The sequence below is a fragment of the Streptomyces sp. 1331.2 genome, from assembly GCF_900199205.1.
GTDB lineage: Bacteria > Actinomycetota > Actinomycetes > Streptomycetales > Streptomycetaceae > Kitasatospora.
In genome coordinates this window covers 2,465,686-2,581,028 of sequence record NZ_OBMJ01000001.1, presented here as the reverse complement: position 1 = coordinate 2,581,028, position 115,343 = coordinate 2,465,686, and the positions used below count along the sequence as shown (strand labels likewise).

The 115,343-nt window shown below is 72.3% G+C and carries 87 protein-coding genes, 5 tRNA genes, 2 pseudogenes and 1 riboswitch (2 of these 95 only partly in view); of the genes and pseudogenes, 58 read left to right on the top strand and 36 right to left on the bottom strand.

The window, feature by feature from the left end; genetic code table 11:
* The 4 genes from glgB to CRP52_RS10770 form a co-directional block, all read right to left on the bottom strand.
* A protein-coding gene (glgB, locus tag CRP52_RS10785) for a 1,4-alpha-glucan branching protein GlgB (RefSeq protein ID WP_257032409.1) crosses the window boundary here: on the bottom strand, positions 1-2,030 show its 5' portion. It extends 316 nt beyond the left edge of the window; only the first 2,030 of its 2,346 coding nucleotides appear in the window; the start codon lies at positions 2,028-2,030; its stop codon lies beyond the left edge, outside the window.
* A gap of 83 nt (positions 2,031-2,113) precedes the next feature.
* On the bottom strand, positions 2,114-3,604 hold the full coding sequence (locus tag CRP52_RS10780; protein WP_107474892.1) for a maltokinase N-terminal cap-like domain-containing protein: 1,491 nt from the start codon (positions 3,602-3,604) through the stop codon (positions 2,114-2,116).
* A 252-nt stretch (positions 3,605-3,856) separates the two neighbouring features.
* Positions 3,857-5,581, bottom strand: a complete 1,725-nt coding sequence (treS, locus tag CRP52_RS10775) for a maltose alpha-D-glucosyltransferase (protein WP_097236192.1) — start codon at positions 5,579-5,581, stop codon at positions 3,857-3,859.
* Entirely contained in the window at positions 5,578-7,533 is a 1,956-nt protein-coding gene (locus CRP52_RS10770) for an alpha-1,4-glucan--maltose-1-phosphate maltosyltransferase (RefSeq protein ID WP_097239996.1), read from the bottom strand. Before CRP52_RS10770 ends, treS begins: the two co-directional genes overlap by 4 nt.
* Positions 7,534-8,645: 1,112 nt before the next feature.
* Between CRP52_RS10770 and glgP the strand changes: the two genes are divergently transcribed.
* Entirely contained in the window at positions 8,646-11,345 is a 2,700-nt protein-coding gene (gene glgP / locus CRP52_RS10765; protein ID WP_097236191.1) for an alpha-glucan family phosphorylase, read from the top strand.
* Between the two features lie 147 nt (positions 11,346-11,492).
* Positions 11,493-12,392: a hypothetical protein gene (locus tag CRP52_RS10760; protein WP_143685703.1), complete on the top strand. Its 900-nt coding sequence runs from the start codon at positions 11,493-11,495 to the stop codon at positions 12,390-12,392.
* A gap of 91 nt (positions 12,393-12,483) precedes the next feature.
* Here the strand turns inward: CRP52_RS10760 and CRP52_RS10755 are convergent, their stop codons facing one another.
* The 3 genes from CRP52_RS10755 to glgX form a co-directional block, all read right to left on the bottom strand.
* Positions 12,484-14,373 carry an ABC transporter ATP-binding protein gene (locus tag CRP52_RS10755; protein WP_097236189.1) on the bottom strand — a complete coding sequence of 630 codons (1,890 nt, stop codon included), beginning with the start codon at positions 14,371-14,373 and terminating at the stop codon, positions 12,484-12,486.
* A complete protein-coding gene (locus tag CRP52_RS10750) occupies positions 14,370-16,172 on the bottom strand; it encodes an ABC transporter ATP-binding protein (protein ID WP_097236188.1) in 1,803 nt (600 codons plus the stop codon). Before CRP52_RS10750 ends, CRP52_RS10755 begins: the two co-directional genes overlap by 4 nt.
* 160 nt (positions 16,173-16,332) lie before the next feature.
* Complete coding sequence (gene glgX, locus CRP52_RS10745; protein ID WP_097236187.1) at positions 16,333-18,546, bottom strand: glycogen debranching protein GlgX; 2,214 nt, start codon at positions 18,544-18,546, stop codon at positions 16,333-16,335.
* 258 nt (positions 18,547-18,804) lie between these two features.
* Here glgX and CRP52_RS10740 point away from each other — a divergent pair, with 258 nt between their 5' ends.
* From CRP52_RS10740 to CRP52_RS10725, 4 genes are all read left to right on the top strand, one after another.
* Positions 18,805-20,022 carry a L,D-transpeptidase gene (locus CRP52_RS10740; protein WP_097236186.1) on the top strand — a complete coding sequence of 406 codons (1,218 nt, stop codon included), beginning with the start codon at positions 18,805-18,807 and terminating at the stop codon, positions 20,020-20,022.
* Between the two features lie 190 nt (positions 20,023-20,212).
* Positions 20,213-21,472, top strand: a complete 1,260-nt coding sequence (locus CRP52_RS10735) for a L,D-transpeptidase (RefSeq protein ID WP_257032408.1) — start codon at positions 20,213-20,215, stop codon at positions 21,470-21,472.
* Between the two features lie 182 nt (positions 21,473-21,654).
* Positions 21,655-22,899, top strand: a complete 1,245-nt coding sequence (locus tag CRP52_RS10730) for a L,D-transpeptidase (RefSeq protein WP_257032407.1) — start codon at positions 21,655-21,657, stop codon at positions 22,897-22,899.
* A 139-nt stretch (positions 22,900-23,038) separates the two neighbouring features.
* Positions 23,039-23,584, top strand: a complete 546-nt coding sequence (locus CRP52_RS10725) for an ATP-binding protein (protein WP_257032406.1) — start codon at positions 23,039-23,041, stop codon at positions 23,582-23,584.
* Positions 23,585-23,853: 269 nt separating this feature from the next.
* Here CRP52_RS10725 and CRP52_RS10720 read toward each other — a convergent pair whose 3' ends face one another.
* The 3 genes from CRP52_RS10720 to CRP52_RS10710 form a co-directional block, all read right to left on the bottom strand.
* Positions 23,854-24,702 (bottom strand): hypothetical protein, encoded by an 849-nt coding sequence (locus CRP52_RS10720; protein WP_097236184.1) that lies wholly within the window; start codon positions 24,700-24,702, stop codon positions 23,854-23,856.
* Positions 24,703-24,914: 212 nt separating this feature from the next.
* Positions 24,915-25,094: a DUF397 domain-containing protein gene (locus CRP52_RS10715; protein ID WP_097239993.1), complete on the bottom strand. Its 180-nt coding sequence runs from the start codon at positions 25,092-25,094 to the stop codon at positions 24,915-24,917.
* Between the two features lie 17 nt (positions 25,095-25,111).
* The gene (locus tag CRP52_RS10710) at positions 25,112-26,257 is read right to left on the bottom strand and encodes a helix-turn-helix domain-containing protein (protein WP_257032405.1); all 1,146 of its coding nucleotides are present in this window, start codon (positions 26,255-26,257) and stop codon (positions 25,112-25,114) included.
* Between the two features lie 567 nt (positions 26,258-26,824).
* Here CRP52_RS10710 and CRP52_RS10700 point away from each other — a divergent pair.
* Positions 26,825-27,742 (top strand): DMT family transporter, encoded by a 918-nt coding sequence (locus CRP52_RS10700; RefSeq protein ID WP_097236182.1) that lies wholly within the window; start codon positions 26,825-26,827, stop codon positions 27,740-27,742.
* A 52-nt stretch (positions 27,743-27,794) separates the two neighbouring features.
* Here the strand turns inward: CRP52_RS10700 and CRP52_RS38145 are convergent, their stop codons facing one another.
* Positions 27,795-27,941 carry a hypothetical protein gene (locus tag CRP52_RS38145; RefSeq protein WP_179852755.1) on the bottom strand — a complete coding sequence of 49 codons (147 nt, stop codon included), beginning with the start codon at positions 27,939-27,941 and terminating at the stop codon, positions 27,795-27,797.
* A 56-nt stretch (positions 27,942-27,997) separates the two neighbouring features.
* On the opposite strand from CRP52_RS38145, the gene CRP52_RS40800 reads away from it, so the two are divergent.
* Both CRP52_RS40800 and CRP52_RS10695 read left to right on the top strand, forming a co-directional pair.
* A complete protein-coding gene (locus CRP52_RS40800; RefSeq protein ID WP_373560478.1) occupies positions 27,998-28,384 on the top strand; it encodes a helix-turn-helix domain-containing protein in 387 nt (128 codons plus the stop codon).
* Positions 28,381-28,728, top strand: a complete 348-nt coding sequence (locus tag CRP52_RS10695) for a hypothetical protein (RefSeq protein WP_097236181.1) — start codon at positions 28,381-28,383, stop codon at positions 28,726-28,728. The genes CRP52_RS40800 and CRP52_RS10695 overlap by 4 nt, the downstream gene beginning before the upstream one ends.
* A gap of 63 nt (positions 28,729-28,791) precedes the next feature.
* Here the strand turns inward: CRP52_RS10695 and CRP52_RS38140 are convergent, their stop codons facing one another.
* The 7 genes from CRP52_RS38140 to gcvT all read right to left on the bottom strand — a co-directional run bounded on the left by CRP52_RS38140 (position 28,792) and on the right by gcvT (position 36,698).
* Positions 28,792-29,679 (bottom strand): hypothetical protein, encoded by an 888-nt coding sequence (locus CRP52_RS38140; RefSeq protein WP_179852754.1) that lies wholly within the window; start codon positions 29,677-29,679, stop codon positions 28,792-28,794.
* Positions 29,680-29,721: 42 nt separating this feature from the next.
* Positions 29,722-30,267, bottom strand: a complete 546-nt coding sequence (locus CRP52_RS10680) for a hypothetical protein (RefSeq protein ID WP_097236178.1) — start codon at positions 30,265-30,267, stop codon at positions 29,722-29,724.
* Between the two features lie 42 nt (positions 30,268-30,309).
* On the bottom strand, positions 30,310-32,010 hold the full coding sequence (locus CRP52_RS10675; RefSeq protein WP_143685701.1) for a hypothetical protein: 1,701 nt from the start codon (positions 32,008-32,010) through the stop codon (positions 30,310-30,312).
* 232 nt (positions 32,011-32,242) lie between these two features.
* A complete protein-coding gene (locus CRP52_RS10670; RefSeq protein WP_097236176.1) occupies positions 32,243-33,610 on the bottom strand; it encodes an L-serine ammonia-lyase in 1,368 nt (455 codons plus the stop codon).
* 136 nt (positions 33,611-33,746) lie between these two features.
* Positions 33,747-35,015, bottom strand: coding sequence for a serine hydroxymethyltransferase (gene glyA / locus CRP52_RS10665; RefSeq protein WP_097236175.1), 1,269 nt, complete (start codon positions 35,013-35,015; stop codon positions 33,747-33,749).
* 86 nt (positions 35,016-35,101) lie between these two features.
* The gene (gene gcvH / locus CRP52_RS10660; RefSeq protein WP_097236174.1) at positions 35,102-35,476 is read right to left on the bottom strand and encodes a glycine cleavage system protein GcvH; all 375 of its coding nucleotides are present in this window, start codon (positions 35,474-35,476) and stop codon (positions 35,102-35,104) included.
* 100 nt (positions 35,477-35,576) lie between these two features.
* Positions 35,577-36,698, bottom strand: coding sequence for a glycine cleavage system aminomethyltransferase GcvT (gcvT, locus tag CRP52_RS10655; protein ID WP_097236173.1), 1,122 nt, complete (start codon positions 36,696-36,698; stop codon positions 35,577-35,579).
* Positions 36,699-36,928: 230 nt separating this feature from the next.
* Positions 36,929-37,033: riboswitch (glycine riboswitch) on the bottom strand.
* A gap of 389 nt (positions 37,034-37,422) precedes the next feature.
* Between gcvT and CRP52_RS10650 the strand changes: the two genes are divergently transcribed.
* The 7 genes from CRP52_RS10650 to CRP52_RS10620 all read left to right on the top strand — a co-directional run bounded on the left by CRP52_RS10650 (position 37,423) and on the right by CRP52_RS10620 (position 45,922).
* Positions 37,423-38,226, top strand: a complete 804-nt coding sequence (locus tag CRP52_RS10650; protein WP_097236172.1) for an enhanced serine sensitivity protein SseB C-terminal domain-containing protein — start codon at positions 37,423-37,425, stop codon at positions 38,224-38,226.
* Between the two features lie 118 nt (positions 38,227-38,344).
* Complete coding sequence (locus CRP52_RS10645; RefSeq protein WP_097236171.1) at positions 38,345-39,283, top strand: enhanced serine sensitivity protein SseB C-terminal domain-containing protein; 939 nt, start codon at positions 38,345-38,347, stop codon at positions 39,281-39,283.
* 486 nt (positions 39,284-39,769) lie between these two features.
* Positions 39,770-40,759, top strand: coding sequence for an ABC transporter permease (locus tag CRP52_RS10640; RefSeq protein ID WP_097236170.1), 990 nt, complete (start codon positions 39,770-39,772; stop codon positions 40,757-40,759).
* Positions 40,760-40,814: 55 nt separating this feature from the next.
* Positions 40,815-42,581, top strand: coding sequence for an ABC transporter substrate-binding protein (locus CRP52_RS10635; RefSeq protein ID WP_097236169.1), 1,767 nt, complete (start codon positions 40,815-40,817; stop codon positions 42,579-42,581).
* A gap of 98 nt (positions 42,582-42,679) precedes the next feature.
* Positions 42,680-43,690: an ABC transporter permease gene (locus CRP52_RS10630; RefSeq protein ID WP_097236168.1), complete on the top strand. Its 1,011-nt coding sequence runs from the start codon at positions 42,680-42,682 to the stop codon at positions 43,688-43,690.
* On the top strand, positions 43,687-44,841 hold the full coding sequence (locus CRP52_RS10625; RefSeq protein ID WP_179852753.1) for an ABC transporter ATP-binding protein: 1,155 nt from the start codon (positions 43,687-43,689) through the stop codon (positions 44,839-44,841). Before CRP52_RS10630 ends, CRP52_RS10625 begins: the two co-directional genes overlap by 4 nt.
* Before the next feature lie 34 nt (positions 44,842-44,875).
* A complete protein-coding gene (locus CRP52_RS10620) occupies positions 44,876-45,922 on the top strand; it encodes an ABC transporter ATP-binding protein (protein ID WP_097236167.1) in 1,047 nt (348 codons plus the stop codon).
* A 182-nt stretch (positions 45,923-46,104) separates the two neighbouring features.
* Here CRP52_RS10620 and CRP52_RS10615 read toward each other — a convergent pair whose 3' ends face one another.
* A complete protein-coding gene (locus CRP52_RS10615; RefSeq protein WP_179852752.1) occupies positions 46,105-47,400 on the bottom strand; it encodes an acyltransferase family protein in 1,296 nt (431 codons plus the stop codon).
* Between the two features lie 140 nt (positions 47,401-47,540).
* On the opposite strand from CRP52_RS10615, the gene CRP52_RS10610 reads away from it, so the two are divergent.
* Positions 47,541-48,200, top strand: coding sequence for a trimeric intracellular cation channel family protein (locus CRP52_RS10610; protein WP_097236165.1), 660 nt, complete (start codon positions 47,541-47,543; stop codon positions 48,198-48,200).
* On the opposite strand, the gene CRP52_RS10605 is transcribed toward CRP52_RS10610, so the two are convergent.
* Positions 48,106-48,873: an IclR family transcriptional regulator gene (locus CRP52_RS10605; RefSeq protein ID WP_097236164.1), complete on the bottom strand. Its 768-nt coding sequence runs from the start codon at positions 48,871-48,873 to the stop codon at positions 48,106-48,108. The genes CRP52_RS10610 and CRP52_RS10605 overlap by 95 nt on opposite strands.
* A 203-nt stretch (positions 48,874-49,076) precedes the next feature.
* On the opposite strand from CRP52_RS10605, the gene CRP52_RS10600 reads away from it, so the two are divergent.
* Positions 49,077-50,258, top strand: coding sequence for a cysteine desulfurase family protein (locus tag CRP52_RS10600; RefSeq protein ID WP_097236163.1), 1,182 nt, complete (start codon positions 49,077-49,079; stop codon positions 50,256-50,258).
* A gap of 62 nt (positions 50,259-50,320) precedes the next feature.
* Positions 50,321-51,457, top strand: a complete 1,137-nt coding sequence (gene mnmA, locus CRP52_RS10595) for a tRNA 2-thiouridine(34) synthase MnmA (protein ID WP_097236162.1) — start codon at positions 50,321-50,323, stop codon at positions 51,455-51,457.
* 88 nt (positions 51,458-51,545) lie between these two features.
* On the opposite strand, the gene CRP52_RS10590 is transcribed toward mnmA, so the two are convergent.
* The gene (locus tag CRP52_RS10590) at positions 51,546-52,139 is read right to left on the bottom strand and encodes an MBL fold metallo-hydrolase (RefSeq protein WP_097236161.1); all 594 of its coding nucleotides are present in this window, start codon (positions 52,137-52,139) and stop codon (positions 51,546-51,548) included.
* A gap of 80 nt (positions 52,140-52,219) precedes the next feature.
* Between CRP52_RS10590 and CRP52_RS10585 the strand changes: the two genes are divergently transcribed.
* Entirely contained in the window at positions 52,220-53,221 is a 1,002-nt protein-coding gene (locus CRP52_RS10585; protein WP_257032403.1) for a GlxA family transcriptional regulator, read from the top strand.
* 19 nt (positions 53,222-53,240) lie between these two features.
* Here CRP52_RS10585 and CRP52_RS10580 read toward each other — a convergent pair whose 3' ends face one another.
* Positions 53,241-53,753 carry a hypothetical protein gene (locus tag CRP52_RS10580; protein WP_097236160.1) on the bottom strand — a complete coding sequence of 171 codons (513 nt, stop codon included), beginning with the start codon at positions 53,751-53,753 and terminating at the stop codon, positions 53,241-53,243.
* Positions 53,750-54,709 (bottom strand): class I SAM-dependent methyltransferase, encoded by a 960-nt coding sequence (locus tag CRP52_RS10575; protein ID WP_097236159.1) that lies wholly within the window; start codon positions 54,707-54,709, stop codon positions 53,750-53,752. Before CRP52_RS10575 ends, CRP52_RS10580 begins: the two co-directional genes overlap by 4 nt.
* 95 nt (positions 54,710-54,804) lie before the next feature.
* Between CRP52_RS10575 and CRP52_RS10570 the strand changes: the two genes are divergently transcribed.
* The 19 genes and pseudogenes from CRP52_RS10570 (at position 54,805) to CRP52_RS40425 (ending at position 84,832) form a co-directional block, all read left to right on the top strand.
* On the top strand, positions 54,805-55,329 hold the full coding sequence (locus tag CRP52_RS10570) for a TIGR00730 family Rossman fold protein (RefSeq protein ID WP_097236158.1): 525 nt from the start codon (positions 54,805-54,807) through the stop codon (positions 55,327-55,329).
* Between the two features lie 13 nt (positions 55,330-55,342).
* Positions 55,343-56,032 (top strand): SDR family oxidoreductase, encoded by a 690-nt coding sequence (locus CRP52_RS10565; RefSeq protein ID WP_179852751.1) that lies wholly within the window; start codon positions 55,343-55,345, stop codon positions 56,030-56,032.
* A gap of 195 nt (positions 56,033-56,227) precedes the next feature.
* Positions 56,228-58,561 carry a right-handed parallel beta-helix repeat-containing protein gene (locus tag CRP52_RS10560; protein WP_179852750.1) on the top strand — a complete coding sequence of 778 codons (2,334 nt, stop codon included), beginning with the start codon at positions 56,228-56,230 and terminating at the stop codon, positions 58,559-58,561.
* Positions 58,562-58,669: 108 nt separating this feature from the next.
* On the top strand, positions 58,670-59,680 hold the full coding sequence (locus CRP52_RS10555; protein WP_257032402.1) for a methionine synthase: 1,011 nt from the start codon (positions 58,670-58,672) through the stop codon (positions 59,678-59,680).
* A 22-nt stretch (positions 59,681-59,702) separates the two neighbouring features.
* Positions 59,703-61,988, top strand: a complete 2,286-nt coding sequence (gene ligA / locus CRP52_RS10550; RefSeq protein ID WP_097239989.1) for an NAD-dependent DNA ligase LigA — start codon at positions 59,703-59,705, stop codon at positions 61,986-61,988.
* A gap of 385 nt (positions 61,989-62,373) precedes the next feature.
* Positions 62,374-64,146 (top strand): annotated as a pseudogene (locus CRP52_RS10545) (putative bifunctional diguanylate cyclase/phosphodiesterase); the annotation flags it as partial.
* A 200-nt stretch (positions 64,147-64,346) separates the two neighbouring features.
* Positions 64,347-64,643, top strand: coding sequence for an Asp-tRNA(Asn)/Glu-tRNA(Gln) amidotransferase subunit GatC (gene gatC, locus CRP52_RS10540; protein ID WP_030057414.1), 297 nt, complete (start codon positions 64,347-64,349; stop codon positions 64,641-64,643).
* Positions 64,644-64,648: 5 nt separating this feature from the next.
* The gene (gatA, locus tag CRP52_RS10535) at positions 64,649-66,142 is read left to right on the top strand and encodes an Asp-tRNA(Asn)/Glu-tRNA(Gln) amidotransferase subunit GatA (RefSeq protein ID WP_097236154.1); all 1,494 of its coding nucleotides are present in this window, start codon (positions 64,649-64,651) and stop codon (positions 66,140-66,142) included.
* Positions 66,139-66,396, top strand: coding sequence for a hypothetical protein (locus CRP52_RS10530; RefSeq protein WP_179852749.1), 258 nt, complete (start codon positions 66,139-66,141; stop codon positions 66,394-66,396). The genes gatA and CRP52_RS10530 overlap by 4 nt, the downstream gene beginning before the upstream one ends.
* Before the next feature lie 87 nt (positions 66,397-66,483).
* Complete coding sequence (gene gatB / locus CRP52_RS10525; RefSeq protein WP_097236153.1) at positions 66,484-67,995, top strand: Asp-tRNA(Asn)/Glu-tRNA(Gln) amidotransferase subunit GatB; 1,512 nt, start codon at positions 66,484-66,486, stop codon at positions 67,993-67,995.
* 296 nt (positions 67,996-68,291) lie between these two features.
* Positions 68,292-68,450, top strand: coding sequence for a hypothetical protein (locus CRP52_RS38135; RefSeq protein ID WP_179852748.1), 159 nt, complete (start codon positions 68,292-68,294; stop codon positions 68,448-68,450).
* Positions 68,451-68,584: 134 nt separating this feature from the next.
* Positions 68,585-71,632 carry a helix-turn-helix transcriptional regulator gene (locus tag CRP52_RS10520; RefSeq protein WP_257032399.1) on the top strand — a complete coding sequence of 1,016 codons (3,048 nt, stop codon included), beginning with the start codon at positions 68,585-68,587 and terminating at the stop codon, positions 71,630-71,632.
* Positions 71,633-72,080: 448 nt separating this feature from the next.
* Entirely contained in the window at positions 72,081-75,041 is a 2,961-nt protein-coding gene (locus tag CRP52_RS10515) for a putative bifunctional diguanylate cyclase/phosphodiesterase (RefSeq protein ID WP_097239987.1), read from the top strand.
* Positions 75,042-75,371: 330 nt separating this feature from the next.
* Complete coding sequence (locus CRP52_RS10510) at positions 75,372-77,219, top strand: acetolactate synthase large subunit (RefSeq protein WP_097236151.1); 1,848 nt, start codon at positions 75,372-75,374, stop codon at positions 77,217-77,219.
* A gap of 41 nt (positions 77,220-77,260) precedes the next feature.
* Positions 77,261-77,785, top strand: a complete 525-nt coding sequence (ilvN, locus tag CRP52_RS10505) for an acetolactate synthase small subunit (protein WP_097236150.1) — start codon at positions 77,261-77,263, stop codon at positions 77,783-77,785.
* 123 nt (positions 77,786-77,908) lie between these two features.
* Entirely contained in the window at positions 77,909-78,907 is a 999-nt protein-coding gene (gene ilvC, locus CRP52_RS10500; protein ID WP_097236149.1) for a ketol-acid reductoisomerase, read from the top strand.
* A 234-nt stretch (positions 78,908-79,141) separates the two neighbouring features.
* Positions 79,142-80,728, top strand: coding sequence for a phosphoglycerate dehydrogenase (gene serA / locus CRP52_RS10495; RefSeq protein WP_097236148.1), 1,587 nt, complete (start codon positions 79,142-79,144; stop codon positions 80,726-80,728).
* Positions 80,729-81,067: 339 nt separating this feature from the next.
* Positions 81,068-81,229, top strand: coding sequence for a hypothetical protein (locus CRP52_RS38130; RefSeq protein ID WP_097236147.1), 162 nt, complete (start codon positions 81,068-81,070; stop codon positions 81,227-81,229).
* A 219-nt stretch (positions 81,230-81,448) separates the two neighbouring features.
* Positions 81,449-84,832, top strand: coding sequence for a S8 family serine peptidase (locus tag CRP52_RS40425; RefSeq protein ID WP_097236146.1), 3,384 nt, complete (start codon positions 81,449-81,451; stop codon positions 84,830-84,832).
* Positions 84,833-84,899: 67 nt separating this feature from the next.
* On the opposite strand, the gene CRP52_RS10480 is transcribed toward CRP52_RS40425, so the two are convergent.
* Complete coding sequence (locus CRP52_RS10480; RefSeq protein ID WP_097236145.1) at positions 84,900-85,106, bottom strand: hypothetical protein; 207 nt, start codon at positions 85,104-85,106, stop codon at positions 84,900-84,902.
* 234 nt (positions 85,107-85,340) lie between these two features.
* Here CRP52_RS10480 and CRP52_RS39405 point away from each other — a divergent pair, with 234 nt between their 5' ends.
* Positions 85,341-85,886: a hypothetical protein gene (locus tag CRP52_RS39405; RefSeq protein ID WP_257032398.1), complete on the top strand. Its 546-nt coding sequence runs from the start codon at positions 85,341-85,343 to the stop codon at positions 85,884-85,886.
* On the opposite strand, the pseudogene CRP52_RS40795 reads toward CRP52_RS39405, so the two are convergent.
* Positions 85,817-87,331: pseudogene (locus CRP52_RS40795) on the bottom strand (YfhO family protein); the annotation flags it as partial. The gene CRP52_RS39405 and the pseudogene CRP52_RS40795 sit on opposite strands and share 70 nt — an antisense overlap.
* Positions 87,332-87,545: 214 nt before the next feature.
* Between CRP52_RS40795 and CRP52_RS10470 the strand changes: the two are divergent.
* From CRP52_RS10470 to cimA, 4 genes are all read left to right on the top strand, one after another.
* On the top strand, positions 87,546-88,112 hold the full coding sequence (locus tag CRP52_RS10470; protein ID WP_179852747.1) for a Uma2 family endonuclease: 567 nt from the start codon (positions 87,546-87,548) through the stop codon (positions 88,110-88,112).
* 67 nt (positions 88,113-88,179) lie between these two features.
* Complete coding sequence (locus CRP52_RS10465) at positions 88,180-89,244, top strand: 3-isopropylmalate dehydrogenase (RefSeq protein WP_097236143.1); 1,065 nt, start codon at positions 88,180-88,182, stop codon at positions 89,242-89,244.
* 245 nt (positions 89,245-89,489) lie between these two features.
* Entirely contained in the window at positions 89,490-90,602 is a 1,113-nt protein-coding gene (locus tag CRP52_RS10460) for a branched-chain amino acid aminotransferase (RefSeq protein WP_097236142.1), read from the top strand.
* A 376-nt stretch (positions 90,603-90,978) separates the two neighbouring features.
* Positions 90,979-92,583 carry a citramalate synthase gene (gene cimA, locus CRP52_RS10455; protein ID WP_097236141.1) on the top strand — a complete coding sequence of 535 codons (1,605 nt, stop codon included), beginning with the start codon at positions 90,979-90,981 and terminating at the stop codon, positions 92,581-92,583.
* Between the two features lie 93 nt (positions 92,584-92,676).
* Here the strand turns inward: cimA and CRP52_RS10450 are convergent, their stop codons facing one another.
* The 8 genes from CRP52_RS10450 to CRP52_RS40415 all read right to left on the bottom strand — a co-directional run bounded on the left by CRP52_RS10450 (position 92,677) and on the right by CRP52_RS40415 (position 103,971).
* The gene (locus tag CRP52_RS10450) at positions 92,677-93,261 is read right to left on the bottom strand and encodes a GTP-binding protein (protein WP_097236140.1); all 585 of its coding nucleotides are present in this window, start codon (positions 93,259-93,261) and stop codon (positions 92,677-92,679) included.
* Positions 93,242-93,973, bottom strand: a complete 732-nt coding sequence (locus tag CRP52_RS10445) for a DUF742 domain-containing protein (RefSeq protein ID WP_097236139.1) — start codon at positions 93,971-93,973, stop codon at positions 93,242-93,244. The genes CRP52_RS10450 and CRP52_RS10445 overlap by 20 nt, the downstream gene beginning before the upstream one ends.
* A gap of 161 nt (positions 93,974-94,134) precedes the next feature.
* The gene (locus tag CRP52_RS10440; RefSeq protein WP_097236138.1) at positions 94,135-94,548 is read right to left on the bottom strand and encodes a roadblock/LC7 domain-containing protein; all 414 of its coding nucleotides are present in this window, start codon (positions 94,546-94,548) and stop codon (positions 94,135-94,137) included.
* A gap of 10 nt (positions 94,549-94,558) precedes the next feature.
* Complete coding sequence (locus CRP52_RS40420) at positions 94,559-97,924, bottom strand: sensor histidine kinase (RefSeq protein ID WP_306458852.1); 3,366 nt, start codon at positions 97,922-97,924, stop codon at positions 94,559-94,561.
* A gap of 676 nt (positions 97,925-98,600) precedes the next feature.
* Positions 98,601-99,179 (bottom strand): GTP-binding protein, encoded by a 579-nt coding sequence (locus CRP52_RS10430; RefSeq protein WP_097236136.1) that lies wholly within the window; start codon positions 99,177-99,179, stop codon positions 98,601-98,603.
* Positions 99,160-99,585, bottom strand: a complete 426-nt coding sequence (locus CRP52_RS10425) for a DUF742 domain-containing protein (protein ID WP_097236135.1) — start codon at positions 99,583-99,585, stop codon at positions 99,160-99,162. The genes CRP52_RS10430 and CRP52_RS10425 overlap by 20 nt, the downstream gene beginning before the upstream one ends.
* A gap of 164 nt (positions 99,586-99,749) precedes the next feature.
* A complete protein-coding gene (locus tag CRP52_RS10420; protein WP_097236138.1) occupies positions 99,750-100,163 on the bottom strand; it encodes a roadblock/LC7 domain-containing protein in 414 nt (137 codons plus the stop codon).
* A gap of 10 nt (positions 100,164-100,173) precedes the next feature.
* A complete protein-coding gene (locus tag CRP52_RS40415; RefSeq protein ID WP_306458851.1) occupies positions 100,174-103,971 on the bottom strand; it encodes a nitrate- and nitrite sensing domain-containing protein in 3,798 nt (1,265 codons plus the stop codon).
* A gap of 579 nt (positions 103,972-104,550) precedes the next feature.
* Here CRP52_RS40415 and CRP52_RS10410 point away from each other — a divergent pair.
* The 8 genes from CRP52_RS10410 (at position 104,551) to CRP52_RS10375 (ending at position 108,173) form a co-directional block, all read left to right on the top strand.
* Positions 104,551-104,769, top strand: a complete 219-nt coding sequence (locus tag CRP52_RS10410) for a hypothetical protein (RefSeq protein WP_097236134.1) — start codon at positions 104,551-104,553, stop codon at positions 104,767-104,769.
* 336 nt (positions 104,770-105,105) lie between these two features.
* The gene (locus CRP52_RS10405; RefSeq protein WP_097236133.1) at positions 105,106-105,906 is read left to right on the top strand and encodes a fumarylacetoacetate hydrolase family protein; all 801 of its coding nucleotides are present in this window, start codon (positions 105,106-105,108) and stop codon (positions 105,904-105,906) included.
* Entirely contained in the window at positions 105,899-107,398 is a 1,500-nt protein-coding gene (gltX, locus tag CRP52_RS10400) for a glutamate--tRNA ligase (RefSeq protein WP_097236132.1), read from the top strand. Before CRP52_RS10405 ends, gltX begins: the two co-directional genes overlap by 8 nt.
* Before the next feature lie 237 nt (positions 107,399-107,635).
* Positions 107,636-107,707: transfer RNA gene (locus CRP52_RS10395), tRNA-Gln, on the top strand.
* 53 nt (positions 107,708-107,760) lie between these two features.
* Positions 107,761-107,833 (top strand) — tRNA-Glu (locus CRP52_RS10390).
* A gap of 27 nt (positions 107,834-107,860) precedes the next feature.
* Positions 107,861-107,933, top strand: a tRNA-Glu gene (locus tag CRP52_RS10385).
* Positions 107,934-107,959: 26 nt separating this feature from the next.
* Positions 107,960-108,032, top strand: a tRNA-Glu gene (locus CRP52_RS10380).
* A 66-nt stretch (positions 108,033-108,098) separates the two neighbouring features.
* A tRNA-Gln gene (locus CRP52_RS10375) sits at positions 108,099-108,173 on the top strand.
* A 156-nt stretch (positions 108,174-108,329) separates the two neighbouring features.
* Here CRP52_RS10375 and CRP52_RS10370 read toward each other — a convergent pair.
* On the bottom strand, positions 108,330-109,043 hold the full coding sequence (locus tag CRP52_RS10370) for an IclR family transcriptional regulator (RefSeq protein ID WP_030246527.1): 714 nt from the start codon (positions 109,041-109,043) through the stop codon (positions 108,330-108,332).
* 234 nt (positions 109,044-109,277) lie between these two features.
* Here CRP52_RS10370 and leuC point away from each other — a divergent pair, with 234 nt between their 5' ends.
* From leuC to CRP52_RS10350, 4 genes are all read left to right on the top strand, one after another.
* Entirely contained in the window at positions 109,278-110,717 is a 1,440-nt protein-coding gene (gene leuC, locus CRP52_RS10365) for a 3-isopropylmalate dehydratase large subunit (protein ID WP_097236131.1), read from the top strand.
* Positions 110,718-110,720: 3 nt separating this feature from the next.
* On the top strand, positions 110,721-111,317 hold the full coding sequence (gene leuD, locus CRP52_RS10360; protein ID WP_097236130.1) for a 3-isopropylmalate dehydratase small subunit: 597 nt from the start codon (positions 110,721-110,723) through the stop codon (positions 111,315-111,317).
* 182 nt (positions 111,318-111,499) lie between these two features.
* On the top strand, positions 111,500-111,847 hold the full coding sequence (locus CRP52_RS40790; protein ID WP_373560477.1) for a hypothetical protein: 348 nt from the start codon (positions 111,500-111,502) through the stop codon (positions 111,845-111,847).
* Positions 111,848-111,980: 133 nt separating this feature from the next.
* Positions 111,981-112,700 carry an HU family DNA-binding protein gene (locus CRP52_RS10350; protein ID WP_097236129.1) on the top strand — a complete coding sequence of 240 codons (720 nt, stop codon included), beginning with the start codon at positions 111,981-111,983 and terminating at the stop codon, positions 112,698-112,700.
* Between the two features lie 206 nt (positions 112,701-112,906).
* Here CRP52_RS10350 and CRP52_RS10345 read toward each other — a convergent pair whose 3' ends face one another.
* Both CRP52_RS10345 and cofC read right to left on the bottom strand, forming a co-directional pair.
* On the bottom strand, positions 112,907-113,128 hold the full coding sequence (locus CRP52_RS10345) for a hypothetical protein (protein ID WP_030257846.1): 222 nt from the start codon (positions 113,126-113,128) through the stop codon (positions 112,907-112,909).
* A 131-nt stretch (positions 113,129-113,259) separates the two neighbouring features.
* Positions 113,260-113,943, bottom strand: coding sequence for a 2-phospho-L-lactate guanylyltransferase (gene cofC / locus CRP52_RS10340; protein WP_179852746.1), 684 nt, complete (start codon positions 113,941-113,943; stop codon positions 113,260-113,262).
* Between the two features lie 230 nt (positions 113,944-114,173).
* Between cofC and CRP52_RS10335 the strand changes: the two genes are divergently transcribed.
* Together CRP52_RS10335 and CRP52_RS10330 are read left to right on the top strand one after the other, a co-directional pair.
* A complete protein-coding gene (locus CRP52_RS10335; protein WP_097236127.1) occupies positions 114,174-115,004 on the top strand; it encodes a lysophospholipid acyltransferase family protein in 831 nt (276 codons plus the stop codon).
* Positions 115,001-115,343: the 5' portion of an NAD(P)H-dependent glycerol-3-phosphate dehydrogenase gene (locus tag CRP52_RS10330; RefSeq protein WP_257032396.1), read on the top strand. The gene runs 662 nt beyond the window's last position; only the first 343 of its 1,005 coding nucleotides appear in the window; it begins with the start codon at positions 115,001-115,003; the stop codon falls past the right edge of the window. Before CRP52_RS10335 ends, CRP52_RS10330 begins: the two co-directional genes overlap by 4 nt.

Sequence of the window (115,343 nt, the reverse complement as noted above, 5' to 3'; positions counted from 1 at the left end):
CGGAAGCCGTCCGGGGTGGTGTCCAGCTCCCACAGAGCGGGGGTGTCCAGGTAGCTGCGGTTGAGGTCGCGGACCAGGCGGCGCATCCCGAGGTGGTCCCGGTGGGCCGGCCACTGCTCGTCGAGCACCCACCACTGCGGGCCCTGCTCGTGGTCCCACTCCGCGCCCTGGGCGAACTCCTGCCCCATGTAGAGCAGTTGCTTGCCCGGGTGGGACCACATGAAGCCCAGGTAGGCGCGGTGGTTGGCGCGCTGCTGCCACCAGTCGCCGGGCATCTTGGAGACCAGGGACTGCTTGCCGTGCACGACCTCGTCGTGCGAGATCGGCAGGATGTAGTTCTCGGAGTAGGCGTACACCATCGAGAAGGTGATCTCGTTGTGGTGGTACTTGCGGTGCACCGGCTCCTTGGACATGTAGACCAGCGAGTCGTGCATCCAGCCCATGTTCCACTTCAGCCCGAAGCCGAGGCCGCCGGCGTCGGTGGGCCGGGTGACGCCGTCCCAGGCGGTGGACTCCTCGGCGATGGTGATCACGCCGGGGCAGCGCCGGTAGACGGTGGCGTTCATCTCCTGCAGGAAGGAGGCCGCGTCCAGGTTCTCCCGGCCACCGTGCCGGTTGGGCGTCCAGGCGCCGCCCTCGCGGGAGTAGTCGAGGTAGAGCATGGAGGCGACGGCGTCCACCCGCAGGCCGTCGATGTGGAACTCCTCGCACCAGTAGACCGCGTTGGCGACCAGGAAGTTGCGCACCTCCTTGCGGCCGTAGTCGAACTCCAGGGTTCCCCAGTCGGGGTGTTCGGCGCGCAGCGGGTCGGCGGGCTCGTACAGCGGCTCGCCGTCGAAGCGGGCGAGGGCGAAGTCGTCCTTGGGGAAGTGCGCGGGCACCCAGTCGACGATCACGCCGATGCCGTGCCGGTGCAGGGTGTCCACCAGGTGACGGAAGTCGTCGGGGCTGCCGAGCCGGGCGGTGGGGGCGTAGTAGCCGGACACCTGGTAGCCCCAGGAGCCGCCGAAGGGGTGCTCCATCACCGGCATGAACTCCACGTGGGTGAAGTTCAACTCCTTGAGGTAGCGCGGGAGTTCGTCGGCGATGGCGCGGTAGGTGGTGAGGTCGGGGCGCCAGGACGGCAGGTGCAGCTCGTACACCGACATCGGTGCCCGGTGGTGGGTGGCGCGGGCGCGGCGGGCCATCCACTCGTCGTCCTGCCAGGCGTACGAGGAGGAGGTGACCACCGAGGCGGTGCCGGGCGGGCACTGGGCGGCCCGGGCCAGCGGGTCGGCCTTGTCGAGCACCCAGCCCTGCCGGGTGTGCACCTCGTACTTGTAGGTGGCGCCCTCGGCCAGGCCCGGGACGAACAGCTCCCAGATCCCGGACGAGCCGAGCGAGCGCATCGGGTGCCCGGTGCCGTTCCAGTGGTTGAAGTCGCCGATCAGCCGCACCCCGACGGCGTTCGGCGCCCAGACCGCGAAGGCGGTGCCGGGCACGCCGTCGACGGTGCGCACGTGCGAGCCGAGTGCCCGCCACAGCTGCTCGTGCCGGCCCTCGGAGATCAGGTGCAGGTCGAGTTCGCCGAGGGTGGGGCGGGTGCGGTAGCCGTCGTCCTGGCGCATCGGCTCGCCGCCGGGGTAGGTCACCAGCAGGGAGTAGTCCGGCAGTTCGTCGCCGGCCACCAGTCCGGTGAACAACCCGCCCTGCTGGTGGGTGAGTTCGGCCGGGCCCTGCGGCGTCTCGACGACGACCCGCTCGGCGAAGGGGCGCAGCACCCGGATCGCCGTGCCGCCGTGCACCGGGTGGGCGCCGAGCAGCGCGTGCGGGTCGTGGTGCTGCCCGTTCACCAGCCGGTCCACCTCGGCCGGCGGCAGCGGCGCCTCCGGCAGGCGCAGAGCTCCGACCGGGGCGTCCGAGGAAGGGACCGTCGGAGGATCCGCCGGAAGGGCGGCCGCAGGTTCCTCGGCCCGGGCGGAGGCGGCGGCCCCGGCCAGGAAGATGGCCGGAACGGGGTGGTTGGGGCCGGTCGGGTCGAGCGGCGTCACGGCGTGGTCCTCCTGCGGCAGGGGTGTGCGAACTCGTGGCGGGCGGGCGGACTGAGAGCGCGGGAACAGCGGGGTCGGCGGGATCAGACGGACAGGGCGAGCCGGTTGATCGCGGCCAGCGGGATCGGCAGCCAGCTCGGCCGGTGCCGGGCCTCGTACACCACCTCGTACACCGCCTTGTCGATCTCCAGCGCCCGCATCAGCTCCGGCGAGGCCGCCGGGTCGGCGCCGCCCCCGGCGGTGTAGCCGGCGCAGAAGGCGGTGCGGTTGCGCTGGGCCCAGGCGGCGGCGAGATGGGCCAGTTCCGGGTCGACCGGGCCGCCGGCCAGCAGGTGGGCGGCGGCGTAGTCGAAGGAGCGGAGCATCGCGGCGACGTCGCGCAGGGCGGGTTGCGGTTCGCGGCGCTCGTTGACCGACTTGGCCGGCTCGCCCTCGAAGTCCAGCAGCACCCAGCCGTGCGGGGTGCGCATCGCCTGTCCGAGGTGCAGGTCGCCGTGGATGCGCTGGACGGGCAGGCCGTCGGGGTGGGCGTCGGCGAGTTGCTGGAAGGCGGTGCGCAGCGCGGCGCGGAAGCGCAGCAGTCCGGGGACGGCGGCGACGGCGCTGTCGAGCCGGTCGGCCATCGCGGTGGCCAATCGTCCGGTCTGGGTGCGGTCGAGCCGGGCGACGGGCATGGAGCGGGCGAGCACCCGATGCACTTCGGCGGTGGCCCGGCCGAGCCGGTGCGCCTCGATGGCGAAGTTGCCGGGGGAGCGGTCGCCCTTGAGCCGGCCGACCTGGTCGAGGGCGAGTTCCCAGCCGTCCTCGGCGTCCGGCAGGTAGCGCTGGAGGAGTCCGAGGGTGGCGGGTTCGGCGCGTTCCATCCGGCTCTCGAACCAGGCGGCGACCCGGGGGATCCGGGTGGAGCCGGCCCGGGAGAGGGCGAGCGAGAGTTCGAGGTCGGGGTTGGTGCCGGGGTGGATGCGGCGGAACAGCTTGAGGATGTACGAGGTGCCGTAGATGACGGAGCTGTTGGACTGTTCGGCGGTGGAGGCGCGGCCGGGGAGGTTGGCGGGCAGTCCGGAGCCGGGGGTGCGGCGGAAGGACAGCGAGCCGAACCGGTCGCCGGTGGCGAGGTGTTCCAGCAGCCGTCCGGTGAGTTCGGGGTCGTGCACCGCGTCGTAGAGGGTCGCGCCGTCGTACGGGCCCTGGCTGAGCCGGCCGAGGACGGCGCCGGGGCCGATGTCGCCGAGTCCGTTGGAGCGGATCCCGAGCAGCAGTTGGTAGATGTCCCCGTGCGGGGCGCCGGCCGTGGTGGCGTGCTCGACCCGGAGCAGCAGGTGCAGCAGTGCCGGGTCACCGACCTGCAGCGGGGTGCCGACCACGGGGGTGAGGCCGGTGATGGGCCGCCCCTTGCCGGCGTACCAGCGCTGGGTGGGCAGCCACGCGGAGATCAGCGGCAGCGCCGCCTGGACGAGTTCGCTGACTCCCAGGGCGGTTCTCCGGGCCCCGGTGCCCCGCGCGCCCGCCGGCGCGGGGGAGCCGGCCGGGGCGTCGTGCTGCACATGGGCTTGAGAACGGGAGGTTTCGGACATGACTCCCTTTCCCCGGAAGCACGCGGACTGCCCGACGGGTCGTGGCCGGGTCCGTCAGTCTTCCGGATTTCGGCGGCGCGGCGGTTGCGGCACGCGAGCGTGGCTCGGGTGTCACGCCTTCGTGTGGGTGGCCGTTGGGCTGTTCTCCGTACGCGGTGGTGCAGAGAACTCCGGGGGCGCTCGGGTCCAACTGGCGCCCCCGGAGGGTCTGGTGGTGCTGTCGGGGCGGGTTCGCCGGGGTGCGGCGGATCGTTACTTCGACCGCCTGGTCCCGCTCAGGCGCGGGGGCTGCCGGAGCTGGAACCAGTAGAAGCCGTGCCCGGCCAGGGTGAGCAGGTAGGGCCACTCGCCGATCGACGGGAAGCGCACCCCGCCGATCAGCTCGACCGGGTACCGCCCGCCGTACTGCCGCAGGTCCAGCTCGGTCGGCTGCGCGAACCGCGAGAAGTTGTTCACGCACATGACCAGGTCCCCCTCGTACTCGCGCACGAAGGCCAGCACGGCGGGGTTGCTGGACGGCAGTTCGGCGTAGCTGCCGAGCCCGAACGCCGGATTGAGCTTGCGGATCTCGATCATGCGACGCGTCCAGTGCAGCAGCGAACTCGAACTGCTCTGCTGCGCTTCGACGTTGGTCACCTGATAGCCGTACACCGGGTCCATGATGGGCGGCAGACTGAGCCTGCCCGGGTCGGCGGAGGAGAAACCCGCGTTGCGGTCCGGGGTCCACTGCATCGGCGTGCGCACGCCGTCCCGGTCGCCGAGCCAGATGTTGTCGCCCATGCCGATCTCGTCCCCGTAGTAGAGGACCGGGGAGCCGGGCAGGGAGAGCAGCAGGGCGGTGAAGAGCTCGATCTGGTTGCGGTCGTTCTCCAGCAGCGGGGCGAGCCGGCGGCGGATGCCCACGTTGGCGCGCATCCGCGGGTCCTTGGCGTACTCCGCGTACATGTAGTCGCGCTCCTCGTCGGTGACCATCTCCAGGGTCAGCTCGTCGTGGTTGCGCAGGAAGATGCCCCACTGGCAGCCGTTGGGGATCTGCGGGGTCTTGGCGAGGATCTCCGAGACCGGGTAGCGGGATTCGCGGCGCACCGCCATGAAGATCCGCGGCATCACCGGGAAGTGGAACGCCATGTGGCACTCGTCGCCGCCGGAGGTGAAGTCGCCGAAGTAGTCGACGACGTCCTCCGGCCACTGGTTGGCCTCGGCGAGCAGCACGGTGTCGGGGTAGTCGGCGTCGATCTCCTTGCGGACCCGCTGGAGGAACTCGTGGGTCTCGGGCAGGTTCTCGCAGTTGGTGCCCTCGCGGGCGAACAGGTAGGGCACCGCGTCGAGCCGGAAGCCGTCGATGCCGAGGTCGAGCCAGAACCGCAGGCCCGCGATCATCTCGGCCTGGACCCGGGGGTTGTCGTAGTTGAGGTCCGGCTGGTGCGAGAAGAAGCGGTGCCAGTAGTACTGCTTGCGGACCGGGTCGTAGGTCCAGTTGGAGGTCTCGGTGTCGACGAAGATGATCCGGGCGTCCGGGTACTGCTTGTCGTCGTCGGCCCACATGTAGAAGTCGCCGTACGGCCCGTCCGGGTCCGTCCGGGAGGCCTGGAACCACGGGTGCTGGTCGCTGGTGTGGTTCATGACGAAGTCGATGATCACGCGCATGCCGCGGGCGTGCGCGGCGTCGACGAACTCCATGAAGTCGGCGAGGTCGCCGAACTCCGGCAGCACCGAGGTGTAGTCGGACACGTCGTACCCGCCGTCGCGCAGCGGCGAGGCGAAGAACGGGGGGAGCCAGAGGCAGTCGATCCCGAGCCACTGGAGGTAGTCGAGCTTGGCCGTGAGCCCCTTGAGGTCCCCGACCCCGTCGCCGTTGCTGTCCTGGAAGGACCGCACCAGCACCTCGTAGAACACCGCACGCTTGAACCACTCGGGGTCCAGGTTCTTCTTCGAGGTCTCCGGGAAGGTGTCGGGGACGGGCTCGTTCACTGTCACGCTGGGTTCCTCCGAACCGTGAGGAGGTGGGCCGGCTCGGCTGAGGGATCGAGCCGGACGTAGTTGTGCCGGCCCCAGGTGTAGACGGCGCCGGTGAGCTCGTCGTGCACCGCGTACGGGCCGTCGCCGTCGAGCGTGACGGTGGCCTCCTGGACGTGGTGCGGGTCGAGGTTGACCACGGTGATGACCTGGTCGGTGAGGCCCTCGGGGGTGGTCGCGGTCTTGGAGTAGGCGATCACCCGGTCGTTGTCGGTGGGGTGGAAGCGCAGGTCGCGCAGCTGCTGCAGGGCGGGGTGGCGCCGGCGCAGCCGGTTGAGCACGGTGAGCAGCGGGGCGAGGGTGTCGGTGCGGTTCCAGTCGCGCGGGCGCAGCTCGTACTTCTCCGAGTGCAGGTACTCCTCGGAGCCCGGGTGGGCCGGCTCGTTCTCGTACAGCTCGTAGCCGGCGTAGATGCCGTAGCTGGGGGAGAGGGTGGCGGCGAGCACGGCGCGGATCGCGAAGGCGGCGCGGCCGCCGTGCTGGAGGTACTCGTGCAGGATGTCGGGGGTGTTGGCGAAGAAGTTGGGGCGCATGTAGGCCGCTGCGTCACCGGTGAGTTCGGTGAGGTACTCGGTGAGTTCCGGCTTGGTGGTGCGCCAGGTGAAGTACGTGTACGACTGGTGGAATCCGATCTTCGCCAGGGTGTGCATCATCGCGGGGCGGGTGAATGCCTCCGCCAGGAACACGACATCGGGGTCGGTGCGGGCGATGTCGGCGAGCACCGTCTCCCAGAACACCACCGGCTTGGTGTGCGGGTTGTCGACCCGGAAGATCCGAACACCGTGGGACATCCAGAAGCGCAGGAGTCGGACGGTTTCCTTGACGATTCCGTCCATGTCCTGATCGAAGTTGACCGGATAGATGTCCTGGTACTTCTTCGGCGGGTTCTCGGCGTACGCGATGGTGCCGTCCGCGCGGTGGTGGAACCATTCCGGATGCTTGTTCACCCAGGGGTGGTCCGGGGAGCACTGGAGGGCGAAGTCCAGCGCCACCTCCAGGTTCAGCGCCCGGGCCTCGGTGACGAAGTGGTCGAAGTCCTCGATGGTGCCGAGGTCGGGGTGGACCGCGTCGTGGCCGCCCTCGGGGGAGCCGATCGCCCAGGGCGAGCCGACGTCGTGCGGACCGGCCGTCAGGGTGTTGTCCGGGCCCTTGCGGAAGGCTCGGCCGATCGGGTGCACCGGCGGCAGGTAGACCACGTCGAAGCCCATCGCGGCGATGGCCGGCAGCCGCTCGGCGGCGGTGCGCAGGGTGCCCGAGCGCGGCGGTTCGACGCCGCTCGGGTCCACCACGGCCCCCTCCGAGCGGGGGAAGAATTCGTACCAGGAGCCGAACAGCGCACGCTCGCGGTCCACCTGCAGCGGCAGCGGGCGGGAGGCGCTGAGCAGTTCGCGCAGCGGGTAGCGGGTCAGCAGGTCCAGCACCTCGGGGGCCAGTGCGGCGGCCAGCCGGGACAGCGGCGGCAGCCCCGGGTCGCGCAGCGCGTCGGCGGCGGCCAGCACGTGTGCGCGGCCCTCCTTCTTCGGCACCCCGGCGGCGGCCTGGTCCAGCAGCCGGGCGCCCTCCTCCAGGACCAGCGCGGTGTCGATCCCGGCGGGCAGCTTGATCGCGGCGGCCTTGCGCCAGGTGGCGATCGGGTCGCTCCACGCCTCCACCAGGTACGACCAGCGGCCGGGCGCGGTCGGGGTGACGTACGCGCCCCAGCGGTCGGTGCCCTCGGCCAGCTCGCGCATCGGTGTCCGCGGGCCGCTGCGGCCGCGCGGGTCGCGCAGCACCACGTTGGCGTTGACGGCGTCGTGGCCCTCGCGGAAGACGGTCGCGGTGACCAGGAAGGTCTCGCCGACGACGGCCTTGGCAGGGCGGCGGCCGGAGTCGACGAGGGGGCTGACGTCCAGGACGGGGATGCGGCCGATCACGGTGTCGCTCTCTGTCTTGCGGGCGGCGGTCTTCGTGGGGCGTTTGGCGGCGCTCTTGGCCGCCGGCTTGCGCGCGGGCGTGCCCGGCGCGCTCGCGGCCCCTGCGGTGGGGGCCTTCGCGGCGGTCGTACGGCGCGGCGCGGTACCGGTCCCGGCGCCGGCCTTCGGGGTGGCGGCCGACGCGGTGGCGGTGGTGCGGCGCGTGGTGGTGCGCCTGCGGGGTGCCGCGGCCCGGTCCTCCTCGGCCCCGGGTTGTGGGGCCGCCGCGGAGGGAGGTGCCGCGGGGGGCTGTGCTGCCGCGGGATGGGATTCGGAGGATCCGGTAGGGACCGCCCCGGACACCCTGGGCGACGGCATCGCCGGATCTGTCCGAGTGTCAGAATCCATCCGTCCGGCGGATTCCGCGACCGCTGCGTCGAGGGTTTCGGCCACAGGTGTGGACTGGTCCCGCGTGTCGCCGTGCATGCCAAGCTCCTGCCCGAGATCGGCGGCAGCTCCCGCGGGCCGGGGGGCGGGCCAGGGGAGTACCGGGAGGACTGCTGGGTGGGGAGGACGTGCGCGACCGGAGCCTGCCCGCGCCGCTGTCCCCGGCAACCTGCCCGGCGCCCGCCGAGCCGGTGGCGGGACGCCCCCGAGCCCGTGCGCGTCCCGGCGCACGCCTCCTGGGTCACGCCCCTGGGCGACCCGGTCCACCCGTGAACGAGCAGGCCGGTACCGAGGACACGCGTCAGTGTGCGGTGAGCGCCGAATGGGTTACGGAGAACGGGGACAGCGAACGCGAAAAGGATTCGGACGTGCTGCTTCAAGGGGGACGCCACCCGTCGCCGGACTCCCCGGAGCATCAACGACCTTCGGTCATCCTCGCATCGGTGACCGGGTTTTTGCACCGGTACGACAGTAGTTTCGGGTCTTCTCCCGAGCGGATGCGCCCTCGGAAATGAAGCCGTACCGCAGAGTTCACGTATTGGTAGCGCGGGCCCCCGAAATGTGCGCCTCGCGCGCCCCCCGTGCAGACCAATGCGCCGAATGCGATCTCATCAATAGCCCGAACGGATGCCCAATAGCCCACTTGACGCACTGCCGGGCCGACCGCCGCGGCTACGCTTCACGCCGTGAAGGCAATCCGCAGATTCACCGTCCGCACCGTCCTGCCCGAACAACTCCAGCCGCTGCACGAGCTGGCCCTCAACCTGCGCTGGTCCTGGCACCCCGAGACCAGGGACCTGTTCCGGTCCGTGGACCCGGAGGTCTGGGCCGCGACCGGCGAGGACCCGGTGCGGCTGCTCGGGGAGGTCCCGGCCGCCAGGCTCGCCGCGCTCGCCGCCGACCGGCGGTTCCTGCGCAGACTCGGCGACCTCGCCGACGACCTGCGCGACTACCTGACCGGCCCGCGCTGGTACCAGACCCGGCAGCAGGAGACCGGTGCCGCCCCGCTGCCCGCCGCCATCGCCTACTTCTCGCCCGAGTACGGCATCGCCGCCGCACTGCCCCAGTACTCCGGCGGACTCGGCATCCTCGCCGGCGACCACCTCAAGGCCGCCAGCGACCTCGGCGTCCCCGTCATCGGCGTCGGCCTGTTCTACCGGCACGGCTACTTCCGGCAGTCCCTGAGCCGGGACGGCTGGCAGCAGGAGCGCTACCCGCTGCTCGACCCGGACGAGCTCGCGGTCAGCCCGCTGCGGGAGGCCGACGGCACCCCCAGCCGGGTCGACCTCGCCCTGCCCGGCGGCCGCACCCTCGCCGCCCGGATCTGGAAGGCCCAGGTGGGCCGGGTGCCGCTGCTGCTGCTCGACTCCGACATCGAGGCCAACTCGCCCGCCGAACGCGACGTCACCGACCGGCTGTACGGCGGCGGCAGTGAACACCGGCTGCTGCAGGAGATGCTGCTCGGCATCGGCGGCGTACGGGCGGTGCGCGCCTACTGCCGGCTCACCGGGCACCCCGCCCCCGAGGTCTTCCACACCAATGAGGGCCACGCCGGCTTCCTCGGCGTCGAACGGATCCGCGAACTCGTCGCCGAGGAGGCGGCCGGCGCCGACCCGGCCGGGCCCGACACCGCCGGCCCCGACTTCGCCGCCGCCCTGGAGTCCGTCCGGGCCGGCACCCTGTTCACCACCCACACGCCCGTGCCGGCCGGCATCGACCGCTTCGACCGCGAGCTGGTCGCCCGCCACTTCGGCGGGGACGCCGCCCTGCCCGGCGTCCCGGTCGACCAGGTGCTCGCACTCGGCGCCGAGACCTGGCGCGGCGGCGACCCGAAGCTGTTCAACATGGCCGCCATGGGCCTGCGGCTCGCCCAGCGCGCCAACGGGGTCTCCACCCTGCACGGCGAGGTCAGCCGCTCGATGTTCAACGGCCTCTGGCCCGGTTTCGACGCCGACGAGGTGCCGATCACCTCGGTCACCAACGGCGTGCACGCCGCCACCTGGATCGACCCGGCCGTCGTCCGGCTCGGCGCCGCCGAGATCGGCGCCGAACGCGCCGAGGAGGCCATGACCACCGGCGAGGCCACCCGCTGGACCGGCCTGGAAGCGATCGGCAACTCCGAGATCTGGGAACTGCGCCGCACCCTGCGCGCCCAGCTGGTGGACGAGGCCCGCCGCCGGCTGCACGCCTCCTGGCGCCAGCGCGGAGCCGGCGAGGCCGAGCTCGGCTGGGTCTCCTCGGTGCTCGACCCCGACGTACTCACCATCGGCTTCGCCCGCCGGGTGCCCTCGTACAAGCGGCTCACCCTGATGCTGCGCGACACGGAGCGGCTGCGCGCCCTGCTGCTGCACCCGACCCGGCCGGTGCAGATCGTGGTGGCCGGCAAGGCCCACCCGGCCGACGACGGCGGCAAGCGGCTCATCCAGCAGATGGTCGCCTTCGCCGACGACCCGGCCGTCCGGCACCGGATCGTCTTCCTGCCGGACTACGACATGGCGATGGCCCGGCACCTCTACCCGGGCTGCGACGTCTGGCTGAACAACCCGCTGCGCCCACTGGAGGCCTGCGGCACCTCCGGGATGAAGGCCGCGCTCAACGGCTGCCTCAACCTGTCCGTCCTGGACGGTTGGTGGGACGAGTGGTACGACGGCCGCAACGGCTGGGCGATCCCCACCGCCGACGAGAGCGGCGGGGCGCTCGACCCGGACAGCGGCGAGGCCGAGCGGCGCGACGACATCGAGGCGGCCGCCCTCTACGACCTGATCGAGCACCAGGTCGCCGCCCGCTTCTACGACCGGGACGCGGACGGGCTGCCGCACCACTGGATCGCCATGGTCCGGCACACCCTGGTCACCCTCGGGCCCAAGGTGCTGGCCGGGCGGATGGTCCGGGAGTACGTCGAACGGCTGTACACGCCGGCCGCGCTGGCCCAGCGGGAGCTGGCGGCCGACCGCAACCGCTGCGCCCGGGAGCTGGCGGTGTGGAAGGCGAAGGTCCGGGAGGCCTGGCCGGCCGTCCGGGTCGAGCACGTCGAGGCGGACTGCCCGGCCGAGGCCCAGGAGCTGGGCAGCTCGCTGGAGCTGCGGGTGCAGGTCGCGCTCGGGACGCTCGGGCCGGGCGACGTCGAGGTCCAGGTGGTCTCCGGCCGGGTGGACGAGTCGGACGGCATCTCGGACGCCTGCCTGCTCGCCCTCAAACCGGTCGGCGGGCCCGACCTGGACGGCCGCACCCGCTACGAGGGCTCGCTGGAGCTCTGCCGCACCGGCCCGTTCGGCTACACCGTTCGGGTGCTGCCCGCCCACCCGCGGCTGGCCTCGCCGGCCGAGCTGGGGCTGGTCGCGCTGCCCGCCGAGTCGGCCGGAATGGACGCGGGGCTGCTGCGCTGATCCGCCGCGCCGTCGTCCCCGCGGGGTGTGCCGCCGCGGGGACGGCAACGCGGCTGCTGACGCCGCGGAGGATGACTGTCGTTCGGATCGCCACGGACGGCAGTCATCCGGTTGCCCCGCGTGTCGGGCGGGGGCAGCGTGAAGGTCATGATGCGAACCGTGCGCGCGGCCGCCCTCGCCGCGCTCTCCGTAGTGCTCCTCGCGTGGCCGGCCCAGGCCGGCACCACCCCGCTCGCCGCGCCACCCGCGACCGCGCAGCTGTCCGTCGAACTCTGTCCGCCGCAGGGCCCGGTGGTGCCGGGGGAGACCGGGATCCTGGAGGTCCGGGTCACCAACCGGGGCCCGGAGACCACCAGCGACGCGACCCTGGTCGTCGTGCACTTCCCGTCGCCGGGTGTGGTGCAGTCGGCCGAACCGCCCGTCACCCTCACCTACTTCGGCACCGGCAGCTCCTACCGGATCCCGGCCGGGCTGGCGCCGGGGGCGAGCTCGGTGGAGAAGCTGGCGCTGTACGTCGCGCCGGTCACCTCGCCGTTCACCACCATCAGCGGCGACGTCCAGGCCTTCTACCCGGGTGACCCGGACCAGTCCGGCCACACCACCCCGTACAGCCTCACCACCGCCGACACCCGGGCGCACTTCATGGTCGGCGCCTCCTCCGCCTGGGAGGGTGGCCACCCGGTGCCGCAGCCGGGCGACCTCACCGGAAAGCCCGGCGCGACCATCAGCCTGCCGCTCTGGGTGTACAACGCGGGCCCCTCGTACTCGACCCACCCGGTCGACATCCGGATCACCACGCCGGAGCACACCACGCTGACCGGCGCCCCGCCGTACGACTGCACGGCGACCGGGGAGCGGACGCTCTCCTGCCACCTGCCGACCGGGCCGCGCTACCACGACGCGGTCTACCTCGACCCGGCGGTGGTGATCGACCCGGCGACCGTCGCGGGGCAGGTACTGCCCGGCGGGACGCTGGACGTGGTGGCCGCGTCCGAGGACTGCCCCTCGCCCGACTGGCACACCGACTTCGTGGTGACCGTGAACTGAGCGGGCCGAGCGGCAGATACGGACAGGCCCGGCCCGGGTGCGTGACGGCGCACCCGGACCGGGCACATTCATGGGTGGGAACGGGCCGGCCTCAGACCAGGCTGTCCCGCCAGGCCCGGTGCAGGGTGGCGAAGCGGCCGGAGCCGTCGATCAGCTCCTGCGGGGAGCCGTCCTCCACGATCCGGCCCCGGTCCATCACCAGGACGCGGTCGGCGATCTCCACGGTGGAGAGCCGGTGCGCGATGATCACCGCCGTCCGGCCCGCCAGCACCGTGCGCATCGCCCGCTGGACGGCCTGCTCGCCGGGGACGTCCAGGGAACTGGTCGCCTCGTCCAGGATCAGCACCGCCGGGTCGGCCAGCAGGGCGCGGGCGAAGGCCACCAGCTGGCGCTGACCGGCCGAGATCCGGCCGCCGCGCTTGCGCACGTCGGTGTCGAAGCCGTCCGGCAGCGCGGCGATGAACCCGTACGCGCCGATGTCGCGGGCAGCCTGCTCGACCTCCTCGCGGGTCGCGCCGGGGCGGCCGATCGCGATGTTCTCGGCGACGGTGCCGGAGAACAGGAAGGACTCCTGGGTCACCATCACCACCCCGCGCCGCAGTTCCGGGGTGGCCAGCTCGCGCAGGTCCACGCCGTCCAGCCGGATCCGGCCGTCGGTCGGGTCGTAGAAGCGGGCCAGCAGCTTGGCGACCGTCGACTTGCCCGCGCCGGTCGCGCCGACCACCGCCACCGTCTGCCCGGCGGGGATCTGCAGGTCGAAGGGCGGCAGCACCTCCTTGCCGGTGCGGTAGGCGAAGCGGGTCTGTTCGAACCGCACCTCACGGCCCTTGCCGGCGGCCTGCGGCAGGTCGCGCGGCTCGGCGGGCTCGGCGACCGTCGGCTCGTGGGCGAGCAGGCCGGCGATCTTCTCCAGGGCGGCGGCGGCCGACTGGTAGCTGTTCAGGAACATCGCCAGCTGGTCGATCGGGTCGAAGAGCCGGCGCAGGTAGAGCGCGAAGGCGGTGAGCACGCCCAGCTCCAGCGAGTCGTCGACGACCAGGTAGGAGCCGAACAGCACCACGCCGGTGATCCACAGGTTGGCGGTGGCGCGGGAGAGGCCGACGTAGCGGGCCAGCTCCAGGAAGCCGTCCGCGGTGGCGGTGGCCGCCTGCCGGTTGAGCACGGCGAAGGCGGCGTCGTTGGCCCGCTCGCGGCGGAAGGCCTGCACCGGGCGGATGCCGTTCATGGTCTCGGTGAAGCGGACGATCAGCGAGGCGGCCGAGGTCCGCGAGCGCCGGTACACCCGGCGCGAGCGGCGGCGGAAGGAACGGGCGATCAGCGCCAGCGGCACGCCGGAGGCCAGCGAGACCAGGCCGAGCCGCCAGTCCAGCACCAGCAGCAGCACCGAGATGTAGCAGACCGACAGGAAGACGGTCAGCAGCTCCTGGAGCCCTTCGGAGAGCAGTTCGCGCAGCGCGTCGATGTCGCTGGTGGCCCGGGAGATGATCCGGCCCGAGGTGTAGCGCTCGTGGAAGTCCAGGCTGAGCCGCTGGGCGTGCCGGAAGATCCGGCCGCGCAGCTCCAGCAGGATGTCCTGGTTCACCCGGGCGCTGATCTTGATGAACAGCCACTGCAGGACCGGGCTGAGCAGCGCGCAGAACAGGTAGGCGGCGACCACCGCGATCAGTGGGCCGGAGTCGTGCGCGCGCAGCGCCGGGACGGCGCGGTCCATCGCCACCGCGACCAGCAGCGGACCGGACTGCAGGGCGGCCTGCTGGACCAGGATCACCACCAGCGCGACGGCGATCCGGGCCCGGTGCGGGCCGAGCAGCGAGCGCAGCAGCGCCCGGGGCGCGCCGGGCGGGACGGGAATGTCCTCCTCGTCGGCGGGCGGCGGGGGCGGGGCCTCCGCGACGGGCGGCGTCTCCGCGACGGGCGGGGCGGATGCCTTGGCGGGGTCGGCGTCGGTGGGGCCGGTGGTGGGGTCGGCGGTGGTGGTCACGGGGCTGCACTTCCTTCGGGCACGAGGGCGGCCTCGCCGGACATCAGTTCGCGGTAGTGCGCGCAGTCGCGCAGCAGCTCCTGGTGGGTGCCGACGGCCGTGATCCGGCCGTCCGCCAGCACCGCGACCCGGTCGGCGAGCAGCACCGTGCTGGGCCGGTGGGCGACCACCAGGGCGGTGGTGGTGCCGAGGACCTCGCGCAGCGCGCGCTCGACCAGCGCCTCGGTGTGCACGTCCAGGGCGGAGAGCGGGTCGTCCAGCACCAGGAAAGCCGGGTCGCCGACCACCGCGCGGGCCAGCGCGAGGCGCTGGCGCTGGCCGCCGGACAGGCTCAGGCCCTGCTCGCCGACCTCGGTGTCCACGCCCTCGGGGAGCGTGTCGACGAAGCCGGCCTGGGCGGTGGCCAGGGCGGAGCGCAGCTGCTCCGTGCTCGCGCCCGGGGCGCCCATCAGGACGTTCTCCCGGACGGTCGCCGAAAAGAGGGTGGGCTCCTCGAAGGCGACCGCGACGAGTTCGCGCAGCCGCTCCCGGGGCAGGTCGCGGATGTCCCGGCCGTCCAGGGTGATGGTGCCGGCGGTGGCCTCGTAGAGCCGGGGGAGCAGGGCGGTGAGCGTGGTCTTGCCGCTGCCGGTGGCGCCGACCAGGGCCATTGTCTCGCCGCTGCGGATGTGCAGGTCGATGCCGGTCAGCAGGTCGGGGCTGTCCGCGGGGGCGTCGGGGTAGCGGAAGCGGACGCCGGTGAAGCGGATGCCGTCCGGGGCGGCCAGGGTCGTTTCGGTGCCCGGGTCCGGGGTGTCGGGCTCGTCCAGGACCTCGAAGAATCGGTCGGTGGCGGTGGCGGCCTCGTTGGCGTAGGCGAGCAGCCAGCCGAGCGATTCGATCGGCCAGCGCAGGGCGAGCGCGGTGGAGAGGAAGGCGACCAGGGTGCCGGCGCTCAGCTCGTCGTGGGCGACCAGGTAGGCGCCGACGGCCAGGGCGCAGCCGAGGGCGAGCTCCGGCAGGCCGACGATGACGGCCCAGACGTTGGCGAGCAGGTGCGCCTTCCCCAGCTCGGTGCGGCGCAGCTCCTGCGACTGGGCACGGAAGCGCTCGGCCATCGAGCGGTGGCGGCCGAAGGCCTTGAGGATCCGGATGCCGAGGACGGACTCCTCGACCACGGTGGCGAGGTCGCCGTTCTGGTCCTGGGCGCGGCGGGAGGCGCCCGAGTAGCCGGCCTCGAAGCGCCGGGTGAGCAGGAACAGCGGGACGACGGGGAGCAGGGCGATCAGTGCCAGCCGCCAGTCCTGGGTGAACATCACCACCGTCCCGGCCAGGAACATCACCGTGTTGACGATCAGGAAGACCAGCGGGAAGGCCAGGAACAGCCGCATGGTGTACATGTCGGCGGTGGCCCGGGAGAGCAACTGGCCGGATCCCCAGCGGTCGTGGAAGGAGACCGGCAGCCGTTGGAGCTTGGCGAAGAGGTCGCTGCGCATCGCCGTCTCCAGCCCGGCCAGCGGGCGGGCCAGGACCACCCGGCGGGTGTAGAACAGCCCGGCCTCCAAGAGGCCCACGAGCAGCAGCAGGCCGACCGGCGGCCAGAGGGCCGTCACGTCGTGCTCGGCGAGCGGGCCGTCCACGATCCGGCCGAGGATCACCGGGACGGTGAGCGTGCTGAGCATGCCGAGGGTGGCGGCCGCCACCGAGACAGCGATCCGGCCGCGGACGGCGCGGGCGTACGGCCGCAGGCGTAGCAGGGAGCGGACCGTGGAGCGGGGGCGCACGGTCGCGGGGTCGTCGTTTTGAATGTTCTCGGCCATCGCGGTGAGGGTAGGCAGAGAGGCCGTCACTTCTCATCCGGTTTTTCGCGCCTGTCAGGGGGGTGGGGCGAGAACCGGCCATTGCTCCGGTCGTTATGGGGTGTTCGGGGTGGAGATGTCGGCTGGGGTGGAGATGTCGGCGGGGGTGGGGGTGCGGCAGCTACCGCGTGGGGATGCGGAGGAGGTGCAGGGAGCGGGGGGCGAGGAGGACGGCGCCGCGCGGGTACGGTTCGCGGTCGCCGGTCCCTTCGGCGGCTGTGTCGATCAGCGTCTCGTACGCGGCTTCGGGCTCCGCCCAGGGCTCCCCGGGCAGGGTGAACACCGTCTCCCGGTGGTCCGCGTTGAGCAGCAGCAGGAAGCTGTCGTCCTGCAGCGGCTCGCCGCTGTCGTCCCGCTCGGACATCGCGGTGCCGCACAGCAGCATGCCGAGGCAGGCCGTCGGGGCGAACCAGTCGGCCTCGGTCATCTCCTTGCCCAGCGGGGTGAACCAGGCCAGGTCGGGCCGGCCGCCCGGGGTGGCGGCCCGGCCGGAGAAGAACGCCCGGCGGCGCAGCACCGGGTGGGCCCGGCGCAGCCGGACCAGCCGGGCGGTCAGCTCGCACAGCTCCTGCCAGCCGGGCTCCGCCAGCAGCGACCAGTCCAGCCAACTGGCCTCGTTGTCCTGGCAGTAGGCGTTGTTGTTGCCGCCCTGGGTGCGGCCCAGCTCGTCCCCGGCGGTGAGCATCGGGACACCCGCGGAGAGCAGCAGGGTGGCGATCAGGTTGCGCAGTTGGCGCAGCCGCAGGGCCCGGACGGCCGGGTCGGTGGTCTCGCCCTCGGCGCCGTGGTTCCAGGAGCGGTTGTCGTCGGTGCCGTCCCGGTTGGCCTCGCCGTTGGCCTCGTTGTGCTTGCGGTCGTACGAGACCAGGTCGCGCAGGGTGAAACCGTCGTGCGCGGTCACGAAGTTGACGGAGGCGTACGGGCGGCGGCCGGAGCGCTGGTAGAGGTCGGAGGAGCCGGAGAGGCGGTAGCCGAGCTCGCGGACGTCCGCGCGGGCGCCGCGCCAGAAGTCCCGTACGGCGTCCCGGTACTTGTCGTTCCACTCCGCCCACGGCGGGGGGAAGCCGCCCACCTGGTAGCCGCCCGGGCCGACGTCCCAGGGCTCGGCGATCAGCTTCACCCGGCTGAGCAGCGGGTCCTGGGCGACGGCGGCCAGGAAGGGGTGGTCCATGTCCACGCCGTCACCGCCGTTGCCGCCGCCCGGACCGCCGCGGGCCAGGGCGGCGGCGAGGTCGAAGCGGAAGCCGTCCACGCCCATCTCGGCGACCCAGTAGCGCAACGAGTCGGTCACCAGCCGGACCACCTGCGGGCGGCGGGTGTCCAGGGTGTTGCCGCAGCCGGTGTAGTCGGCATAGCCGCGCGGGCGGTTCGGGGGGAGGCGGTAGTAGGCGGCGTTGTCGATGCCGCGGAGGGAGAGCATCGGGCCGAGCTCGCCGCCCTCGGCGGTGTGGTTGAACACCACGTCCAGGATCACCTCGATCCCGGCGGCGTGCAGGGCGCGGACCATCCGCTTGAACTCGCCGACCTGGCCGCCGCGCGAACCGGAGGAGGAGTAGCCGGCGTGCGGGGCGAAGTAGCCGATCGTGTTGTAGCCCCAGTAGTTGACCAGGCCGCGGGCCTGCAGGTGGTCCTCGCTGGCGAACTGGTGGACGGGGAGGAGCTCGACGGCGGTCACGCCGAGACGGGTGAGGTGGGAGATGGCGGCGGGGTGCGCGAGGCCGGCGTAGGTGCCGCGCAGGTGCGGGGGGATGTCGGGGTGGCGCATGGTGAAGCCGCGGACGTGGAGCTCGTAGAGCACCGTCTCGGGCCAGGGGGTCTTCGGGCGGTGGTCGTCGTACCAGTCGTCCTCGTCGTGGACGACCACGGATCTCGGGACGTAGGGGGCGGAGTCGCGGTTGTCCCGGACGGTGTCGGCGACGTCGGCCTCCGGCCAGTTGCGGACGGCGGCGCAGGCTGCGTCGTGGGAGGTGTAACAGCCGTCGATGGCGCGGGCGTACGGGTCGAGCAGCAGCTTGGCGGGATTCCATCTGGCGCCGGTCCAGGGATCCCAGCGGCCGTGGACGCGGAAGCCGTAGCGGGTGCCGGGGTGGACACCGGGGACGAAGCCGTGCCAGATCTGGACGTCCTGTTCGGTGAGGCGGTGGCGGGTCTCCTGGCCGTCCTCGTCGAAGAGGCAGAGGTCGACGGCTTCGGCGCCGGGGGCCCAGAGGGCGAAGTTGGTGCCGGTTCGACCGGGTCGACCGGGTTGATCGGGGCGAGCGGTGTGGAAGCGGGCGCCCAGGGGCTGCCAGCTGCCCGGCCGTACCGCGGCTTCCAGCTCCTGCCCTGACGCCATGGCCGTACCCTCCCTGGGCGGGGTGTCCCGGACCCCGTGGAGGGTCTCTTTCCCGGAATGGGGAGGGTGGAAGCGGCTTAACGGGGGCTTACCGGCGGATGGCGGGGTGGGGGGTTGGTGTTCGGGGGGTGGCTTTCGGGAGGGTGGGGGCCGGGGGCGGCTCCGGAGGTGGGGTGGTGCGGGTTGGTGGGGGCGTGTCTCCTGGCTGGGGGTTTTCGTTGTTCCGGGCGTCGGTCGTGAACAGTGGGAGGCCCCGGGATGCGGCGCCGTGGATGGGTGTGGGCGCGGGGTGTGGTGGGGGTGGTGTGCTGTCTGGCGGTTCTTGCGGGGTGTGGGGGTGGGGCGGCGGAGTCGGGCGGGGATGCGGTGGCGCCGGCTGTGCCGGTGGTGGGGTCTCGGGCGGTGGTGAGTGTGGTGCCGGCTGATGGTGCGGTGGATGTGCAGCCGGAGGGTGCGGTTCGGGTGACGGCTTCGCAGGGGCGGTTGGTCTCGGTCCGGCTGGCTGATGCCAAGGGGGTCGAGGTGGCGGGGACGATCGGGGCGGACGGGGCCGGGTGGGTGCCGGACGGGGCATTGCCGTGGGGGACCGCGTTCACGCTGGATGCCGTGGCGGAGGACGAGCAGGGGCAGCGGGCGGTGCAGCATGCGGCGTTCTCCACGGCGGCCAGGGCGCACACCTTCGCCGCGTTCTTCACTCCGGAGGACGGGTCCACGGTGGGAGTGGGCATGCCGGTGTCCCTACGGTTCAGCCGGCCGATCGCGGATCGGGCGGCGGTGGAGCGGGCCGTGCAGGTGTCGGCGGATCCGCCGGTGGCGGTGGCGGCGCACTGGTTCGGCAACCGGCGGTTGGACTTCCGGCCGCAGCAGTACTGGGCGGCGGGGACGAAGGTCACGGTGGCGCTGCGGTTGAAGGACGTCCAGGGGGCTCCGGGGGAGTTCGGTACGCAGAGCCGGGACCTGCGGTTCACCGTGGGCCGGGCGCAGGTGTCGACGGTGGACCTGGATGCGCACACCTTGACGGTCCGGGCCGGTCAGGGCGGCAGGGTGGTGCGGGTGCTGAAGGTCTCCGGCGGCAGCCCGGAGCACTCCACGTACCGGGGGGTGATGGTGGTGTCGGAGCGGTACAAGGTGACCCGGATGAACTCGCAGACCGTGGGCATGGGGGACGAGTACGACATCAAGGACGTGCCGCACGCGATGCGGCTGACCGACTCCGGCACCTTCCTGCACGGGAACTACTGGGCGGATCCGGAGGTGTTCGGCCGGGCCAACACCAGTCACGGCTGCATCGGGCTGGCCGACGCCAAGGGCGGGGCGAGCAAGGACTCCCCGGCGGGCTGGCTGTTCGAGCACACCGTGCCGGGGGACGTGGTGGAGGTGAAGGCCACGGCGGGGGACTTCGTGCCGCCGCAGAACGGGCTCAACGGGTGGAATCTGCCCTGGGAGCAGTGGGTGGCGGGGAGCGCCCTGCGCTGACCGCGCGGCCTGCGTCCGGTTCACCCCGGCTTCGAACGGTTTCCGTCCGGGCACCCCTGAAGATCCGCTCAGGGGGCCCGGTTATCCTGCTCCGGCGCGTCCGGCAGCCGGGCGCGAAAGATCGGCGTCCGGTGCAACTCATGGGGGCACTCAACGCGTCAAGAGAGTGAATACCGGGAGGGGAGAAACCGTGAAGACGGGTAAGACGGCCGGCGCCGCGATACGCACCAGCAACCGCTACGGGCGCAGGGCCGCGGTGGCGGCGGTGATGGGCGGGGTGCTGCTGCTCACGGCGGCGTGCAACGACGACAAGGGCAGTGGTTCCGACGGGTCGGGCTCGGCCGGTGCGGCGGCTTCGGCGGGTGCGTCGGCTCCGGCGGACGCGGGGGGCTCGGGGACGCCGAAGACCTCGGCCGCGGTGATCTCCGTGGAGCCGAAGGACGGGGCCCAGAACGTCCAGCCGACCGGGCTGCAGGTGTCCGTCTCCAACGGGAAGCTCAGCACGGTCGAGGTGACCGACAAGGACGGCAAGCCGGTCCAGGGGGCGATCACCCCGGACGGCGCCGCCTGGAAGCCCGCGGCGGCGCTCACCGTCGGCATGGCGTACAAGGTGAACGCGCAGGCCAAGGACGCCGAGGGCCTGGTGGCCGCGTCCACCACGACGTTCACCACCCTGACGCCGGACAAGAAGATCTCCACCAACGACAACATCAGCGACGGTGCCACCTACGGCGTCGGCATGATCGTCTCGGTGGAGTTCAACAAGGCGGTCAAGAACAAGGACGAGGTCCTGAAGGGGATCACGTTCGAGAGCAGCAACGGCACCGTGGTCAAGGGCCACTGGTTCGGCGACACCCGGGTGGACTTCCGCCCGGAGCAGTACTGGGCGCCGGACACCAAGGTGACCATCCACTACCGGCTGAAGAACGTCGAGGTTGCTCCCGGCATCTACGGCGACGTGGACAAGGACGAGCCGTTCACCATCGGCCGCTCGCAGATCTCCACCGCGGACGCGAAGACGCACCAGATGACCATCGAGCGGGGCGGCCAGAGCACCACGGTGCCGGTCACCCTGGGCGCGGACGCCACGCCGTCCTGGGGCGGGACCATGGTGGTCATGTCCAAGGAGAAGGTCACCCGGATGAACTCGCAGACCGTCGGTCTCGGCGGCGAGTACGACATCCAGGACGTGCCGCACGCGATGCGGCTGACCACCTCCGGCACCTTCGTGCACGGCAACTACTGGGCCAGCCCCTTCGGCAAGACCAACGCCAGCCACGGCTGCGTCTCGATGCAGGACGTGAAGGGCGGCAGCGACACCTCGGTCGCGGGCAAGTTCTTCAACGACTCGATGGTCGGTGACGTCATCAAGGTCGTGAACAGCAAGGAGAAGACCGTCTCGCCCTCCAACGGGCTGGGCGGCTGGAACGTGGCCTGGGCCAACTGGTAGGCCCTACCCGGAGGTTGGCCCCGGTACTCCGGGCACTCCGGTGAGTTCTCACGGAGCGGTCCGATCTCACCCGTTGGGGTCGGGCCGCTCCGGTTCCGGGGCGCGCAGCCCCGTGCATGTCGCAACCTTTCCGGTGGTCGGTCCACGGGGAGTTCGGGCAGTTCAGAGGAAGGGAATCGACGTTGAGGTCGATACGCAGGGTGGTGGCCGCCGGTCTGGTCGGCGGGGCGATGACGCTGACGGCCGCCTGTGGCGGCGGGGGCGGCGGGGGCGGTAGCGCGGCCAAGGCCGATCTGGGGGCCGGTGCGGCCGCCTCACAGCCCGCGGCGGCGCCGAGCAGCGCGGCGGCCTCCGCGAGTGCGGTGCCGAAGGTCTCGAAGGCCGCGGTGAGCATCGAGCCCAAGGCCGGCTCGGTGGACGTGGCGCCGAACGCGATCAAGGTCGGCGCGACCGGCGGCAAGCTCACCACCGTGAAGGTGAGCGACAAGGCCGGCAAGGAGGTGCCCGGCACGATCTCCGCCGACGGCTCCTCCTGGACGCCCTCGGCCGCCCTGGCGGTGGGCACCGCCTACCAGGTCAGCGCGATGGCCGCGGACGCCGACGGCGCGGTCGCCACGGCGGACAGCAACTTCACCACGCTGACGCCGACGGCGCTCGCCAAGGCCTCCGACAACGTGGACAACGACGCCACGTACGGCGTTGGCATGATCGTCTCGGTGGACTTCAGCAAGGACGTCAAGAACAAGGACGACGTCCTGAAGGGGATCACCTTCGAGACCAGCAACGGCACCGTGGTCAAGGGCCACTGGTTCGGCTCCCGCCGGCTGGACTTCCGTCCGGAGCAGTACTGGGCGCCCGGCACCAAGGTGGTCGTGCACTACCGCCTCAAGAGCGTGGAGATCGCCCCCGGGGTGTACGGCGGAGACCGGGACGAGCCCTTCACGATCGGGCGATCCCAGATTTCGACGGTTGACGCCGCCGCGCACACGATGAACGTCGCGCGCGGGGACGGCCAGAACTCCGAGATCGACATCACCTCCGGCTCGGAGGAGCACCCGACCTGGAACGGCACCATGGTCGTCATGTCCAAGGAAGGCACGGTGCGGATGCAGTCCAGCACCCTGCCCGGCATGACCGGCGCGCCCTACGACCTGCAGGTGCCGCACTCGATGCGGCTCACCACCAGCGGGACGTACGTGCACGGCAACTGGTGGGCCAGGAACAGCACCTTCGGCGGCGACAACGTCAGCCACGGCTGCGTCGGCCTCAAGGACGTCGAGGGCGGCGGCGACTCCACCTCGATGGGCAAGTTCTACGACAGCTCGATGGTCGGGGACGTGGTGATCGTCAAGAACTCCGTCAAGAAGGAGACGCTCGACCCCTCGAACGGGCTGAGTGGCTGGAACGTGCCCTGGGGCTCCTGGTAGGAGGGGGTGGGGGTCAACTCGGGCTTGACGTACGTCGGCCCGGGTGGCCCCCTTCATGCACGCGGCATATGCCGACTCGGGCGAGATCGTTTGTTCATTGTCCGTACGCGGCTGCTTGCGTTCCGCAATGATGGTCCGCATGGCGGGTTGGGGCGAAACAGATCAGTCATCAGTTCCCGGGGCCGGCACGGTCGCCGCGGCGACCTGGGTCGACGCCCAGGTCGACCTCTCGGCTCTGGAGCGGCTCAGCTCCGAGGAGCTGGAGGAGATGTATTCCGGCAGGCTGTGCGATCAGTCCGAGCCGAACGAGGTGCGGCTGCCCTCCCGGCCGGAGTCGGGCCCGGTGGCGCGGCGGCTGGTGCTGTCGGTGTTGGAGTCCTGGGACCTCCATCAGTACCTGGAGGCCGGGGAGTTGCTGACCAGTGAGCTGGTGGCCAACGCGGTGCGGCACGCCGCCGGGCGCACCATCGGGCTGCAGGTGAGCCGCAAGCCCGGGTGGCTGCGGGTCGAAGTGCGGGACTCGTCGCGGTCGTTGCCCTGCATGATCCTCGCGGAGGCGAAGCCGGTGAACGAGCAGGGGCGGGGGCTGAAGGTCGTCGACGACCTCGCCGACCGCTGGGGTGCGGACCTGCTGCCGCGGGGCAAGGGCGTCTGGTTCGAGCTCAAGGTGCGCGAGCGGCACTGAGGCCTGGCCAGGGGCTCGGGAAAACACGCAGGGCCCCCGGTGTCGCCGTGGTCCGGCGGGTGGGGGCCCCTGCAAGTCATCGCGCCGGCCAAGGGGGTGCGTGCCGCGCGATGGGCGTCGGCAGTGCCAGGTCGGGCCCGCCGAAGTTCGATGTCTTGACTATCGCATGAATCTCAGCATGCGGGCAAACCGGGCGGCTGGGAATCAAAGGTTTGTAACTTAGTTCACCTTTAGATTTTGCATAGGTTCACGTCGTTACCTGTGAATATTCATGATCGCCGGGCTGGTGCTGCCGCTGCCATGGCCTGGCGGACGCGCGCGGCATGGCGGTGGACGGCGGCCGGGGAGAGGCGGGACGAGGGTGGTGCGGCCCGGTTGATGCCGCCCGGGGAGTGGCAGGCGCGGCAGAGGCCGCCGTGGAGCGCCTGGGGCCGGCAGGGGGTGCGGCAGTCGGTGCACTCGGCGATGCGGGCGGGCTGTGGGTGGGGACGTTCCGGCGGCAGCTTGTCGATCAGGCGGCGGCGGGTGAAGGCCGCCGGGCTGTGGACCGTTGGCGGTAGGCCCGCGGTGAGGGCCGCCGTGAAGAGGGCGGGAGTGGTGCCCCGGGCCAGCCACTCGGCGGCGAGCGGTTCGAGGGCGGCGCAGTCGGCCGCGGAGAGGGCGAGTCGGCTGTCCGCGGCGCCGAGGCCGGCGAGGGCGGCGTAGGCGGGGGACACCGGGGCGGTGGCGCGTCGCTCCTCCGGGGGATCGGGTGCGCTCTCCGTTGACTCGCCCGGGCTCTCGCCGGTGGCGATGAAGTGGTTCCACCAGGCGTCGCTGCGAGGCGTCCGGGAGAAGTAGGTGCGGAACACCCACTGGGGGCGCTCGGCGTTGACGCGCTCGCGGACGCGGCGCAGGTGACCGGCGGTGGAGAGCCTGTTCAGGGCCGTACGGACGGCCATCTGCCCGAAGAGCGGGTTGTAGGCGGCGAGGGTCTTGACGTCCATCGCGGCGCCGTCGGGGAGGTTGTTGATCAGGCTGGCCAGGTACGCCTCACGGACCGGGAGGTGCGTGAAGTCGTCGGCAGCCGGGGGGAGTTCCCCAGGGGCGGTCCGCTTGCCGTAGCCGGGCGAGGCCATGGGGACGGTAGAGTCGTGGGTAGCCACAGGATCGACTTCCGTTCGATCGTGATGGTCAGACCCCCGCTCGGTGTTGCCGCACCGGCCGGGGGTTGATTCGTTAGTGGCACGCTACACGGCGCGACGGGCCGTGGTGAACTCGTGACGATTAGTCATATCTGCTGCGTGCAGGGGTGGTTGGAAGGTGGTTACCCACCCGTTCCCCTAAGGGATCACTCGGACTCGGCGGCTTGAGCTTCGGTGGCGAAGGCGACGAAGGAGGCCCAGGCGGAGGGGGAGAAAGTGAGGGTCGGGCCGGCCTTGTCCTTGGAGTCCCGGACGTGAATGGCGGAGGGGGAGGAGGAGACCTCGACGCATGCGCCGCCCTGGTAGTCGCTGTAGCTGGACCGGATTCATGGCCTTGGGGTTGTCACAGCAGCTCCAGTGTCTTCCTGATGAGCTGTGCCGACTCCGGAACAGTCAGAGCTAGCGCGCGGATCATCGCGTGGCATCGGCTGAGCTCGCCTACGAGGCGCGGTTCTGAGTGCAGCGCATTCGTTTTGTGTGTCTCGACGTACGCATACTGCTCGTTGTCGATCGTTTCGAGGATCATCAGCGAGCCCCCGAGGCCGGAGGGGGAGATGCGCCCCGTGGGTACGACCTGGATTTGGATATTGCGTGAGTGCTCGACCTCAAGCAGCCGGTGGAGCTGCTCCTTCATGACCTCCCTACCGCCGATGGAGGTGTGGAAGGCCGCTTCGTAGATGGTGAAGCTGAACAGCACCTCAGGCTGCGCCAGCCGCTCCTGCCGCTTGAGGCGGATCGCCAGGCGTTCTTCGATGACGGCGTTCTTCACGGGCGGCATGGGGTTGCTGAGAATTGCCCGGGCGTAGGCCTCGGTCTGCAGCAATCCTGGGATGTAGAGGGGTTCATAGAAGTAGTAGGCAACTGCCTCCTTCTCGACGTCGAATAAAGCATCGGTGCGTGTAGGCATGGGCTCTGGAGCGAGGTATGGGTGAGCCGCAACCAGCATCCCCTTGGCGTCGCACAACTCATCGGCCGCCTGTAGCAACTTGAGCGACGGCCTCCGCCTCCCCGCCTCCATCGACCGCACGCTCTCGACGTCGTAGCAGGCCGCCTGGGCCAGCTGCTCCCGGGTCACGCCTGCCTTCGCGCGCCACCGCTTGATCTGATCGCCGCAGTACTTCCACGCCATCGGGTTCTGCTTCGGCGTGCCCATCGGCCCTGGCCCCTCCCTGCCCTGGTCGCAGGGCGGTTCAAGCTCGCGCTGTACCAGCGGTGTAACTGCTGAGGCTATGCCGGTACGCCGACTCTTGAAGGGTGAATTGGCCGAACTCAGCCCTTGTGAGTGACGCCGTCCGTACACCTCCCAAGGACTCTGATGCTCACTCAGCCCGTCGATGTCGTCGAGTGGATGTTCCCCCGCCTCCCCCGCAGCGCCGGCCGTGCCCGGATCCGCTTCATCCGGCAGGCCTTCCAGTGGGAGCTGCCCATCGACTCTGCCGAGACCGGCCTGATCCTCCTCAGCGAACTCGTCACCAACGCCTGCCGGCACGCCCGCTCCCCGCGTGACCGGATGATCGGTGTCCGCGTGCTCCTCCCCACCCCCTCCCTGCTCCGGATCGAGGTCTCGGATGCGAACTCCGAGCTCCCGACCCTGCGCCAGGCCGCCCCGAGGACGAGTCCGGCCGGGGCCTCGAACTCGTCGCCGCCCTCGCCACCTCCTGGGGCGCCCACCCGCGCGGCGAGAGCTTCATCGGCAAGACCACCTGGTGCGAACTCGCCCTCCCCTCGCCGGCGGGGGCGGTCTCAGACAATCTGGTGCCATGAGGCTGATGACTGCAGCAGAGCTGAGGGGCTGCGTGGGAAGTCGGCCGGACCGACTTCCCACGCAGCGAACGTCCCCGCCCGGGTAGCATCGGGGGCGTGAACCTGTACTGGCACGCCGTGCTGCCGCCGCTCAGCGCCTGATCGGGCGCGCGCGACGGTGGTTTGATCCGCTTCTTCGTCCCGGCTCGGCCGTTGTGAGGCCGCCGTGGGCTGATGGCGTGCGCCCGTTCTCGAAACCTCCTCTGATGGTCTTCGACGACGGAAGTACACGACTGTGCCGAATCGTTTGTCCATGCCTGCCCGTTCCGTTTCCACGGCTCCCGGCCGCGCCCGCTCGCGCGGTGGCGTCCTGCCGATCCTGACCGCCGCCGTCCTCTGGGGCACCACCGGGACGGCCAGTTCGCTGGCGCCCGCGGGTGCCCCGGCGGCCGGGATCGGGGCTGCCGCGCTGGTGCTCGGCGGCTTGTTGTTGTTCCTCACCGACCGCACTGCCTGGACGCTGCCCCGGCGGTGCCGGGTGCGGGAGCGGTGGCTGCTGGCGGCCGGTGCGGTGGCGGTGACCGGGTACCCGCTCACCTTCTACCCGGCGGTCACCAGGACCGGGGTTGCGGTGGCGACGGTGATCGCGCTGGGCAGCGCACCCGTGTTCACCGGGCTGCTCGGGTGGCTCGCCCGGCAGGGGCGGCCGAGCGGGCGCTGGGCCGGGGCCACGGCGCTGGCCGTGCTGGGCTGCGGGGTGCTGGTGCTGGGGCCCGAACTCGCCGGTGGCGGCGCGGCGGTGGACCCGCTCGGGGTGCTGCTGGCGGCGCTCTCGGGGCTCTCGTACGCCGTGTACTCGCTGATCGGCGGGCGGCTGATCGCGACGGGGCGTCCGTCGGCCGGGGTGATGGGGGCGATGTTCGGCGGCGGGGCGCTGATCGTCCTGCCGGTGCTGCTCGCGGGTGACCTGGAGTGGCTGGCCTCGGTGCGGGGCACGGCCGTTGTGCTGCACCTCGCGGTGATCACCACCTTCCTCGCCTACCGGCTGTTCGGCCACGGCCTGCGGCACGCCACTGCTCAGACGGCCACGACGCTGACGCTCGCCGAGCCGGCCGTCGCTGCCGTGCTGGGCGTCGCGGCGCTGGGGGAGCGGCTGCCGGTGGTCTCGTGGGGCGGCCTTGCGGTGCTGGCCGGCGGGCTGGCATTCCTGGCGCTTCCCGCTCGGCGGTAGGAGCATGGCTGCGCAGGAAGTCGGGTGGGCCGACTTCCTGCGCAGGGGCGGCCTACCTGCGCAAGGCGAGCAGACCCGCGAGGGAGCAGGTCAGTGAGCAGAGCACGACGATGGCGCGAATCGGGCTGCGCTGGGCAGTCAGCCGCAGACCGCCGATCCGGATGTCGATGAACGGGCGGCCGGTGCGTGATCGGGGCAAGTGGGTCTCCCGGTGCGGGGCTGTTTCGGTAGGGTCCGATCACAGCAAGCACGCAGGTGGTTGCGCCAGGTCGCAGCGGAAGCTTGCGCGGGAGGGCCGCATGTTGCGCGCGGCGGCAAGAACGAATCTTGAAGGCGACATTGGAGAACACGGAGCCTGGAAGGCAGCGCCGTCTGGCATCTCTGGGGCCGGAACTGAATGCCGCACAGCGTGAATTGGCGGAGCATCTGAGGGTCCTGCGCACTCGCGCCGGCCTCTCCTCCGGGGAATGCGCCGCCAGGCTGAGCAGCAGCGGCCGGCGGGTCGACCACACACGGTTCTCGAAATTCCTGAACGGACGCGAAATCCCACCCGTGGAGCTTGCGCCCTTGCTCCACGGGCTTGTCGCAGAGTGTGAGGGGGCACAGTCGGAGCCGAAGACGTCGCGAGAACCCGCGCTTTGATCTACGCGGCGAGGGGCCGTGACTCGATTGCGGCCCAGTCTCCGGAACTCGCCGAAGCACGTGAGCAGATCCTGGAGCTGCGGCAAGCCCTGCAGAGCGAACGGGACGACCGGCTCGTTGTGGAAGACGAGCTGCGAGCGCTCCGCGCGCAGCGGATGGTCGCCCTCTGCTGGGAGACGGCAGGCGAGAGGGACGACCCGGCACGTGAGACGTTCAAGCCGACCACGATCACGAAGCACATCGATGCGGAGCTCCGTTGGGTGGAGTGGGCCCAGGAGGTCCTGCTGATGGTCGTCTCGGGCTCGACGGAGATGCCGCCCGAACCGGATCAACCGACGCGGTGAAGGGCCCTGGGGGCGGCTGCGCAGGAAGTCGGGTGGGCCGACTTCCTGCGCAGGGGGCTCGGGTCAGCCGGCGGGGGACGGGCACTGGGCGGCGAAACAGAAGCCGGTGAGCTCCGCCGCGCGGAGGTCCTGGAGTCCGGTGGGCCAGTCGCCCTCGGGGCCGGCCACGATGAGGGCGTAGGCGGTGCCGTTCGGGCCGTTGGTGATGTGGTCGACGGCGTGCCGGACGGTGCCGGAGGAGTGGTTGTAGGCGTACTCCAGCTCCGCGGTGCCGCCGGCCGTCCGCTCCAGGCGGATGCGGTGGTAGCCCGGGAACCTCGCGGCATCGGTGGAGAGGGCGGCGTCGGTGGCGAGGGCCTGGTCGTACGGGGGGTCGGTGCCCATCGCGTACACCTGGACCAGGCTGAGCTTGTCCGGGGACTCGTAGAAGACGGAGTGGCCGTCGTCCCGCCGCTGCCAGCCGTCCGGGACGAGGACGGTGAAGCCGTTCGGGTCCTGGAACGGGGTGAGGTGCGGCCCGGTCGGGGTTGGGCTCGGAGTGGGCGTCGGGGTCGGGGTCGGGGTGGACGTCGGGATGGTGGGCGAGGCGGTGGCGGAGGGGGAGCCGGAGGCCGTGACCGGGGGCGTGGCGGTGAGGGTCGTCGTGCCCGTCGGCGCGGCCCCGCCGTCGTGGCGGGTCAGCAGGTAGCCGCCGCCGCCCGCGAGCGCCCCGATGAGCGCGCCGGCGAGGGCGGCCACCAGTAGCCGCCGGAGCGGGCGCTTCCCGGCGGGCGGCGGGCTCGGGTAGTCCGGCGGGGGCTCGACGGGCGGAGGCGGGGGCGAGGTCGGGCGCGGGGGTGTGGCAGGGGGTGTGGAGGGAGGATCCACCGGAGGCGGCGGCGGGGCCGCCTCGTCCGTCGGTGGACGGGCCACCCACTGCTGGCTGTTCTTGTCCCAGTACGTGCCTGCCACTCCCGCTCCCCGTCGTTCCCGCTACCCGCTACCCGCTCCCGCTCAGCCCAGGAACTGCTCGATCGCCTGCACCACCGCCAGCGCCGAGGCCAGCCCGGAGACCACCGTGGTCGAGCGCCGGAGGAGGTCGCGCAGCCGCTCCAGGCGGGTGCGCGGGGCGGTGCCGGTCTGTTCGAGGGCGGTGCCGACGGCGTCCAGCTCCTGCTCCACCTCGGCCACGCCGTTGCCCTCGGCCCGGGTGAACATCGGCAGCTGGCTCCGCAACTCGCCCATGGCCGCGAGCAGTTCGCGGGCCGAGGGGGTGAGGCGGGTCGAGGCGTCGACGGCCGTCGCGTCCTCCCCGGAGGCGACGGCGCCGCCGGTCATCGTGCCGATCGAGACCCCGCCGGGCGCCGGGGCCGGCATCGTCAGCCCGCTGGTGTCCGGCAGCGGGTCGGGCGCACCGGCCCGCTGCGAGCGGTCCTCCGCGCGGGCGCCGCGGCCCGAGGCGACGGCCCCGCCGGTCATCGCGCCGATCGACACCCCGCCGCTGGCGGGGGTCGGCGGAGTGTTCTCCTCGTCGTGCTGCACGTTCTGCTCCTCGCTCATCCCTGATCCCGACTCCCGGGACATGCCGGTGAATCGGCGACGCTACGTAGGCTGCCCGCCGGCCGGCGGCGTGACCCCCGCCTGCGCGGTGCCGCCGTTGGTGGCGACGGCCCCGCCGCTCATCGAGCCGATGTGGATCCCGCCCTCCATCACCTGCACCACGGTCTGCTCGAAGCGGCCGGTCTCGTACCCCATCTGCTCCAGTGCCACGCGCACGCCGTCGATGATCCGCTCCTCGATCGTCTTCAGGTACCGGCTGGCGTCCAGTTCCTGGAAGAGCGAGACGGTCGAGGAGGCGACCAGCTCGCGCAGCGAGACGACCGGGCGCGCGGCCGCCACCAGGGTGCTCTCCGTCGCCGCGCCCGCCGGGCCGCCTGGGTGCAGCAGCGAGCGCATCGCGGCGGGCCCGGCGGTGAACGCGGACACCGCGGGGCGGCCGAGCCACAGCCGGGTGCCCCACTGGGCCACCGCTTCGGTGCGCAGTTCGTAGTCGCGCCGGACCGGCCCGAGGACGTGCGGGACGACCTCCAGGACCAGCAGGTTCCCCTGGGTGTGCACGCGCAGCTGGACGGTCAGCACCACCTGCTCGTCCCAGGCGCCGACCCGCACCCGCAGGAAGTACCGGCGCTGCTCGCCGCCCTCGTCCACCGCCTCGGCGACGTGCCGGGCGACCTCGGCCGGCTCGCGCGGGACGTCGCCGCGCGTCGGCCCGTACGGCAGGTAGACGAGGTGGTCGATCTCCAGGTCCCGCAGCCGGTCGAGGCTGGTGTCGGCGGCGGCCTGACGCAGGTCGCCCACCAGCGGGAGGACCCGTTCGAGGACGGCGCGGGCGGTGAGGGTCCCGCCGGGGGCCACCGGCCCGGTCTTGCGGCGCTTCAGCTCCAGGGCGAACGACCAGGGGCGGTGCGGGACTCCGGAGCCGAGGAAGGGGTCGGCCGGGTCGTAGACGACGAGCTGCGAGTACTGCTCGGCGGCGATGGCCGCGTGCAGCGCCCGGTAGCGCGGCCGGTCGGGCAAGGAGCGGGGCGGCTGGCGCCGGAACGCGTCGCGGGCCAGTTCCCGGCGGACGGTCTGGGCGATCAGCAGGCGGTGCCCGCCCACCGTGGCGGCGAGCAGCAGCGGGAACAGCACGCCGTACGGGGCCGAGTCCTGGAGGGTGGCCAACGCCAGTGTCCAGTACAGGATCTGGGCGATCACGGGGACGGCCGCGCGCAGGCCGCCGACGGCCCGCCGGGCGGCAGCCTGGGAGCCGGCCGGGCCGGCCAGCGCGCGGGCCCGGACCTCGGCGGGCTTGGCGAACCAGGACAGCAGGGTGACCAGGGCGTACAGGACGGCGAAGTTCGCGAGGTACGGCGTCAGGTAGCGGGAGAGCGTGCCGAGCGCGGCGTCGGAGGCCGACCCCTGGCCGTACGAGTCGCCGTAGTAGCCGCCGTACCCGCCGGATATCCCGTCCCCGTAGGACCTCCAGTAGCTGCTGCTGGGCGGGTGCTGGAACAGCGGCCAGCAGACGGTGCAGAAGAAGGCCGCCCAGATCGCGACGAGCACCGCGCCGGTGCGGAGCTCCAGCGCCCGGGCTCGCAGGGCGTGCGCCAGGACGGTGACCAGGTCGAAGCCGAGCGACGGCGGGACGGTGCGCTCGTCGTGCTCGACCAGTTCGGCGATGACGCGCCGGCGGTAGTCCGGGTCGAGGTGGACGGCGGCGCAGAGCAGCCGGGTGGCCTCGGAGTGCGCGTACGGCGACACCGGCGGCGGGTCCGGCGGCGGGTCCGGCGATGGGTCCGTCGGCGGACGATGCGGTTCCGACGGCTGGACGGTCATCCGCCTCCCCCTCTGGCGCGAACCAACTCGCCGAAATTATGGCGTGGTTGACGGACCGTCGGCCAGTGGAAATGCGAAAACCCCCGGGCGGAGGGAGGTCCACCCGGGGGCCGGGGAGTCGAGACCGGCTCGTGGTCAGCCGCCGGTCAGTCGTCGGTCAGCACTCGATGACGTTCACGGCGAGGCCGCCGCGCGAGGTCTCCTTGTACTTGATCTTCATGTCGGCCCCGGTCTCCTTCATCGTCTTGATCGCCTTGTCCAGCGAGACGTGGTGCCGGCCGTCGCCGCGCAGCGCCATCCGGGCCGCGGTGACGGCCTTGACCGAGGCCATGCCGTTGCGCTCGATGCAGGGGATCTGGACCAGGCCGCCGACCGGGTCGCAGGTGAGGCCGAGGTTGTGCTCGATGCCGATCTCGGCGGCGTTCTCGACCTGCTCGGGGGTGCCGCCCAGGACCTCGGCGAGGCCGCCCGCGGCCATCGAGCAGGCGGAGCCGACCTCGCCCTGGCAGCCGACCTCGGCGCCGGAGATGGAGGCGTTCTCCTTGAAGAGCATGCCGATGGCGCCGGCCGCGAGCAGGAAGCGGACGATGCCCTCGTCGTCGGCGCCCGGGATGAAGTTCAGGTAGTAGTGCAGCACGGCCGGGATGATCCCCGCCGCGCCGTTGGTCGGCGCGGTGACCACCCGGCGGCCGGAGGCGTTCTCCTCGTTGACGGCCATCGCGTAGAGGGTCACCCACTCCATCGCGTTGGCCGGGCCGATGCCCTCGGCGCGCAGCGTCCGCGCGGCCGCGGCTGCCCGGCGGCGGACCTTGAGGCCGCCCGGCAGGATGCCCTCACGGGTCATGCCGGCCCGCACGCACTCCTGCATCACGGACCAGATCTCCAGCAGCCCGGTGCGGATCTCCTCCTCGCTGCGCCAGGCCTTCTCGTTCTCCAGCATCAGGCCGGAGATCGAAAGACCGGTCTCCCGGCTGAGCCGCAGCAGCTCGTCACCGGTGCGGAAGGGGTACTTCAGCACGGTGTCGTCGGGCTTGACCCGGTCCGCGCCGATCGCGTCCTCGTCGACGACGAAGCCGCCGCCGACCGAGTAGTAGGTCTTCTCCAGCAGGGTCGAGCCGTCCGCCGCGTACGCCCAGAGGGTCATGCCGTTGGCGTGGTAGGGCAGCGAGCGGCGGCGGTGCAGGATCAGCTCGGTGTCGGGGTCGAAGGCGATGGTGTGCTCGCCGAGCAGGTGGAGCCGCTTCTCGGCGGTGATCCGCTCGACGTCCTTGTCGGCCTGGTCGACGTCGACGGTGCGGGGCGAGTTGTTCTCCAGGCCCAGCAGGACGGCCTTCGGGGTGCCGTGGCCGTGGCCGGTGGCGCCCAGTGAGCCGTACAGCTCGGCGCGCACACCGGTGACCTGGGCCAGCAGGCCTTCGGACCGCAGTCGGCGGGCGAACATCCGGGCGGCGCGCATCGGGCCCACGGTGTGGGAGCTCGACGGGCCGATGCCGATGGAGAAGAGGTCGAAGACACTGATGGCCACGGAGGACGTCCTTGTCTGGTCTCGTGGAAGGACAGGGCGGTGCACGGAACGGGGCACCGCGCGCACTGTCCAGTGTGCGCGGTGCCCCGGAGTGACAGGCGCCCGGCCGGAGTGAGGCCGGTCACCCGTGGCCGTACTAGAGGTTCGGGTACAGCGGGTACTTCTCGGCCAGCGCGGTGACGCGGGCCTTCAGCGCGGTGGCGACGGTCTCGTCGAAGGCGGGCTTGAGCGCCTCGGCGATGATGTCGGCGACCTCGCGGAAGTCCTCGGCCTGGAAGCCGCGGGTGGCCAGGGCCGGGGTGCCGATGCGCAGGCCGGAGGTGACCATCGGCGGGCGCGGGTCGTTCGGGATGGCGTTGCGGTTGACGGTGATGCCGACCTCGTGCAGCCGGTCCTCGGCCTGCTGGCCGTCGAGCTGGCTGTTGCGCAGGTCGACCAGGACCAGGTGGACGTCGGTGCCGCCGGAGAGCACGGACGCGCCGGCCTCGGCGACGTCTGCCTGCAGCAGGCGCTCGGCGAGGATCCGGGCACCGTCCAGGGTGCGCTGCTGGCGCTCCTTGAACTCCTCGGACGCGGCGACCTTGAAGGCGACCGCCTTGCCGGCGATCACGTGCTCCAGCGGGCCGCCCTGCTGGCCGGGGAAGACCGCGGAGTTGATCTTCTTGGCCCACTCGGCCTTGGACAGGATGACGCCGCCGCGCGGGCCGCCCAGGGTCTTGTGGGTGGTGGTGGTGACCACGTCCGCGTAAGGCACCGGGTTCGGGTGCAGCCCGGCGGCCACCAGGCCGGCGAAGTGCGCCATGTCCACCATGAGCAGCGCGCCGACCTCGTCGGCGATCCGGCGGAACTCGGCGAAGTCCAGCTGGCGCGGGTAGGCGGACCAGCCGGCGATGATCAGCTTCGGCTGGTGCTCCTTGGCCAGGCGCTCGACCTCGGCCATGTCGACCAGGCCGGTCTTCTCGTCCACGTGGTACGCGGCCACGTTGTAGAGCTTGCCGGAGAAGTTGATCTTCATGCCGTGGGTCAGGTGACCGCCGTGGGCCAGGCTCAGGCCCAGGATGGTGTCGCCCGGCTGGATCAGCGCGAACATCGCGGCGGCGTTGGCCTGCGCACCCGAGTGCGGCTGGACGTTGGCGTGCTCGGCGCCGAACAGGGCCTTGATGCGGTCGATCGCGATCTGCTCGACCACGTCGACGTGCTCGCAGCCGCCGTAGTAGCGGCGGCCGGGGTAGCCCTCCGCGTACTTGTTGGTGAGCACCGAGCCCTGGGCCTCCATGACCGCCACCGGGGCGAAGTTCTCGGAGGCGATCATCTCCAGGGTGGTCTGCTGGCGGTGCAGCTCGGCGTCGACCGCGGCGGCGATCTCCGGGTCGAGGGCGTGCAGGGACTGGTTGAGAACCGTCATGGTGTGTTCTTCCCGGTGGAGGAGGAAAGGGGGCCGCGGCTGGGGGGAGGGGCGACCGCCGCGCGACGGCCGCCCCGGCCAGGGTTTCAGCCGCCGATGAGGGCGGTGTACTCGTCCGCGCTGAGCAGCTCGTCGGTGGACTCCACGCGCACCTTGAACAGCCAGCCGCCCTCGAAGGGGGCGCTGTTGACCAGGCCGTTGTCGTCCAGGACGTCCTGGTTGACCTCGGTGACCTCGCCGGTCACCGGGGAGTACAGGTCGCTGACCGACTTGGTGGACTCCAGCTCGCCACAGGTCTCGCCGGCCGTCACGGTCTCGCCGACCTCGGGCAGCTGCACGTAGACGATGTCACCGAGCGCGTCGGCGGCGTGCTTGGTGATGCCGACCGTGGAGACACCGCCCTCGGCGGCCGTCAGCCACTCGTGCTCCTTGGTGTACTGCAGGTGCTGGGGGTTGCTCATGGCGTCATTCTCCAGGATGGGAAGCGGGTACGGCGAAGCGGGCCGCCGCGAGGACGGCTTCGACGTGCGGGTATGGGGGGAATCGGGTGCCGGAGGGCGGTCAGCGGGCGCGCTTGTAGAACGGCAGCGCCACGACCTCGACCGGCTCGTGCTTGCCGCGCACGTCCACTGCGACGGTGGTGCCGGGGGCCGCGTGCGCCGCGTCCACGTACGCCATCGCGATCGGCTTGCCCAGCGTCGGGGAGGGCGCGCCCGAGGTGATCCGGCCGATCGGGGCACCGTCGGTGGAGACCACGGTGTACTCGGCGCGCGGGACGCGCTTGCCCTCGGATACCAGGCCGACCAGCACCCGCGGAGGGTTGGTCTCGGCCGCGGCGGCGGCCTGCTCCAGCGCCTTGCGGCCGACGAAGGCGCCGTCGTTGGTGGTCTTGTCGAAACGGACGACCCGGCCCAGGCCCGCGTCGAACGGGGTGAGGTCGGTGGACAGCTCGTGGCCGTACAGCGGCATGCCCGCCTCCAGGCGCAGCGTGTCGCGGCAGGACAGGCCGCACGGGATCAGGCCGCGGCCCTCGCCCTCGGCGGTCAGCGCCTGCCAGATCGCCTCGGCGTCGACCGGGTGGCAGAAGATCTCGAAGCCGTCCTCGCCGGTGTAGCCGGTACGGGCGAGCAGCACCTCGCGGCCGGCCACCTGGGCCGGGAGGATCGCGTAGTACTTCAGGCCGGGCAGGTCGGCGTCGGTGGTCCCGGCCAGGATCGCGGTGGACTCCGGGCCCTGGACGGCGATCAGCGCGTAGGTGTCGCGGTCGTCGGTGACGACGGCGTCGAAGCCCTTGGCGCGGGCGATCAGCTCGTCGAGGACCAGCTGGGCGTTGGAGGCGTTGGCGACCACCAGGAAGGCGTCCTCGCGCAGGCGGTAGACGATCAGGTCGTCCAGGATGCCGCCGTCCTCGGCGCAGATCATGGTGTAGCGGGCGCGCAGCACGCCCAGCGCGGAGACGAAGCCCACCAGCGCGTGGTCCAGCATCTCGCCGGCCTGCGGGCCGGTGACGGTGATCTCGCCCATGTGGGAGAGGTCGAACAGACCGGCCTTGGTACGGACGGCGAGGTGCTCCTCGCGCTCGCTCCCGTAGCGCAGCGGCATGTCCCAGCCGGCGAAGTCGGTCATGGTCGCGCCGAGGGCGCGGTGCAGCGCGTCGAGCGCGGTCAGGCGGAGGGACGACATGGCCAGGAACTCCTCGGTCGGGGCACTCAGGGGTGCACGCGCCGGACCGGACCCGCTCGGGGGCCGACCCTGCGCGCGGGCATGCGGCGGCGTGGGTCTCCCCATCTGTCGTCGAACCTGAGAGCTTCACCGCCCAGCGGCCCGCAGCTGCTTCCAGCATCGGGGACGGCAGGGCGGCTTGCACCGTGGGTGGGCGCGCGACACGGTCGTGCGCCGCTTTCCAGATGTGCCTAACCCGTGCGGTAAGGGGGCCTGAGAGATTCCGGGGAGGACTTGCTCCTTCGGCGCCGGCTGTGCCGCCTGGGCGGCACTCCGAGCTCTCCCGCGCGGGTTCGAGCGGCCGATATGGAGTTGTGGGGCCCGCGGCGCATGCCGTCGGACGCGGACATCATGGCACGTCCGTGGCGAGGAGGGGAGAGGGGCCCCGGTCACACCCGGTCACACGGCGCGGTACCGAACAGCAGCCCCAAGGGGGAGCCCCCGAAACCCCTAGGGCCCGTCTTCAAACCCCCGCCTGCGGGCCGGCCCCGGGGCACGCACCTCGCCGCGTTGTCGTCGGTCGCCAATGCGCTGCATTGGGCTCCCTCCTCCGCCTTGCGATGCACGCACCCCAACGCCGCCCCGCCCGCCCTCCGGGCGAACGACGGGGGTTTGAAGACGGGCCCTAGACTGCTGCGCGTCGGCGCAGAGGGCGGCCGACCGGCAGAGGGCGGAATCGCGGCGCATGGGGTACCCGGTGGAGCAGCAGCAGGGGTGGGGCGGTCCGGAGGCGGCGCCGGCGGGCGGCACGTGGCCGGCCAACGAGCTGGAGCAGGTGCTGACCGCGGCCCTGGGCGACCCGGGCGCGACACCGCGCGTGATCGAGGTGCTGGCCCGCAGCCAGGTGTGGGTGCCGCTGCCGGCCGGGGCCGACCCGCAGGGGCAGTCGCTGGACCTGCCGACCATCGAGCTGGCCGGCGACCCGTACGTACCGGTGTTCTCCTCGCAGGAGGTGTTCCTGCAGCAGGCGCCGGGGATGGCCTTCGCGATCGCGCCGGCCTGGGAGTTCGCCCGCGGGCTGCCGCTGGGCGTGGGCATCGCGGTGAACCCGGAGGCGGCGGTGGGCATCCCGGTGCCGCCGCAGGGCGTGGCCGAGCTGCGCCGCGGGCCGCGCGGGGACCGCTGGGAGGGCGCGGAGGACCCGGCGGCGCCCAGCGGCGGCCGGGTGGCGCTGCGCGAGCCGGTGCCGGGCGAGGACCCGGAGCACTTCCTGGCCGCCTGCCGGGCCGAACTGTCGTCCCTGCCCGGAGTGTTGACCGCCCGTCGGGCGCTGGCCAGCATCGAGGGCGAGCCGACGGTGATGTTCGTGGGCGTCCAACTGGACCCGGCGGCCCCGGCCGACCCGGGCGCGGTGAACGAAGCCCTCGGCCGGGCGCTGGGAACCGCGCCGCTGCCGGGCGGCGTCCACCTCGTACTGCTCGACCTCGCAGAGGACCCGGTGGTCGAGTGGCTGCTCACCCAGGTCATGCCGTTCTACTCGCGGGTGTGAGCGGGGTACGTATCACAGGCACGTCGCCGTGGCGGCGGCCGGTGCCGCGCCATAGGGTGCGTGCAGACGGCCGACGGGCCGGGCGGGTTCGAGGAAAGAGGCGCGGCGAGGTGGGCGCATGAGTGCGGGAACGGGAGCGGGCGGGGCGCCGGGGCCCTGGGGCCAGGCACCGGCCGGGCGCCCGGCAGCGGATCCGGGCGTGTTGGAGCAGGCCCTGCGCGAGGTCGCGCCGGAGCGCTGGGACGCGTACGAGCGGCTGCTGCACGCGCTGGCGGACGGCCGGGTCTGGATGCTGCTCTGGCACGGCACCCCGGGCAGCCCGGACGCGCAGTACGGGAACATGGAGATCAGCGGCCACGGCTACGCGCCGGCCGTCACCTCGCCCGAGCAGCTGACCGCCTCCGGCTGGGCCCGGGCCCACGAGGTCATCTCCGGCCGGGAGGTCGCCGCGTCGCTGTACCGCACCCGCTGGGGCCTGTGGCTCAACCCGCACGCGCCCGGCGGCGGCGTCGGCGTGCCCTGGGCGGACCTGCGGCGGATCGCCGCGGGCCTGGACCGGCTGCCGGCCGGCCCGCTGAAGCTGAGCGAACCGCAGCTCGACGCCCAGCAGTTCTTCACGCTGCTGGAGCGACAGGCCGGTGAGGTGCGCGCGGTGCGGGCGCTGCGCCGGGCCTGGGTGCAGCCGGCGGTGGGGGAGCCGTACCTGGCGATCGGCCTGGACCTGTACGAGAGCTCGCCGCCGGCGGTGGAGGCGGTGCGGGCGCTGATGCAGCGGGCGATCGCGGTGGCCCCGGAGGGCCTGGCGGTGTCCACGGTGGCGATGTCGGACGAGTACGACCCGGTGGCGCTGTGGATGCGCGCCAACTCGCGCCCGTTCTTCGACCGGGAGGCGGGCCGCCCGGCGACCGGCCCGTACCCGCCGGTGCCGCCGCCCCCGTACCCGGGCCAGTCGATGCCGGGGCAGCCCGCGCCCGGGTACCCGTACGGGACGCAGCCGCCGGCGCAGGGCTGGCAGCAGCAGCCGCAGGCGCCGTGGCCCGGTTACCCGGGGCGCTGACCCCGTTTCCCGGGGCGCCGGCCCCGCCAATGCCACTTCTTGCCGAAATCTTTGCCGAGAAGCCGACTTGAGCTCCCGTCAAGTCGGCTTCGGTGCTTTTCCGGACGAATATCCGGTTCGCGTACCCCAGCATCTTGACATGGCTGTTACAGCTGCGTGAAGAGGGATATGCCGGAGGGTCGCGAGATGCATGCCTGCAGATCACAGTTGGGCATCTGTCGGTTGTCAGGGCTGGCGCAAGCCAGTTCGCATGGCAGAGAGTTCTGCGCAACGCACCGCACGTTCTGACGCCCCACAAAGGTGAACGCGCACGCCGACAGCCTGTCCACGCGACGCCCATCCCGCGTGGTGGCAGTGCCTGTGCACGCCGCACTGCCGTGAACACCCGCTCCTCCTAAGAACCTTTCGCACGTCCGCAGCCGCACCGCCGAAGCCGGCGACCGGCACCCGTGGGCCGGCCACCGTCGGCGAGGGGACCAACTGACCATGACCGCATCCGCCACCACCGCCGGGAACGAACCGCAGGCACCCGCCACCGCGAGCCCGGCCAAGAAGATCGAGGGACGCTCCCTCGGCCAGATCGCCTGGACCCGCTTCAAGCGCGACAAGGCCGCCGTCGCCGGCGGCGTCGTGGTGATCCTGCTGATCCTGCTGGCCGTGCTGGCCAAGCCGATCGAGTCGATGTTCGGGCTCGACCCGGACGCCCTCCACCAGGACCTGCTGGACGCCGACCTCGGCGGGCTGCCGCTCGGCGACTGGGGCGGCATGAGCGGGGACCACCTGCTCGGCGTCGACCCACTGCAGGGCCGCGACCTGCTCACCCGCGTCATCGAGGGCTCCTGGGTCTCCCTGCTGGTCGCCTTCGGCGCGACCGTGCTGTCCAACACCATCGGCACCGTGCTCGGCATCATGGCCGGCTACTACGGCGGCTGGGTGGACACGCTGATCAGCCGCGTCATGGACGTGTTCCTGGCCTTCCCGCTGCTGCTGTTCGCGATCGCGATCTCGACCTCGCTGCAGGGCGGTGCGTTCGGCCTGCACGGACTCCCGCTGCACATCCTGGTGCTGATCTTCGTGATCGGCTTCTTCAACTGGCCCTACATGGGCCGGATCGTGCGCGGACAGACGCTCTCGCTGCGCGAGCGCGAGTTCGTCCACGCGGCCCGCAGCCTCGGCGCCCGCGGCCCGTTCATCCTGTTCAAGGAACTGCTGCCCAACCTGGTCGGTCCGATCCTGGTCTACTCGACCCTGCTGATCCCGACCAACATCCTCTTCGAGGCCGGGCTGAGCTTCCTCGGTGTGGGCATCCAGCCCCCGCAGGCCTCCTGGGGCGGAATGCTCCAGGACGCGATCCGGTACTACCAGGTGGACCCCCAGTACATGGTGGTCCCCGGTCTGGCGATCTTCATCACCGTGCTCGCCTTCAACCTGCTCGGCGACGGGCTGCGCGACGCCCTCGATCCCAAGAGCAACTGACCCAGCGTCAGCACCCCCTCCACCGCCTCCACTCCTCAAGGGGTTGATCTCACCCATGCGTAGGTCCCGTACCGTCGCCCTGACCGCGATGGCCGCCGCCGCCGTCCTGGTCGTCACCGGTTGCAACAGCTCGACGAAGAACGCCGACACGTCCTCCTCGTCCTCCGCCTCGGGCGGCGGCGGAGCCAACGCGGCCACCAAGAACATCGTCAACGCCTCGGACAAGAAGGGCGGGACGGTCACCTTCGAGATGAAGGGCACCCCGGACTCGCTCGACCCGGGCAACACGTACTACGCGTACATCTACAACTTCTCGCGCCTGTACGCCCGTCCGCTGACGACCTTCAACCCGGCCGCCGGCGAGGACGGCAACAAGCTCGTCCCGGACCTCGCCGAGTCCATGGGCCAGCCCAGCGCGGACGGCCTGACCTGGACGTACAAGCTGCGTGCGGGCCTGAAGTACGACGACGGCACCCCGATCACCTCGAAGGACGTCAAGTACGCCGTCGAGCGCTCCAACTTCGCGCCGGACGTGAACTCCAACGGCCCGACCTACTTCCACGACCTGCTGGTCGACAACGACACGCCGTACGCGGGCCCGTACAAGGACAAGGCCGGCGGCCTGAACTCGATCGAGACGCCGGACGACACCACGATCGTCTTCCACCTGAAGCACCCGTTCGCGGACTTCGACTACCTGGTGAGCGCCCCGCAGACCGCGCCGGTCCCGCAGGCCAAGGACACCGGCGCCGACTACGTCAAGCACATCGTCTCCTCGGGCGCCTTCAAGTTCGAGTCCTACGAGGACGGCAAGCAGGCCGTCCTGGTGCCGAACACCAACTGGGACAAGAGCACGGACCCGATCCGGAAGCAGCTGCCGGACAAGATCCTGCTCAAGATGAACATCGACCAGGCCACCATCGACAAGGACCTGCTGGCCGGCAACGCCCAGGTCGACCTGGTGGGCGGCGGCGTCGACCCGCAGACCCAGGCGCAGATCCTGCAGAACCCGAAGCTCAAGGCCAACACCGACAACGCCTACGGCGGCCGCCTGGTCTACCTGGCGATCAACTCCAAGGTCGCGCCGTTCGACAACGTCGACTGCCGCAAGGCCGTCCAGTTCGCGATCGACAAGGTCTCGGTGCAGACCGCCGAGGGCGGCCCGATCCGCGGCCAGATCGCCAACACGGTGCTCCCGCCGGACATCCCGGGCCACCAGGACTTCAACCTGTTCGAGACCAAGGACAACAAGGGTGACGAGGCCAAGGCCAAGGACGCCCTGAAGGCCTGCGGCAAGGACAGCATCAACACCGTCATCTCGGCCCGCACCGAGCGCGCCACCGAGGTCGCCGCGGCCACCTCGATCCAGGCCGCGCTGAAGAAGGTCGGCATCAACGCCGAGATCCAGCAGTACCCGCAGGGCAAGTACCTGACCGACAGCGCCGGTGCCCCGCAGTTCACCCAGGACCACAACATCGGCCTGATGATGATGCAGTGGGGCGCCGACTGGCCGACCGGCTACGGCTTCCTGCAGCAGGTCGTCGACGGCCGCGCGATCAAGGCCTCCGGCAACAGCAACCTGTCCCAGCTGAACGACCCCGCGGTCAACAAGCTGATCGACGACGCCGCCGTCAACCCGGACAAGGCCGCCCGCGAGAAGATCTACGCCGACATCGACAAGAAGGTCATGGAGCAGGCGGTCATCGTCCCGCTGACCTACTTCAAGGTCTTCCTGTACCGCCCGGACAACGCCACCAACATCGCCTCCAACCCGGCGTTCTCGGGCGAGTACGACTCCCTGAACATCGGCACCACCAAGTAAGAGCCTGGCTCCGCATCCCTGAAGGCAGGTGAAGGCAGCGGCGCCCGCCGCCGTCCGGAGGATCCCGGACGGCGGCGGGCCGCCGGAGCCGCCCAACTGTGTTTGCCTACATCATCCGCAGGATCTTCGCGGCGGTGATTCTGCTGCTGGTCGTCAGCGCGGTCACCTTCGCGATCTTCTTCCTGCTCCCGCGCGTCGCCGGCGAGACGGCCGACCAACTGGCCGCCCAGTACATCGGGAAGAACCCCTCACCCGAGGCGATCGCGGCGGTCAAGCAGAACCTCGGCCTCGACCAGCCGCTGTACGCCCAGTACTGGAACTTCCTCAAGGGGCTGGTCAGCGGCGCCGAGTACAAGTTCGGGCCGGAACCGGCCACCTGCCACGTGCCCTGCTTCGGCTATTCCTTCAAGAACCACCTGGAGGTCTGGCCCGAGCTGTCCAAGCGGATCCCGATCACCATCTCGCTGGCCATCGGCGCGGCGGTGCTCTGGCTGGTCTCCGGTGTCGCCACCGGCGTCGTCTCCGCGCTCAAGCCGCGGTCGATCTTCGACCGGCTCTCGATGGGCATCGCCCTCGCCGGTGTCTCGCTGCCGGTCTTCTTCACCGGCGCGCTGCTGCTCACGCTGTTCAGCTACGAGTGGCCGATCCTGGACAACCTCCAGTACGTCGACTTCACCGACAACCCGATCATGTGGGCCCGCAACCTGATCCTGCCGTGGATCTCGCTGGCCTTCCTGTACTCCGCGCTGTACGCCCGGCTCACCCGCGCCGGGATGCTGGAGACGATGAGCGAGGACTACATCCGCACCGCCCGGGCCAAGGGCCTGGCCGAGCGCAAGGTCGTCGCCCGGCACGGTCTGCGCGCCGCGCTCACCCCGATCGTCACCATCTTCGGCATGGACCTCGGGCTGCTGCTCGGCGGTGCGCTGATCACCGAGCAGGTCTTCTCGCTCCAGGGCGTCGGCCAGTTCGCCGTCCAGGCGATCTCCGACAACGACCTGCCGAAGATCCTCGGCGTCACCCTCCTCGCCGCCTTCTTCATCGTCGCCTGCAACCTCGTGGTCGACCTCCTGTACGCCCTCGTCGACCCCCGGGTGAGGCTCTCGTGACCGAGCTCCAGAAGAACACGGCGGCCGCCGCTCCCGAGTCGGCCCCCGAGGCCGCTTCCGTGTCGGCCCCCGAGGCCGCTCCCGCTCAGGCCTCCGTTCCCGCTCAGGCCTCCGTTCCCGCTCCGTCCGGGGATCCGTTCCTGTCCGTGCGCGACCTGCGGATCCACTTCGACACCGACGACGGCCTGGTCCGCTCGGTCGACGGGGTCAGCTTCGACCTGCACAAGGGGCGCACCCTCGGCATCGTCGGCGAGTCCGGCTCCGGCAAGTCCGTCACCTCGCTCGGCATCATGGGCCTGCACCGCTCCAAGCGGGCCCGGATCTCCGGCGAGATCCGGCTCGACGGCGAGGACCTGATCGCGGCCGGCCCCGACCGGGTGCGCCAACTGCGCGGCCGGGAACTGGCGATGATCTTCCAGGACCCGCTGACCGCCATGCACCCCTACTACACGGTGGGGCAGCAGATCGTCGAGGCCTACCGGGTGCACCACCCGCAGGCCACCAAGAAGCAGGCCCGCACCCGCGCGATCGAGATGCTCGACCGGGTCGGCATCCCGCAGCCCGACCGCCGGGCCGACGACTACCCGCACCAGTTCTCCGGCGGCATGCGCCAGCGCGCCATGATCGCCATGGCTCTGGTCAACGACCCCTCCCTGCTGATCGCGGACGAGCCCACCACCGCCCTGGACGTCACCGTCCAGGCGCAGATCCTGGACCTCATCCGCGACCTCCAGGAGGAGTTCGGCTCCGCCGTCATCATCATCACCCACGACCTCGGGGTCGTCGCCGAGCTGGCCGACGACATCCTGGTCATGTACGGCGGGAAGTGCGTCGAGCGCGGCCCGGCCGAAACCCTCTTCGACGCCCCCGAACACCCCTACACCTGGGGGCTGTTGGGCTCGATGCCGCGACTGGACCGGGAACTGCAGGACCGGCTCGTCCCGGTCAAGGGCACCCCGCCCAGCCTGATCAACGTGCCGACGGGCTGCGCGTTCCACCCGCGCTGCCCGTACGCCGCCCTGACCGGCGGACGCTCCGACAGCGAGGTCCCGGTGCTGGCCGAAGCCGCGCCCGGGCACCACGCGGCCTGCCACATTCCGGCCGGCGAGCGGCACCGCATCTTCGCCGAAGAGATCGCGCCCCGGCTGTGAGCCCGGCCTCGTACCACCTTTCTGGAGAGAACCGATGACGGACACTCAGACAGCCGCGATCCCCGGGCCGGCGCCCGCCCCCGAGCGCGAGCCGCTGCTGAAGGTGACCGGCCTGACCCGGCACTTCCCGATCCGCAGCGGGCTGATGCGTCGCCAGACGGGCGCGGTGCGGGCCGTCGACGGCATCGACTTCACGGTCAACGCCGGCGAGACGCTGGGCGTCGTCGGCGAGTCCGGCTGCGGCAAGTCGACCATGGGCCGACTGGTCACCCGGCTCGACGAACCGACCGGCGGGACGATCGAGTTCGAGGGTACCGACATCACCCACCTCGGCGTCGGGGCGATGCGGCCGATGCGCCGCGACATCCAGATGATCTTCCAGGACCCGTACTCCTCGCTGAACCCCCGGCACACCGTCGGCACCATCGTCAGCGCGCCGTTCAAGCTCCAGGGCGTAGAGCCCGAAGGCGGGGTCAAGAAGGCCGTCCAGGAACTGCTGGAGCTGTGCGGGCTCAGCCCCGAGCACTACAACCGCTACCCGCACGAGTTCTCCGGCGGCCAGCGCCAGCGCATCGACATCGCCCGCGCGCTCGCGCTCAAGCCGAAGATGATCGTCGCGGACGAGCCGGTCTCGGCCCTGGACGTCTCGATCCAGGCCCAGGTCGTCAACCTGCTGGACGACCTCCAGCAGGAACTCGGGCTGACCTACCTGATCATCGCCCACGACCTCTCGGTGGTCCGCCACGTCTCGGACCGGGTCGCGGTGATGTACCTCGGCAAGGTCGTGGAGATCGCCGACCGGGACTCGCTGTACCGCAGCCCCATGCACCCGTACACCAACGCGCTGATGTCCGCCGTGCCCGTCCCCGACCCGCGCCGCCGCCAGCGCGCCGGCCGCGAACGGATCCTGCTCACCGGCGACGTCCCCTCCCCGATCAACCCGCCCAGCGGCTGCCGCTTCCGCACCCGCTGCTGGAAGGCGCAGGACGTCTGCGCCAGCCAGGAGCCGCCGCTGACGGCGCTGAAGACGGGGCACCAGGTGGCGTGTCACTTCCCTGAGCGGAGCGAGGGGAACGACTAGCACAGCCCGAGCGGAGCGAGGGGAACAGCCAGCACAGTCCCGAGCGGAGCAAGGGGAACAACCAGCACAGCACGGAGAACACGCCTGCCGTTTCGGCTGCCTGACGTTTTCGGCTCGGCCTGAAGGCCGCCCGCCCCCTGATCGGGGGAGGGCGGCCTTCCGTCGTTGACTTCGCGGGGCTGTCAGGTGCGGCCGGCCGGGACGGCCCCCGCCGGAAGCCGGTCCGCGTGGGCCTGGGCGGGCGGGGGGAAGTGGCGGTCCAGGGCTCGGGCTGCCTTGCGGCCGAGGGCCTGGCAGGGGAGCTCCACCAGGCAGTGGCTCAGGTGGCCGAGGGTGACGAGTGCGGCCAGGTAGCCGAGGGTGAGCGCGGTCTGGCCCTGCCAGCCGGTGAGCGGGTGGCCGCGCAGCTTCCAGGCGAGGAAGACCATCAGCGGGCCGTGCAGGAGGTAGACCGAGAAGCTGATGGTGCCGAGGCCGCTGAGCCAGCGGGGGACGTGCCGGCGGCGCAGCAGCAGGCCGGTGACGAAGACGCCCCAGGCGGCCAGGTAGGCGGTGGAGAAGGCCGCCCAGGACGCGGTCCAGGTGTGCCACAGCGCCGTGCCGTGGTCGTACAGGTAGCCGGCGGTGACGCCGCAGACGATGACGAAGGCGCAGCAGAGCAGGGCCGGGAGCCGGTCGATCTGCCCGTGCTCCAGCCGGTGCAGCACCGTCCCGGCGAACATGGTCGCGAAGATCAGCATGGTCTCGAACCCGGCGGCCCGGCCGTTCAGGGTGATCAGGGCCAGGCCCAGGCCGCCGAGCAGCAGGGCGCCCCAGCGGGTCAGGTCCGGGCGGGCGGTGGCCAGGCAGGCCATCGCCGTCACCACGAGGACCGCGCCGGAGACCACCAGGTGCCTGGTCGAGGCGAGGTCCACGGTGACGGCCCCGATCGGCAGCCAGGCGCCGAGCACCAGGGCGACGGCCGCGAAGCCGAACGCGATCGGGGCGCTGCGCCGGTGCCACCCGAGGACGAACAGGGCGGTCACGAAGTAGTAGAAGACCATCTCGTAGCTGAGCGACCACAGCACGCCGAGGGTGCTGGGCACCCCCATCAGGTCCTGCAGCATCAGCGCGTTGGCCGTGGCGGACAGCAGCGGGTGGGCGAAGGCGAAGCCCTGGACGCTGGTGGCGTCGCGGGGCAGCACCAGCAGGCAGCCGACCACGGTCACGATCACCGCGGGGTGGATGCGGAAGATCCGTCCGGTCCAGAACGCCCGCACGTTGCCGTGCCGCTCCAGCGAAGCCGGGATGATGTAGCCGCTGACCAGGAAGAACAGCATCACGCCGAAGAATCCGAGATCCAGGTACTGCGGCACCCGCGCGCCGTGCGGGAGCTTGTCGAGGAGCCCGAAGTGGTGCATCGCGACGGCCAGGGCGGCCAGTCCGCGCAACGCGTCCAGCCAGCCGAGCCTGGACGGGGCGGGGGAGTTCAGCGTCACAGGCGGGAGGCTAGCGGAATCCCCCGGGCCGTACGGGCGGAGCGGACCGGCCGGCGGCCGCGCGGCGTCCGGGCGGGCCGCGGCGTCCGGAGCAGGGGCCCGGGACCGGAACATTCGGACACATCGGGTACACATGGACGGTGACCTCGCAGATCTTCCCGTCCGACGTGCAGCAGTCGCTGGACCTCGTCGGCATCTTCGTCTTCGCCCTCTCCGGGGCCCTGCTCGCCGTCCGCAAGAACATGGACATCTTCGGGATCTGTGTGCTGGCGGAGGTCACCGCGCTCGGCGGCGGGGTGATGCGCGACCTGGTCATCGGTGCGACCCCGGTCGCCGCCTTCACCAACCTCGGCTACTTCCTGACCCCGCTGGTCGCCGCCCTGGTGGTGTTCTTCCTGCACCCGGAGGTCGAGCGGATCAACCGGGCGGTGCAGACCCTGGACGCCCTCGGGCTCGGCCTGTTCTGCGTCACCGGCACCGCCAAGGCGCACGACTACGGGCTCGGCGCCGTCGCGGCCATCGCGCTCGGCATGGTGACCGCGGCCGGCGGCGGGGTGATCCGCGACGTGCTGGCCGGGGAGATCCCCTCGCTGCTGCGCTGGGACCGGGAGATCTACGCCGTGCCGGCCCTGGTCGGCGCCGCGCTGGTCGCGGTACTGATCGGCGCCGACCGGCTCACCGGCCTGACCGGCACCGCCGCCGCGCTCACCGCCTTCGGGCTGCGGATGCTCGCCCTGAAGTACGGCTGGCGTGCCCCGCGGGCTTGGCACCGCAACGGTTCTCGCACCAGCGAGGAGTAGGCGAACCGCCGTACGCGAGCGAGATCGCCTCGGCCGTGCAGAGCAGTTCCGGCACCATCCGGACCAGTTCGGCCGGCGGCACCTCGCCGGCCGGGGCGCTCAGCGCGCAGGCCGCGACCGTCCGCCCGCCGCTGCCCGCCACGGGGGCGGCCACGCAGGCGACCGGCTCGCGGTGCTCGGCCGGCTCGGCCGCCCAACCCCGGCGGCGCACCGCCGCCAGCTCGGCCTCCTCGCACGGCCCGTCCGCGGGCAGCCCGGCGAGCAGCACCCGCCCCACCGCGGTGTCCGTCACCGGGGCGCGGCGCCCGATCCGGGACGGCCCGGCCGCCGGGTGCCCGGCCACCTCGTCCAGGTACAGCACCTCGCCGTCGTGCAGCACCGCGAGCCGGACGGTGTAGCCGCAGCGGGCGTTGAGCGCGGCCAGGTAGGGCGCGGCGACCTGCCGGACGTCGAAGTCCTCCAGCGCGCGGTGGGCCAGCGAGAGCACCCGGCCGCCGATCCGGTAGCGCAGGTCGGGCTGACGGCGGGCGAAGCCGTGCTCCTCCAGGGTGCGCAGGAGCCGCAGCGCGGTGGACTTGTGCACCCCGAGGCTGCTCGCGGCCTGCTCCAGCGAGAGCGGCGCGTCACCCAGCGCGCCGAGCAGGGTCAGCGCGCGGTCGACCGACTGCGACATGGCGCTCCCGTTGGATCCGGCTGGTGGTGTGGTGCTGGGTGGTGTGGTGCTGGGTGGTGACGTGCTGGGTGGTGACGTGCTGGAGAAGCGTGCGTCAGGCTAACCGTTGGGTGGCGTACCGGTACAAACCGGCTCCGGACGCCGAGGATCGATGCCCCCGGGCCGGGGCCCCGCACCCTCCAGCCCTCTACAATCGGAGGGTTATGCCATACCTGGACCATGCGGCGACCACGCCGATGCTGCCCGAGGCGATCGCCGCGATGACGGCGCACCTGGGGGTGGTCGGCAACGCCTCGGCCCTGCACGCGGCCGGCCGCCGCGCCCGCCGGGTGGTCGAGGAGGCCCGCGAGTCGCTGGCCGAATCGCTGGGCGCCCGCCCGAGCGAGATCGTGTTCACCGGCGGTGGCACCGAGTCCGACAACCTCGCGGTCAAGGGCCTGTACTGGGCCCGCCGGGACGCCGACCCGGCCCGCACCCGGGTGCTCAGCAGCCCCGTCGAACACCACGCCGTCCTCGACGCGGTGCACTGGCTCTCCGAGCACGAGGGCGCCACCGTCGAGTACCTGCCGGTCGATCCGCTGGGCCGGGTCCACCCCGAGGCGTTGCGCGCGGCCATCGAACGCGACCCCGCGTCCGTCGCGCTGGTCACCGTGATGTGGGCCAACAACGAGGTCGGCACGCTCCAGCCGGTGCGCGAACTCGCCGCCGTCGCAGCCGAGTACGGCATCCCGATGCACGCCGACGCGGTGCAGGCACTCGGTCAGGTCCCGGTCTCCTTCGCCGAGTCGGGGCTCACCGCACTCACCGTCACCGGACACAAGATCGGCGGCCCCTTCGGCATCGGCGCGCTGCTGCTCTCCCGGGGCGCCGCGCCCGTCCCGCTGCTCCACGGCGGCGGCCAGGAACGCGACGTACGCTCCGGCACCCTGGACGCCCCCGGCGCCGCCGGCTTCGCTGCTGCCGCCGCCTGGGCCGTCGGGCACCAGGCCGAGCAGGCGGTGACCCTCGGCGCGCTGCGCGACGACCTGGTCTCCGCGGTCCTCGCCGAGGTGCCGGACGCGGTGCTCAACGGCGACCCGTCCGCGGACGGCCGGCTGCCCGCCAACGCGCACTTCTCCTTCCCCGGCTGCGAGGGCGACGCCCTGCTGATGCTGCTCGACGCCGCCGGCATCGAGTGCTCGACCGGTTCGGCCTGCACCGCCGGGGTGCCGCAGCCCAGCCACGTGCTGCTCGCGATGGGCGTCGACCCGCTGCTGGCGCGCGCCTCGCTGCGGTTCTCACTCGGCCACACCTCGGTGCCGGAGGACGTCACGGCGCTCGCGGCCGCCATCGGGCCGGTCGTCCAGCGGGCCCGCAACGCCGGGCTGGCATCGGTACGGCGGTAGCCCCCTCCGAGCCGGAATCCCCGGCCGGGCATGTCCGGCGGCCCCGTACTCTTGTAGTCACCATGACTGACTTCCCGGGTGCCCCGACCACACCGTCCACCGGCCGACTGCGCGTGCTCGCGGCGATGTCCGGCGGAGTCGACTCCGCCGTCGCCGCCGCCCGCGCCGTCGAAGCGGGCCACGAGGTGACCGGCGTCCACCTGGCGCTCTCCGCCAACCCGCAGTCCTTCCGCACCGGCGCCCGCGGCTGCTGCACCATCGAGGACTCCCGGGACGCCTGGCGGGCTGCCGACGTCATCGGCATCCCCTTCTACGTCTGGGACCTCGCGGAGCGCTTCCGCGAGGACGTCATCGACGACTTCGTCGCCGAGTACGCCGCCGGGCGGACCCCGAACCCGTGCCTGCGCTGCAACGAGAAGATCAAGTTCGCCGCGCTGCTGGACAAGGCGATCGCGCTCGGCTTCGACGCCGTCTGCACCGGCCACTACGCCCGGATCGTCGACCTGCCCGACGGCGCCCGCGAACTGCACCGGGCGGTCGACGGCGCCAAGGACCAGTCCTACGTCCTCGGGGTGCTCGACGCCGACCAGCTCGCCCACTCGCTCTTCCCGCTCGGTGACACCACCAAGGAGGAGATCCGGGCGGAGGCCGAGCGCCGGGGCCTCGCGGTCGCGAAGAAGCCCGACAGCCACGACATCTGCTTCATCGCCGACGGCGACACCCAGGGCTTCCTCGCCCGGCACCTCGGCACCGCCACCGGCGACATCCTCGACGTCGACGGCACCAAGCTCGGCGAGCACGACGGCGCGTACGGCTTCACCATCGGCCAGCGCAAGGGCCTGCGGATCGGCCGCCCGGCGGCCGACGGCAAGCCGCGCTACGTGCTGGACATCTCCCCGGTCAACAACACCGTGACCGTCGGCCCGGTCGAAGGCCTCGACGTCACCGGCCTGACCGCCATCCGCCCCCGCTGGTGCGGCACCGAGCCCCTGGCCGACGGCCGCTACACCGCCCAGCTCCGCGCCCACGGCGAGGAGGTCCCGGTCACCGCCTCGGTGGTCGACGGCGAACTGCGGGTCCGGCTCGACACCCCGGTCCGCGGCATCGCCCCCGGTCAGGCCGTCGTCCTCTACGACGGCACCCGCGTCGTCGGCTCCGCCACCATCGCCACGACGGAACGCCCGGCCGTCACGGCCTAGCTCTCGCTTTCGAGGGCGGCTCGATCAGCGGCCGGCCTGCCCGGCTGCTCGGCTGACCGCTCGGCTGACCGCTCGGCTGACCGCTCGGCTAGAGCGGCGGGTTGTCGCCGGGGGCGAACGGGGCGCCGTGGCCGGGGACGATGATGTCGGCCGCCTCCAGGACCCGGCGGCGGGAGGCGCGCAGCACCTCCCGGTCGGGGGCGACCGGGTCGTCGGCGGGGCCGTGCTGGTGCCACCACAGGTCGCCGGCGAAGGCGACCACGCCCGACTCCGTTCCCGCCAGCAGGGTGATGTCCTCGTGGCTGTGGCCGGGGGTGCGGATCAGCTTCAGCGAGGGGGTGAGCTGGTAGCCCTCGGCGTCCCGGTTGGTCCAGTGATGGCCCTGGTACTCGACCTTGTGGTCGTGGACCCGGGCCTTGCCGAAGAGGCCGACGTTCATGGTGTTGTCGGGGTGGTGGTGGCTGAGGACGACGTCGGTGATGTCGTCGGGGCCGAGGCCGAGTTCGGCGAGCGGGCCGAGGATGTCGTCGTGGCCGGCGACCATGCCCGGGTCGAAGATCACGTGGCGCCCGGCGTCGGCGACGTAGGAGACGGTGGCGGCGACTCCGGGGCCGGTGGAGCCGACGTAACCGGTGGTCAGGACCTGGTACTGGGCGCTGCGGCCGTGGGGTGCGTCGTTCATGTCTCGATCTTGTCGAACCGCTCGATCCCCGACGAGTGGCACGGATGCCACTGATCGCAGGAAATGTGCCAACATCCCCCATGGCACCTTTCACCACCGTCGCCGCGTACGTCCCGCCCGGTGTCGGCATGCTGGCCGTGGGCATCGTCGCCGAGACGTTCGGCCCGCACGGGCAGGCGGCGCCCGGCTTCGACTTCGCGCTCTGTTCGGACCGGCCGGGCAGCGTCCCGACCGACCTCGGGGTGCCGCTGACGGTCGAGCACGACCTCGACCGGCTGGCCGCCGCCGATCTGGTGCTCGCCCTGCCGGGGGCGCAGTTCCGCACGCCGCCCCCGCCCGCCGTGCTGGACGCGCTCGCCGCGGCCCACGAGCGGGGTGCGAGGGTGGCCGCCCACTGCGTCGGCGCGTTCGCGCTGGCCGCCGCCGGACTGCTCGACGGCCGCCGGGCGACCACCCACTGGCGGTTCGCCGCCCTGCTGGCCCGCACCTACCCGGAGGTGGTGGTCGAGCCGGACGCGCTGTACCTGGACGAGGGGCGGATCACCACGGGTGCCGGCGCCGCCGCCGGTTTCGACCTGTGCCTGCACCTGATCCGGCGCGAGCACGGGACGGCGCTGGCCAATCACATCGCCCGGGACATGGTGCTGCCGTCGCACCGGGACGGCGGGCAGGCCCAGTACCTGGCGGCGCCCGTCCCGGAGGACGGCGAGGACGAACGCCTGGCCGGGGTGCTGGCCTGGGCCCGGGAGCACCTCCACGAGCCGCTGCCGGTGGCGGAGTTGGCCCGGCGGGCGGTGATGAGCAAGCGCTCCTTCGCCCGCCGGTTCGCCGCCGCGACGGGCACCACCCCCCACGCCTGGCTGCGGGAGCTGCGGCTGAGCGCCGCCGAGGAGCTGCTGGAGACGACGGACCTGCCGGTCGAGGAGGTCGCCCGCCGGGTGGGCTACGGCAGTGCGGCCGTCCTACGCGAACAGTTCGTCCGCCGCCGGGGCGTGCCGCCACGCTCGTACCGCCGGGCGTTCACCCGCGTGGTGAGTTCGGCGGCAACGCCCGGTGCACACCCTCCGGAGAGGACGGCATGAGCTGACCTCCGGGGCCCGGTCACCGCACCTCGCGGTACCAGCGCCGGTGCACCAGCGGCTCGACGCACAGGACGGCCGCGCCCGCGACGGCGCCGACCAGCAGGGCGGCCGGGCCGCCGCCGGTGCGGAGGGTGCCGAGGCAGGCGGTGGCGACGGCGAGCGGGCGCAGCAGGGTCAGCGGGCCGAGGCCGATGACCATGGCCAGGGTGGCGGCGCGGAACGGCAGGGTGAAGTAGGTGGCGAGGGAGAGCAGGACGGCGGCCGCGTAGCCGGCCAGGGGGACGGCGTAGCCGAGGGCACCGGCGGCCAGGGTGTCGTACGTGCGGGCCCGGTCGGCGGCGGTCAGCAGCAGGAGGGCGGCGGTCAGGGCGGGGGCGAGCAGGAGGACCGCGCCGACGGCCAGTCCGCGTCCGGCGGCCCGGAGGGTGCTCCGGTGCTTGCGGATGCGGGCGTCGCGGCCGGCGTAGGCGCGGAAGCCGCTGAACGCCGAGTCGACGAGGCCGAGCAGGAGGAGGGGCACGGCGGGTGTCATCGGGCGACCTCCTCGCCCGGCCGCGCGGCCTCGCCCAGGTGTTCGGGGCCGACCAGGCGGCGCGACGCCCGGCCGCCGAGGGCCTGCCGCAGCGGCGCCTCCAGGTGCGGACGCACCCCGAGGATCGGGCGCAGGGTGGTGCAGAACGGGTTGGACAGGCCGCGGGGCTCGTACAGCAGGGCGCGCAGGCCGGGTACGGCGGCGGTCCGCAGGAGCGTTGCGTCGTCGTGGGCGCGTTCGGCGGAGACGACGCCGTCGTGGCGGCCGAGCGGGTGGCGCATCCGGGCGCGGTGGAAGACCCGGGCGCCGAGGGGGGCGAGGCTGGTCGCGGCGATGTCGAAGTGGCAGAAGGCGAGTGCGGGTGAGGCGGCCTGGGCCTGGAAGAAGCCGGTCAGGGCGGCGGCGCTGAAGTGGTGCAGGACGCCGGTGGAGACGTAGACGGTCGCGGCTTCCGGCAGTTCGAAGGCGTTGCCGTGGACGAAGCGGCAGTCGAGGCCTTCCGCGCGGGCGAGGCGGTCGGCCTCGCCGACGAGCGCGGCGTTGAGGTCGACGCCGATCAGTTCGACGTCGGGGCCGAGGGCGTCGGTGGCGGCGAGCCAGCGGACCAGGTAGCCCAGGCCGCAGCCGATGTCGACCAGCCGGTACGGCCCGGGGTGTGCGCCGTCCGCCCGGATCGCGGTGAAGAGCGGGCCGAGCAGGTGGACCAGCCGGTTGCCGATGCGCAGTTCCTCGCTCAGCCGCTGGAGTTCGGTGTGCACGCTGATGAGGAGGCGGTCGACGGCGTCGGGGTCGAGCGTGCCGTCCCGGTCGGTGGGCAGTCCGGCGACGATCCGGGCGGCGCGCTCGTCCCCGCCGTCGCGCAGCTGCCGGACGACCTCGTCGCGCCGGACCGGGAGCCGGCTGCCGTCGCGCAGGTCGACGGCCGTGATGAGGTCGGATATTTCGAGATGGCGCACGCGCAGCACCTTAGGGCCTGTCCCGGGGCCTGTCGTCGGCCGGGCGCGATATCCCGGTGAGCGGGGCCGTGGGCCGTGATAGACCAGTGGGCACTATGAATATCTGCGTCTTCTGCTCCGCGTACTCGCTCGATGACCGTTACACCGGCCCCGCCGCCGAGTTCGCCCGGATCCTGGGGGAGGGCGGGCACACCCTGGTGTGGGGCGGGTCGAACGCCGGGTTGATGGGGCTGCTGGCCGACGAGGTGAAGGCGGCGGGCGGGCGGCTGGTCGGCGTGCTGGTCGAGATGCTGAGGCACAAGGGGTACGTCGGCGCGGACGAGCTGGTGATGACCGCCGACCTGGCCGAGCGGAAGGCGGAGCTGGCCTCCCGGGCGGACGCGATCGTCGTCCTGGTGGGCGGGCTGGGGACGCTGGACGAGGTCACCGAGGTGCTGGAGCTCAAGAAGCACGGGATGTTCGACAAGCCGGTGGTGGTCCTGGACACCGAGGGGTTCTACTCGGGCCTGCGCACCCAGCTGGAGCGGATGGACGCGGAGGGTTTCCTGCCCCGCCCGCTGACCGAGCTGATCACCTTCGCGGACACGCCCGCCGAGGTGTTCGCCCAGCTCAAGGCCTGAGAGGATCGGCACCATGGCTGCACATCTGATCACCGGCGCGGGCTCCGGCATCGGCGCCGTCCTGGCCGGACGCCTCGCCGAGCGCGGGGACGAACTCTGGCTGCTGGCCCGCGACGCCCGTCGGGCCGCCGAACTGCGCGAGCGCTTCCCCGGGGCGAAGACCCTGGTCGGGGACCTCGCGGACCCGGCCAAGCTGTCCTGGGCCTTCGGCCACCAGGCGCTGCCCGTCACCCTGGACTCCCTCCTGCACGTCGCGGGCGTGGTGGAGCTGGGCCCGGTCGGCGAGCTGCCGGTGAAGGCCTGGCAGGAGACGCTCAACGTCAACCTGGTCGGCCCCGCCGAGCTGACCCGTCTGCTGCTGCCGTCGCTGCGCCTCACCAAGGGCCACGTGCTCTTCGTCAACTCCGGCGCCGGCCTCAACGCGCACGCCGACTGGTCGGCGTACGCGGCCAGCAAGCACGGCCTGAAGGCGCTGGCCGACTCGCTGCGCCACGAGGAGCACGGGAACGGCGTCCGCGTCACCTCCGTCTACCCCGGCCGCACCGCGACCGCGATGCAGGCGAAGGTGCACCAGCAGGAGGGGAAGGAGTACGACGCCGACCGCTGGATCGCCCCCGAGTCGGTCGCCGGGGCGATCCTGGCCGCCCTCGACGCCTCCCGGGACGCGGAGCTGACGGACATCACCGTCCGCCCGGGCCGGTAGGGCTGCCCCCGTACGCCTGCCTCCCCCGGTACACCCGGCCCTCGGAACCGAGCCCCGCGCCCGGCCCCGAGGGCCGTTCGCATACAGCCCGAAGAGTGCCGGAATTCACGTTGGCGGGGCCCCTTCGGCTGTGCAATGATCCGCTCCGCCCTCCGGCCGATCGTTTCCGGACAAAGGAGGGTCGAAAAGCGTCATTTGCACGCCAAAGTCCCAGGGGGGCTCCACATTTCCAGAATCCGTACAGCGCTGGCCGTCGGTGCGACGCTGCTCGGGACGGTCGGCCTGCCGGCCGTCGGTGCGGGTAGCGCAGCCGCAGCGGGCGGCACGCTCTACGTCAACAACGCCGCGGGTGCGAACTGCACCGACAGCGGCAGCGGCACCCAGGCCGCCCCGTTCTGCACCATCGCGGCGGCCGCCGCGGTCGTCCAGCCGGGCCAGACCGTCGCGATCGGCGACGGCGTCTACGCCGAGAGCCTGACCATCACCCGGTCCGGCACGGCCGCCGCGCCGATCACCTTCCGCGGCACGAAGAACGACGGCTCCAACCCCGGGGGCTCCGGCACCCGCATCGGCGACTGGAGCCACACCGTCGACGGGTTCGTCGTCAAGGGCGCCGACCACCTCCGGTTCGAGAACCTGAACATCTCCACGGGCTTCCAGAAGCCGACCGTCCTGGTGGACGGCGCCCACGACGTGGCGTTCGACAACACCACCGTCTCCGGCGGCAACGGGATCCGGATCACCAACGCCTCCGACAAGGTCGTCTACGGCCGCGGCCGGTTCGGCTACGTCCAGGGGCCGGCGGTGACCGTGGACGGCGGCTCCACCAACACGGTGCTGACCACCAACCAGGTCCAGGCCAACTACGTGCCCGAGATGACCGGCATCCTGCTCAAGGACGCCCCCAACACGGTCGTGGTGGCCAACACCGTCTACTCCTCCTGCTTCGGCGGGATCGTGCTGGACGGCGCCTCGGCCGGCGCGGTGATCGAGAACAACGTGGTGAACACCGCGAAGAACATGAACGCCGCCTGCGACAACCCGGCCGGTGCGACCGGGATCTCCGTCGGCGCGAACGCCACCGCGGGCACCAAGATCGACTACAACCTGATCGACCCGCTCAGCGGCGGCGCGCCCTACAGCTGGGCCGGCACTGCCTTCGCCACCCAGAGCCAGCTCACCGCCAACACCGGCCAGGGCGGGCACGACTTCGTCGACCTGACGTACGTGCCCAAGGGCCCGAACGCCCCGGTCGACCACCGGATCGACTCGGCGGACGAGACCGCCCCGGGCATGCTCCCGACCGACCTCTGGGGCGCGGCCCCCGTGGACAGCCCGACCGTCACCAACACCGGTACGGGCAGCGGCACCCGCGACCGCGGCGCGTACGAGGACCTCGACGTCGGCAGCGCGTTCACCCCGGCTGGCCCGACCCGTCTGCTGGACACCCGTGCGCCGATCGGCGTCCCGGTGGCGCAGGCGGTGGCGCCGTACGGCACCGTGGATCTGCCGGTCACCGGCGTGGCCGGGGTTCCGGCTTCCGGCGTGACGGCCGTGACGATGAACGTGACGGTGACCGACCCGCAGCAGGACGGCCACCTGACCGTCTACCCGCACGGTGACGAGGCCCCGAACTCGTCGAACCTCAACTGGGTGGCGGGTCGGACGATTCCGAACCTGGTGACGGTGCCGGTGAAGGACGGCAAGGTCTCGTTCTTCAACGCCTCCGGCGGCACCGTGCACCTGATCGCCGACCTGGAGGGCTACTACAGCCCGAAGGGCTCGCTGTTCCACGCCCAGGGCCCGACCCGTCTGCTGGACACCCGTGCGCCGATCGGCGTCCCGGTGGCGCAGGCGGTCGCGCCGTACGGCACCGTCGACCTGCCGATCACCGGCGTCGCCGGCGTCCCGGCTTCCGGCGTGACGGCCGTGACGATGAACGTGACGGTGACCGACCCGCAGCAGGAAGGCCACCTGACGGTCTACCCGCACGGTGACGAGGCCCCGAACTCGTCGAACCTGAACTGGGTGGCGGGTCGGACGATTCCGAACCTGGTGACGGTGCCGGTGAAGGACGGCAAGGTCTCGTTCTTCAATGCCTCCGGCGGCACCGTGCACCTGATCGCCGACCTCGCGGGCTACTACAGCGCCGAGGGCAAGGTCAGCTACCGTCCTGCCGGGCCGTACCGGCTGATGGACACCCGCCAGGACATCTACTCGGAGTCGGGCATGCGCCCGGCGGGCACCGTCCCGGCCTGGGGCACGCTGGACGTCTCGGTCGGCGACATCCCGAACGTCGCCGCGGTGACGCTCAACGTCACCGTCACCGAGCCGGGCGCCGAGGGTCACCTGACCGTCTACCCCCACGGTGACGCGGCGCCCAACGCCTCGAACCTCAACTTCCTGCCCGGCGAGACCATCCCCAACCAGGTGGTCGTCCCGGTCAAGGACGGAACGGTCTCGTTCTACAACGCGAGCGGCGCCCCGATCCACCTGATCGTCGACGAGTTCGGCTACCAGGCGTACTGACCGTACCGGCAGCACCGACCGGCAGTACCCACCGGCGGCCCCGGTGCCGAGCCCCGCGCTCGGCACCGGGGCCGCCGTCGTGGGCGGGCCGTGAGTAGGCTCGGACGGGTGAGCACCCCACACCCCTTCCCCGACCTGCACGGCGCCGCCTCCGGCGTCGGCTCGCTGCCCGGTACCGACGCCCGCGAGGCGGCCAAGACCGCCACCGGGGCGTTGGAGCACCTGCCGTTCCTGCCCGAGCTGCCCGCGCGCGGACCGGGCGCCGACATGATCGGCCGCGGCGCCGGCCTGCTGGTCGAGCTGTTCGCGCAGACCGAGCCGAGCGGCTGGCGGTTCACCGACCGCCCCGGCCGGGACACCCGGCGCGCCCACTCCTGGCTCGGCGAGGACCTGGACGCCCTGGAGGAGTTCACCCAGGGCTACCACGGCGCGCTCAAGGTCCAGGCCGTCGGCCCGTGGACGCTGGCGGCGAGCATCGAGCTGAAGCACGGCGAGAAGGCGCTCTCCGACCACGGCGCCTGCCGGGACATCGCCGGCTCGCTCACCGAGGGCCTGCGCCGCCACCTCGCCGACGTCCGCAGGCGCGTCCCCGGCGCGGAGGTGGTCCTGCAGCTCGACGAGCCCTCGCTGCCCGCCGTGCTGGCCGGCTCGGTGAAGACCGCGAGCGGCTTCCAGCGGCTGCGCGCCGTCGACCGGCAGGTCGCCGAGGAGGTGCTGCGCGAGACGATCCGCGGCCTGGACGCCCCCGTGGTCGTGCACAGCTGCGCGCCGGACGTCCCGATCCCGCTGCTGCGCCGGGCCGGGGTGGCGGGGATCTCGCTGGACTTCTCGCTCCTGACCGAGCGCTCGGACGACGACCTCGGCGAGGCGGTGGAGGCGGGCACCGCGATCCTCGCCGGTGTCGTCCCCTCCACCGACCAGGCAGTGTCCGACCCGGCCGGTAGTGTCCAGGGTGTCAGGACCTTGTGGCGCAGGCTCGGGTTCGCCCCGGAGCTGCTGGGCCGCCGCGTGCTCGTGACGCCGACCTGCGGGCTGGCCGGGGCCTCCCCGGCGTACGCGCGCAAGGCGCTGTCCCTGAGCGTTCGGGCGGCGCAGAGCCTGGTGGACAACCCGGAATGACGACGTAGGAGGGCTTGCGGTGGTGGCTGTCGAGGGCTGGGAGGACGTCCCGGCGGAGGTGCGCCGGCGGCACGCCGAGCTGGCGCAGGAGATCACCGACCACCGCGCCCGGTACTACGAGCAGGACGCGCCGGTCGTCAGCGACTCCGAGTTCGACGCCCTGATGCGCGAACTGGAGTCGCTGGAGGCCGCGCACCCGGCCCTGGTCACCCCGGACTCGCCGACGCAGAAGGTCGGCGGCGCCCCGACCGCGCTGTTCGCCGAGGTCGAGCACCGCGAGCGCCTGCTCAGCCTCGACAACGCGATGGACGACGCGGAGCTCGCCGCCTGGGCCGAGCGCGTCGCCACCGAACTTCACGGCATCGACTACCACTACCTGTGCGAGCTCAAGGTGGACGGCCTGGCCGTCAACCTCACCTACGAGAACGGCCAGTTGGTGCAGGCGGCGACGCGCGGCGACGGCCGGGTCGGCGAGGACATCACCGCCAACGTCCGCACCATCAAGGAGATCCCGCACCGGCTGCACGGCGAGGACGTCCCCGAGCTGGTGGAGATCCGCGGCGAGGTCTACTTCCCGACCGAGGCCTTCGAGGCGCTGAACGCCTCCTTCGTGGCGGAGAACGAGCGCCGCCGGCAGGAGAACGAGGAGCGCGCCAAGGAGGGCAAGCGGCCCCGGGCGATGATCCGGCTGTTCATGAACCCCCGCAACGCCGCCGCCGGTTCGCTGCGCCAGAAGGACCCGCACGTCACCGCCTCCCGCCCGCTGCACATGGTGGTGCACGGCATCGGCGCCCGGGTCGGCTTCGACATCGACAACCAGTCGCACGCCTACGAGCTGCTGCGCGGCTGGGGCCTGCCCACCGCCCGGCACAACAAGGTGGTCGGGACGCTGGAGGAGGTGCGGGAGTTCATTGCGCACTTCGGCGAGCAGCGGCACTCGGTCGAGCACGAGATCGACGGCGTGGTCGTCAAGGTGGACGAGATCGCCCTGCAGGGCCGGCTCGGCGCCACCTCCAAGTCGCCGCGCTGGGCGATCGCCTGGAAGTACCCGCCGGAGGAGGTCACCGGCAAGCTCGCCGAGATCAGGATCGGGATCGGCCGCACCGGCCGGGCCACCCCGTACGCGGTGCTGGCGGAGCCGGTGAAGGTGGCCGGCTCGATGGTGCAGTACGCGACGCTGCACAACCAGGATGTCGTCAAGGCCAAGGGCGTGCTGCTGGGCGACACCATCGTGCTGCGCAAGGCCGGTGACGTCATCCCGGAGATCCTGGGCCCGGTGGAGGGCCTGCGGGACGGCACCGAGCGGGAGTTCGTGATGCCCTCGCACTGCCACGAGTGCGGGGCCGAGCTGCGCCCGATGTCGGAGGGGGACATCGATCTGCGCTGCCCCAACGCGCGGTTCTGCCCGGCCCAGATCCGCGAGCGGATCGCCTTCCTGGGCGGCCGCTCCTCGCTGGACGTGGAGGGCCTGGGCTACGTCGCGGCCACCGCGCTGACCCAGCCGCTGGAGCCGGCCGAGGCCCCGGTGAAGGACGAGGGGGACATCTTCGGGCTGACGGCGGAGCAGCTGCTGCCGATCAAGGTGCTGGTGCGGGACCAGAAGACGGGCATGCCCAAGCTGGACGACCGCACCGGCGAGGAGAAGAAGGTCGCCTTCTTCGCCAACCAGAAGGGCGAGCCGAAGAAGACCCTCGGTGTTCTGCTGGAGAACCTGGAGAAGGCGAAGGAGCGTCCGCTCTGGCGCTTCCTCAACGGACTGTCGATCCGGCACGTGGGGCCGGTCGCGGCCCAGGAGCTGGCCCGGGAGTTCCGGGACCTGGACCGGATCTTCTCGGCCACCGAGGAGGAGTTGGCCGCCGTCGAGGGGGTCGGGCCGATCATCGCCCGGTCGGTGGTCGAGTGGTACCAGGAGGAGTGGCACCGGGAGATCCTGGAGAAGTGGCGTGCCGCCGGCGTCCGCTTCACCGAGGAGTTCGCGGACGAGGAGGCGGCGGAGCGCCCGCTGGAGGGCCTGACGGTGGTGGTCACCGGGACGCTCTCCGGCCACACCCGGGACGGCGCCAAGGAGGCGCTGACCTCGCGCGGAGCGAAGGTGACCGGTTCGGTTTCGAAGAAGACCGATTTTGTGGTCGCCGGTGACAACCCAGGGTCCAAGTACGACAAGGCCGTTCAGCTCGGCCTGCCGATCCTGGACGACGCGGGCTTCGCCGTGCTGCTCGCCGACGGCCCGGCCGCCGCCCGTGCCCACCTGGGGCTTCCGGAGCCCGAGGAGGCCGCCGAGCCGGCGCAGGCCCCCGCCGGGGACTGACCCGGAGCCGACCCGAGCGCCGGGTGGCCGGATCCGGGTTGTTATCGTCCTGATGCAACGTCACCGGGTGCCGTGCAGTGAAAGCGGGCATTGTGTCACTGTGCGACACCCGGGCGCGGTGGCGCGTTTCCGGTTGTCCGAAAGTCTGCCCACCGGGTGGACCCCGGCATACCCTGGAGCGCAACAGAGTGTCAGCAGGGGTGGGGGCACCGGCTGTGCCGGGGCTCCTCGGGGTCGCTCCATGCCCGGCAGCTGTCGGTACCGGCACGGTGCCTCACCGTAAGGCGGCCTGACGGGGCGGGCCCGACGGAGGACAGGGCTTATGGATCGTACGACCGGCGGTGCGCCCACACGCCCGCCGCAGGGGGTGGCGGGTGCGGTCCTGCTGCTCGGCGTGCTGCTGGCCGGTGCCGCGCCGCTCATCCCGCTGGCCGTCCTGGTCTACCGGTACGAACCCGAGCTGCTGCCGCTGTTCGCGGTGCCCCTGGCCGTGCTGGTGGCGGCCTGGCGGATCGCCCGGGACCGCGCCCGCGACCAACTGACCGACCCGCTGACGGACCTGCCCAACCGTCAGGCCTTACTGCTGGCTGCCCAGGAGGCGATCGCCGAGTGCGACCACGGCTACAGCGTCGGTCTCATACTGCTTGACCTCGACCGCTTCCGAACACTCAACGACACACTCGGTCATACGGCCGGTGACCGGCTGCTGGTTCACATCGCCCGCCGGCTGCACCGCGCCCTGCGCTCCGGCGGCCCGGCCGGCAGCGCCACCCGGGAGTCCATCGACGACGTCTTCGCCGGCCTGCCCCGGCACTACCGGCGCGGCCGCCCGATGGTGGCCCGGATGGGCGGCGACGAGTTCGCCGTCCTGCTGCCCGGCATCAACTGCCCGGACAGCCTGGAACGGGTCGCCAAGGCGCTGATCGCCGAACTGGCCGCCCCGATCCGGCTGGACGGGCTGCTGCTCGTCCTGGAGGCCAGCGGCGGCGTCTGCGTCTACCCGCAGCACGCCCAGGACGCCGAGTCGCTGCTGCGCCGGGCCGACGTCGCGATGGGCCACGCCCAGCGCGGCTGCAGCGGCGTCTCCCAGTACGACGAGTCCCAGGACGCCGACACCCCGTACCGGATCGGGCTGCTCGGGGACCTGCGACGGGCCCTGGAGACCGGCGAGGTCCAGCTGCACTACCAGCCCAAGGTGGCCTTCGACGGCCGGGTGGTCGGCCTGGAGGCGCTGCTGCGCTGGGAGCGGCCCGGGCAGGGGAAGGTCTCCCCGGACGAGTTCGTCGGGCTGGCCGAGTCCAGCGGCCTGATGCCCCGGCTCACCGACTACGTGCTGGAGGCGGCCGTCGGCCAGCTCGCGTACTGGCGCGAGCAGGGGCTGCAGGTGCAGGTCGCGGTCAACGTCTCGCCGCGCGACGTGCTCAACCCGGGCTTCGCCCAGCGCGTCGCCGGCCACCTCGTGCGCCACCAGGTGCCGGCCCACGCGCTCCAGCTGGAGATCACCGAGCGGCTGCTGCTGGACGACTCCCGGCGGGCCGCCGACACCCTCGCCGAACTGCGCGGCTACGGCGTCGGGATGTCCCTGGACGATTTCGGCACCGGGCACTCCTCGCTGGTGCGGCTGCGCAGCCTGCCGGTCGGCGAGCTGAAGATCGACCGCTCCTTCGTCTCCCGGATGGTCGCCGACGACCACGACGCGGCGGTGGTCCGCTGCTCGGTGGAGCTGGCCCACTCGCTGGGCCTGACCGTGGTCGCTGAGGGCGTCGAGGACGACGAGACCTGGGAGCGGCTGCACTGCATGGGCGTGGACGCCGTCCAGGGCTGGCTGGTGTCCGCCGCGCTGCCGGCCGAGCAGGCCACCGCCTGGCTGCGGGTGCACCGCACCGGCGCCCCGCCGGTGGAGCGGCTGGGCGCTCCGCCGCAGCAGCGGGCCACCCTCACGTCGATCAAGGGCGGCCAGGCGGTCCCGGGCGGCAAACCGGTCCCGGTCCAGGCAGTCAAGCCGATCGTGCAGCCCGCCATCCCGCCGGTGCTGCCGCCGACGCTCCCGCCCGTACTGCCCCCGGTCCTGCCACCCGTCGCCCAGGCGGTGCAGGCCGCTCAGCTGGAGATCAACGCGCCGGGGACGCAGAGTTGGGCCCGCACCCGGCCGCAGTGACGGGAGCGCCGGTGCGGCGGTGACCCGGGGGTGACGGGCACCGCTGGTCACTCGTTGGCCGGTGGATCGGCCGGGCCCCATAGGATGGGGTCCAAAGACCACGAGGACGGAGCGCCGGAACCCGGCTGCTCCTGCCCGGGCCCGGCACCGCCCGCAAGGCGACGCCGGGTCTCACCAGAACTCACCCTGAGGATCGCTGCATGCCTGGCATCACGCGCGAGGAGGTCGCCCACCTCGCCCGGCTGTCGCGTCTTGAGCTGAAGCCCGAAGAGCTGGACCACTTCGCCGAGCAGCTCGACGTGATCATCGGCGCGGTCGCCCGCGTTTCCGAGGTCGCCGGACAGGACGTCCCGCCGACCTCCCACCCGCTGCCGCTGACCAACGTCATGCGCGCGGACGAGGTGCGGCCCTCGCTCACCCCGGAGCAGGCGCTGTCCGGCGCCCCCGCCGCCGAGGAGCAGCGTTTCCGTGTGCCGCAGATCCTCGGGGAGGACTGACCGAGATGACCGAGCTGATTCGCTACACCGCCGCCGAGACCGCGAGCGCCATCGCCAAGGGTGAGGTGTCCGCCGTCGAGGTCGCGCAGGCGCACCTGGACCGCATCGAGGCCGTCGACAAGAAGGTCAACGCCTTCCTGCACGTCGACACCGAGGGTGCGCTGGCCGCCGCGAAGGCCGTCGACGCCAAGCGCGCCAAGGGCGAGGAGCTGGGCCCGCTGGCCGGCGTCCCGCTCGCGCTGAAGGACGTCTTCACCACCAAGGGCATCCCGACCACCTGCGGGTCCAAGATGCTCGAAGGCTGGATCCCGCCCTACGACGCCACCCTGACCACCCGTCTCAAGAACGCGGACGTGGTCATCCTCGGCAAGACCAACATGGACGAGTTCGCGATGGGCTCCTCCACCGAGAACTCGGCGTACGGCCCGACCGGCAACCCGTGGGACCTCACCCGCATCCCCGGCGGCTCCGGCGGCGGTTCGGCCGCCGCGCTGGCCGCCTTCGAGGCCCCGCTGGCGATCGGCACCGACACCGGCGGCTCGATCCGCCAGCCCGGCGCCGTGACCGGCACCGTCGGCGTCAAGCCGACCTACGGCTCGGTGTCCCGCTACGGCCTGGTGGCGTTCTCCAGCAGCCTGGACCAGGGCGGCCCGTGCGCCCGTACGGTGCTGGACGCGGCGCTGCTGCACGAGGCCATCGCCGGGCACGACCCGCTGGACTCCACCTCGATCGACGCGCCGGTGCCGGCCGTGGTCGAGGCCGCGAAGATGCGCGACATCCGCGGCATGCGGATCGGCGTGGTCAAGGAGTTCGCCGGCGAGGGCTACCAGGCCGGCGTGATGCAGCGCTTCAACGAGTCGGTGGAGCTGCTGCGCGAGCTGGGCGCCGAGGTCGTCGAGGTCTCCTGCCCGTCGTTCACCCTGGCGCTGCCGGCGTACTACCTGATCGCCCCCTCGGAGTGCTCCTCCAACCTGGCCCGCTTCGACGCGATGCGCTACGGCCTGCGGGTCGGGGACGACGGCTCCCGCTCGGCCGAGGAGGTCACCGCGCTGACCCGCGAGGCCGGCTTCGGCGACGAGGTCAAGCGGCGCATCATCCTGGGCACCTACGCCCTGTCCTCGGGCTACTACGACGCCTACTACGGCTCGGCCCAGAAGGTCCGCACGCTCATCTCGCGGGACTTCGACGCGGCCTTCGCCGGCGTGGACGTCCTGGTCTCGCCGACCACGCCGACCACCGCCTTCCCGATCGGCGAGCGCGCCGACGACCCGATGGCGATGTACCTGGCCGACCTGTGCACGATCCCGTCGAACCTGTCGGGCAACGCGGCCATGTCGCTGCCGGTCGGCCTGGCTCCGGAGGACAATCTCCCGGTCGGCCTGCAGATCATCGCACCCGCGATGGCGGACGACCGCCTGTACCGCGTGGGCGGCGCCGTCGAGGCCGCGCTCAACGACAAGTGGGGGCACACCCTGCTGGAGGAGGCACCGGCACTGTGAGCAAGATCGAGAAGGCCAAGGCCCAGAGCTCCATCAAGGGGTGGAAGCACTCGAAGCCCGGTCTCTTGCTGTCCATCGGCACCAGCGCCTTCGGCGCGGTCTCGGTCGTCAAGGACGTCCGCAAGGCCCGCGAGGAGAGCGACACCCTCAAGCTCGTCAACGCCCTGGTCGGCGCCGCCGCGCTGATCACCGGCACCGCCCTGCTGGTGCGTGAGCTGCGCCGGCTGGGCTCCGACGACGTGCTGCTGGGCTGAGCCGCACCGAGCGCCCAGGCCCGGCCATCCGCATCGCGTGGGCGGCCGGGCCCGTACCTCCCCAAGCTTCAAGTGAGAAGGGACGCTGTGAGCGTCATGAACCTGGTCTCCTACGAGGACGCTCTCGCGTCGTACGACCCGGTGATGGGCCTTGAGGTCCACGTCGAGCTGGGCACCAAGACCAAGATGTTCTGCGGTTGCTCGACCGAGCTGGGCGCCGAGCCGAACAGCCAGACCTGCCCGACCTGTCTGGGCCTGCCGGGCTCGCTGCCGGTGGTCAACGCGGTCGGCGTGGAGTCGGCCGTCAAGATCGGCCTGGCGCTGAACTGCGAGATCGCCGAGTGGTGCCGGTTCGCTCGGAAGAACTACTTCTACCCGGACATGCCCAAGAACTTCCAGACCTCGCAGTACGACGAGCCGATCGCCTTCAACGGCTACCTCGACGTGCAGCTGGAGGACGGCTCGATCTTCCGCGTGGAGATCGAGCGCGCCCACATGGAGGAGGACACCGGCAAGTCCAGCCACGTCGGCGGCGCCACCGGTCGCATCCACGGCGCCACCCACTCGCTGCTCGACTACAACCGGGCCGGCATCCCGCTGATCGAGATCGTCACCAAGCCGATCGTCGGCGCCGGCGAGCGCGCCCCCGAGGTCGCCAAGGCGTACGTCGCCGAGCTGCGCGAGGTGATCCGTTCGCTGGGCGTCTCCGAGGCCCGGATGGACAAGGGCCAGATGCGCTGCGACGTCAACCTGTCGCTGCGCCCGAACGGCACCGAGACCTTCGGCACCCGCTCGGAGACCAAGAACGTCAACTCGCTGCGCAGCGTGGAGCGGGCCGCCCGGTTCGAGATCCAGCGCCACGCCACCGTGCTGACCGACGGCGGCACCATCGTCCAGGAGACCCGCCACTTCCACGAGGACGACGGCACCACCACCTCGGGCCGGATCAAGGACAACGCCGAGGACTACCGCTACTTCCCCGAGCCGGACCTGGTGCCGGTGGCCCCCGCCCGCGCCTGGGTGGAGGAGCTGCGTGCCGCGCTGCCCGAGCTGCCGCGGGTGCGCCGCGCCCGGCTGCAGGCCGAGTGGGGCCTGTCCGACAAGGACATGCAGTCCGTCCTCAACGCCGGTGCGGTGGAGCCGATCCAGGAGACCATCGCGGCCGGTGCCCCGGCCGACCAGGCCCGCAAGTGGTGGATGGGCGAGCTGGCGCGCCGCGCCAACGAGACCGGCACCGAGCTGAGCGAGCAGCCGATCACCCCGGCGCAGGTCGCCCGGGTCGCCGCGCTGGTCGCCGAGGGCAAGCTGAACGACAAGCTGGCCCGTCAGGTCATCGAGGGCGTGCTGTCCGGCGAGGGCGAGCCGGACGAGGTCGTCGCCAAGCGCGGCCTGGCCGTGGTCTCGGACGACTCCGCGCTCGGTGCCGCCGTGGACCAGGCCATCGCCGAGAACGAGGCGATCGCCGCCAAGATCCGCGACGGCAAGGTCCAGGCCGTGGGCGCGCTGGTCGGCGCGGTCATGAAGGTCACCCGCGGCCAGGCCGACGCGGCCCGGGTGAAGGACCTGATCCTGGAGCGGCTCGTCCCGGAAGGACAGTAGGCCCAGCTTCGAGAAGCCGGGCGTCTGCGCCTGAGCCTTCACCACACCTAGGCCCCTAGGCCCCTAGGCCCTGGTTTCCTAAGGCATCTAAGGCATCTAAGGCCCTCTAAGTAAGGCCTAAGGCCCGGTCTCACCTCCGGAAGGGGGTGAGACCGGGCCTCAAACCTTTTCCGGGGTCCGATCTAAGGCTCCTGGGCCCCGGAAGATCGGGCACGCTGCCGATGTGGCACCCCCCACTGGGAGAGGAAAGTCTTACCTGTCAGCGAAACGCAGTGAAACCCACAAGGGGAACCGAAGTGATCGAGTACCAGACCTTCCAGCAACAGGCCCACGAGCTCGTGGCCCGCGCCGAGCACGAGCGCCTGGTGCGCGAGGCCAAGGAAGCGCGCCGCCTGCGGCGCCGTCCGGTGGCCGCCCGCTTCCAGCGGCGCCCCGTGCGTCAGACCGAATGCTGACGGCACGGCACCGGGACGGTGCCGAAGGAGCCGAGGAGGGGGAGACGCTGCGAGTGAGCGTCTCCCCCTCCGGGCGTTCGCCTGGGGAGATAACCCCTCCTCCGGGCCCCACCGGCTATGGCATGCTCGCCTCCATGCAGCAGATATCGGTCAGCCCCGTCTTCGTCGGCCGTGGCAGCGAGATCACCGAACTGACCGACGCGCTGCGCCGGGCGGGCGCCGGCAGCCCGCAGGCCGTCCTGATCGGCGGCGAGGCCGGCGTCGGCAAGACCCGGCTGCTGGAGGAGTTCCTGCAGCGCGCCGCCGACGGGGGAGCGGTCATCTCGCTCGGCAGCTGTCTGGAGGTCGGCGCCGAGGGCCTGCCGTACGCGCCGCTGGCCGCCGCGCTGCGCCGGCTGCACCGCTCGTTGGGCGCCGAGCTGGAGGCCGCCGCGGCCGGCAGCGAGGGCCATCTCTCCCGACTGCTCTCCGAGTTGGGCGAGGCCGACGGCGAACCGAACGACGAGTACAGCCGGGCCCAGCTGTTCGAGCACACCGCGAGGCTGTTCGAACGGCTCGGCGCGGAGCGTACCCTCGTCCTCGCCGTCGAGGACCTGCACTGGTCCGACCGCTCCACCCGCGAACTGCTCGCCTTCCTGGTGCGCACCCTGCACCGCTCCCGGGTGCTGCTGGTCGCCACCTACCGCAGCGACGACCTGCACCGTCGCCACCCGCTGCGCCCCTTCCTCGCCGAGCTCGAACGGCTGCGCACCGTCCAGCGGTTGGAGCTGGAGCGGTTCGACCGCCGCGAGGTGGCCGCCCAGCTGGCCGGCATCCTGGGCACCGCCACCCCCGACCGCCAGCTGGTGGACCGGATCCACCGCCGCTCGGAGGGCAACCCCTTCTTCGTCGAGGAGCTGGCCACCGCCTTCGACGACGGCTGCGGCGCCGGGTTGACCGACTCGCTGCGGGACATCCTGCTGGTGCGGGTCGAGGGTCTGGACGAGGACGCCCAGCGGGTGGTGCGGATTGCCGCCGAGGGCGGCTCGCACGTCGAACACGCCCTGCTGGCCGCCGTCCTGGCCGACGACGAGGAGGCGCTGATCGAGGCGCTGCGCTCGGCCGTCGGCGCCAACATCCTGCGCCCGGACACCGAGGGCGAGGGCTACCGGTTCCGGCACGCGCTGGTCCGCGAGGCGGTCTCGGACGACCTGCTGCCCGGCGAACGGCACCGGATCAACCGCAAGTTCGCGCTCGCCGTGGAGGCCCGGCCGCAGCTCGTGCCCGCCGACGCGCTGCCCGCCCGGTTGGCCAACTACTGGTACCACGCGCACGATCCGGCCCGCGCCCTGCCGACCGCCCTGGACGCCGCCCGCGCGGCCCGCCGGCGCAACGCCTTCGCCGAGCAGCTGGGCATGCTGGAGCGCGCCCTGGAGCTGTGGGACATGGTCACCGAGGAGGTGCTGGCGCACACCCTGCGCCCGTACGACTGGGCCGAGACCTACCCGCCGGGCTCCTGCGACCACAGCGCCGCCGACGAGGAGTGCGACCGGATCCAGCTGGAGGACGTGCTGGCCGAGGCGGTGGTCGCGGCCCGCCGCTGCGGGGACCGCGAGCGCGGCCTGAGCCTGGCCAAGCGCGGGCTGCGGCTGGTCGACGAGACGGTGCACCCGGTGCGCGCGGCCTGGTTCCGGATCAACCGGGCCCGGATCCTGGGCAGTCTGCGCCGCTCCGGGGACGAGGAGGAGATCGCTCACGCGCTGCGGCTGGTGGAGCACCTGCCGCCGTCCGCCGTGCAGGCCGAGGTGCTCGGGCTCGGCGCCGGCTCGGCGATGCTCAAGAAGCCCGGGCCCGAGCACCTCGAACTCGCCGAGCGGGCGATCAGGATCGCCGAGCAGGTTGGCGCGCACGCGGTCGAGGTGCACGCCCGGATGACCCTCGGCGGGCTGCGTTACGACGTCCACGGGGACGCCGAGGGCGGGCTGGCCGAGCTCGCCGGGGCGGTCGAGCGGGCCCGCCGGCTGGGCGTGCCCGACGTGCTGCTGCGCGGCATCAACAACCTGGCCAGCATGCAGCGCGGGCTGGGCCGGTCCGAGGACGCCGTCCGACTGGCCCGCGAGGGCCTGGAGTTCGCCGACGGCAACGGCCTGCTGCGCAACATCGGCGCCATCCTGACCGGCAACCTGGTCGAGGCGCTGATCGACCTCGGGCGGGTCCGGGAGGCCGCCGAGGTGCTCGACGCCTTCGAGCTGGGCAGCCTGAGCGGCAGCCACGCCGAGTTCCTGGACCGGATGCGCGGCGAACTCGCCCTGCTGGAGGGGGACCTGGCCACCGCGGCGACCATGCTGGCGCAGGCCCGCGCGGCCAACCGGGTCGGCCAGGTCCAGCACAGCGTGCCGATCAGCCGGCTCGCGGTGCGGCTCGCCGCGCTCGGCGGCCGGCCGCTGGAGGCCCGGGCCGAACTGCTCGCCGCGCTGGCGGAGGACGGCCGGCTCGGCTACGAGTCCGACGTCTACCCGCTGCTGGCCGAGGCCGTCGGCGTGGAGGCGGACAGCCGGGGCCTGCCGGAGGCCGAGGAGGGCCGGGCCGCGGTGCTGGCCGCGGTCGCCACGGCCGCCGCCGAGCTGCGGCCCCGGGCGCCGCTGCACCACGGCTGGGCCCGGCTGCTGGAGGCCGAACTGGCCCGCGCCGAGGGCGCCGACACCCCCGGGAAGTGGGCCGCCGCGATCGAGGCACTGCGGCCGACCGGCCTGCCGTACCCGCTGGCGCTCGCCCTGCTGCGGGCCGGCGAGGCCGAGGTGCAGGCCGGTCGGCGCGAGGCCGCGGCCGAACTCCTGCGCGAGGCAGCCGAACTGGCGACCGTACGGGGTGACCGGATGCTGGCGGCGCAGATCGCGAGCCTGGCCGAGCGGGCCGGGCTGAACCTCGCTCCCGGTGAGCGGACGGCCGCCAAGGAGGCGCCGGCGCCGCTCGCCGGGGACTCCTTCAACCTCACCCCCCGTGAGCGGGACGTGCTCCGGCTGCTCGCGCGCGGCTGGACCAACCGGCAGATCGCCGAAGAACTGTACATCTCTCCGAAGACCGCGAGCGTGCACGTGTCCAACATCCTGGGCAAGCTCGCGGTCGGCGGCCGGGGCGAGGCGGCCGCGCTGGCCCACCGGCTGCGGCTGTTCCCCGACGATCTGGCCCCGTCCGGCCGTTGACCCCGGCGCCCCGCCGCCGGACCCGGACCGCCCTCACGCGTCCGGTCCGGCAGCGGGGCGCCGCCGCGTGCTCCCGTGCGCGCCGCGTGAGCCCCCGCCCGCGCGCCGCCGCCAACCGGGCCGATCCGTTGGAATCGGGGGCATTTCCCCACCCCCTCGCCATTACTCTAAGTTGAGTGTGCGTGTCATTGAGTGACGGAATTGGTGTAGGGTCCATTTTGGGAGCATCGGTGCGGTGCGGCGGCCGGAAGGTCGCCCACCCCCTGGGCCTCCGTCATGACGGGGCGCCAGGCCACCGCGTACGGCCGAGAGGTACGCGGCCGGTGGCCCGTGTCCGGGGCGCGAGGCCCCGGGCCGGAGGGGGAGAGGCCGAGTGAGCTCCACCGATACGGTGTTGCCCGAAGCCGGACGCCCGGGCGCACCGCCCGCCGACACGTCCGCCATCGACATGACCGCGCCCGCCCGGCGCGGCCCGCTGGGTCGGATCCGGGAGAGCCGCACGCTGCCCGGCCTCGCCCTTGGCGCGCTTTGCCTGGCCTACGCCCTGGGCGCCGCGGCCGGCTGGGGGTCCCGCCAACTCGCCGTCTTCATGGGTGACTTCGGCCTGGCTGCGGCCGCCCTCGCGGCTGCCCTGTCCTGTCTGGTGTACGGCTGCGCCGTCGGCGGCCACGCCCGCCCGGCCTGGCTGCTGTTCGGCCTCTCCTCGCTCATGGTCGCCATGGGCAACGGCACCTGGGGCTGGTACGAACTGGTCGTCCGCACCCCGCTGCCCCGGGACTCGCTCGCCGAGTACGCCTTCCTGCTGTTCGCCCCGCTCGCCATCACCGGGGTCCTGGTGCTCGCCCAGCGCCCGCGCTCGGCGGCCGGCTGGCTCTGCCTGCTGCTCGACGGCTGGCTGATCGCCGGCTCGCTGTTCACCCTCAGCTGGAGCCTGGCGCTCGGCCGGATCGCGGCCGGCGAGGGCGGCTCCCCGCTTCGCCTGGCCCTCAACCTGGCCTACCCGGTGCTGGACATCCTGCTGGTCAGCCTGGTGGTCGGGCTGCGCTTCGGCGGTCGGGACGGCAACCGGGCGGCGGTGCACACCGCGATGCTGGCGCTCGCCGTCACCGTCATGTGCGACGCCCTGTTCACCTCCCCGGAGCTGCGCAGCAGCTACCACTCGGGCGAACTGCTGGACGCCGGCTGGTTCTCCGGCAGTCTGCTGTTGGCCTGGGCGCCCTGGTCGCCGCGCTGGCGGCGCCCGCTGCGCGAGCACCCCTCGGCCGGCGGCCTGCCGCGCCGCCGGGTGGCCACCACCTTCAGCGCGCTCACCCCGTACGCGGCCGCCGCGGTCTGCACCGCCGGCATCCTCTACAACGCCCTCGGCGGGCGCGAGTTGGACCGCGTGGTGGCCGCGGCCGCCTGCACCGTCGGGCTGGCACTGATCCTCAGGCAAGGCGTGATGCTGCTCGACAACCTGTCGCTGGCCCAGGAACTCGCCCACAAGGAGGCGCACTTCCGTTCCCTGGTGCAGGGCTCCAGCGACGTCATCATGATCGCCGGTGCCAACGGCGTGCTCTCCTACGTCTCCCCGGCCGCGCTCGGCGTCTACGGGCGGGACCCGGAGGAGCTCGTCGGCGGCAACCTGCTGGACCTGGTCCACCCCGAGGACGTGGACCGGGTGCTCTCCGAGGTCCGCCGCTACCTCGCCAGGGTCCGGCTCGCCGCCCACCGCGACCCGCGCACCGCCGAGCCCTCGGCCCGGGTGGAGTGCCGGATCAGCTCCGGCGGCGGGGAGTGGCTGCACGTCGAGTCCACCGTCAGCCGGCACCGTGACGGCCTGCTGCTCAACAGTCGGGACGTCACCGAACGCGTCATGCTCCAGGCCCAGTTGCAGCACAACGCCTTCCACGACCCGCTCACCGACCTGCCCAACCGGGCGCTGTTCACCCAGCGGCTGCGGGCCGCCCTCGGCACCCGCGGCCAGCAGGACGGGACCGGAGCCGGGATCGCCGTGCTCTTCCTCGACCTGGACGGCTTCAAGGCGGTCAACGACACCGCCGGGCACCAGGTCGGCGACGAGCTGCTGGTGCAGGCCGCCCGCCGGCTGCAGGGCGCCGTCCGCTGCGGGGACACCGTCGCCCGGTTCGGCGGCGACGAGTTCGCCGCCCTGGTCTGCGGCCCGCTCGGCCGCCTCCAGGTCCAGGAACTGGCCGAGCGGCTGCGCGTCGCGCTCTCCGAGCCGTACTGGATCGGCGGCACCGAGCTCGGCGTCGCCGCCAGCATCGGCATCGCCTTCGGCACCCCCGAACGCGGCCCCGCCGCCGACCCCAGAGCCGCCGCCGACGAACTGATGCGCAACGCCGACCTCGCGATGTACCGGGCCAAGTCCGAGGGCAAGGGTCGGGTGGTGCTCTACGCCCCGGCGATGCGGGCCGACCTGGAACGCCGCAGCGAGCTGGAGGAACGGCTGCGACTCGCCGTCCGGGAGGGCGGCTTCACCCTGCTCCACCAGCCCGTGGTGGACCTTGCCGACGGCACGGTGAGCGGCGTCGAGGCACAGGCCCGCTGGCGCTCGGCGGGCGGCCTGCTGCTCACCCCGGCCGAGTTCCTGCGCTCCGCCGAGCACGGCGACGCCGCCACCCGGTTCTCCCGCTGGCTGATCCACGAGGCGGTCGTCGCGGCCGCCGCCCGGCGCGGCCTCGGCCGGGCGGGCCGCGGCCCGGCGGGGCCCGTCCCGGTGGCCGTCCGGCTCTCCACCGAGCGGCTCTGCTCACCGGGGCTGTACGAGACGGTGGCGGCCGCACTGCGCGACAGCGGGCTGCCGGCCGGCGAGTTGGTGATCGAGGTGGCCAGGATGGGCTCGGACGCGCTCGCCGACGAACTCGGCCGCCGGCTGGCCGCGCTGCGCCGGCTCGGCGTCTCCACCTGGCTGGCCGGCTACGGCGCCGGCAGCGGCTCGCTCGGCGCCCTCGCCCGGCTGCCCCTGGACGGCCTCAAGCTGGACCGCACCCTGGTCCAGGACCTCGGCGAGTCCTCGCTCGCCCGCACCCTCGCCGGGCACGCCCTGCGGCTCGGCCGCGACCTCGGGATGGCCACCGCCGCCGAGGGGGTGGACCTGCCCCGGCAGGTCTCCGTCCTGGGCGAACTCGGCTGCGGCCAGGCCCAGGGCTCCGCCTTCGCCCCGCCGCTGGACGAGCCCAGGCTGCGCCGTGCGCTGGCCCGCCGCGGCTACCCGCTGCCGACCCCGCTCGGCCCGCTCGCCGCCCGCCGGTCCCACCAGGCCGCCGACACCCGGACGAGTGGCCGCACGGACCCCGCCCCGGGACGTGGCGTACATCACCACGGCGGCGCTGACCTGCCCGAACACCCGGCCGTCAGTGGTCCGGCCGGGGGTCCGCATGGCGAGACGGTCATCCCACCTGCTTGACACGCAACCCCGGACGGGAGGATGGTCGTTGCCATGCGCACCCGAATTCTCGTACTTGGCGGGCGCGTCGGCTGACAGGGCTCGCACGCCCTGCTCGTGACAGACCGACGCGCCACCCCTCGCATGCCCTTGGGCACGAGGGGTTTTTTGTTGCACTGACGCTGTTCCACCCTGCAAGACCCCTGGCCTCGGCCGCCCGAGAACTCCCGACTTGTCGGATTCGGCGGGACGATTGAGGCAGAGCCGGCGATCGACCCGGACCGGGACCCCTCCCTCGCAGCACCGGGGCCCGCAGCACCTGGTCGGCAAAACCCGAGAAGAGACAGGCAGATGACCGAGCACGCCGCATCCCCCCGCCGTGGGGACAACCCGGCCGCCAACGCTCCCCAGCACGTCGTCGAGACCATGACCGGCGCCCAGTCGCTCATCCGCTCGCTGGAGGCCGTAGGCGCGGACACCGTCTTCGGCATCCCGGGCGGGGCCATCCTTCCCGCGTACGACCCGCTGATGGACTCCGCCAAGGTGCGCCACATCCTGGTCCGGCACGAGCAGGGCGCCGGCCACGCCGCCACCGGCTACGCCCAGGCCACCGGCCGGGTCGGGGTCTGCATGGCGACCTCCGGCCCGGGCGCGACCAACCTGGTCACCCCGATCGCCGACGCCTACATGGACTCCGTGCCGATGGTCGCGATCACCGGCCAGGTCGCCTCCAAGGCGATCGGCACCGACGCCTTCCAGGAGGCGGACATCTGCGGCATCACGATGCCGATCACCAAGCACAACTACCTGGTCACCGACCCGGCCGAGATCCCCCGGGTGATCGCCGAGGCCTTCCACATCGCCGCCACCGGCCGCCCCGGCCCGGTGCTGGTCGACATCGCCAAGGACGCGCTGCAGGCCACCACCACCTTCCGGTGGCCGGTCGAGGCCTCGCTGCCCGGCTACCGTCCGGTCACCAAGCCGCACGCCAAGCAGATCCGCGAGGCCGCGAAGATGCTGGTCGGCGCGAAGCGCCCGGTGCTGTACGTCGGCGGCGGCGTCATCAAGGCGCAGGCCACCGCCGAGCTGCGGATCCTCGCCGAGCTGACCGGCGCCCCCGTGGTCACCACCCTGATGGCGCTCGGCGCCTTCCCGGACAGCCACCCGCAGCACCTGGGCATGCCCGGCATGCACGGCTCCGTCCCGGCCGTCACCGCCCTGCAGAAGTCCGACCTGCTGTTCACCCTCGGCGCCCGCTTCGACGACCGCGTCACCGGCAAGCTGGACGGCTTCGCCCCCAACGCCAAGGTCGTCCACGCCGACATCGACCCGGCCGAGATCGGCAAGAACCGCCCGGCGGACGTGCCGATCGTCGGCGACGCCCGCGAGGTGCTCGCCGACCTGATCGTCGCCGTCCAGGCCGAGTTCGACGCCGGCCACAAGGGCGACTACGCCGAGTGGTGGGAGAAGCTCGACGAGTGGAAGAAGACCTACCCGCTCGGCTACGAGCCGGCGCCCGAGGGCCGCCTCTCGCCGCAGCAGGTCATCGAGCGGATCGGCAAGCTGGTCGGCCCCGAGGCGATCTACGCCGCGGGCGTGGGCCAGCACCAGATGTGGAGCTCGCAGTTCATCCGCTTCGAGAAGCCCGGCACCTGGCTCAACTCCGGCGGCGCCGGGACCATGGGCTACGCCGTCCCCGCGGCGATGGGCGCCAAGGCCGGCCGCCCGGAGAGCACGGTCTGGGCCATCGACGGCGACGGCTGCTTCCAGATGACCAACCAGGAGCTGGTCACCTGCGCCCTGAACGACATCCCGATCAAGGTCGCGGTCATCAACAACGGCTCACTGGGCATGGTCCGGCAGTGGCAGACGCTGTTCTACAACCAGCGCTACTCCAACACCGTGCTGCACTCCGGCCCGGACCACGACGGCATCGAGCCGCCGGCCCAGGGCACCCGGATCCCCGACTTCGTCCTGCTGTCCGAGGCGATGGGCTGCGTCGGCCTGCGCTGCGAGCGGCCCGAGGACCTGGACGCGGTCATCAAGCAGGCGATGGAGATCAACGACCGCCCGGTCGTCATCGACTTCATCGTCCACCAGGACGCGATGGTCTGGCCGATGGTCGCGGCCGGGACCAGCAACGACGAGATCCAGTTCGCCAAGGGCGTTCGCCCCGACTTCGGCGACGACCTCGACTGACAGCCCCTTCCGGAACGACTGAGGAACGACCGAGGAACCACATGTCCAAGCACACCCTCTCCGTCCTGGTCGAGAACAAGCCCGGCGTGCTCGCCCGCATCGCCGCACTGTTCTCCCGTCGGGGCTTCAACATCGACTCCCTCGCCGTCGGCCCGACCGAGCATCCGGACGTCTCCCGGATGACGATCGTGGTCAACGTCGAGGACCTCCCGCTGGAACAGGTCACCAAGCAGCTCAACAAGCTCGTGAACGTGATAAAGATCGTCGAACTCGACCAGGCCGCTGCGATCCAGCGGGAACTGGTCCTGGTGAAGGTCCGCGCCGACAACGAGACCCGGTCGCAGATCGTCGAGATCGTCCAGCTGTTCCGCGCCAAGACCGTCGACGTGTCGCCCGAAGCGGTGACCATCGAGGCCACCGGCAGCTCGGACAAGCTGGAGGCCATGCTCCGGATGCTGGAGCCTTACGGCATCAAGGAGTTGGTCCAGTCCGGCCTGGTCGCCATCGGCCGCGGCGCCCGTTCGATCACGGACCGGTCGCTGCGCGCCCTCGACCGCAGCGCGTGAACAGCGCGAGACGGCGACCCGTCCCCCGTCTCAAGCACTGAAGCAAAGACCCCACACCCCGCCGGGTGCGCATACGGTAGGCACCGCGTACCCGGCACCCATGATGCAAGGAGATGTGCCCCCGTGGCCGAGCTGTTCTACGAAGACGACGCCGACCTGTCCATCATCCAGGGCCGCAAGGTCGCGGTCATCGGCTACGGCAGCCAGGGCCACGCCCACGCGCTGTCCCTGCGCGACTCCGGCGCCGACGTCCGGGTCGGCCTGAAGCCGGAGTCCAAGTCCCGTGCCAAGGCGGAGGAGGCCGGCCTGCGCGTCGTCACCCCGGCCGAGGCCGCGGCCGAGGCCGACGTCATCATGATCCTGGTCCCGGACCCGATCCAGGCCGACGTCTACGAGGCCGACATCGCCCCGCACCTGAAGGCCGGCGACGCCCTGTTCTTCGGCCACGGCCTGAACATCCGCTTCGGCTTCATCAAGCCCCCGGCGGACGTCGACGTCTGCATGGTCGCCCCGAAGGGCCCGGGCCACCTGGTCCGCCGCCAGTACGAGGAGGGCCGCGGCGTCCCGGCGATCGTCGCGGTCGAGCAGGACGCCTCGGGCAACGCCTTCGCCCTGGCGCTGTCGTACGCCAAGGGCCTGGGCGCCACCAAGGCCGGCGTCATCAAGACCACCTTCACCGAGGAGACCGAGACCGACCTGTTCGGCGAGCAGGCCGTCCTCTGCGGTGGCACCGCCGCCCTGGTCAAGGCCGGGTTCGAGACCCTGGTCGAGGCCGGCTACCAGCCGGAGATCGCCTACTTCGAGTGCCTGCACGAGCTGAAGCTCATCGTCGACCTGATGTACGAGGGCGGCCTGGAGAAGATGCGCTGGTCGGTCTCCGAGACCGCCGAGTGGGGCGACTACGTCACCGGCCCGCGGATCATCACCGACGCCACCAAGGCCGAGATGAAGAAGGTCCTCGCGGAGATCCAGGACGGCACCTTCGCCAACACCTGGATCGCCGAGTACAAGGCCGGCCTGCCCAAGTACAACGAGTACAAGAAGGCCGACGAGGACCACCTGCTGGAGACCACCGGCAAGAAGCTGCGCTCGCTGATGAGCTGGGTCAACGAGAAGGCCTGACGCTTCTCCGACTGCCCGATTCCGTAACCGGCTTGTACAAGTAGGCTGCTCTCGTCCGGGTGATTTCGCCGGACGGGAGCAGCCTGGCATCCAGCCCGTCGATACACTCCGAGTGCGCGTCAGGCCCACAGCGTCGTGCGTCTACCTACGCGGCATGCCACCTTCCCCCGGCCTTTCACGCCCACCTGCGCGCCGGGGGGACCGCAGAGTTAAGGACACACTGTCGTGAGCACTGTGACATCCAAGACCGCCGTCGTTCTGATCGCCGAAGAACTGTCGCCCGCCACCGTCGACGCCCTCGGTCCGGACTTCGAGATCCGCCACTGCAACGGTGCCGACCGCAACGAGCTGCTCACCGCGATCGCCGACGTCGACGCGATCCTGATCCGCTCCGCCACCAAGGTCGACGCGGAGGCGCTGGCCGTCGCCCGCAAGCTCAAGGTGGTCGCCCGGGCCGGCGTCGGCCTGGACAACGTGGACGTCGCCGCCGCCACCAAGGCCGGCGTGATGGTGGTCAACGCGCCGACCTCCAACATCGTCACCGCCGCCGAACTCGCCTGCGGCCTGCTGATCTCCGTCGCCCGCAACATCGCGCCGGCCAACGCCGCGCTCAAGCAGGGCGAGTGGAAGCGCAACAAGTACACCGGCGTCGAGCTGAGCGAGAAGACCCTCGGCGTCGTCGGCCTGGGCCGGATCGGCGTGCTGGTCGCCCAGCGGATGTCCGCGTTCGGCATGAAGATCGTCGCGTACGACCCCTACATCCAGGCCGCCCGCGCCGCCCAGATGGGCGTCAAGCTGGTCACCCTGGAGGAGCTGCTGGAGGTCTCGGACTTCATCACCGTCCACCTCCCCAAGACCCCCGAGACCATCGGCCTGATCGGCGACGAGGCGCTGCACAAGGTCAAGCCGACCGTACGCATCGTCAACGCCGCCCGCGGCGGCATCGTGGACGAGGAGGCGCTGGCCGCCGCGCTGCGCGAGGGCCGGGTGGCCGGCGCGGGCCTGGACGTGTACGCCAAGGAGCCGTGCACCGACTCCCCGCTGTTCGCCTTCGACAACGTGGTCGCCACCCCGCACCTGGGCGCCTCCACCGACGAGGCGCAGGAGAAGGCCGGCATCGCGGTCGCCAGGTCGGTGCGCCTCGCGCTGGCCGGCGAGCTGGTACCGGACGCCGTCAACGTCCAGGGCGGCGTGATCGCCGAGGACGTCCGCCCGGGCCTGCCGCTGGCCGAGAAGCTCGGCCGGATCTTCACCGCGCTGGCCGGCGAGGTCGCCGTCCGGCTCGACGTGGAGGTCCGCGGCGAGATCACCCAGCACGACGTCAAGGTGCTCGAACTGTCCGCGCTGAAGGGCGTCTTCGAGGATGTGGTGGCGGAGACGGTGTCCTACGTCAACGCCCCGCTGTTCGCCCAGGAGCGCGGCGTCGAGGTCCGCCTGACCACCTCCAGCGAGAGCCCCGAGCACCGCAACGTGATCACCGTGCGCGGCACGCTGGCGGACGGCGAGGAGATCGCCATCTCCGGCACGCTGGCCGGCCCCAAGCAGATCCAGAAGATCGTCGGCGTGGACGCCTTCGACGTGGACGTGGCGCTCACCGACCACATGGCCTTCTTCAAGTACGAGGACCGCCCCGGAGTGGTCGGCGTGCTCGGCCGCCACCTCGGCGACGCGGGCATCAACATCGCCGGCATGCAGGTCGCCCGGGACGGCGGCGGCGCGCTGGCCTCCCTCACCGTGGACAGCGAGATCCCGCAGGACGTCCTGTCGGCGATCGCCGCCGAGATCGGCGCCCGTTTCGCGCGCTCCGTCGACCTGGGTTGAGCCTGACGGCCCCGTGGGGCCCGGACCGCCGTTGCGACGGTGGTCCGGGCCCCGCTGCGTTCCCGGGGGTCACTGCCGTCTCAGATACTAGGAAATCCAAGTATTCGTGCAGACACCGCCGGGCCGTGGCCGTACCGTGGAAGAGCCATACGGTGTGCCGCCCCTGTAGCCAGGGCGTTCGGCCCGTGTGAGCGTGCGCCATCACGGGCGGGCGACCCCTGCCCCCGCGCTCCCTCCCGTCGCCCACCGCCCCCTTCTTCGGGGCGCGCTGCGCGCGGCACCTCCGTCTCCCCGTTCTTCCGCCACGCCCTCCCGCGTGCCGCTTCCAAGGAGCCCGGTATGCCCTCCACCGCCGACCGCCACGCCACTGCCGCCCCTGCCGCCACCCCCGTCCGCGCCCCGCGCCGCCGCCGGGCCGCCGAGCGGAACCCCTTCGCGGCCGCCGCCCTGCAACGCTCGCTGGACCGCCGGGACAACGGCGGCGTGACCGGCCACCACTGACCGGCGCTCCGGGTGGCGTTCATCGGGCTACTGCTCCGACCGGGCTGACCGTCCGTCACTCCGTAGAGTGCAACCCGGGTCCATCCGAGGGAAGTTGCTCGCCCCCGCCGACGCGATCATCCTAATTTGGGGCCCCCGGAAGGGTGATCGGCGTCCGCGCGGGCGGGCGTCAGCGACACGGCGTGCGGATCAGTCCCCCCTGCCGGGGGAGAGGACCCAGTGCGTCTGCCACCCCTTCGCCGACCCGTCGCCCGGATCGGCCTCACCCTGGCCCTGCTGGCCGGGAGCGTCGCCCTCGCCGCCGCCCCGGCGGCGGGCGGCCCACCGTCCGCGGGACCACCGGGCGGCAGCCCGCCCGCAGGCCGGACGGCCTCCGTCCTGCTCGAACTCGCCACCGAGGCGGCCGGCCCCGCCTGGCAGCGGGCCGCCGACGGAGCCCGGCGGGAGCGGCGCTCCCCCGAGGCCGTCCGCCGGGAGGCCGCGCGGGCCGGTGCCGACCAGCGGTCCCGGGCCGGGGAGGCGCTGGACCGGCTCGCCGGGGCCGTCCACCGGGCGGCGCCCGCCGCCCGCGAGCTCTACCGCACCCGCACCCTGCTCACCGGCCTCGCCGTCAGTGCGCCCGCCGACCGGCTGACCGCCCTGCGGGCGCTGCCCGGCGTCCGGGCCGTCCACCCGATCGTCAACAAGCGGCGCGACAACGCCCACTCCGTCCCGCTGACCGGCGCCCCGCAGGTCTGGGCCGGCGGGGCCGTGCCCGGTGGATCCGCGCTCGGTGGATCCGCGGCCGGCGGCAACACCGGCACGGGGGTGCGGATCGGGATCATCGACAGCGGGATCGACTACACCCACGCCGACTTCGGCGGTCCCGGCACCGAGGAGGCCTTCCGCTCGGTCGAACGCGGCAAGCCCGCGCCGCCCGCACTGTTCCCCACCACCAAGGTCGTCGGCGGCAAGGACCTGGTCGGCGACGACTACGACCCGGACCCGGCCTCCCCGACCCACCAGCCGGTGCCGCACCCCAGCGACAACCCGATCGACTGCGCGCGCAACGGCCACGGCACCCACGTCGCCGGCACCGCGGCCGGGTACGGCGTCACCGCCGACGGCCGCCCGTACCCCGGGCCGTACGGGCCCGGGCTGGACCCGGCCGGGTTCAAGGTCGGCCCCGGCGCGGCCCCCGGCGCCCAGCTGTACGCGATCCGGGTGTTCGGCTGCGACGGCTCCACCGACCGACTCGCCCAGGCCCTCGACCTCGCCGCCGACCCGAACGGCGACGGCGACCTCGCCGACCGGCTCGACGTCGTCAACCTCTCGCTCGGCAGCCGCTTCGGCAGCACCGACGACACCGACGCCCTGGCCGTCGACCGGCTCGCCGCGCTGGGCACCGTCGTGGTCGCGGCCGCGGGCAACGACGGCGACGCGTACGGCATCGGCGGCAGCCCCGGCACCGCCGCCCGGGCGATCACCGTCGCCGCCTCCGTGCACGGGCACGCCGACGTGGACGGCCTCACCGTGCTCGCCCCCGCCGCCCTGGCCGGCGTCGTCCCGGCGCACTGGAGCGCGCGCTACCAGGGCTGGGCGAGCGCCGACGTCAGCGGCGAACTCGCCCTGCCCGCCGACCAGTCGGACGGCTGCACCGCCTTCGACGAGGCCGACCGGCAGCGGCTGGACGGCCGGATCGCCGTCCTCGCCTGGAAGACCGCCGAGGCCGAGCGGGCCTGCAACTCCGGCCCGCGCGCCGACCACGCCGCCGACGCGGGCGCGATCGGCGTGCTGTACGCCGCCGACACCGACCACCTCGCCGAGATCGCCGGCAACGACCGCATCCCCGCCGCCCTGCTCGCCCACGCCGACGGCGAACGGCTGCGGCAGGCCGCGGCCGCCGGGCCGGTACGGGTCCGGCTCGCCGCCCCCGGCAACCCGCTGCACGGCTCGGTCGCCCAGGACCAGCCGGCCCGCCTCGACACCCTCACCGACTTCACCTCGCGCGGCATCGGCGTGCCCGGCGTGGTCAAGCCCGACCTCGCGGCCCCCGGCGAGAGCATCTGGTCCGCCCTGGTCGGCAGCGGGGCCGGCGGCCAGCGCGAGAGCGGCACCTCGATGGCCACCCCGCACGTCGCCGGGCTCGCCGCGCTGGTGCGCGCCGCACACCCGGACTGGTCGGTCGAACAGCTCAAGGCCGCGCTGATGAACACCGGCGCCGACACCTACGTCGGCGACGACCGCACCGGGCCGGTCTACGGGCCCGAGCGCACCGGGGCCGGCCGGGCCAGGGTCGACCTCGCCGTGCGCACGCCCGTCGTCGCCTACGCGGCGGGCGAGGGCGCCGAGCAGGGCGGCGTCGGGGTCTCCTTCGGGCCGGTCGCGATCGGCGGGCCGACGGAGCTCGGACGGGACATCGAGGTCCGCAACCTCTCCTCCGCGCCGCTGAGTTACCGCACCGGCTACGCGGCGGCCACCGAACTGCCAGGCGCCGCCTTCACGGTGACCCCGGCGCAGGTCGACGTCCCGCCGGGCGGCACCGCGCGGGTGCGGGTGACGCTGTCCGTACCGGGGGAGTTGGGGCGCACCCCCGACCCGACCATCGACCGCGTGCAGGGCGGAAAGGCCCGCAGCTACCGGGGCGAACTCTCCGGCCGGGTGCTGCTGACCCCGCTCGCCGGCGGCACCCTGCCGCAGCTGCGCGTCCCGGTGTTCGCCGCCCCGCGGCCCGCGAGCGACCTCACCGCGACCGCCACCGCCCGTACCGCGCGCGACGGCACCCTCGTCACCCTCGGCGGTCGCGCCGCCCCCGGCGCGACCCCCGGCCTGGTCACCGCCCTCGCTCTCGGCGGCCGGGGCGCCCGCTGGGCCGACTGCCCGGCCGGCAGCGGCGCCGCCGTCGGCCCGGGCGCGGGCATCCGGCCGGAGGACGCCGCGGACGGGCCGGACCCGGCCCAGGAGGTCTGCGTCGACCACCCCGGCGAGCGGGCCGCCGACCTGCGGGCCGTGGGTGCGGCCGTCGACCCCGACCTGCTGTACGTGGGCGCGCAGCTCTGGGCCCCGGCGGCGACCCCGGTCGGGCTGTACGGCGTCCGGGTCTCGCTGGACACCGACGGGGACGGCACCACCGACGTCGTCCTCAAGGCCGACCGGCTGCGCGGCAGCGACGTCCTGGTCTCCCGCGCCCTGGACGCCCGGACCGGCGCCGAACTGGACGTCCAGCCGCTCAACGCGCACTGGGGCGACACCGACACCGCCCTGCTGGACAGCGACGTGCTCGTGCTGCCGGTCCGGCTGAGCGCGCTGCCCGGCGTCCGGCCGGGGCACAGCACCGTCCACTACGGCGTCTGGACGGGCGTCGCCGCCCCCGGCCTCCCGGACCCGGCCGAGGCCTTCTCGGCCGTCGGCCTGCGCGGCACCCGTCCGGCCGTCCCGCTGGACGTCCTGCACCCGGCCCTCAGCGTCCGGGCCGGTCTCACCGGCCCACCGGCGGTGCTGGCCGCCGTCGGCCCGGGCACCGTCCTCGACGTGCACCGCGCGGCGGGCGCCGACCCGGGGCTCCTGCTGCTGCACCACCTCAACCCGGGCGACCGGCGGGGGCAGGTGGTCACGCTGCCCTGACCACCTCCTGGAGGAGGGCGGCCCGCCGACGGCGATCGGCGGGCCGCCCTCGGCCTTCGGCCTCCGGTCACGCCCCGCCGGTGGCGGCGATCCGGCGGCGCTCGCGGCGCGGGACGTGGGCGGGGCGGCGGCGGGCGAGCCGGGTGAAGACCGCGACCAGGGCGAGGACGGCGGCGGTGGCGGAGGTGACGACCAGGCCCTCCGAGAGGCCGGGCGGGCGGAAGGTGCAGGCGAGCCGGGAGGCGCCCCCCGGGCCGAGCGGGACGCCGAGCATGCCCAGCACCTTGGTGGGGCGGCGGGCCGGCCGCCGTCGACGGCGCAGCTCCAGCCCTCGGTGGCGGGCACCGAGAGCAGCGCGGTGCCGGTGGAGCCCGCCGGGAGGGTGGCCGCGAGGGTGTGCCCGCCGGCCTCGACGCGGGTCGCGCCGGTGGCGGTGAGGCGGGCGACGGCGGCGTCCAGGGCGTCCGTCCGCAGGCAGCCGATCGGGCGGGCCGGGACCTGGCTCACGGTGTCGGAGCGCAGCGTCACCCGGACCACCCCGTCCGCCGGGACGGTCCCCAGCCGGTGCACGGCCACCGCCGTGGTGGGCTGCTCGCCGTCACTGCGGTACTCGGTGCCCAGGCCGCTGACCGTGCCGCGGTACCAGACGCCGTGGAAGTACGCCGTCGAACCGGGCGTGCAGGCGGCGGTGAAGACGGTGCCCTCCGTGCCGGGCGGCACCGACCAGCCGCTGGTGCCGTGCAGGGTGGGCGCGGGCCCGCCGGCCGGGACGGGCAGCGGGGCGTCGTACACCTGGCTGCCCAGCAGCGACTCCTGCCGGGACCAGACCGAGGAGGTGTCCGGGCGGGCGCCCGGCGGCAGCACCGTGATCAGCGGTGGCGCGGGTGCGCGGCCCGGGGCGAAGCCGTACGGCGGCGGCCCGTCGTCCAGGTGCGCGCGGACGCCGAACAACGCCCGGCCGACCGGGTCGGTGACGCTCGCGGTCTGCCGCCCGCCGGCCGTCCAGCCCGCGCCGAGGTCGTGCAGCAGCAGGGCGGTGACGGTCGGCAGGTAGCCGCTGAAGTAGCCGCCGCCCTGGCCGTTCAGCAGCAGCGGGTCGTTGGCGGTGAAGGCGTGCGGGCCCGGGTCGCTGCGGCCGCGCGGCCAGTCGTCGGCCGCGTGGACGGCTGCGTGCCCGGCCCGGACGGCCGTCGCGGAGATGCCGTCCGGGGGCGCCCCGCCGAGCGCCGCGTACCCGGACCAGACCGCGTTGCCGGCCACCGCGGCGCCGATCACCCAGGTGGCGGCGGCGTTCGCCCGGCGGTCGGGGTGGTGGCGGTCCAGGATCCACAGCGCGGTGAGCAGGACGGCGCCGCCGACGGTCAGCAGCACCCAGGTGGCGGGGCGCACGGAGTGCCGGCTCGCCGCCAGCCCGGCGATCACCGCGACCACGGCGGCGCCGCCCAGCAGGGTCGGTGCGTCCGGCCGGTGCGCCAGCGACACCCAGCCGGCCAGCACCAGCAGCCCGCTGAGCACGAAGGCGACCCGGTACGGCCCGCCGGCCGGGATCGCCAGGCCGTGCCAGACCAGGACGGTCGGGGTCCACACGAAGCTGAGCACCACCAGCACCAGGGCCGCGCACCAGACCGCCCGCTCGCGGATCCGCACCCGCCGGTTGAACGGCAGCCCGCACACCAGCAGCAGCCCGAACAGGCCGATCGCCACGTCCGGCAGCGGGCGCCCGCCGTGGGTGGCGGGCAGCAGCTGGGCGAGGTGGCCGCCGATCCCGGACGGGCCGAGCGGCTGCACCGGGGACTCGGGCTGCGCGCCCTGCGCGGCCCGGACCGCGACGAACAGCACCGGGGAGGCGAGCAGCACCCCGGCGGTGGCCATGGTGACGGCCCGGCCGGTGGTCCGGACCCGGTGCCGGAACGGCCGCGCGGTGGCGAACAGCCGGAGGGCGAGGAGCAGCCCGGCGACCAGGGTGGCCAGGGCCGCGGTGTAGAGGTTGCCGGCCCAGGCGAGGGCGACGCACAGCGTGCCGGCCACCCAGCGGCGCTCGTGCAGGCACCAGTCGGCGGCCAGGCCGAGCAGCGGCAGCGAGACCAGGCCCCAGAGCCACATCGGCGCGGCGCCGCCGACGTCCAGCACCCAGGCGCACAGCCCGTAGCCGAGGGCGGCGAAGACCCGCAGCCGGCGCGGGCCGGGGTGGACGCGGCCGAGCAGGTGGGCCATCAGGGCGGTGCCGAGGCCGATGGTGGCCAGGGTGACCAGGAAGACGGCGAGCGGGCCCTGGTCGCGGGGGAGGAGCGCGGTGGGCCAGGAGAACGGGTTCATCAGGTAGGCGAAGAAGTCCGCCAGGAACGGGACGCCGTACCCGCTGTTCCAGTTGAAGAGCAGGTCCCCGGCGGCCTCCCCGTGCAGCAGGTCCCACAGGTGGGCGTGGTACGGCACGGCGACCGCCTCCACCCCGGCCGGCCACCGCCCCCGCAGGCCCGCCGCCAGCGCGTACCCGCCCATCGCCAGCCCCGCCGCACCCCCGCAGACCAGCACCTCCCGCCGTCGCTCGGCCCTCACCCACGCGCCCCGTTCTGCCAGTGACCCCGGATCCCGCCACCCTAAGCGCGCCCCCAGCGCGGATTCGGTCACCCGCGCTCCCTCGAAGAGGTGGCGCCCGAGGAGGCTTTGCCGAGTAGCCTGAGAGCGCCGCCAGGATGCCCGTATGGGAGGAACCATGAGCATCGAGCCGTACCCCGACTGGCTTCGCCCGCCGGTCGGCGGATACACCGCCGAAGACCTGGACCGGCTGCCGGATCTCCCGCCGCACACCGAGTTGCTTGACGGGAGCCTGATCTTCGTGAGTCCGCAGACGCGATTTCACATGCGCACCCTCCGCAGGCTGGAGCAGGCGCTGGAGGCCGCCGTGCCGGACGGATGGGAGGTCTGCCGGGAGATGGGGGTCAAGCTCAACCAGCGCAACAGGCCCGAGCCCGATCTGGTGGTCGTGGACGAGCGGGGAGACACCGGCCCGAGGCAGACCTTTTCCGTCGTGGAGGACGTGCTGCTGGCCGTCGAGGTCGTGTCCGAGGAGTCCCAGGACCGTGACCGCCAGGTAAAGCCGCGAAAGTACGCGGCTGCCGGCATCGCGCACTTCTGGCGCATCGAGAGCGACGACGAGGGACGCCCCATCGTTCACGTGTACGAGCTGGATCCGGCCACCGGCAGCTATGGCCTGACCGGGATCCACCACAAGCAGCTCAAGCTGGAACGCCCGTTCCCGATTGACATCGACCTCACCTGACGGCGCGGCATGTCCGCATGATGGACGCGAGGTGTCAGCACCTGGGACGGCGGAGTAGGGTCCGAGCATGTCTCGCACCATTCGTCTCGCAGTTGTCCCGGGTGACGGCATCGGTCAGGAAGTGGTGGCCGAAGGCCTCAAGGTCCTGGGTGCCGTGCTTCCCGCCGATGTGAAGCTGGAGACCACCGAGTACGACCTCGGGGCCCGGCGCTACCACCGGACGGGGGAGACGCTGCCGGACGACGTGCTGGCGGAACTGAAGTCGTTCGACGCGATCCTGCTGGGCGCCATCGGTGACCCGAGTGTGCCGTCGGGGGTGCTGGAGCGCGGGCTGCTGCTGAAGCTGCGGTTCGCCTTCGACCACCACATCAACCTGCGCCCCGGCCGGCTGTTCCCCGGGGTGTCGTCCCCGCTGGCCGGCACCGAGTCCGACGGTGCGTCTCCGACACCACGCGAGATCGACTTCGTGGTCGTCCGCGAGGGCACCGAGGGCCTGTACGTCGGCAACGGCGGCACGCTGCGCGCCGGGACGCCGCAGGAGGTGGCCACCGAGGTCAGCCTGAACACCGCGTACGGCATCGAGCGCGTGGTGCGCGACGCCTACCGCCGGGCCCAGGCGCGGCCGCGCAAGAAGCTCACCCTGGTGCACAAGAACAACGTGCTGGTGCACGCCGGGCACCTGTGGTCGCGGATCTTCGCCGAGGTCGGCGCGGAGTTCCCCGAGGTCACCACCGACTACCTGCACGTCGACGCGGCGACGATCTTCTTCGTCACCCAGCCCGAGCGCTTCGACGTCATCGTCACCGACAACCTGTTCGGCGACATCCTGACCGACCTGGCCGCCGCCGTCACCGGCGGGATCGGCCTGGCCGCGAGCGGCAACATCAACCCGAGCGGCGAGTTCCCGTCCATGTTCGAGCCGGTGCACGGTTCGGCGCCGGACATCGCCGGCCAGGGCAAGGCCGACCCGACCGCCACCGTGCTGTCGGTCGCCATGCTGCTGGAGCACCTCGGCTTCGACGCCGAGGCCGCCAAGATCGAGGCCGCCGTCGCGGCGGACCTGGCCGAGCGCTCCGGCACCCGCAGCACCGCCCAGGTCGGCGACGCGCTCGCCGCCCGAGTATCCGGGTAGCGGGCCGGATCCGAAAGCGGAGTTCCGGCCGGCGGGCCGGACCGACAAGGTTTCCGGCCAGGTGGGCCGGACCGCATAACCGCAGCTTGCAGCTCTCAAAGGAGCGGGCAACTGTTCGGCACGGCCCTCTGGATGCGAGTATCGACAGTGGGCCGTGCTGCTGTGCGTTCATTCCGGCGTCAGAACGCCGAAACGTCTCTGCGGTGGTGGCGGCCCCGACCAACCCCACGGTGAAGGAAACAGCCATGAGCACGCCCACCCAGGCGCCCATCACGTTCGACCTCAAGCCCTCCGCCCACCCGCTGCCCGCAGCGGAGCGACAGGCTCGGCTGACCAACCCCGGTTTCGGCCGGGTCTTCACCGACCACATGGTCACCATCCGCTGGACCGAGGGCGTGGGCTGGCACGACGCCCAGCTGGCGCCGTACGCGCCGCTGGAGATCGACCCGGCGAACATGACCCTGCACTACGGCCAGGCGATCTTCGAGGGCCTGAAGGCCTACCGCCAGGCCGACGGCTCCATCGCCACCTTCCGTCCGGAGGCCAACGCCGCCCGCTTCCAGGCCTCGGCCCGCCGTCTGGCCATGCCGGAGCTGCCGGTCGAGACCTTCGTCGAGGCCGTCGAGCTGCTGGTGCAGCAGGAGCAGGAGTGGGTCCCGAACGAGCCGGAGCAGAGCCTCTACCTGCGTCCGTTCATGTTCGCCACCGAGGTCGGCCTGGGTGTCCGCCCGGCCAACTCCTACCTCTTCATGATCATCGCCTCGCCGGCCGGCGCCTACTTCCAGGGCGGCATCAAGCCGGTCTCGGTCTGGCTGTCCAAGGAGTACGTCCGGGCGGCGCCCGGCGGCACCGGTGCCGCGAAGTGCGCGGGCAACTACGCCGCCTCGCTGGTCGCCCAGGCCCAGGCCGCCGAGAAGGGCTGCGACCAGGTCGTCTGGCTCGACGCCGCCGAGCACCGGTGGGTCGAGGAGATGGGCGGCATGAACCTGTACTTCGTCTTCGGCGAGGGCAAGGACGCGAAGATCGTCACCCCGGAGCTGTCCGGCGCCCTGCTGCCCGGCATCACCCGCGACTCGCTGCTCCGGCTCGCCGCCGACCTCGGCTACGCCGTCGAGGAGCGGAAGATCTCCACCGACGAGTGGCAGCAGGCCAACGCCGACGGCACCCTCACCGAGGTCTTCGCCTGCGGCACCGCCGCCGTCATCACCCCGGTCGGCTCGGTCAAGTCCGCGGCCGCCGACTGGACCGTCGGCACCGGCGAGCCCGGCCCGGTCACCATGGAGCTGCGCAAGGCGCTGCTGGCGATCCAGGGCGGCCAGGCCCCCGACACCCACGGCTGGCTGCACAAGATCGTCTGATCCCGGTCGTCTCGTCCCACGGGCGGTCCGCACCGCCCCCGGCCTGCCCGTTCCGCATCGCGAGACGGGCAGGCCGGACCCCGGGGAGCTGTGCCAGACTGCGAGCGTGTCCTCGCTTTCGCTGATTATCGGCAGCAGGCGCGCCGGTCCGCAGTGACCGCTTCCGCAGGACCCGATGCGGAGCGACCACCAGCGTCCAGACCCGCGCGCAGACCTCTCGCACCCGCGAGGGGTTTTTTTGTTTCCCCGGACCGGCCGGGAGCCTCCACAAGGGGCTCAGGGACACCGGGGCGCGCCGCGGGATGCTGGACAGTGGAGCCGGGACGTGAAAATCCGGCAGAGCAGTACGACTCCCCGAAACGGAGCACCAGAGGTCATGACCGAGGTCAGCCGTACCGACGACAGTTTCCACGTGTTCGACACCACGCTGCGCGACGGCGCCCAGCGCGAGGGCATCAACCTGACGGTGGCGGACAAGCTGGCCATCGCCCGGCACCTGGACGAGTTCGGGGTCGGCTTCATCGAGGGCGGCTGGCCCGGCGCCAACCCGCGTGACACCGAGTTCTTCGCCCGCGCCGCCGCCGAGCTGGAACTGCGGCACGCCCAGCTGGTCGCCTTCGGCGCCACCCGCCGGGCCGGCGGCCGGGCCGCGGACGACCCGCAGCTCGCGGCGCTGGTCAACTCCGGCGCCCCGGTCGTCACCCTGGTCGCCAAGTCCCACGACCGGCACGTGGAGCTGGCGCTGCGCACCACGCTGGACGAGAACCTGGAGATGGTCCGGGACAGCGTCGAGTTCCTGCGCTCCCAGGGCCGCCGGGTGTTCATCGACTGCGAGCACTTCTTCGACGGCTACCGGGCGAACCGCGAGTACGCCCTGTCGGTGGTGCGCGCCGCGCACGAGGCCGGGGCCGACGTGGTGGTGCTCTGCGACACCAACGGCGGGATGCTGCCGGCCGACGTCCGGGAGATCGTCGCCGAGGTACTGGCCCGCACCGGCGCCCGGCTCGGCATCCACGCCCAGGACGACACCGGCTGCGCGGTGGCCAACACGCTGGCCGCGGTGGACGCCGGCGCGACCCACGTCCAGTGCACCGCCAACGGCTACGGCGAGCGGGTCGGCAACGCCAACCTGTTCCCGGTGGTCGGCGCGCTGGAGATCAAGTACGACCGCCGGGTGCTGCCCGAGGGCCGGCTGGCCGAGATGACCCGGATCTCGCACGCGATCGCCGAGCTGGTCAACCTGGCCCCCTCCACCCACCAGCCGTACGTCGGTTACTCGGCCTTCGCCCACAAGGCGGGCCTGCACGCCTCCGCGATCAAGATCGACCCGGACCTGTACCAGCACATCGACCCCGAGCGGGTCGGCAACACCATGCGGATGCTGGTCTCCGACATGGCCGGCCGGGCCTCCGTCGAGCTCAAGGGCAAGGAGCTCGGCTACGACCTCTCGGCCGACCGCGACCTCGCCGGGCGGGTGGTGGCCAAGGTGAAGGAGCAGGAGAACCTCGGCTACACCTACGAGTCCGCCGACGCCTCCTTCGAACTGCTGCTGCGCGACGAGGTGCGGGGCAGCCGGGACCGCTTCTACACGCTGGAGTCCTGGCGGACCATCAGCGAGCAGGGCCCGAAAGGGCTCTCCGGCAACGAGGCGACCGTCAAGCTGTGGGCCAAGGGCGAGCGCCGGATCGCGGTGGGCGAGGGCAACGGCCCGGTCAACGCGCTGGACCAGGCGCTGCGCACCGCGCTGGAGGGGATCTACCCGCCGCTGGCCACCTTCGAGCTGGTGGACTACAAGGTCCGCATCCTGGAGGGCCAGCACGGCACCGGCTCCAAGACCCGGGTACTGATCGAGTCCACCGACGGCACCGTCACCTGGTCCACCGTGGGCGTGGCCGACAACGTGGTCGCCGCCTCCTGGCTGGCGCTGGAGGACGCGTACACCTACGGCCTGATCCGGGCCGGGCTGGAGCCGACCGAGTAGGCGCTCCCCGGCGCGAGGTGAGGCCTATGGACCCGAGGTCCATAGGCCTCACGCGTACTGCTCAGCGGAGTCGGGGCTCCGCGGAGCGGGGGTTCAGCGGAGTCGGGCGAGGAGGGCGTGTTCGACGAGGGTGATGAGGGCGCTTTTGGCGCTGTCCCGGCGGCGGGCGTCGAGGGTGATGACGGGGGTGTCGGTGCCGAGTTGGAGTGCTTCGCGGACTTCGTCGGGGGTGTGGGGCTGGTGTCCGTCGAAGCCGTTGAGGGCGACGACGAAGGGGAGTCCGCTGTTCTCGAAGTAGTCGAGGGCGGGGAAGCAGTCGGCGAGGCGGCGGGTGTCGACGAGGACGACGGCGCCGATGGCGCCGCGGACGAGGTCGTCCCACATGAACCAGAAGCGGTCCTGTCCGGGGGTGCCGAAGAGGTAGAGGATGAGGTCTTCGTCGAGGGTGATGCGGCCGAAGTCCATGGCGACGGTGGTGGTCGTCTTGCCGGAGACGTGGCTGAGGTCGTCGATGCCGGCGGAGGCCGAGGTCATGACGGCTTCGGTGCGCAGGGGGTTGATCTCGGAGACGGCGCCGACGAGCGTGGTCTTGCCGACACCGAAGCCGCCCGCAACGACGATCTTCGCGGAGGTGGTGGCGCGGGTGGGGGCGGCCGCGTTAGAGCTTGCGAAGTCCACTGAGGACCCTTTCGAGCAGCGTGACGTCGGGCTGGTTTCCGGATTCGCCGCCGGAAGCGGGCTGGTGGATGGCGACCAGGCCGGCTTCGGCGAGGTCGGCCACGAGGATGCGGGCCACTCCCAGGGGAAGGGAGAGCAGCGCCGAAACCTCTGCGACGGACTTGACCTCCGTGCACAGCGTGCAGATCCGCTGGTGCTCGGGGAGGAGGGTGGCCAGGCGCTGCGGATCGACGTCGGCGGAGACCAGTGCCTCCAGCGCGAGTTCGTAGCGCGGCCGGGTGCGACCGCCGGTCATCGCGAACGGGCGGATCAGCGGGCCGGAGTCGGGCTCGTCCTCGAACTCCTCGACGTGGCCGGGCTCCTGGGCCAGCTGGTAGCCGGGGGCCGGGTCGGGCGTCGGGGCCGGAGTCGGCCAGCCGTTCGACTGCGGGCCGGGCGCCGGGGCGCCGTACGAGGGCTGCGGCCGGCCGTACTGGTCGTACTGGCCCTGGTGGCCCTGCTGGCCCTGCTGCGGGTCGTACTGACCCTGTCCGCCGTGCTGGTCGTGCTGGCCGTACTGCTCGTCGGGCCGGGAGTACGGGTGCTGGGGCTGCCCGTACTGGTGCCGACCGTACTGCTGACCGTGGCCGACGCCGGGTGCTCCGAAGGCGTCATGGCCTGTGCCAGGGTACGGAAGACCGTACTGGCCGCTGCGGTCGTCGGGCGGTGTCACGGTTCCTCTCCTCACAAGGTGCGGCGGTGCGGTGCGAGCTTCGGCGCAGGTCCGGAGCCGGTGGTGCGAAGGCCGTACAACGTCCGAACCCGAGCCCGCCGAAGCGGGCCCGGGAAGGACGCGGAGGTACTTCGAATACCTGGACGGTATCCGACGAACCGTCAGTGCAGGAGACTGCCCTGGAGTTCCGCGCGGAGTGCGGGGGTGAGGACGGCGCCTGCGCGGTCGACGAGCAGGGCCATCTCGTAGCCGACGAGGCCGATGTCCGAGTCGGGGCTGGCCAGGACGGCGAGGGCGGAGCCGTCGCTGATGGCCATGAGGAACAGGAAGCCCCGTTCCATCTCGACGACGGTCTGGTTGACCTCGCCGCCCTCGAAGATCCGGCTGGCGCCGGAGGTGAGGGAGGTGAGGCCGGAGGCGACGGCGGCGAGCTGGTCGGCGCGGTCGCGCGGGAAGCCCTCGGACATGCACAGGAGGAGGCCGTCCGCGGAGACCACCACGGTGTGGGACACCCCGGGGGTGTTGTCCACGAAATTGGTGATCAGCCAGTTCAGGTTCTGTGCGGCCTGGCTCATCTGAGTCAACTCAACGCTCCTGGTGGTTCGAGCCGCCGAAGAGATCGGTGCTGCGGTTCTGTCCGTTGCCGGACTGGTCTACCTGATCGGGGTCGATCCGGAAGCTTCCGGTGTTGCCGGCGCTGCGGCCCTGCTCCACACCGCGGCGCAGGTTGGTGAGGCGGCCACGGACCTCCTCGGGGCTGCGGGAGACCTGCGGCCCTTCCTGCGGGGCGGGCGGGGCGGACTGGGCGTTGCCGGGCACCAGGTTCTGCTTGGGCACGCGCCGCGGCAGACCGGCCCCGGTGGTTCCGGCGGAGGAAGGCTCGCGCAACTGCTCGGCCCGCTGCCAGTCGCCGTCGTTCGGCGACTGCCAGGCGGTGCTGGCGGTCGGGCCGGTCGGGCCGTAACCGCCGAGCGAGGACACGTCGTGGCCGCGCGGCTCGGGGGTGGCGGAGGTGTCCTTGGCGCCCGCGAACCAGTTCGGGGTCTCACCGGACGAGCCGGAGTTGACCGGCGCGCTGCCGAGGCCGCCGCCGGCCAGCTGCTCGCCGGGGCGGCGCTGCGGCAGCCCGGACGCCAGGGTGGAGCGGGGCTCCTCGGCGGCGGGCAGCGCGGGCGGCTCGGGGGCGTACGGGTGGCCGGCCGGGGCCTCCTGGGCCTGGCGGCCGTACTGGTCGGCGTAGTCGTCCTGCTGGTAGCCGCCGCCGTCGTAGCCGTACTGGTCGTCGGCGTACTGCTCGTCGGCGTAGGGCTGCTGGTCGTAGCCCTGCTGCTGCTGCGGGTACCGGCCGTAGGCGTCCGGGCCGTACCCGTCCTGCCGGTAGCCCTGCTGCTCGTAGCCGTACTGGTCGTCGGCGTAGGGCTGCTGCTGGTCGTAGCCCTGCGGGGCGTACTGGTCGTAGCCCTGCTGGTAGTCCTCCTCGACCTCGGCGTCCACGACCGGCGGCTCCTGGCCGCTCTCCAGGGCCGCGCGGCGGACCTGGTCGAGGCGCTGCGAGCGCTGGACGGCCTCCAGGGCCGGGCTGAAGCCGGAGGAGCCGGCGTTGCCGACACCGGTGAGGTGGTCGTCGAAGCCGAGTTCGGCGGCGCTGCGGTTGCGGTCGTCGGGCGCCCACTCGGAGGTCGGCTGCTGGTCCGCGAAGATCCGGGAGACGGTGAACTGCTCCTCCGGCTCCGGCGCGGCCCCGCCCTGGGTGACGAACGGCGGGAGCATGACCAGCGAGGTGGTGCCGGCCGACTCGCCGGACGGGCGGAGCTGGACGCGGATGTCGTGCCGCTGGGAGAGCCGGCCGACCACGAACAGGCCCATGCGGCGGGAGATGGTGGCGTCGACCGTGGGCGGCTCGGCCAGCTTCTCGTTGATCTCGGCGAAGTCCTCGGCGGTGAGGCCGATGCCCTTGTCGTGGATCTCGACCAGCACGCGGCCGTCCGGCAGGCGGGTCGCGTTGACCAGCACCCGGGTCTGCGGGCTGGAGAACGAGGTGGCGTTCTCCAGCAGCTCGGCGAGCAGGTGGACGAGGTCGGTCACGGCGGCGCCGACGACGTCGACCTCCGGGATGCCGGAGAGCTCGACGCGCTCGTACTGCTCCACCTCGGAGGCGGCGGCGCGGAGCACGTCGACCAGCGGGACCGGGGTGTTCCAGCGGCGGCCGGCCTCCTCGCCCGCGAGGACGAGCAGGTTCTCACCGTTGCGGCGCATACGGGTCGCCAGGTGGTCCAGCTTGAAGAGGTTCTCCAGCTGGTCCGGGTCGGCCTCGTTGTTCTCCAGGTCGGTGATCAGCGCCAGCTGGCGCTGGATCAGGCCCTGGCTGCGACGCGACAGGTTGGTGAAGATCGCGTTGACGTTCCCTCGGAGCAGGGCCTGCTCGGCGGCGAGCGCCACGGCCTGCTGGTGGACCTGGTCGAACGCCCGGGCGACTTCGCCGATCTCGTCCTTGCCGTGCAGCGGGATCGCGGTCACCGAGGTGTCGACCCGGTCGGGGTCGGTCTTGGAGAGCTTCTCGACCAGGTCCGGCAGGCGGTGGTCGGCGATCTCCAGGGCGGCGCTGCGCAGGGTGCGCATGCCGAGGATCATCGAGCGGGCCACGTAGCCGGTGAGCAGGCCGGCCAGGATCAGCGAGGCGACGACGATGACCGTGTTGAGGATGGCGTCGTAGAGCGCGTTGTCCTTCAGGCTGCGGGAGTCGGTGAGGACGTCGTCCAGCAGCGTGACTTCGGTGTTCCGCAGGGCCTGGATGTGGGTGTTGGCGGCCTGGTTCCAGTTGTCCGGGGTCAGGCCGGAGGCCTTCGCCTCGGCGAACGACGCGTCGGCGGCGGCCTTGCCCTTCAGCTGGCCCTCGGCGGCGGACTGGCTGTACGCGGCGGCCAGGGCCAGCAGGCCCTGCATGGTCGGCGCGGAGCCGTTCGGCATCTTGTACGCCGAGCGGTCCTGGGCGGTGGCCAGGGCGACCTGCGCGTCCGAGTACTTCCTGGCGTCCTCGGGGGCGCTACCGGTGTTGAACTCGTTGAGGGAGACCTGCTCCAGCTTCTCCGCGACCACGATCTGCTGGGTCGCGTCGGCGTTCTCGTACCGGGTGGTGCCGTTCTGGGCGATGCCGACCAGCAGGTGCAGCATCAGCGCACGCTGGGTCGAGGCGGAGGCCTTGGCCAGCGACATCGCGTAGATCGCGCGGCCCTTGCTGGTGGCGTTGGAGGAGCCCATGCCGACCGAGTTGTCGTAGGCCAGCAGCGGCGCGAACATCGTCGAGTAGGCGCTCGCGGTCGCGCTGAGGAACAGCTCGGGGCCGTACGCGTTGGCCCGCAGGTGCGGCAGGTCGGCGACCAGGATCTGGAAGGCGTCGTGGCGACGCGGCAGCTCGCCGGACTTGTCGGAGGCCTCGTAGGCGGCGTTGTAGGCCTTCAGCGCGGCGTCGGTGTCGGCGCGGCGCTTGGCGACCTCGTTGTTCGGGTCCTGCTTGGTGAGCAGGGGTATGAGCGTCTTGTCGCGCTCGTTCTCCAGGGCCTCGGCGAGTTCGGTCGCGGCCTTGGCCAGCTCGGCGGTCTTCTCGGCGCGGGACGCCTTGATGTAGCCGTCGACCGAGGTGTTCACTCGCAGACCACCGAAGACGAGACTGATGATCACGGGGATCAGCAGGATCGCGATCAGGCGGGTCGGCACGCGCCAGTTGCGCGGGCGGAGGAAGTCGTACCGTCCGGAGCCGCCGTCGCCGCCCTGGGAGCCGCCGCTGCGGGGCGCCGTGGAGAGGCTCGGGGGGCTCGCGGCGGGGGTGGCCTGGGGGCGTTCCTCGGTGGGAGTGAACGCGGAGAATCCGGCCTGCTCCCCGGGGGTACGGTTCGGCTCGCTCTGGCGGGGCTCGGAGCGCCGCTGCGGGGCGGGTTGCTGCTTACGCCTCACTCGACAACTACCTCTCGGCCGACAGCCGGCCATGGATCAATCCAGCGCTACCCCCGGGCCCTGACCCGCTGCCGGACGGCCGGCGCGGGAGATTCAGGGGTAGCTGGAATTTCAGCACGTGCAGGGATGGGGGACAAACAGCCGCCGGAGGGCACCCGCGTCGGCACAATCTGGACATTCACCGACATGACGGAGCAAAACCGTGGTCATCTGGCGCTGAGTGACGCTGTTTCGCCACGCTGCGTCATTGTTGATCACAAAATGCCTACCGAACTGTTATCCGCTGCTTATACACGGGTCTTGCGCGGTGCCCCCGGAGGGCACCGGCCGGTAAGCATCGAGGCCCCGGCGGCCCGTTGGGTGGACGGGCCGCCGGGGCCTGACGGTTGCAGTTGTTTCGCGCACTCGCCTCCGGGGCGCTGGGACCCGGTGCCGACGGTCGTCGCTCCGATGCCCCTCGTTCCTCGGGGCCTCCTCGCTTCTCCCTTTCGGCACCGGCGCGCCCCTTCGGCTCGGCGCGGGCCGCGCACTCGTCCGGGGCGCTCGGACCCGGTGCCGACGGTCGTCGCTCCGATGCCCCTCGTTCCTCGGGGCCTCCTCGCTTCTCCCTTTCGGCACCGGCGCGCCCCTTCGGCTCGGCGCGGGCCGCGCACTCGTCCGGTCTTGGTCGCCCTGTTCAGCGGAGTCGGGCGAGGAGGGCGTGTTCGACGAGGGTGATGAGGGCGCTTTTGGCGCTGTCCCGGCGGCGGGCGTCGAGGGTGATGACGGGGGTGTCGGTGCCGAGTTGGAGTGCTTCGCGGACTTCGTCGGGGGTGTGGGGCTGGTGTCCGTCGAAGCCGTTGAGGGCGACGACGAAGGGGAGTCCGCTGTTCTCGAAGTAGTCGAGGGCGGGGAAGCAGTCGGCGAGGCGGCGGGTGTCGACGAGGACGACGGCGCCGATGGCGCCGCGGACGAGGTCGTCCCACATGAACCAGAAGCGGTCCTGTCCGGGGGTGCCGAAGAGGTAGAGGATGAGGTCTTCGTCGAGGGTGATGCGGCCGAAGTCCATGGCGACGGTGGTGGTCGTCTTGCCGGAGACGTGGCTGAGGTCGTCGATGCCGGCGGAGGCCGAGGTCATGACGGCTTCGGTGCGCAGGGGGTTGATCTCGGAGACGGCGCCGACGAGCGTGGTCTTGCCGACACCGAAGCCGCCCGCGACGACGATCTTGGCCGACGTCGTGGCCCGGGCGGATCCGTTAGAGCTTGCGAAGTCCACTGAGGACCCTTTCGAGCAGCGTGACATCGGGCGTTCCGCCCGACTCGCCCGCGGCGGCGGGCTGGTGGATGGCGACGAGACCGGCTTCGGCGAGGTCGGCCACGAGGATGCGGGCGACACCCAGCGGCACACCGGCCAGTGCGGAGATCTCCGCGATGGACTTGACCTCACGGCAGAGGTTGACGATCCGCGCGTGCTCCGGCAGGAGACCGCCGGTCCGCTCGGCGGAACCGGTCGTGGAGATCAGGGCCTCGATGGCGAGCTGGTACCGCGGACGGGTCCGACCGCCGGTCATCGCGTACGGGCGGACCAGCGGCTGCTGCTCGTAGCCGTCGGACTGCTGCCCGCCGTAGCCGCTGCCGTACCCGTTGCCGTACGCGCCGGCGGGTGTCGAGGGCGGGGTCATGGGTCCTCCTTGTGCTGCAGCCTTGAGCAGCCGGTTCCAGCTGGGGCGGTGCCAGCTGAGGCGGGATCAGCTGCCAGAGGGTAGCTGAGGGTGAGTCGCCGGGTCCGGTCGGGTCGGACCCGGCGGCGGGGTGGGACGGGTGGGTGGATCCGTGCGGGCTCCGGTCAGTGCAGGAGACTGCCCTGGAGTTCCGCGCGGAGTGCGGGGGTGAGGACGGCGCCTGCGCGGTCGACGAGCAGGGCCATCTCGTAGCCGACGAGGCCGATGTCCGAGTCGGGGCTGGCCAGGACGGCGAGGGCGGAGCCGTCGCTGATGGCCATGAGGAACAGGAAGCCCCGTTCCATCTCCACGACGGTCTGGTTGACCTCGCCGCCCTCGAAGATCCGGCTGGCGCCGGAGGTGAGGGAGGTGAGGCCGGAGGCGACGGCGGCGAGCTGGTCGGCGCGGTCGCGCGGGAAGCCCTCGGACATGCACAGGAGGAGGCCGTCCGCGGAGACCACCACGGTGTGGGACACCCCGGGGGTGTTGTCCACGAAATTGGTGATCAGCCAGTTCAGGTTCTGTGCGGCCTGGCTCATCTGGTTCAACTCAACGCTCCTGGTGATCTGCGCCGTTGCCGTCGCTCCGGCCACCGAAACTATCGAATCCGGGCTGCTGAGCACCATGCTGGGAGCCCGGCTGATTGGCAGCCTGTTCGGCGCCGGCCCGGCGGCCCTGCTGGATGCCGCGGCGCAGGTTGGTCAGCCGGCCGCGGACCTCCTCGGGGGCCCGGGAGACCTGCGGGCCGGTCAGCGGCGCCGCCTCGGCGGTGCCGGAGACCAGGTTGGCCTGCGGGGTCCGCCGGGGCAGGCCCGACATCGTGACGCCGTTGGTCGAGGGCTCGCGGATCTGCTCGGCGCGGCGCCAGCGCTCGTCGTTCGCGGACGGCCGCCAGGGGGCCTCGCCGACGCCCGGCTGCTGCTGCTGGGGCTGCTGGGCCTGGACCTGCTGCGGTTGCTGCGGGGCCTGGGCCTGCTCCTGGAGCTCCGGCGCGGAGGTGCCGGGGCGGCGCGGCTGGTACTGGCGCTGACGCGCCTGCTCCGGGCCCTGCGGCTGGGTCTCGGCCTGCGGGTACCAGGGCTGCTGGCCGGCCGCCTCGGACGGGCCGGTCGGCAGCGCCATCGGCTCCTGGTGCGGCAGCGGCAGCGGCTGCGGCGGCTGCTGGAGGGCCTGCTCCGGGCGGACCGGCTCCGGCCGCGCCGGGTTCGGCACGTTCGGCAGCACCGGCTCGACCAGGCCGAGGCCCAGCGGGTCGCGCGGGTCGATCTGGCTGGCCTCGAAGCGCGGGCGAGCGAACTGCTGGGTGCTCTCCACCGGCGCCGGCTCGGCCGACGGCAGCGGCTGAGGCTGGACCTGCTGGGGCTGCTGGACCTGCTGGGGCTGGGCCTGCGGCGGCAGCTGCGGCTGACGGTCGCGCTGCGGCGCGTCCGGGCCGGGGCGCTGCGGACGACGCGGACCCTGGGCACCGGGCCGGCCGGCGGCCTCGGGGGCACCGGGGCCCTGGCGGCCGGGGGCGCGCTGCGGCAGGCCGTCCTGCGGACGGTTGCCCGGACGGGCACCCTGCTGGGGCGCACCGGGACCGCCGGGGCGGCCGTGCTGGGGCTGCTCGCCGGCCCGGGCACCCGGACCACCGTCGAACCCGGCACCGGGGCGCTGCCGTTCCTGGCCGGGCTGCGGCTGACCGGGCTGGGGCTGACCGGGCTGCTGCTGACGGCCGCCGCGGCGGGGCAGGCCGTTCGGGCCGCCCTGCGGCGGACCCTGGCGGCCGGGGGCGCGCTGCGGCAGGCCGCCCTGCGGCGACTGCTGCGGCTGCTGGGCCTGCTGGGGCTGCTGCTGGGTCTGCTGCGCCTGTGCGGGCTGCTGGGGCCGGCCCGGCCGGCCCTGGTTCCGGCCCTGCTGACCCGGGCCCTGCGGTGCGGGGTTCTCGCGCAGCGACTGGCCGATCTGGCGGGTCGGCAGACCGCCGGGGCGGCCGCCGGCCGCACCGGGACCGCCCGGCGCGCCCGGGCCGGCCGGAGCCGCCGGACCGCCCTGCGGGCCGGGGCCACCCTGGCCGAGCTGCGGACGGCTGCCCTGCGGGGCACCGCCGGCCGGGCCCTGGCCGAGCGCGGCCGGGCCGTTCTGGCGGCCGGGCGGCACCTGGCGCTGCTGGCGCGGCGTCGGGGCGACCCCGCGCTGCTGCTTGCCCGGCGCGGCGCCGGCCCGGCCTGCGCCGCGGCGGTCGCCGGAGTTGGTGACGTCCACCGGCAGCATGACCAGCGCGGTGGTGCCGCCGGAGTCGCTGGGGCGCAGCTGGATCCGGATGCCGTGGCGCAGCGACAGTCGACCGACCACGAAGAGGCCCATGCGGCGGGAGACCGAGACGTCCACCGTCGGCGGGTTGGCCAGGCGCTCGTTGATCTCGGCGAGGTCGTCGGGGCTCAGGCCGATGCCGGTGTCGTGGATCTCGACCAGCACGCGGCCGTCGGGCAGCGCGTGGCCGGTGACCCGGACGCGGGTCTGCGGGCTGGAGAACGAGGTGGCGTTCTCCAGCAGCTCGGCGAGCAGGTGGACGAGGTCGTTGACGACGCGGCCGGCGACCTCGGCCGACGGCACGGCGGCGAGTTCGATGCGCTCGTACTGCTCCACCTCGGAGGCGGCGGCGCGGAGCACGTCGACCAGCGGGACGGGGCGGGTCCAGCGGCGGCCCGGGTCCTCACCGGCGAGGACGAGGAGGTTTTCGCCGTTGCGGCGCATGCGGGTCGCGAGGTGGTCGAGCTTGAAGAGGTTGGCCAGCTGGTCCGGGTCCGCCTCGCGGCTCTCCAGTTCGGAGATGAGCGACAGCTGGCGCTGGATGAGGCCCTGGCTGCGGCGCGAGAGGTTGGTGAACATCGCGTTGATGTTTCCGCGCAGGAGGGCCTGCTCGGCGGCGAGGCGGACGGCCTCGCTGTGCACCATGTCGAAGGCGTGCGCCACGTGGCCGATCTCGTCGGCGGAGTCGACGGCGACCGGTTCGACGGTGGTGTCGACGTCGTGCGGGTCGCTCTCGGAGAGCGTCTTGACCAGTTCGGGCAGGCGGCGCTCGGCGACGTCCTCGGCCGCGGCCTGCAGTCGGGTCAGCGAGCGCACCATCGAGCGGGCGATCAGACCGGCGCCACCGAGGGCGACGAGCAGCACCAGGGCGACCGCGACACCGATGATCAGGGCGTCCGTGTCGGCCTGGGACTGCAGGTCCTGGGCCTTGCCGTCGAGGTTCTCGATGAGCTTGGACTCGATCCGGCGCTCGGCGCTGATCTTGGCGCTGGACTTCTCGAACCAGTCCTTGTAGGTGACCGGCTCGGTCTGGTGGATGCCGCCCTGAGTGAGGATCGTCTGGGCGTAGCGGTCGGCGTCGGCGACGACGCCGTTGTAGCTCAGCTGGCTGCGCAGGTTGTCCAGGTCGTGCGCGGTGTAGATGTTGTTGAAGCTGGCGATCGCGTTGTCGTACGACAGGCGCAGGCGGATACCGAAGGACTCGTCGCTCGGGCTGAGGTCGGGGCCCTTGGGGTTGGCGAGCGCGGCGCTGATCAGGGCCCGCTGCTGCGAGGTCGCGTTCTTGGCGAGCGAGAACTGCTGCAGCGCGCGGGTGGAGACGACCAGGTCCTTGTTGTTCGAGGCGAGTGCGATGTCCTGGGTGATGGACAGCAGGTCGCGGATGATCACGTCGTAGGCGGTGATCGTCGACTGGATGTTCTGGTTGTTCTGGTACGGCAGGCTGCGGGTGTCCGCGATCGAGTTCAGGTCCTTGCGGATCTGCAGCAGCAGCGCCTTACCGCCGGACAGTTCGAGGTTCTCGAACTTGTCGGAGGAGGCGGTGAAGGTGCGGCTCAGGTCGTCGGTGGCCTTGCGGGCGGCGACGATGTCGTCGTCCAGCTGGGCGTTCGGCTCGTGGGTGATCGGGCCGGCGCTGATGTCGCGCTCGGTCTGCAGCGCGTCCGCGAGGTTGGTCGCCTTCTTGGCCAGATCGGACAGGTTGGCCATCTGGGCGAGTTGCTGCGAGTTCTCCATCGAGGTCTGGATGCGCAGGCCACCGAGGACCAGCGAGACCATGACGGGGAGGGCGAGCAGGGCGATCAGACGGGTGCGGATGCGCCAGTTGCGCATCGCGAGCCGGTTCAGACCGGTGGCCCGGCGTCGGGTCAGGGAGGTCCGGAACTTGTCCCGGGCGGACTTCCGCTCCTGACCGTCGTCCTCCGGGCGGCCGACGGCCTCGGGGGTCACCGGCTCGGCCGGGCCGCCGGGCGGCGCCGCCTGCTGGGCGGCTGCCGCGGGCTCGCGCGACTCCGGGTTGCCCGCGGCGCCGCTACCCCTTTTGAAACGTCCCTGCACTGGCGTCGCAACCTCTGGACCGGGCGTCCCGCCGCGTCGCCACGGCCTGGACGGTGTCGAGTTTCCATCCGCCCCCCGGCCGGTCCGGGAGAGCGGGTCACCGGGGTGGACCACTCCCTACCCACGGTCCGTCGCATTCCAGCACAGCCGGGGAATCCCAACAAGGGCCGCCGGAACCCGGCGCCCGGCGCTACCGACCGCTTGTGCGACCTCACTGACTGTGCGGTAACCGGACCGGAATACCGCCTTTTTCGGACACTCGCCGGATACATGCCAAGCGGACCCTAGATCGAAAAGAGTCACAGACCTTCCGGAATGCCCGTTACCGCCGATATGTCGGAAAATTCCGATGCGGCGATATGTCGGATATCTGAGTTTCGCTCGGTATTTTGTGAGCAAAATCACAGACTAATGTGTAGCTTTGGTCACGGCCTCTGTGGAAAGAGATCTCGTAACCTGGCTGTCTCCGGAGCACGGCCCCGATCAGCCTGCCCAGAACCCCTCCGAATCAATCGGAATCCATCACGTCGGTGCCGGTCCCTCGGGATCCCGCCCGGCCGCGACCACGAGGTGCTCTCGATGTCCCAGGCGAAGAACGCCACCAAGTCCACGCTGTCCTGCCGCTCCACGGCGAACCCGCGCCGGACGACGCTGGCCTCGGTCGAGGACTTCAGCAAGATCCCGGGCGCCCGCAAGCCCGAGGACGTCGTGACCTACGGCACCGAGCTGCCGGCCGTCACGGCCAACCCGCGACGCACCCAGCTGATGGTCGCCCCGGTCGTCGTCCTGGCGGACTGACCCCCCAGCGCGTTCCCCGAGAGCGCCGCCGTCACCAACGTGACGGCGGCGCTCTCGGTGTTCTCGCCCACTCGCCTCCGGGGCGCTCTGACCCGGCGCCGACGGTCGGCGCTCCCTCGCTCCTGCGTCGCTCCCTCGCGCTCTCGCTTTCGGCACCGGCGCACCCCTTCGGCTCGGAGCGGGTCAGACTGGGCCAAACGGGAGCAAAGCGGTCAGCCAGGGCCCCACGCGATAGCCTGGAGGCCGATTGACGGGGCCGCGCCCACCGCGGGCGGGGGGCCCGACCAGCGCCCGGGCGCGCCCCGGGCGGCCGACGAAGCGAGGGGTAGCCCAGCCGTGCGCATTGCCAGGTTTTCCGTCCGGGAAGGGAGTCCTGCCGCCGGCAGCGTCTCCTTCGGCGTGGTGGAGGGCGATCCTTCCCAGCCCGAGTCGATGGTCGTCCACGCGCTGGCCGGCCACCCGTTCGGCCAGCCCCAGCCCACCGGCGAGAGCTACCGCCTCCAGGACGTCCGGCTGCTGAGCCCGATGCTCCCGAACAAGATCGTGGCGGTCGGCCGCAACTACGCGGCGCACGCCGCCGAGCTGGGCAACGAGGTCCCGGACGTCCCGCTCACCTTCTTCAAGCCGTCCACCGCGGTCGTCGGCCCGACCGAGAGCATCGCGTACCCGCCGTTCTCCTCGGACGTCCAGCACGAGGCCGAACTCGCCGTGGTGATCGGCCGGATGTGCCGCGAGGTGCCGCTGGACCGGGTGCCCGAGGTGATCCTCGGCTACACCTGCGCCAACGACGTCACCGCCCGGGACGTCCAGCAGCGCGAGGGCCAGTGGGCCCGGGCCAAGGGCTTCGACACCTCCTGCCCGCTGGGCCCGTGGATCGAGACCGACCTGGACCCGAGCGACCTGGCCGTCACCTGCACGGTCAACGGCGAGCTGCGGCAGACCGGCCGCACCTCCCTGATGCTCCGCTCGGTCGCCGAGCTGATCGTCCACATCTCCGAGGCCATGACGCTGCTGCCCGGCGACGTCATCCTCACCGGCACGCCCGCAGGGGTGGGCCCCCTCAACGTCGGCGACGAGGTCGCCGTCTCCATCGAAGGCATCGGCACTCTCACCAACAAGGTGATCAAGCGTGGCTAACACTGACCCGGCCGTCCGGGTTCGCTTCTGTCCGTCCCCGACCGGCAACCCCCACGTGGGCATGGTCCGTACGGCCCTCTTCAACTGGGCCTACGCCCGCCACACCGGCGGCACCATGGTCTTCCGGATCGAGGACACCGACTCCGCCCGCGACTCCGAGGAGTCGTACGAGCAGCTGCTGGAGGCCATGCGCTGGCTCGGCCTCGACTGGGACGAGGGCCCGGAGGTCGGCGGCCCGCACGCGCCGTACCGGCAGTCGCAGCGGATGGACATCTACGCCGACGTCGCCCGCCGCCTGCACGAGGCCGGCCACGCCTACCACTGCTACTGCAGCACCGAGGAGCTGGACGCCCGCCGCGAGGCCGCCCGCGCGGCCGGCAAGCCCTCCGGCTACGACGGCCACTGCCGGGACCTGACGGACGACCAGGTCGCCGTCTACAAGCTGGAGAAGCGCGAGCCGATCCTGCGCTTCCGGATGCCCGACAAGACCATCAGCTTCGACGACCTGGTGCGCGGCACGCTCACCTTCGAGCCGGAGAACGTGCCGGACTACGGCATCGTCCGGGCCAACGGCGCCCCGCTGTACACCCTGGTCAACCCGGTGGACGACGCCCTGATGGGCATCACCCACGTGCTGCGCGGCGAGGACCTGCTCTCCTCCACCCCGCGGCAGATCGCGCTGTACGCCGCGCTCGCCGAGATCGGCGTCGGCGCGGGCCTCACCCCGCGCTTCGGCCACCTGCCGTACGTGATGGGCGAGGGCAACAAGAAGCTCTCCAAGCGCGACCCGCAGTCCTCGCTCAACATGTACCGCGAGCGCGGCTTCATCCGTGAGGGCCTGCTCAACTACCTGTCCCTGCTGGGCTGGTCGCTGGCCGAGGACCGCGACCTGTTCGACATGGACGAGATGGTCGCCGCCTTCGACGTCGCCAAGGTGAACGCCAACCCGGCCCGCTTCGACCTGAAGAAGTGCGAGGCGATCAACGCCGAGCACGTCCGCCGGCTGGCCCCGGAGGACTTCGCCGCGCGCCTGGTGCCCTTCCTGCAGAACGCCGGGCTGCTGCCGGCCGAGCCGACCGCCGAGCAGCTGGACGTGCTCGCCAAGGTCGCGCCGCTCACCCAGGAGCGGATGGTCGTGCTGAGCGAGATCGTGAACATGGCCGGCTTCCTGTTCGTGGCGCCGGAGGACTTCGCCCTCGACCCGGACGACGCCGCCAAGGTGCTGACCGCGGACGCCCGCCCGGTGCTGGAGGCCAGCATCAAGGCGCTGGAGGAGCTCGCGGACTTCACCCCGGAGCCGATCCAGGCCGCGCTGCGGGCGGCGCTGGTGGAGGGCCTGGGCATCAAGCCCAAGTTCGCCTTCACGCCGCTGCGGGTGGCCGTCACCGGCCGCCGGGTCTCGCCGCCGCTGTTCGAGTCCATGGAGCTGCTGGGCCGCCCCGAGACGCTGCGCCGCCTGCGCTCCGCCCTGGACGCCCTGCCGGCCGCCTGAGCGGGCCGCTGAGCAGGCCGCGGGCCCGGCTTCGTGCCGGGCCCGCGGCGTACCCGGAGGCCATCTGCCGGTCTCCCGGCCGCTGCCTGGGGTTATCGATTTTGGAGCCAGGGCCGACGTCGGGTAATGTTCTTTCTGCGCCGCCCGGGAGGGAACGGACGAGGGAGCGAAAGCCCCCCGCCGGGACCGAACGAGAGGCGCAGCGCCTGGGAAGATCCCGACGAGGGTCAACTCTGGTGGGGTATGGTGTAATTGGCAGCACGAGTGATTCTGGTTCATTTAGTCTAGGTTCGAGTCCTGGTACCCCAGCGCAGTACCGCAGTTCGCAAGATCCGCGGCATCGCAGTACAAACGAAGATCAAGCCCCCGTTGTGTAGCGGCCTAGCACGCTGCCCTCTCACGGCAGTAGCGCCGGTTCGAATCCGGTCGGGGGTACGGATCCCGCAAGGGATCACCTGGAAAGCCCCCGTTGTGTAGCGGCCTAGCACGCTGCCCTCTCACGGCAGTAGCGCCGGTTCGAATCCGGTCGGGGGTACGGATCCCGCAAGGGATCGCCAGGAAGCCCCCGTTGTGTAGCGGCCTAGCACGCTGCCCTCTCACGGCAGTAGCGCCGGTTCGAATCCGGTCGGGGGTACTTCAGAGCAGGAAGCCGGTGGCTGTGTCCTTTTCAAGGATGTGCCCATCGGCCCTTGCTTTGTGTTGGGGTATGGTGTAATTGGCAGCACGAGTGATTCTGGTTCATTTAGTCTAGGTTCGAGTCCTGGTACCCCAGCCAGAAATTGAAGGCCCCGGTTCCCGGGGCCTTTTTTGCTTTGTGCCGTGAATGCCCAGAAGGGCCCCGCTCGATTCCGAGCGGGGCCCTTCTGCGTTTTCGGTGGGGGAGTGGGTGAGGGAAAGGGGTGGGTGGGGGATTCGCCCCGGGCAGCGGGGGTCAGCTGCGGCGGAGGGCCTCGGTGAGCCGGTTCGCGGCCTCGATGATGGCCTGGGCGTGCAGGCGGCCCGGGTGGCGGGTCAGCCGCTCGATCGGGCCGGAGACGGAGACGGCGGCCACCACGCGGTTGGAGGGGCCGCGGACGGGCGCGGAGACGGACGCGACGCCCGGCTCCCGCTCGCCGATCGACTGGGCCCAGCCGCGCCGCCGGACGCCGCTCAGCGCGGTGGCGGTGAAGCGGGCGCCCTGGAGGCCGCGGTGGAGCCGCTCGGGCTCCTCCCAGGCCAGCAGGACCTGGGCGGCCGAGCCGGCCTTCATCGGCAGGGTGCTGCCGACCGGGACGGTGTCCCGCAGGCCGGAGAGCCGCTCGGCGGCGGCGACGCAGATCCGCATCTCGCCCTGGCGGCGGTAGAGCTGTGCGCTCTCGCCGGTGACGTCGCGCAGGTGGGTCAGGACCGGGCCCGCGGTGGCGAGCAGCCGGTCCTCGCCCGCCGCGGCGGAGAGTTCGGACAGGCGGGGGCCGAGGATGAAACGCCCCTGCATGTCCCTGGTGACCAGACGGTGGTGTTCGAGTGCGACGGCGAGTCTGTGGGCCGTGGGGCGCGCCAGACCGGTGGCGGCGACCAGCCCCGCCAACGTGGCGGGGCCCGACTCCAGTGCGCTCAGCACCAGAGCGGCCTTGTCGAGAACGCCGACGCCGCTAGTGTTGTCCATGCCCTAAGACTGCAGTCTCAGTCCGCGAGACGCAAGTTCAATCTCGCCGGAAAAGCGCCACTCTGGATAGCAGCAGCCCGGGAGACAACCAGGATGCGGCCTCGTCCGAGTGTCCGCATCGTGGACAGCGATCCGGCGTGCAGGTCGTGCGAAGGTGCCCCCGCACTGGGCGGCGCACGCTTCGACCTCGACGACACGAGAAGGCCGGCACCGCGGCCGGCTGGAGGGAATCCGATGGGACGGACACTCGCAGAGAAGGTCTGGGACGACCACGTCGTGCGGCGTGCGGAGGGCGAACCCGACCTCCTCTTCATCGACCTGCACCTGCTCCACGAGGTCACCAGCCCGCAGGCCTTCGACGGGCTGCGGCTGGCCGGCCGCCGGGTCCGCCGCACCGACCTGACGATCGCCACCGAGGACCACAACACCCCCACCCTGGACATCGACAAGCCGATCGCGGACCCGGTCTCCAAGGTGCAGCTGGAGACCCTGCGTCGGAACGCTGCCGAGTTCGGCGTCCGGATCCACTCCCTCGGCGACGTCGAGCAGGGCGTCGTGCACGTCGTCGGCCCGCAGCTGGGCCTGACCCAGCCCGGCATGACCGTGGTGTGCGGTGACTCCCACACCTCCACCCACGGCGCCTTCGGCGCGCTGGCGTTCGGCATCGGCACCAGCCAGGTCGAGCACGTGCTGGCCACCCAGACGCTGCCGCTGGCACCGTTCCGCACCATGGCGATCACCGTCGAGGGCGACCTGCCCGAGGGCGTCACCGCCAAGGACCTGATCCTGGCCGTCATCGCGAAGATCGGCACCGGGGGCGGCCAGGGCTACGTCCTGGAGTACCGCGGTTCGGCGATCCGGAGCCTGTCCATGGAGGCCCGGATGACCATCTGCAACATGTCGATCGAGGCCGGCGCCCGGGCCGGCATGATCGCCCCGGACGAGACCACCTTCGACTACCTCCAGGGCCGCCCGCACGCCCCGCAGGGCGAGGACTGGGACGCCGCCGTGGCGTACTGGAAGACCCTGGTTACCGACGAGGACGCGGTCTTCGACCACGAGATCTTCATCGACGCGAACGAGCTGAGCCCCTTCGTCACCTGGGGCACCAACCCCGGCCAGGGCGCCCCGCTGGGCTCGAACGTGCCGGACCCGGCCTCCTTCGCCGACCCGCAGGAGCGCCAGGCCGCCGAGAACGCCCTGGCGTACATGGGCCTGGAGGCCGGCACCCCGCTGCGCGAGGTGAAGGTCGACGCCGTCTTCGTCGGCTCCTGCACCAACGGCCGGATCGAGGACCTGCGGGCGGCGGCCGCCGTCGTGGAGGGCCGCCGGATCGCCGACGGGGTAAGGATGCTGGTGGTTCCCGGGTCGGTCCGGGTCGCGCTGCAGGCCGTCGAGGAGGGCCTGGACAAGGTGTTCACCGCGGCCGGCGCCGAGTGGCGCCACGCGGGCTGCTCGATGTGCCTGGGCATGAACCCCGACCAGCTCGCCCCGGGGGAGCGCTGCGCCTCCACCTCGAACCGCAACTTCGAGGGCCGGCAGGGCAAGGGCGGCCGCACCCACCTGGTCTCCCCGCAGGTCGCCGCCGCGACCGCGGTGCTGGGCCGACTGGCCTCGCCCGCCGACCTGACCGCCGCCGACCTGGCGGACACCGACGTCACCGTGGAGGCCTGAGCCATGGAGAAGTTCACCACCCACACCGGCCGGGCCGTCCCGCTGCGCCGCAGCAACGTGGACACCGACCAGATCATCCCGGCCCACTGGCTCAAGAAGGTCACCCGATCCGGTTTCGAGGACGGGCTGTTCGAGGCCTGGCGCAAGGACGAGTCGTTCGTCCTCAACCGGCCCGAGCGGCAGGGCGCCACGGTCCTGGTGGCCGGCCCCGAGTTCGGCACCGGCTCCTCCCGCGAGCACGCCGTCTGGGCCCTGCAGAACTACGGCTTCCACGCGGTCATCTCGTCCCGCTTCGCCGACATCTTCCGGGGCAACTCGCTGAAGAACGGCCTGCTCACGGTCGTCCTGCCGCAGGAGACCGTGGAGCAGCTCTGGGTGCTCACCGAGAGTGACCCTTCGGCCGAGATCACCGTTGACCTGGAGGCACGCGAAGTGCGGGCCGAAGGCGTCACGGCGGCCTTCGAACTGGACGACAACGTCCGGTGGCGGCTGCTCAACGGCCTGGACGACATCAGCATCACGCTGCAGAACGAGGCCGACATCGCGGCCTTCGAGGCGACCCGCCCGGCGTTCAAGCCCCGTACCCTGCCGGTCGCCTGAGTTCCCTTCAGAACAAGCATTCTGACGATCCGCCGGATGGCCCGCGCCCCCCTCGGGGGGGCCGGGCCATCCGGCGTTCCGGAGCACGAGTTAGCGCCGGGGGCCGCCCCGGATTGCCCATTTGGCTTTGCGGAAGAGGGCCCCGCGCAAGTACAACTGCGGGTAGATGGCACAATCAGTACATGCACCGGCACCATGAACCTCCGTACGCGGGCGGCGAACCCGCGGCTGAGGACTCCATGGGCCGGCCATCCGAACGCCGAATTGACGATCGGCCGGACGTCACCTCCGCGCCAGCTGAGGGGCCGGACGACCAGGAAGTCGCAGCGCTCTACGCGCTCGTGGCCGAGCGGTTGAAGCAAGCTCACGACCGCGTGCATGCGCTGAACGTGTCTGCCGATGCAAAGACCGCTCTCACCCGTCAACTCCTCATCGTCACCGAGACCGCCAAGCGCGATCTTCCGGAGGCGGCAAGGCGGTTGAGTCGCTTTGTACATGACCTCGACGAGGGGCGCCCGCCGCTCGGCTGAGGTCGCCGACGCGCAAATCCATTGCGACACTAGGGTGATTCGCGCGTTTGGTAATTGAAAGTCCGCAGATACATACCTAACGTGCGAAAAGAACGGATGGAATCATCCGGCGCCCGTTTCCGAAGGGGAAGACGTGAACAAGGCTCAGCTTGTCGAAGCGGTGGCCGAGCAGCTGGGCGGTCGCAAGGCTGCCGCAGAGGCCGTCGACGCAGTGCTCGACACCATGGTCCGTGCCGTCGTGGCCGGTGACCGGGTCTCGGTCACCGGGTTCGGCACCTTCGAGAAGGTGGAGCGCTCCGCGCGCTTCGCCCGCAACCCGCAGACCGGCGAGCGCGTCAAGGTCAAGAAGACCTCGGTGCCCCGCTTCCGCCCGGGCCAGGGCTTCAAGGACCTGGTCAGCGGCAGCAAGAAGCTGCCGAAGGAGGGCCCCTCGGTGAAGAAGGCGCCCAAGGGCTCCCTCACCCCGGGCAAGACCGGTGTGGCCGCCACCCCGGCCGCCAAGCGCGCCGCCACCAAGCGTTCCGCCACCGCTGCCGCCGCCGCTCCGGTCACCAAGAAGGCCGCTGCCAAGAAGGCGACCACCACGGCTGCCGCCAAGAAGACCACGGCCACCGCCGCGAAGAAGGCGACCACCGCCAAGAAGACCGCTGCGAAGACCACCGCTGCCGCCAAGAAGACCACGGCGACCGCGACCAAGAAGACGGCCGCCGCCGCCAAGAAGGCGACCACCACCGCCGCCGCCAAGAAGACCACGGCCACCGCCAAGAAGGCGACCGCCACGGCCAAGAAGACGGCTCCGGCGAAGAAGACCGCCACCCGCAAGACCACCGCGCGCAAGACCACCGCCAAGTAAGTCCCGCGCGACCGTCCTCGGACGGCCTTCGGCCTAGAGCCGCGGCACCCCTCCCGCGCATCGCGGAGACCGGTGGCCGCGGCTCTTTCGGTTTCCGGGCGCTCGGTCAGGATTCGACGGCGTGCGGCGGGCCGGGGGCGTCGACGGTGAACTGCCCGGTGGGGGCCCTGGAGGGGCGTCCTGTCGGGCGGCCGCGGTGCGGAGGTTCAGCCCTCGGCGGGGTCGGGGAAGGTCTGCAGGGTCACGAAGACCACCCGGCGGGCCTCGCCGGTGCCCTCGGTGCGGATCCGCACCCGCTGGCCGGGGCGCAGCAGCCGCAGGCCGCCGGCGTCGAAGGCGGCCGCGTCGAACGGCACCGGGGTCCCGTCGTCGAGCAGCACGGAGCCGGCCCGGGTGGCGGGGTCGAAGGTGAACGCGGTGGCCTGCATGCCAGCAGCATAGCGAGCGGGCCGGGGCGGGTCGGGGCCGTGCGTCGGTCGGGCCGGGCTCGGGCCGGGCTCTGACCGGGCTCGGCCCTGTGGCAGGCCCGGGACGGGCTCAGGGCAGAGCCGGGACCGGTTCAGGACAGGTTCAGGCGGGCGAACAGCGCGCTGGTGTACGGGCCGAGACCGAGCGCCGCCGCCTCGCCGAGGTCCGCTCCGGTGTCGACGTCCCGGCGCACCGACTCCACCTCCGCGAGCCGCAGTTCGAGCGCCCCGCCGGCCGCGTGCCGGGCCCGCGAGCCGTCCCCGAAGGCGGGGAAGAGCGGGCGCCCCGGGGCGCAGGCGAGCAGGGTGGTGCCCAGGCCCGGGGAGTCCGGTAGGAAAGCCCGGCCGTCCGGCGGCACGGCGCCCAGCACCCGGGCCAGTTCGGCCGGGCGCAGGGCCGGAAGGTCCGCGGAGAGGGCGGCCAGCGGAGCCCGCGGGGCGAGCGCCAGGGCGGCCGAGGCCCCGTGCGCCAGCGCCCGGTTGAGGCCGCCGCCGGGCTCGTCGGCGACCACCCGCGCGCCGAGCGCGGACAGCCGGGCGCCCGCGGCGGCGTCGCGGGTGACCACCAGGACCCGGGCGACGCCCGGGGTGGCCAGCGCGGCGGTGACCGTGTCCAGCGCGAACGACAGCGCCAGGTCGGCCCGGTGCGGCCCGGCGTACGGGGCGAGTCTGCTCTTCGCCAGGGCGAGCGGCTTGAGCGGGAGCACCAACGACCATCCGGCGGTGGGTGCGGCGGGCGCGACGGGCTCGCTGGGGCGTACGGTGTCCTGGGTCATCGGCGTCATTGTGACGCTGGTCCCGGAGCCCTCGCCAGGCCGTCCGAACTGTGCGGACGTGCGTTTGATCACGCCCGCGGGGCGGGTTGGCGCGGTCGCTCGACAGCCGGTGAGCGGGCGGGCGAGACTGGTCCGCGTCCGTGGCCCGGTCACCGCTCGTTCCGGTGCACGGCACCGGGAGGACATGACCGCGGCACCCCACGTGCCGCATCGGATGAGAAGGAGCTGGGGTGGCCCGCCGCTCGTACGCCAAGTTCGGCAACGCCGACTACGGCATCTGGTACCGCTTCGCGGCCGTGCTGGTGAAGCCGGTGACGACCGCCCTGGTGAAGCCCGACTGGCGGGGCTGGGAGCACCTTCCGAAGGAAGGCGGCTTCATCGCCGCGGTGAACCACAATTCGATCATCGACCCGGTGATCTACGCGCACTGGCAGTACAACAGCGGCCGCCCGCCGCGCATTCTCGGCAAGTCCTCGCTGTTCTCGATCCCCTTCATCGGATTCATGCTCCGCAAGACCGGTCAGATTCCGGTTTTCCGTGATTCCACCGATGCCGCGCAGGCGTTCCGGGCCGCGATCGCCGCCGTCAACAGCGGTCAGTGCGTGCAGTTCTACCCGGAGGGAACGCTCACCCGGGATCCGGACCTGTGGCCGATGACCGGGAAGAGCGGGGTCGCCCGGGTCGCGCTGATGACCGGCGCGCCGGTCATCCCGGTCGCGCACTGGGGCGCGCACGAGATCATCCCGCCGTACGGCCGGCCCGGCTACGGGAAGGGCAAGTTCAACCTCTTCCCGCGCCACAAGGTGACCGTCGCGGCCGGGCCGCCGGTGGACCTGAGCAAGTACCAGGGCCTGGAGCTCACCACCCAGGTGCTCGCCGACGCGACCGAGGACATCATGACGGCGATCACCGCCGTGCTGGCCGAGGTCCGCGGCGAGGAACCGCCCGCCGAGCGCTACGACATGCGCAAGGCCGCGCGGCAGCGCGCCGCGGCGGCACTGGCCGAGCGCCGGCGCGCCAAGGGTGAGCCCGACAAGGGCGTCGAGGAGGCCGGCAAGTGACCCGCTGCGCAGTGATGGGGACCGGCTCCTGGGGCACCGCGTTCGCGATGGTGCTCGCCGACGCCGGCTGCGAGGTCGTGCTCTGGGCCCGCCGTCGGGAACTGGTGGACGCCGTCAACTCCACGCACGAGAACCCGGACTACCTGCCGGGCGTCCGGCTGCCCGACACCGTCCGGGCCACCACCGACGCCGCCGAGGCGCTGGCCGGTGCCGATTTCGCGGTGCTGGTGGTGCCCTCGCAGACGCTGCGCGACAACCTCGCCGCCTGGACGCCGCTGATCGAGCCGCAGACCGTGCTGGTCAGCCTGATGAAGGGCATCGAACTCGGCACCGCCAAGC

Excerpts from the sequence above, each read along its gene's own strand:
- CRP52_RS10345 (WP_030257846.1), bottom strand. The coding sequence starts at position 113,128 with ATGCAGGCCACCGCGTTCACCTTCGACCCCGCCACCCGGGCCGGCTCC.
- glyA (WP_097236175.1), bottom strand. The coding sequence starts at position 35,015 with ATGACGGTTCTCAACCAGTCCCTGCACGCCCTCGACCCGGAGATCGCC.
- glgX (WP_097236187.1), bottom strand. The coding sequence starts at position 18,546 with ATGGCGTCAGGGCAGGAGCTGGAAGCCGCGGTACGGCCGGGCAGCTGG.
- cimA (WP_097236141.1), top strand. The coding sequence starts at position 90,979 with ATGACCGAGGTCAGCCGTACCGACGACAGTTTCCACGTGTTCGACACC.
- CRP52_RS10420 (WP_097236138.1), bottom strand. The coding sequence starts at position 100,163 with ATGAGCCAGGCCGCACAGAACCTGAACTGGCTGATCACCAATTTCGTG.
- CRP52_RS10645 (WP_097236171.1), top strand. The coding sequence starts at position 38,345 with ATGAGTGCGGGAACGGGAGCGGGCGGGGCGCCGGGGCCCTGGGGCCAG.
- CRP52_RS10480 (WP_097236145.1), bottom strand. The coding sequence starts at position 85,106 with ATGCTCGGCGTCCCGCTCGGCCCGGGGGGCGCCTCCCGGCTCGCCTGC.
- cofC (WP_179852746.1), bottom strand. The coding sequence starts at position 113,943 with ATGACCCAGGACACCGTACGCCCCAGCGAGCCCGTCGCGCCCGCCGCA.
- CRP52_RS10740 (WP_097236186.1), top strand. The coding sequence starts at position 18,805 with ATGCGGCGCCGTGGATGGGTGTGGGCGCGGGGTGTGGTGGGGGTGGTG.
- ilvN (WP_097236150.1), top strand. The coding sequence starts at position 77,261 with ATGTCCAAGCACACCCTCTCCGTCCTGGTCGAGAACAAGCCCGGCGTG.
- CRP52_RS10600 (WP_097236163.1), top strand. The coding sequence starts at position 49,077 with ATGCCATACCTGGACCATGCGGCGACCACGCCGATGCTGCCCGAGGCG.
- CRP52_RS10565 (WP_179852751.1), top strand. The coding sequence starts at position 55,343 with ATGGCTGCACATCTGATCACCGGCGCGGGCTCCGGCATCGGCGCCGTC.
- CRP52_RS10510 (WP_097236151.1), top strand. The coding sequence starts at position 75,372 with ATGACCGAGCACGCCGCATCCCCCCGCCGTGGGGACAACCCGGCCGCC.
- CRP52_RS10780 (WP_107474892.1), bottom strand. The coding sequence starts at position 3,604 with ATGTCCGAAACCTCCCGTTCTCAAGCCCATGTGCAGCACGACGCCCCG.
- CRP52_RS10605 (WP_097236164.1), bottom strand. The coding sequence starts at position 48,873 with ATGTCGCAGTCGGTCGACCGCGCGCTGACCCTGCTCGGCGCGCTGGGT.
- CRP52_RS10760 (WP_143685703.1), top strand. The coding sequence starts at position 11,493 with ATGATGCGAACCGTGCGCGCGGCCGCCCTCGCCGCGCTCTCCGTAGTG.
- CRP52_RS10680 (WP_097236178.1), bottom strand. The coding sequence starts at position 30,267 with ATGAGCGAGGAGCAGAACGTGCAGCACGACGAGGAGAACACTCCGCCG.
- CRP52_RS10590 (WP_097236161.1), bottom strand. The coding sequence starts at position 52,139 with ATGAACGACGCACCCCACGGCCGCAGCGCCCAGTACCAGGTCCTGACC.
- CRP52_RS10465 (WP_097236143.1), top strand. The coding sequence starts at position 88,180 with ATGTCTCGCACCATTCGTCTCGCAGTTGTCCCGGGTGACGGCATCGGT.
- mnmA (WP_097236162.1), top strand. The coding sequence starts at position 50,321 with ATGACTGACTTCCCGGGTGCCCCGACCACACCGTCCACCGGCCGACTG.
- CRP52_RS10460 (WP_097236142.1), top strand. The coding sequence starts at position 89,490 with ATGAGCACGCCCACCCAGGCGCCCATCACGTTCGACCTCAAGCCCTCC.
- CRP52_RS10520 (WP_257032399.1), top strand. The coding sequence starts at position 68,585 with ATGCAGCAGATATCGGTCAGCCCCGTCTTCGTCGGCCGTGGCAGCGAG.
- CRP52_RS10370 (WP_030246527.1), bottom strand. The coding sequence starts at position 109,043 with ATGGACAACACTAGCGGCGTCGGCGTTCTCGACAAGGCCGCTCTGGTG.
- gcvH (WP_097236174.1), bottom strand. The coding sequence starts at position 35,476 with ATGAGCAACCCCCAGCACCTGCAGTACACCAAGGAGCACGAGTGGCTG.
- CRP52_RS10620 (WP_097236167.1), top strand. The coding sequence starts at position 44,876 with ATGACGGACACTCAGACAGCCGCGATCCCCGGGCCGGCGCCCGCCCCC.
- gatA (WP_097236154.1), top strand. The coding sequence starts at position 64,649 with ATGACCGAGCTGATTCGCTACACCGCCGCCGAGACCGCGAGCGCCATC.
- CRP52_RS10470 (WP_179852747.1), top strand. The coding sequence starts at position 87,546 with ATGAGCATCGAGCCGTACCCCGACTGGCTTCGCCCGCCGGTCGGCGGA.
- CRP52_RS10585 (WP_257032403.1), top strand. The coding sequence starts at position 52,220 with ATGGCACCTTTCACCACCGTCGCCGCGTACGTCCCGCCCGGTGTCGGC.
- gcvT (WP_097236173.1), bottom strand. The coding sequence starts at position 36,698 with ATGTCGTCCCTCCGCCTGACCGCGCTCGACGCGCTGCACCGCGCCCTC.
- CRP52_RS10570 (WP_097236158.1), top strand. The coding sequence starts at position 54,805 with ATGAATATCTGCGTCTTCTGCTCCGCGTACTCGCTCGATGACCGTTAC.
- leuD (WP_097236130.1), top strand. The coding sequence starts at position 110,721 with ATGGAGAAGTTCACCACCCACACCGGCCGGGCCGTCCCGCTGCGCCGC.
- leuC (WP_097236131.1), top strand. The coding sequence starts at position 109,278 with ATGGGACGGACACTCGCAGAGAAGGTCTGGGACGACCACGTCGTGCGG.
- CRP52_RS40790 (WP_373560477.1), top strand. The coding sequence starts at position 111,500 with ATGCACCGGCACCATGAACCTCCGTACGCGGGCGGCGAACCCGCGGCT.
- CRP52_RS10580 (WP_097236160.1), bottom strand. The coding sequence starts at position 53,753 with ATGACACCCGCCGTGCCCCTCCTCCTGCTCGGCCTCGTCGACTCGGCG.
- CRP52_RS10650 (WP_097236172.1), top strand. The coding sequence starts at position 37,423 with ATGGGGTACCCGGTGGAGCAGCAGCAGGGGTGGGGCGGTCCGGAGGCG.
- CRP52_RS38130 (WP_097236147.1), top strand. The coding sequence starts at position 81,068 with ATGCCCTCCACCGCCGACCGCCACGCCACTGCCGCCCCTGCCGCCACC.
- CRP52_RS10440 (WP_097236138.1), bottom strand. The coding sequence starts at position 94,548 with ATGAGCCAGGCCGCACAGAACCTGAACTGGCTGATCACCAATTTCGTG.
- CRP52_RS10410 (WP_097236134.1), top strand. The coding sequence starts at position 104,551 with ATGTCCCAGGCGAAGAACGCCACCAAGTCCACGCTGTCCTGCCGCTCC.
- CRP52_RS10640 (WP_097236170.1), top strand. The coding sequence starts at position 39,770 with ATGACCGCATCCGCCACCACCGCCGGGAACGAACCGCAGGCACCCGCC.
- CRP52_RS10635 (WP_097236169.1), top strand. The coding sequence starts at position 40,815 with ATGCGTAGGTCCCGTACCGTCGCCCTGACCGCGATGGCCGCCGCCGCC.
- CRP52_RS10750 (WP_097236188.1), bottom strand. The coding sequence starts at position 16,172 with ATGGCCGAGAACATTCAAAACGACGACCCCGCGACCGTGCGCCCCCGC.
- CRP52_RS10720 (WP_097236184.1), bottom strand. The coding sequence starts at position 24,702 with ATGGCCTCGCCCGGCTACGGCAAGCGGACCGCCCCTGGGGAACTCCCC.
- CRP52_RS10725 (WP_257032406.1), top strand. The coding sequence starts at position 23,039 with ATGGCGGGTTGGGGCGAAACAGATCAGTCATCAGTTCCCGGGGCCGGC.
- CRP52_RS10700 (WP_097236182.1), top strand. The coding sequence starts at position 26,825 with ATGCCTGCCCGTTCCGTTTCCACGGCTCCCGGCCGCGCCCGCTCGCGC.
- CRP52_RS10515 (WP_097239987.1), top strand. The coding sequence starts at position 72,081 with ATGACCGCGCCCGCCCGGCGCGGCCCGCTGGGTCGGATCCGGGAGAGC.
- CRP52_RS10425 (WP_097236135.1), bottom strand. The coding sequence starts at position 99,585 with ATGACCCCGCCCTCGACACCCGCCGGCGCGTACGGCAACGGGTACGGC.
- gatC (WP_030057414.1), top strand. The coding sequence starts at position 64,347 with ATGCCTGGCATCACGCGCGAGGAGGTCGCCCACCTCGCCCGGCTGTCG.